This window comes from Bacillus sp. FSL P4-0334, from assembly GCF_038004825.1.
Taxonomy (GTDB): Bacteria; Bacillota; Bacilli; order Bacillales; family Bacillaceae; genus Bacillus; species Bacillus velezensis.
The window spans coordinates 1-110,619 of sequence record NZ_JBBORX010000002.1 but is presented as its reverse complement, the minus strand read 5'-3'; the positions used below and the strand labels follow the sequence as shown (position 1 = coordinate 110,619).

The following is a 110,619-nucleotide window of genomic DNA, read 5'->3' as shown; positions in this document are numbered from 1 at the left end:
AATTTAATATTGTTTTGGCGGTTGTGGCGAAGTGGTTAACGCACCAGATTGTGGCTCTGGCACTCGTGGGTTCGATTCCCATCAATCGCCCCAAACAACATGCGGGTGTAGTTTAGTGGTAAAACCTCAGCCTTCCAAGCTGATGTCGTGGGTTCGATTCCCATCACCCGCTCCATTTTTATATTGTCATGGGCCTGTAGCTCAGCTGGTTAGAGCGCACGCCTGATAAGCGTGAGGTCGGTGGTTCGAGTCCACTCAGGCCCACCATGATGATTTTTCCACAGTAGCTCAGTGGTAGAGCTATCGGCTGTTAACCGATCGGTCGCAGGTTCGAATCCTGCCTGTGGAGCCATACGGAGAAGTACTCAAGTGGCTGAAGAGGCGCCCCTGCTAAGGGTGTAGGTCGTGTAAGCGGCGCGAGGGTTCAAATCCCTCCTTCTCCGCCATAAGGCCCGTTGGTCAAGCGGTTAAGACACCGCCCTTTCACGGCGGTAACACGGGTTCGAATCCCGTACGGGTCATTAAAAAACCTTGCATAATATGCAAGGTTTTTTATTATGCGTTCATAGTGTAAATGGTAAAAGACAGGTATGTGGCAAAAGCGCTCCATAATAAATAAGGGACCAGAAGCCAGGCTGAAGCTTTACTGTATTTACCGGCAATGAGCAACAGAATGAGTGTTGTCACCGCCACAAGCAGGCAATCGATAGATGCAGCAAGCAAATTTTTCTGTGTGAATTGAAAATAGCTGAATCCTTGATTCACGATATAATTGATGAGAAGCATCACCCAAAAAGCTTTGGATTCTTTACATGAAAACTTTGCGTATATCAAGGCTGCTGAGAGCGAAATAAGCGCAAACAAAACCGCCCATATGATGCCGATCACTGATCCGCTTGGCGTCCAGTCAGGTTTTTGCAGTGCGTCATACCATTCACGGTCGATGGGAAAGAGAACCCCCGCTAAAGAAAACAAGACATATGTAATGATAAATACAATAATCGCACCGATATACTTCTTTTTCATTTGTTCCCTCCGTCATTCAATGTCAATACGTTAGTTCCCTTTTTTGGAAATATTAAACCTTTTAAAAGGTTCATGCATCATTAAGTGTATGAGTTTTCAGTGTAAAAATGCAGCAAACCATTTATTTGTATTCAAAAACCCCGGCAGGCCGGGGTTTTAATCAGCATGAAGATCGCCAAAGGTCGTCATAATTCCTTCTTCGTCCAGTTCCTGTTCATATTTTTCGTGTGCTTTGCTTGGATACACGGAAATGTTTTTTCCGGTAATATCTGTCGCGATAAAGTTTTCATAATCCTCAGCATAGCCGATGTTTTCTTCTGAGTTCATTGTCATATCCCCATAGCTGAGCGGAGGATCCTCTAAATCCTGAGGCGTTTCTGAGTTTCCGTATTCCTCAACATCCTGATAAGCATCTTCACTATCGTAAGTCGCCCGGATTGATTCATCATCATCAAATTCAAACTGTCCGAACGGTGTTTCCTCCTCAATCGGCCTGTCTTTGGAAACGGCATCCTGCGAGGAATATTCCGCCAATGTCGTAGCCGTCGGCAGAGCTTCGAGTCTGTCATAAGGAATGTCCTTGCCGCTGACTTCACATGTGCCGTATGTGCCGTTTTCAATTTGTTTCAGAGAGTAATCAATGTCGCGAAGGTGCTCCCGTTCATGGTCGAGCAGAGCCAGGTCTTTTTCCCGCTCGTATAATTCGGTCGCCTGATCGCCGGGATGATTGTCATAGGAAGACAATTCGCCGGATGACTGATACGGGAATTCATCAGCTAACTGAAATTGATCATTTTCTTTAAAGCGGCTCAAAATATCATGTCTGGCTTCTTCCAATTCTTTTTTTAAGTGTGTGATCTGTTCGTTTGTAAGCATATCAATCCCTCGTTTCTATGTGATGCTTACTGTTAGTATGAACGCTTTTGCGCAGAAAAATGGTGGATAAAAATAGTCATTTTCCCATGAGGAAGTAAAAGGATACAGTGATTGCCGAGAGTGGGGAAAGAAAATTCAAGTTTGTTTCTTTATTCATTTGCGCAAAAAGGTTTATAATAAGAAATGCAGGCATTTTGTCGTGCTCACATCTGTGTGTTTGACACAAAGTCATCACAGGTGTATTGTATTAAAAGCATTTAACGGATTATGGAGGAATGTCTCATGGTGACAACGGTGCAGCATACGTTCCGAGAGGAAGCAGATCATGCATTACATAAAGCCAAACAAGTCAACCATGCTGTCTTATTGAGCTATTCAAGACGTATTGCGTCTTTAGACCCTTTATCATTTTTCAAAGACGGAGCAAAAAAATATAAAGGCAAACGATTTTTTTGGTCAGAACCCGGTAGTGAATTAACAATAGTCGGTCTTGGCACAGAAGCGCTGTTCCAATCGAATGAAAAAAATGGAAAGCGTTATCACGACGTTTTTGAACAATGGGAGCGCTTTAAAAAGACGGCTTTTCATATTCATGAAGAAGAAGAGGCGGCGCATACCGCGGTCGGTCCTGTCTTATTCGGCGGTTTTTCATTTAATCCCGCTGAAGAGAGAGGAGACGAATGGAACGGGTTCGAAGAAGGACTGTTCTTTATCCCCTCACTCATGCTGACAAAGACGGCAGATGGTGATTATTTAACCGTCAATCAATGGGCGGCAGACGGTAATCAGGCAGAAGATACGCTTAAACGTCTGAAATCTTTTTCGGAAGCTTTTTCAGTTTCTTCAATCGAGTATGAAGAATATCCTGTTTTAACAAAAGCGGAAGAACTTGATGTGGAAAACTGGCTTGAAGCCATTAAAACAGCAACAAATGATATGAAAGCAAATCAATATGATAAAGTCGTGCTGGCAAGGGAAGTCGTTTTGTCATATGATGGGCCTATTCCGACAGAGAGCGTTGTCCGCAAGCTTTTGACGGACCAAACGACAAGCTATGTTTTTGCGATTGAGCAGGGAGATAAATGCTTTGTCGGCGCTTCACCGGAACGGCTGATCAAAAAATCCGGCAAAGACGTTATGTCCACCTGTCTGGCAGGTTCAATTAAGCGCGGAGAAAATCAACAAGAAGATGACCATCTCGGCAAAGAGCTGCTGCATGACGAAAAAAATCTCGCGGAACATGATTTTGTGGTTCAGATGATACACGATTCTTTCTTGTCGAGCTGCAGCGATGTGAAAAAGCCTGCAGGTCCGCAATTATATAAAACAAAAAGTGTTCAGCATCTATATACGCCGATCACAGGCCATCTTAAAACGTCCGCTTCGCTGTTTGATTTAATTGAAAAGCTGCATCCCACACCGGCATTGGGCGGAGCTCCCCAGCAGAAAGCTGTTGAAGTTATTGCTGATATTGAACCGATGACACGCGGATGGTACGCGGCTCCGATCGGCTGGATGGACGGCAGGGAAAACGGGGAATTTGTCGTGGCTATCCGATCAGGGCTGATTGAAGGCAAAAGTGCGCGGCTTTTCGCAGGCTGCGGCATTGTTGAAGATTCAGATCCGCAATCAGAATATGAAGAAACACAAATTAAACTAAAGCCGATGATCTCTGCTTTAGGAGGTGAAAGGCTTTGACAAACCCGATTACACATTATATCGGAAGCTTTATTGATGAATTCGCTTTATCGGGTGTCACCGACGCAGTTGTTTGCCCGGGGTCGAGGTCAACTCCCTTGGCGGTTTTGGCGGCGGCCCACCCGGATATTCAAGTCCATATACAGATTGATGAACGATCCGCAGGTTTTTTCGCACTCGGTCTTGCAAAAGCCCGCCAGCGTCCGGTCATGCTGATTTGTACGTCAGGAACGGCGGCGGCTAACTTCTATCCGGCCGTGATTGAAGCTCATTATTCAAGAGTGCCTCTGATTGTCCTGACTGCTGACCGGCCTCATGAATTGAGGGAAGTGGGGGCGCCTCAGGCGATTAACCAGCATTTTCTGTTCGGTAACTTTGTTAAGTTTTTCACAGACTCGGCTCTGCCTGAGGAAAATCCTCAAATGCTGAGCTATATCAGAACATTGGCCGGCAGAGCCGTAAGTGAAGCCGGGAAGCGCCCGATGGGGCCAGTCCATATCAATGTGCCGCTCAGAGAGCCTTTGATGCCGGATTTATCAGCCGCACCTTTTGAAAGAATGAGAAAGGGGCGGCACGTCTCAGTCACAACAGGGATTCAGTCAGCTGCTCAAGATTCTCTCTGTCATATTACAGAGCGTCTTGCGGGGACCGAAAGAGGTATGATCGTCTGCGGCGAAATTCACGGTGAAGCAGAAAAGCAGCAAATCATCGCGCTTGCCGAGATGCTTCAGTTCCCGATTTTGGCTGATCCGCTTTCAAACCTCCGAAACGGGGAGCATGATAAGACGCTGATTATTGATGCTTATGACTCGTTTTTAAAAGATGAAGAAATAAAAGAGGCGCTGCGCCCGGACGCTGTGATCCGCTTCGGCCCGATGCCGGTTTCCAAACCGCTCTTTTTATGGCTCAGAGATGATCCTGCCATTGAGCAGTTTATCGTCGATGAAGACGGAGGATGGAGAGATCCCACCCAGGCCGGCGCGCATATGATTCATTGCCATCCGTCTGTGTTTTTGGAAGCGGTCCGTTCAGCTGAAACCGGAAAGCGGCCGTCCGGATGGTTTGAGAAATGGCAGTTTGTCAATGACCGGTTCCGGAGTCATTTACAGGACGCAAGCATGGATGATTTATCATTTGAAGGAAATGTATATCGTCAGCTTCAGCACCTTGTCCCTGAAGGCAGTTCGATTTTTGTCGGAAACAGCATGCCGATTCGCGACGTGGATACGTTCTTTGAAAAACAAGATCGCTCCTTCCGTGTCTATGCCAACCGCGGCGCTAACGGAATTGACGGAGTTGTCTCCTCGGCTATGGGACTGTGTGAGGGTACAAAAGCTCCTGTCACGCTTGTCATTGGAGATTTATCGTTTTACCATGATTTAAACGGGCTGTTAGCGGCTAAAAAACTTGGAATTCCGCTTACGGTTATTTTAATAAACAATGATGGCGGCGGGATTTTCTCGTTTTTGCCGCAGGCATCTGATAAGACTCATTTTGAAGAACTGTTCGGTACGCCGACGGGTCTTGATTTCCGGCATGCCGCCGCACTGTACGGCGGGACGTATACTTGCCCTGAGACATGGGAGGCATTTAAGGATGCGTATCAGCCGCAGGCGGACAAGCCCGGACTTCATATAATCGAGCTGAAAACAGATCGGAAGTCAAGAGTTCAATTCCATCGCGATCTGCTGCAGGCCGCAGTGCGGGAAGTGAAAAAAGAATGGAAACTGTAACAGTTAAAACGGCCGATGGCGTATGCTATCGTGCTGCTGATAGCGGACACGAATCATCTGAAGCTATTGTTTGTCTGCATGGATTTACGGGCAGCAAAGAATCATGGATGTTTTTACGCGGCATGTTTCCCGGCGAACGAATGGTGATGATTGACTGCCTGGGTCACGGGGAGACAGACGCGCCTGTGCAAGCGGCAAGGTACAGTGCGAGCCGGCAGGTTGCGGACCTTGCCGCCGTTTTTGATCAATTAAAACTTCACAAAGTGAAACTTATTGGTTATTCTATGGGGGGAAGACTTGCGTATTCCTTTGCACAGGCATTTCCGCATCGGGTGTCAGCGCTTGTTTTGGAAAGTACAACCCCGGGCCTCAGCACGCTTCAGGAACGCAAAAAGCGGATTCAGTCAGACCGGAAGCTTGCTGATTTTATATTGCGGGAAGGTATAACATCGTTTGTCGATTATTGGGAGGGCATTCCGTTGTTTGCCACGCAGCTTTCTCTGCCGGACAGCGTAAAGGCGTCCATCCGTGCCGGCAGGCTGAAAAATAATCCGTCCGGACTTGCAGGCAGCCTGCTCGGAATGGGGACGGGCTCACAGCCTTCCTGGTGGGAGGCATTACACCGCATCAAAGCGCCCGTCCTGCTCATATGCGGTGAATGGGATGAAAAGTTTTGCGCTATTAATCAAAAGGTGCATAACCTGCTCCCATCAAGTAAAATAGAGGTTGTCAAACAGGCGGGGCACACGGTACATGTGGAACAGCCGCGAATTTTTGGTAAGATAGTAAGTGAGTTTTTATACGGCTTGTAAAGCATAAAGAAAATAGCTTTTCGGCCGGACTCAGGCAAAAATGAAGGAGGTCATATCAATGGCTGCAGAATGGAAAAGTGAACGTCAGTACGATGAAATCCTGTACGAGACGTATAACGGTATTGCAAAAATAACAATTAACCGCCCGGAGGTACATAACGCATTTACTCCTAAGACGGTATCAGAAATGATTGACGCGTTTGCTCGTGCGCGTGATGACTCCAATATTGGTGTCATCGTTCTTGCGGGAGCGGGAGATAAAGCATTCTGTTCAGGCGGAGACCAAAAAGTCCGCGGTCACGGCGGATATGTCGGAGACGATCAGATCCCGCGTCTGAATGTGCTTGATCTTCAGCGTTTGATCCGCGTGATTCCTAAACCGGTCGTAGCGATGGTATCAGGCTATGCCATCGGGGGAGGCCATGTGCTTCATATCGTCTGTGATTTAACGATTGCGGCCGATAACGCGATTTTCGGCCAAACCGGACCGAAAGTGGGAAGCTTTGATGCCGGTTACGGCTCAGGTTACCTGGCGCGTATCGTCGGACATAAGAAAGCCCGTGAAATCTGGTACCTGTGCCGTCAATACAACGCGCAGGAAGCGCTCGACATGGGGCTTGTCAATACGGTTGTCCCATTAGAGAAACTTGAAGAGGAAACAATTAAATGGTGTGAAGAAATGCTTGAGAAAAGCCCTACAGCCCTTCGTTTCCTTAAAGCGGCATTTAATGCAGATACAGACGGCCTCGCCGGAATTCAGCAATTTGCAGGAGATGCAACGCTTCTTTATTACACGACTGACGAAGCGAAAGAAGGCCGCGATTCCTTTAAAGAGAAACGCAGTCCCGATTTCGGTCAATTCCCTCGTTTTCCGTGATCAGATGACACTACGAAACAGCTTGAGCCGCTCTGGTCCAAGCTGTTTTCTTTTCAAAAACAGTACTTTTACCTCGGAGATGATAACATGCTGACAGAACAGCCGAATTGGCTCATTCAAAGGGCTCAGCTGACACCAGAGAGAATCGCTCTCATATTTGAAAACAAACAGATGACATTCAGAGAATTATATCATGCTTCTAAACAAATGGCCGCGCGGCTGTCCAAATACTGCTCGCTTAAAAAAGGAGACCGCGCTGCGATTTTGCTTTCTAACAGACCGGAAATGGTTTATGCCGTTCACGCCTGCTTCTTATTAGGGGCGGAAGCTGTGCTGTTGAATACGAAGCTCTCAAAACAGGAACGGTTGTTTCAGCTCGAAGATTCACAGGCAAAGCTTTTATTGACGGAGGACGGTTTTTGCCGCGAAGAATATGAATCTGCGGTCGCCGCTGCAGATGTGGACGAGCTGCAGGCTGAAGAGGCGGGAGACATTGAACCTGAAGCTTATGTAACGCTTGATGATACGGCGACTCTTATGTATACGTCAGGAACAACGGGAAGGCCGAAGGGGGTGCAGCAGACTTTCGGTAATCATTATTCCAGCGCTGTCTCGTCTGCGCTGAATCTGGGGGTCACGGAGCGGGACCGCTGGCTTATTGCGCTGCCGCTGTTTCATATCAGCGGTCTGTCTGCGCTGTTTAAGTCGGTCATTTACGGCATGCCTGTCGTGCTTCATCAAAAATTTTCTGTCACTGATGTGCTGGACAGCATCAGCTCCCATCAGGTCACGATCATTTCAGCGGTGCAGACCATGCTTTCGGGCCTGCTTGCGGAAACTGAACAATGTCCTGAATCACTGCGCTGCATTCTGCTTGGCGGGGGTCCGGCACCGCTGCCGCTCCTTGAAGAATGCCGCAGGAAACAATTTCCGGTATTCCAATCTTACGGCTTGACTGAAACCTGCTCACAGATTGTCACGCTTTCTCCGGAATTCAGTATGGACAAGCTCGGCTCGGCCGGTAAACCGCTGTTTTCATGCGAAATTAGAATTGAAAAAGACGGAAACCCTTGTGCGCCGTTTGAACACGGTGAAATTGAGGTGAAAGGCCCGAATGTAATGAAAGGGTATTACCATCGTGACGACGCAAACCAGGCCGCTTTTCATAATGGATGGTTTAAAACGGGCGATCTTGGCTATTTGGATGATGAAGGGTTTTTATACGTGCTGGACAGGCGGTCGGACCTCATTATTTCAGGCGGAGAAAACATCTACCCGGCAGAAGTGGAAGCGGCGCTGCTTGCCCATCCGGCTGTAGCAGAGGCCGGTGTTTCGGGAGCCGAAGATCCGAAGTGGGGGAAAGTGCCGCATGCTTTTCTCGTGCTGACTTCTTCTGTCAGTTCTGAGGAGCTGACCGCCTTTTGCCGTGAGCGGCTTGCAAAATATAAAATACCGGCTGCTTTTTTCGAGGTTGACGGGCTCCCGCGGAACGCGTCCAATAAACTGATGAGGCATCGGCTGAATGAGCTTCGTAAAGGAGAATTATCATGATTAAGATTGAAAAAATCACCCTTTATCATGTAAGTATGAGGCTGAAAAAACCGTTTAAAACAAGTATTGAAACGCTGCAGGATCGTAAATTTTTGATCGTGGAAGCGATCGATGAAACCGGGAGAACCGGCTGGGGGGAGGTATCGGCGTTTTCTTCTCCGTGGTATACAGAAGAAACGATTCAGACATGCGCGCATATGCTGAGAGATTTTTTCATCCCAAATGTCGTAGGCCGCGAGTTTTTCCATCCGTCAGAAGTGCCTGACAGTCTCGCGCGTTTCAAAGGAAACCGCATGGCAAAAGCGGGGCTGGAATCAGCCGTGTGGGATCTATATGCCAAGAAAAAGGGGATATCTCTCGCAGAAGCCTTAGGGGGCAAAAGAGATAAAGTGCCCGCCGGCGTGGCGGTGGGTCTGGCTTCGGCTGATGAGATGCTTCGGGAAATTGAGCAATACGTAAAAGAAGGTTATCAACGTATAAAAATAAAAATTCAGCCCGGCCATGACGTTGATCTGGTCAGAGCCATCCGCAGCCGTTTTCCGAACGTACCGCTGATGGCGGATGCCAACTCGGCATATGAACTGAAAGACATCAGCAGGCTGAAAGAGTTGGATGAATTCCAGCTCATGATGATAGAACAGCCGCTTCAAGCAGATGATATTGTCGATCACCGCCACCTGCAGAAACACTTGAGAACCGCGGTATGCCTTGATGAAAGCATATGCTCATATGATGACGCAAGGCGGGCGATTGAGCTTGGGAGCTGTAAAATCATTAACATAAAACCAGCGCGTGTAGGAGGCCTGACAGAGGCTTTAAAAATACATGACTTATGCAGAGAGCATCACATGCCGGTTTGGTGCGGCGGAATGTTTGAAACCGGCATTTCGAGAGCGCAGACAGTCGCGCTTGCTTCGCTGCCGCAATTTACGATACCGGGTGATATTTCCTCATCAGACCGATACTGGGAGGAGGATATTGTCACTCCCGACATCCGTATCGAAGAGGGATTCATCTCTGTTCCGGACGGTCCCGGACTGGGTGTCGAAGTCAATCAGGAAATAATGAGAAAATACGTCACCCAAATGGACGTTTTTACGACAAACAACTGATAAAAAGACATTTCAGCGAGTTGAGCTGCCTGTATGCTGCTGTTATATTGAAATTGTTCATCATCACCCCTTCCCCCGTTTGAACCGGCTGTATCAGCCGGTTTTTTTAATAGGCGAATGCGATGATTTTTTTATTCTTCAAACAGCGCGCAGGTGTTGCTCTCTGGATGGGGCCAAGATGTACATCTTGATAAAAAATTATGTGCTTGTCATGAATGAGATATTGTACTGTCTGCCGCCTATATTTGCCGACGAACCGCCTTTCTGCCATGCTTCTCATCCGCGCGGTTTTCTCCGGCTCAGGGGCTGATTTCAAAAAGGCTTGCGGCGCGGAAATGAAAAAGAGCTGTATAAAACAGCTCTTTTCTTTTATAAATCATGCGGTTTAAAGGTTTTGCAATCCGTTTCTTCACTTTTTTCAGCGGTTTCGCCTGTATGGCTGACCACATAAATCGCGTCGGCCGTGCATTTGTTTCCTCTGCCCCAATATGAACAGTTATTGACTTCACACAGAATTTTTTGGTCCATGCTGGCTCCCCTCCAAGATAAAAGGTACGCCATTAGTATGAGCCGCCCTGATTTTTGTTATTCCTCCTGGCGGATATAACGTCTGTCTTTCATAAAGAGCTTCCAGAAGAAATAAAACCCGGGAAACAAAATAATGAAAGCGACGATATACGTCATAAACAGCGCCCTGAAGGTGGCCGGCTCCGTAAATCCTGACATGACCGTAATATCCGGATAAATCATATAAGGAAGATGCGCCCGTCCGTATGCATAGCTTGCCAGAAAGTATTGAAGCGCAATGGCGATCATGGCGATTCTCGGTTTGCCGAGGTTGCGGCCGAAGCGCTTATTCGGCAAAAACAGAGCCGCGCCGGCAATGATAAATGTAATGACAGACAGAATGAGCCATGTCTTGTCTTTCATCATCCCCGTATACAGCCAGCCGGCTTCAGAGCGTAATGTCAGCATAATGAAGAAGGCGAAAAGAAGCGACAGCGGCCCTGTTAGTAAAGAGCTCCGTCTGTAGATGCGGTACGCATGCTCCTCTTCCGCAACATTTGAAAAATCGGCCAGAAGCAGTGAAGATAAAAATAAAGTGCTTAAAATGGCAAAGCCGATAAACGCATACGCATTAAGGCTTGTAAAGACATTTGCCAAATTCAGGTGATACACGCCGCCCGTCTTCTCAATAAATCCTCCGTGTGTGACCGGAAGGACCAAAATCAGCACAGCGGGAATAATGAAGCCCGAAATTCCGGAGATATATCTCATGATTTTTCTTTCCTTCGCCGTATTGGAGAAAACGAGAAAGCCGCTGCGGATGGCTAAAAGCAGCAAAATAATACTCCCCGGGATCAATAAAACGGTTCCCAGCACGAAGGTTGCCCCTGGAAAGAAGCTGAATAGGGCGACAACGATTGCGACGATAAAGACGTTGGTCACTTCCCATGTCGGGGACAAATAACGGTTGGCGATGTTTGTCGCCTTTGTTTGTTCTCTATTTAAATAAATCATCGACCAAAAGCCGGCTCCGAAGTCCATCGTTGCCATGACCGCGTAGATAAACACGAAGCCCCATACGATTGATATCGCAATGAGAGCATCCATGGTAATGTCCATTTTAATTCAGCCCTTTCTATTGTTAGGATTCCGCCGCTTTTACATCCTCCTCAACGGGATGTTTGCGGAAATAATAAAGCAGCACATAAATGACTGCAGCTGCCAAAATGGCGTAAACCACTGTAAACAGGATGAACAGCAAACCGATTGAACCGGTTGTCGTGACGACATCAGACGTTTTCAAGAGATGGTAAATCACCCATGGCTGCCGCCCCGTACAAGCGAATATCCACCCGAATTCAATTCCGATCAGACTGAGCGGCCCTGCAGTTAAAAATAAAATCAAAAGCCAAGTCGGAAAGCTGTCTTTCTTTAAAATTTTTCTCCACACGATGCCGATGATTGAGTACAAAATGAGCAGCATCCCGATGCCGACCATTCCGTTAAACAGTGTATGGATGAATAAAGGCGGCCACTCGTCTTTCGGAAACGCGTTCAATCCTTTGACGACGGTATCAAAGCTGTTTGCAGCCAAAAAGCTTAAAGCCCACGGCACTTCTATCGCCCATTTTACTTTTTCTTCTTTTGCATCAGTAAAACCCCCGATCGCAAGCGGAGCGTGTGATCTAGTTTCAAACAGCCCTTCTGCGCCCGCAAGCTTCTCAGGCTGGTATTCGTAAAGAAGCTGGGCTGACTCGTGACCGTTTAAAGAGGCAATAATGGAGAATATCCCGCCGATCGTTAAGGCGAGCAGCAGCGCTTTTCGGTGAAAGCGGTATACCTGCTCCTGTTTTCTCGTTCTCAGCATTTTATAAGCCGCAACTGACGCAACGATAAATGCCCCGGTCATGAAAGCCGTCAGAACGACATGGCCCGCGGTGGTGAAAAAGCTTGGATTAAAAAACGCTGCCCACGGTTCGACGTCAGTGATTTTGCCGTTTAAAATTTTAAAGCCGGCCGGCGTTCCTTCAAATGCGTGAACATTTGTGATTAAGACGGCGGATGCCGCGGCGCCGATCAAAACGAAAATTACGGCAATGATGCGCATCGCAGGAGTCAGCCGGTCAGCGGCGTAGACATAAATGGACATAAACAGCGCTTCGATAAAGAATGCATAAATTTCAATCTGAAACGGGAGTGACATCACCCTGCCGATGACTTCCATGAATCCGGGCCACAAAAGGGCAAGCTGTGTACCCGCGATCGTTCCGGTCGGTATCGCCACGCCGAGCAGAACAGCCTGCGCCTTCGTCCACCGTTTTGCCATAATGGCATAATGCGGATCTTTTGTTTTTTGGTAAATCAATTCAGCCATTAAAATCATCAGAGGCAAGCCGACACCAAGCGTCGCAAAAATAATATGAAAGCCCATAGTTGTCCCGAACAGGCTTCTGGCTAATACTAAATCATCCACGATCATAAACCGCCTTTCTAAATTACCGTTTTATGTAATGTGGTTATATTATTTGCTGAAGCGATTAGATTATTCTTCCGATTCCATATATGTGCAGGGTTTAGAAATCAAGGGATCAGGGCATATATGATTGACAAGCGGTTATTTAAGGTTTAAAATAAAACGTAATTATTACGATTTGAGAAAGGGAGATCAGCATGAAAAAAGATATTCATCCGGATAACCATCAAGTGATTTTTCAAGATGTGAACAGCGGCTATCGCTTTTTAAGCCATTCTACGAAAAAATCAGAGGAAACGGCAGAGTGGGAAGACGGAAAGACATACCCGCTGATTAAAGTAGAGGTCAGCTCAGATACGCATCCGTTTTATACAGGCCGCCAAAAATTCAACGAAAAAGGCGGGAGAGTCGAACAGTTCAACAAAAAATACAATATGGGGAAATAAGACAAGCCCAATGAGGTTTGTCTTATTTATTGAGCACTTTGTCATCCGTGCGGGGAGTGACGAAATGACCCGTCTTATGTTATATTGTGAATAAAAAAGCAGAAAGGAAACACCAAGATGAGTCTTCTAAACGATATCATGCAATTTAATGAGCAGTTCACTAAAAACAAAGATTATGAAAAATACCAAACATCTAAATTCCCGGATAAAAAGATGGCGATTTTGTCCTGTATGGACACACGTCTTGTAGAATTGCTTCCGCATGCGATGAACATGCGAAACGGCGATGTGAAAATTATTAAAAGTGCCGGCGCGCTTGTCGCCCACCCGTTCGGAAGTATCATGCGCAGCCTTTTAGTGGCCGTATACGAATTAAACGCCGATGAAGTCTGCGTTATCGGCCACCATGATTGCGGCATGAGCAAAATCAACAGCGAGGATATGCTCGATAAAATTATCGACCGCGGTATTCCGAAAGAGCGGATTGACATGCTGAAGCACTCAGGAGTTGATCTTGATCAATGGCTGAAAAGCTTTGATTCAGTAGAAGCGAGTGTTACAGACAGCGTAAACGTCATTAAACACCATCCGCTATTCCCTGACAATGTGCCGGTGCACGGTCTGGTGATTGATCCTGAAACCGGTAAACTTGATCTGGTGATCGACGGCTACCAGCATATGGACTAATGTTTTTCTTTTTTGTCCGGTACGGGATCAACACCGCCCGGATGAAAAGGGTGGCACTTTAAAATCCGCTTCAGTGTCAGCCATCCGCCTTTTAATGCGCCGTGAGTCTTGACGGCTTCGATTCCGTACTGCGAACACGTCGGGTAAAAGCGGCATGACGGCGGCGTCAGCGGAGAGATGAACTTCTGGTATCCGCGGATTAAAGCAATCATTATGGTTTTCATCAAAATACCACCTTTCTGATGCTAGTATAGAAAAAAAATTTCAGATTGAAAAGCTTCCGCCACAATTCTTATCGGAAAACTGTGTTATAATGGATGCATATTCTGAAAAAAAGGGAGTGCCATTATGCCTTCAGTAGAAAGTTTTGAGCTTGACCATAATGCGGTTGTGGCTCCGTATGTAAGACATTGCGGAGTGCATAAAGTCGGAACAGACGGCGTCGTGAATAAGTTTGACATTCGCTTCTGCCAGCCGAACAAACAGGCGATGAAGCCGGATACGATTCATACGCTTGAGCACTTGCTTGCGTTTACGATTCGCACACATTCTGAGAAATACGATCACTTCGACATCATAGATATCTCACCGATGGGCTGCCAGACAGGCTATTATCTTGTTGTCAGCGGCGAGCCGACAGCGGAAGAAATTGTAGACCTGCTTGACGCTACGCTGAAAGAAGCCATCGATATTACGGAGATTCCGGCGGCCAACGAAAAACAGTGCGGCCAGGCGAAACTTCATGATTTAGAAGGCGCGAAACGCCTGATGCGTTTCTGGCTGTCACAAGATAAAGAAGATTTGCTGAAAGTGTTCGGATAAACAACAGGCCTTTTTGCTGACATGCAAAAAGGCTTTTTTACATATTTCTAAAAAATGTCACACCTTATGTGTAAGCGTTTGCTAAAATAGAAGCAAACATGAAGGAGTGATGGGATGAAACGGGCTGTATTGGCAGGTATGTGCGGTATGATATTTCTATTATCTTCCTGTGGGGGCAATTCGGACAAAACCTCCGCGGATGAAGAGCCTAAAGCGCTTGAGGTCAAGCTTACAGGACCGGAAACGGCAGCACCGCATGAAAAAGCGGAATACAAGGCGGAGGTTTTTTACGGCGGCAAGCGTGTCACGGATGCGGATGAAGTCATGTTTGAAGTATGGAAAGAAGGAAAAAAAGGCAGCAGCAAAACAAGCAAGGCCAAGGAGGAAAAAGGGGCGTATCACCTGCGGACTGAATTTGATGAAGAGGGTGTGTATACCGTTCAATCCCACGTAACGGCAAAACAGCAGCATAATATGCCGACTGTAAAAGTGCGTGTCGGGGGTGCTGAAGCTGCCGATGATTCCTCCGGCCATGAGGAACAGACGCATCATCATTAAGGATTTTTTTTATCCGTCAAGCCTTTTGATGCGTCCTCCGGCGGGTCAATCGTATGTTTTACATTATAAGCTCTTACAGTCGACCAGATGGATAAAAGCAGCACGGCGAGCACGATAAGAAAGCCGAAGCTCAGAAGAAGCAGCATGAAATCCCTCCTTTTTAACAAATCATAACATATTTTCCATCCGTAAAATCAAGGGCTAAAAATTTATGTTTTAACACACGATATATAGGGTATATCAATAGTAAACCAAAGGAGGAAGATAGGCATGTCAGAAAAACTATTGGACGCAGTCAATAAGCAAGTTGCAAACTGGACGGTCATGTATGTGAAATTACATAACTATCATTGGTACGTCAAAGGGAAGGACTTTTTCACATTGCATGAAAAGTTCGAGGAGCTGTATAACGAAACGGCTACATATATTGATGATCTGGCAGAACGTCTGCTGGCATTAAACGGCAAGCCGATCGGCACAATGACGGAATCATTGAAGACAGCGTCTGTAAAAGAAGCGGAAGGCAATGAGAGCGCAGAACAAATGGTACAGAACATTTATGATGATTTCACTGTCATTGCGGAAGAGCTGAAAAGCGGCATGGATCTCGCAGATGAGGTAGGAGACGAAACGACCGGTGATATGCTGCTTGCCATTCACCAGAATATCGAAAAACATAACTGGATGCTGAAAGCGTATTTGGGATAATCAACAAGGGAAGACCGGGGCTATAAAGCACTCGGTCTTTTATTTGGCTGCCGAAGAGAGGTGTTGTCCATTTTTCTGAAAAATCCAGTCCGTTCCATTCACTTTTCATAGAATAATGTAAGGCCGTTTCTGTGAAAGGATGTTGGATCAAGTGGGCAAAGACTTTGGCATCTTTTCGTTTTTTGCAGTGATCGTGTCGGCAGCGGGGTTTTTCTTCGGAGGTTTTCAGTATTCGTTTCTGATTTTGCTATCGGTCATGGCGATTGAGTTTATCAGTACAAGCTTAAAAGAATCTCTTTTGCAGCAGCTGAGCGCAAGAAAGCTTTTTGCGCGGCTGGTCAAAAAAATCGTGACCCTGGCATTAGTCTCAGTTTGCCATTTTTTTGACCAGCTGCTTCATACCGAAGGCGCCATCCGTAATTTGGCTATCATGTTTTATATCTTATACGAATCGGTTCAGATCGTGATTACGGCAAGCTCGCTGGGCATACCGGTTCCGCAGGTGCTTGTCGACCTATTGGATACTTTGAAAAATAAATTCAAGCGCAAACCGTAACATTTGCTTCAAAGGAGGCTATACTAGCGGGTATGATGGTTTTCCTCTGAATTTTTGATAAAGGGCTTCCGAACAAACGCAACTGTGGTATGATGTATGGAAGATATGAAGGAACGGATTAGAGGGATAAACATGTACGAGTTTAAAGACTATTATCAGAACACTGTTCAGCTCTCCTTTGAACACCAGCCTTTTTCAGACAGCCCGAAGCACGTGTGGGTCATATGCCGATATGGAGATAAGTGGCTTTTGACTGAGCACGAAGACCGGGGGTTTGAATTTCCGGGCGGAAAAGTGGAGCCGATGGAATGTGCGGAGGAAGCGGCCCTGCGCGAGGTGAAAGAAGAAACCGGTGCCGCGGTAAGACATCTGAAGTACGTCGGACAGTATAAAGTTCTCGGCAGGGAAAAGGTAATCGTGAAGAATATTTATTTTGCCGATATTGAAAAGCTTGAAAAACAGGCTGACTATTTTGAAACAAAGGGGCCGGTGCTGTTCAGCGAACTGCCGGAGAATCTCCCGCGAAATAAAAAATTCAGTTTCATTATGAAAGATTCGGTGCTTCCGATCAGTCTGAAAAAGCTGAAAGAGGACGGCGTATTTCAATCATAAAAAACGGAGACCCGGCGTTTACGCACGGGTCTTTTTTAAATTTTTCCTTTCGTCCATTTTCTTTCTAACAGTTCGACTCCCTGATACATCAATGTCGCAAAAATCGCGATGATCAGAAGGCTTAAGAATACAAGAGTGAAATTGAAGACCTGGAATCCGTAAATGATCATGTAGCCCAGACCTTTTTCGGAAACGAGAAACTCGCCGACGATCACACCGACCCAGGATAAACCGACGTTCACTTTAAGCGCGGAAATAATCGCGGGGGCGCACGCCGGCAGAATGACTTCTTTAAACATGATGCTTCTTTTCGCTCCGAAGGTTTTCATCACCTTAATATAGTTTTCATCCACTTCCTGAAAAGCCGTAAAGACGACGATTGTCGTGATAATGACACTGATGACTGCTCCCATGGCGACAATGCTTGTGAAATTCGGTCCGAGTGCCACGATGAGAATCGGTCCGAGTGCGACCTTCGGCATCGCGTTTAAAATGACGAGGTACGGGTCTAAAACCCGGGCGAGCCTGTTTGACCACCATAACAGAGCGGCGAGGCATGTGCCGAGAAGCGTGCCGAACAAAAAGCCGAGAACGGTTTCTCCTAAGGTTACGCCGATGTGCGCCGCAAGGGATCCGTCCGCAATCTTTTCAACTAAAAGCCTGCAAACGGCGGAGGGTGAGCTGAAGATTAACGGATCGATCCAGCCCGCCCTGCTCGATATTTCCCATCCGGCAAAAAATACGATAAAAATGGCGGCCTGATACGCACGGATCCGGAGCTTTTCTTTTTGGTGTCTTTTCTTAAACTGCTGATGAAGCTGTTCAATCGTGCCGCTGCTGTTTTTCAAGGGAATTCAGCTCCTTCCATATGGTTTGAAACAGCGGCTGAAAGGCCGGATCCTGACGCGCGTCAAACGGATCTAAAGCCGCGAGCTCCTTAGGCACGGTGAATATTTGGTGGATGGTGCCCGGCTGATTCGAAAATAAATAGATTGTATCGCTCATGGCGATGGCTTCACCGATATCGTGGGTGACGAGCACGGCGGTTTTTTGAAAATCCTTTAATGTTCTGAAGACAAGGTTTTCCAAGGAAAGCTTCGTTTGAAAGTCCAGCGCGGAAAACGGTTCATCAAGGAGCAGCAGTCCCGGATCCGGCGCAAGAGTTCTGGCAAGTGCCGCCCGCTGCCGCATCCCGCCCGACAGCTCTTTCGGGTATTTCTTTTCAACGCCGATTAATCCGAGCTTAGGCAGAAGGCTGAGAACTTCAGCTCTTTTTTCTTCTGTTAATGTTTTTGAAATGTGTAAACCGAGCAGCACGTTTTCCTCAATTGATTTCCAAGGAAATAAATAATCCTGCTGAAGCATATAACCGATTTGGTGTTCTTTATGGTTCGGCACGCTTCCTTCAATCAGCACCCGGCCTTGCGCAGGGGTGATAAGGCCGGCCAGAATGGACAGGAGTGTTGTTTTTCCGCATCCGCTCGGTCCGAGAAAGGAGATGAAATCCCCTTTTTCAATCTGAAAATGTATATCTTTCACGGCGGTTGTCTTTTCTTTCAGCGAGAAATAAGTATGTGTTACATGATCCACATGTAAAAAAGACATTCATGTTCCTCCTATTGTTCTGAGGTGACTTTTTTGGCGATTTTTGTGTTGACGAGTTTGCTGTACGGAATGTGTTTCGGTAGCTCTCCGGCTTCATCCATAATGGATTGAAGCTGTTCCCATTCATCCTTTTGCAGAACTGGGTCTGCAGAGAATGACTTTTGTTTTTTATAGCGCTCTATTGATGTTTCGATAATAGCCGGATCGGTATCGGCAAATTCCTTCTGAATCGTTTTTGCGATGTCTTTGGCCGGATGGCTTTCCACCCATTGCTGGGCGCGATAGATGGCGCGGGTGAATTTTTCCGCCGTCTTTTCATTGGTTTTCAAATAACTTTCTTTTGCCATAAAGGTTGTGTACGGCATTTGGCCGGAAGCTTCTCCGAAGGATGCGACGATATGGCCGATGCCTTCTTTTTCAAATTGGGATGCCGTCGGTTCAAACAGCTGCACATAATCACCCGTTCCGGATGCAAATGCGTTGGAAATATTGGCGAAATCAATGTTTTGAACGAGGTTAATGTCTTTTTTCGGCTCTATGTGATTCTTTTTCAGGACGTACTCACCGGCCATTTGGGGCATGCCGCCTTTTCGCTGGCCGAGAAATGTTTTTCCTTTTAAATCGCTCCATTTGAATGATTTCTCATCCTTCCGTGACACGAGAAATGTGCCGTCCGTCTGTGTCAGCTGTGCGAAGTTGATGACCGGATCTTTTGCTCCCTGCGCCTCCACGTAAATGGATGTTTCAGAACCGATCAGCGCGATGTCTGACCCGTTTGACAAAAGCGATGTCATTGTTTTGTCTCCGCCCCATGTTGTTTGAAGTGACACTTGGAGCCCTTCTTTTTTAAAGAAACCTTTTGCTTCAGCGACATACAAAGGCGTATAGAAGATGGAGTGTGTGACTTCCGCCACCTTTACCTTTGTCAGACTTTCTTCCTGTCTGCAGGCCGGAAGAATGAGCAGGAAAAAGGCGCATATGACAAAAACGCAGCCCGTTTTGAGCCATTTGTTCACGGTGTAACCTCCTTGTTTTAAGCGTTAAATAACCTTTTCTGCTTTACATATCGTATGATGGGTATAAAAAATGTGTGAGTGCCCATATTCACGTTGGGAAAGAATAAAAAAACTGATGATATAAGGAGGCCATTGTTTTGCTGGTAGAAAAGAAAAGGTTCCCGTCTCCGAGTCCGCATGTCCGCCTCTTTGAGGTATGCTATGAGTCAGAAGGGCTGAAGGTAAAGGGGCTTCTTGCCGAGCCTGCGGCGCCGGGAACATATGACGGTTTTTTATATTTGCGCGGCGGCATAAAAAATGTCGGCATGGTACGCCCCGGAAGAATCGTTCAATTCGCTTCCCAAGGCTTTGTCGTGTTTGCGCCCTATTACAGAGGCAACCAGGGCGGCGAGGGAAATGAAGATTTTGCGGGAGAGGACAGAGAGGACGCGTTTTCCGCTTTCCGCCTGCTTCGGGAGCATCCGAACGTCAGGGAAGGGCGGGTGCATATTTTCGGTTTTTCCCGGGGCGGTATCATGGGGCTTTTGACCGCGATTGAAATGGGGCATCAAGCGGCTTCGCTCGTATCATGGGGCGGTGTGAGCGATATGGTGCTTACTTATGAAGAGCGGAAGGATATGCGGCGGATGATGAAGCGGGTGATCGGAGGCACGCCGAAAAAGGTGCCGGATGAATACAGATGGCGTTCACCGTTTGAAAACGCAGACCGCATTCAGGCCCCTGTGCTGCTCATCCATGGAGAGAATGATGAGAATGTTTCGATCGAACACGCCCGAATGATCGAGGACAAGCTGAAAGAGGCGGGGAAACCGGTGGAAACTTGGTATTACAGCGGTTTTACGCATTATTTTCCGCCGCAGGAAAACAGACGCATTGTCCGGCGGCTGGCGGAATGGATGAAGACACGGTAAGATGCCTGATTTATGATATGATAATAAAGAATAAGAGAATGAAAGGGGATTTTCATTTTGGGAATGCCTGTTGAATTTAATACCATGATTGTGACAAAAGGCAATGAAAAACGGATAGAGGAAAATATCTTTTTATTGGAGAAAGAGGGCTACCGCGTCTATCCTCTTGATATTCCGATGGACGTGCGCAAAACGAAAACCGGCGAGAAATCCGGCACCGGCGAGGTCCAAAAGCTCGAATGGGCGAACGGCCGGACAAGCATTACATACAGACTCACGTCGCTCCATTCGACAAACTGAAAAAACAAAAGCCAAGGGCATAAACGCCCTTGGCTTTTTTGATTACACGAGAGGTCCGCCGGCTTTGGCAATCGAGTCTGCATGGGAAAACTTTTTAAAGTTTTCTTTAAACTCATTGGCTAAAAACAGCGCTTTTTCGTTGTATGCTTGTTTATCGCTCCATGTGTTTTCAGGCTGAAGAACTTCATCCGGAACGCCCGGAACATGAACGGGACTGCGCAGGCCGAAAATGCTGTCTGCCGTCATGTCAGTCTGGTTCAGTCTGCCTTCAATAGCGGCCTTGACCATCGCTCTTGTATACGAAAGTTTCATCCGTTCTCCGACTCCGTACCCTCCGCCGGTCCAGCCTGTGTTGACCAGGAAGACTTGAACGCCGTGTTCGTCGATTTTATGCCCGAGCATTTCGGCATATACATGCGCCGGAAGCGGAAGGAACGGTGAACCGAAGCACGTGGAGAAAGTCGTTTGCGGAGATGTCACGCCGCGCTCGGTTCCCGCGAGTTTACTGGTGTACCCGCTTAAGAAGTGATACATCGCCTGTTCCTTCGTCAGTTTGCTGATCGGAGGGAGCACACCGAATGCGTCCGCCGTTAAAAAGACGATCGCCTGCGGATGGCCGGCAATGCTCGGCTGCACGATATTGCCGATAATCTCAATCGGATATGCGGCTCTTGTGTTTTCCGTGTAGAAGGAATTGTCGTAATCCGCTTCACCCGTTTTTTCATCAAGCACGACATTCTCAAGAACAGACCCGAAGCGGATCGCACGAAAAATCTGCGGTTCTTTTTCCTCGCTCAGATTGATACATTTAGCGTAACATCCGCCTTCAATGTTGAAAACGCCGGAATCTGACCAGCCGTGCTCGTCATCGCCGATCAGTTTGCGGTCCGCATCGGCTGAAAGCGTCGTTTTCCCTGTGCCGGAAAGGCCGAAAAACAGGGCGACATCGCCTTTTTCACCGACATTGGCTGAGCAGTGCATCGGCAGTATATCCTGCTGCGGAAGCAGGAAGTTCATAATGGAGAATATTGATTTTTTCATTTCTCCGGCGTATTCGGTGCCGCCGATTAAAATGACGCGCTTTTCGAAAGAGACAATGATAAATGTTTCCGAATGCGTGCCGTCCGTCTCCGGATCTGCTTTAAAATGCGGAGCTGAGAGAATGGTGAAAGGCTGCGCTTGCGTGTCTCTTTCATCCGTCTCCGGTCTGATAAACAGCTGGCGCGCGAATAAATTGTGCCACGCAAATTCATTTACGACCGTAATCGGGAGTCTGTATTTTTCATCCGCTCCCGCGAATCCTTCAAAAACAAACAGTTCATCCCGCTGTTTTAAGTAGCTGACGACTTTGGCGTACAGCTTTTCAAACGCCTCTTCAGAAATGGGCTGATTCACCGCACCCCAATCAATTTGATTTTCTGTGCTTTGTTCACGGACGATAAATTTATCTTTAGGTGACCGGCCTGTATATGCGCCGGTGGTGGCGCGTACGGCGCCCGTTGATGTCAGCGTTCCTTCATTTCGGCTGATCACTTTTTCGGTAAGTTTTGGAGCCGATAAATTATGATGCACATTCGGACTTGCAAGTAATGCTTGAAGATCTGCGGTTAAATCAACTAATTTCATAAAAACCTTCCTTTGCCGGTTTATTTGTATTTCGCTGAATGTGGAATTAGTATAACATATATCTGAAAATAGTCTATACTATTTGCGGTTTTTTGTTTGTGTTTTTCCATTGCTTCCCGAAATAAAGGCGCGTAATCGCTTTAATTCATATTGACACTTTCCGCCCTTTTACGATAAGATATTTCATTGAGCGGATACTCTTATCCCGAGCTGGCGGAGGGACAGGCCCGATGAAGCCCAGCAACCGGTTTCTCTGTAAAAAAGCAGGTGAAAACACTGTGGGAAACCAAGGTGCTAACCTGATGCAAGGTTTAATATTTTCCTTGAGCGATAAGAGTGAAAGGCACACAGACCAAACCCTTTCCTCGAGTGGAAAAGGTTTTTTTATTTCATAAAATATGCCAATTAACATTCTCTGATATAGTATGACATTGTATTAAGAGGGAGCGAGTTCCGTATCATATGAAAAGGTCTTGCAAAAGATCTTTTTTCAGGAGGAAAAGTGAATGAGTAAAAACCGTCGACTATTTACATCTGAATCTGTTACTGAGGGTCATCCGGACAAAATCTGTGACCAAATTTCTGACAGTATCTTAGATGAGATTTTAAAAAATGACCCGAACGCGCGCGTGGCCTGCGAAACATCTGTAACGACAGGACTTGTGCTGGTAAGCGGAGAGATTACTACATCAACATACGTTGACATTCCGAAAACAGTCCGTGAAACGATTAAAGAAATCGGCTACACACGCGCCAAATATGGATTTGATGCGGAGACTTGCGCTGTTTTAACATCAATTGATGAACAGTCTGCGGATATCGCCATGGGTGTCGATCAGGCTCTTGAAGCGCGTGAAGGCACAATGAGCGATGCTGAAATCGAAGCAATCGGAGCGGGAGACCAAGGCCTGATGTTCGGTTATGCGTGTAACGAAACGAAAGAGCTTATGCCGCTTCCGATCTCTTTGGCGCATAAATTAGCCCGCCGTTTGAGCGAAGTCCGCAAAGAAGACATTCTTCCGTACCTTCGCCCTGACGGCAAAACGCAAGTTACCGTTGAATATGATGAAAACAACAAGCCGGTCCGCATCGACGCGATCGTCATTTCAACTCAGCACCACCCGGAAATTACGCTGGAGCAGATTCAGCGCAATCTGAAAGAGCATGTCATTAATCCTGTCGTGCCTGAGGAACTGATCGATGAAGAAACAAAATACTTCATCAACCCTACGGGACGTTTCGTAATCGGCGGACCTCAAGGTGATGCGGGTCTGACCGGCCGTAAAATCATCGTTGACACATACGGCGGATATGCACGCCACGGCGGCGGCGCATTCTCCGGTAAGGATGCGACGAAGGTAGACCGTTCTGCGGCATACGCTGCGAGATACGTAGCGAAAAACATCGTGGCAGCAGGTCTTGCTGATTCTTGTGAAGTGCAGCTTGCATACGCAATCGGCGTGGCACAGCCTGTTTCTATTTCCATCAATACATTTGATACAGGAAAAGCTTCTGAAGAAAAACTGATCGAAGTCGTACGGAATAACTTCGACCTGAGACCTGCCGGCATTATTAAAATGCTTGATCTGCGCCGCCCGATCTATAAGCAGACAGCTGCTTACGGCCACTTCGGACGTCATGATGTGGATCTTCCTTGGGAGCGTACTGACAAGGCGGATGCGCTTCGCAAAGAAGCACTAGGAGAATAATTTTATAGCCGCTTACTTAAGCGGCTTTCCCTTTTTGTAGATGCTGCCATGCTTATTTTTTACATAGCGTGAAACCAATGGCGTAACAAAGCGTCTATAAAAAGGGGGTCCAATTAGAAAATTACACTTATGGAGGCTATACTATGTGTGGATTTGTCGGTGTTTTTAATAAGCATCCATTAACTCAAACCGCAGATCAAGAAGAGCTAATCAAACAAATGAACCAAATGATCGTTCACCGCGGTCCTGACAGCGATGGGTATTATCATGACGAGCACGTCGGATTCGGCTTCAGACGGCTCAGTATTATTGACGTAGAAAACGGCGGACAGCCTTTATCATATGAAGACGAAAAATATTGGATCATTTTTAACGGCGAAATCTATAACTACATTGAATTGAGAGAAGAGCTTGAAGCGAAAGGCTACACTTTCAATACAGATTCCGATACCGAAGTGCTCCTTGCGACATACCGTCATTATAAAGAAGAAGCTGCTTCAAAGCTTCGCGGAATGTTTGCGTTTTTAATCTGGAACAAAGCTGACCGCGTCATGTACGGCGCGAGAGACCCGTTCGGAATTAAACCGCTGTATTACACAACCATCGGGGACAAAGTATATTTTGCATCTGAAAGAAAAAGTTTAATGGCCGCTCAAAACGGCATTGATCTTGATACAGCTTCTTTACAGCAATATATGTCTTTCCAATTCGTTCCTGAACCGAGCACGCTTGACGCTGAAGTGAAAAAAGTTGAGCCGGGCAGCCAGTTTACGATCCGCCCGGAAGGCGACATCGCGTTTAAAACATATTTCAAAGCGAACTTTAAGCCTGTTCAGTCTGATGAAGATAAATTGGTGAAAGAAGTCAGAGACGCAATCTTTGACTCTGTCAAAGTTCACATGAGAAGTGACGTTCCTGTCGGTTCGTTTCTATCCGGCGGTATCGACTCTTCTTTTATCGTCTCAGTTGCGAAAGAATTTCACCCGAGCCTTAAAACATTTTCCGTCGGTTTTGAGCAGCAGGGCTTCAGTGAGGTTGACGTAGCGAAGGAAACGGCTGCCGCGCTCGGGATTGAAAACATCAGCAAAGTCATTTCTCCTGAGGAGTATATGAACGAGCTTCCGAAAATCGTCTGGCACTTTGATGACCCGCTTGCAGATCCGGCGGCGATTCCTTTGTACTTTGTCGCGAAAGAAGCGAAAAAACATGTAACGGTCGCGTTATCCGGGGAAGGCGCGGACGAGCTGTTCGGCGGGTACAATATTTACCGCGAACCGCTTTCGCTTAGACCGTTTGAACGCATTCCGTCCGGTCTGAAAAAAATGCTTCTTCATGTGGCGTCCGTCATGCCTGAAGGAATGAGAGGGAAAAGCCTCTTAGTCCGCGGCTGCACACCGCTTGAGGAGCGCTATATCGGTAATGCGAAGATTTTTGAAGAGCCCGTGAAAAAACAGCTGCTCAAACATTACAATCCAGAGCTTTCATACCGTGATGTCACGAAGCCGTACTTTACGGAAAGCCGTTCATACAGCGACATTAATAAAATGCAGTATGTTGACATCCATACGTGGATGCGCGGCGACATCCTGTTAAAGGCTGACAAAATGACGATGGCCAACTCATTGGAACTGCGCGTGCCGTTCCTTGATAAAGTCGTGTTTGACGTGGCTTCTAAAATTCCGGATGAACTGAAAACGAAAAACGGCACGACGAAATACCTTCTGCGCAAAGCTGCTGAAGGGGTAGTGCCTGATCATGTGCTTAACCGCAAAAAACTCGGCTTCCCTGTGCCGATCCGCCACTGGCTGAAAAATGAGATGAACGAATGGGTTCGCAACATCATTCGTGAAAGTGAAACAGATGCTTATATTGAAAAGGATTATGTCCTTCAGCTTCTGGAAGATCATTGTGCCGACAGAGCGGACAACAGCCGCAAAATCTGGACCGTGCTGATCTTTATGATCTGGCACAGCATCAATGTTGAAAAAAGACTGGTGCCGGAAGAGCTGAATCATCAGCCGAAAGAAGTCATTTTCGTTTAATCCAAAAGGCTTTCGATGTTATCGAAAGCCTTTTTTCTATTGTTTTTTGTAAACCGTCTATTCCGCTCTGTTTTCGACAAAGTATTACGCAATATTCAGAAAAAGGTTATAATAGGACTAATCGGGTAGATTCCGGAAAGTGTTTTCTGGCTATTTCGTCTCGGTTTGTGTTTCTTTGTCAAAATCAGGGGGAGGGAGAGTTATGCAAAACAAAGAAAAAACGCTTCACCGCGGCTTGGAAGAGCGGCATATCTCGCTTATGTCGTTGGGCGCCGCGATAGGAGTCGGGCTGTTTCTCGGGTCGGCTTCTGCCATAAAGCTTGCCGGGCCGGGGATTTTAGCCGCTTACGCCTGCAGCGGGCTGATTATGTTTTTTATTATGCGGGCATTAGGGGAAATGGCGATTCAAAAGCCTGTAGCCGGCTCATTCAGCCGATATGCCAGAGATTATCTCGGTCCGCTTGCCGGGTTTTTAACAGGCTGGAATTATTGGTTTTTATGGGTTGTTACCTGCATGGCGGAAATCACCGCGGTCGGCATTTATATGGGCTACTGGTTCCCTGACGTGCCGTCATGGATATGGGCGCTTTGTGCACTCGTCATTATGACGGCTGTCAACTTTCTGGCGGTCAAAGCGTACGGTGAGCTTGAATTCTGGTTTGCGCTCATTAAGGTCTTGGCGATTCTGTCAATGATCGCGATCGGTCTGGTGATGATCGTATTCGGTCTCGGAAACGGAGGCGTTGCGCTCGGAATCAGCAATTTATGGAGCCACGGCGGCTTTTTCCCGAATGGGATTAAAGGGGTGCTGCTGTCGCTTCAAATGGTCATGTTTGCCTATCTCGGGATTGAGCTGATCGGTGTCACAGCCGGTGAGGTCAAAAATCCGGAAAAATCACTGGCGCGGGCCATAGATACTGTTTTTTGGCGCATTCTCATTTTTTACGTCGGAGCTTTGTTTGTCATTATGTCAATTTATCCGTGGCAGGAAATCGGTTCAGGCGGAAGCCCGTTTGTTTTGACATTTGAAAAAATCGGAATACCCGCTGCAGCCGGAATCATTAATTTTGTCGTATTGACGGCGGCCCTTTCTTCCTGCAACAGCGGGATCTTCAGCACGGGGCGCATGCTGTTCAATCTGGCGGAACAAAATGAAGCGCCTAAAGTATACGGTACGGTCACAAAAGGCGGTGTGCCGGGAAAAGCGGTATTGGTTTCAGCGGGCGCGTTATGCATCGGCGTTTTGCTGAACTACGTGGTGCCGGCGAAAGTGTTTACGTGGGTGACGAGCATTGCGACGTTCGGTGCGATTTGGACATGGTCGATTATTTTGCTTTCCCAAATGAAATACCGGAAAAGCTTACAGCCAGAACAACGGAAAAAACTGAAATATAAAATGCCTTTATACCCCTTTTCCTCATATATCTCATTGGCATTTCTCGCTTTTGTCGTTGTGCTGATGGCTTTTAATGCAGAGACCCGGGTGGCCGTCATCATCGGGCCTGTCTGGTTCGGCATATTATTAGCCGCCTATTACGGGAAAGGTTTCCATAAAAGAAAAGACATAGGTCTGGAAAACGGACAGACATTCGCCGAAAAAGCGTAAAAAAAGAGCCCGGGACATGGGCTCTTTTTTTCATAGGATCGGGCCGGCGGGGAAGAATAAAACAAATTCCTGAACATTTTGCTTCTGTTTCCTGACAATCGGGAGAATGCAAATGGTTTTTACTTAAATAATATTTTGAAAAATGGTACAGTAATAAAACAAAGCTGATCTTTTTTATTTCTCTTGCAGTGTTTTATAGTATCGGCCTTTTTCAACATATTCCGTTCTGATTCTTTCCATGTCCCGTATGTCTTCTTCTGTCAGCCGGCGGATAACCTTTGCGGGCCGGCCGAACGCAAGACAGCCGGGAGGAATGGTTTTGCCCGGAGGAACGAGACTTCCGGCGCCGATAAACGCGCCTTCTCCGATTTCCGCCCCGTCAAGAATGACGGAGCCCATACCGATTAAAGCATTCTTTTTGATGATTGCGCTGTGCAGTGTAACCTGATGGCCGATCGTGACGTCATCTTCAATAAGAAGCGGGCGGTTCGGACTTTGATGCAGACAGCTCAAGTCTTGTATGCTGACTCTTTTTCCGATCCTTGTCGGCGCAACATCCCCCCGGATGACGGCTGAGAACCAAATGCTTGATTGTTCTCCGATCACGACGTCGCCCGTAATGACGGCGTTATCCGCAATGAACGCTTCAGGATGTATGTCAGGCGTAAATTGTTTATAAGGGTAGATTATCATGTCTCATCCTTCTTTCTCTAAATTTATGTAAGAGGTGAACTGCATGTGGACTTGGAAAGCAGACAGGCCCGTCGGTACCATTGTCATTATCCACGGGGCAAGCGAATACCACGGACGTTATAAATGGCTCGTTGAAATGTGGAGATCTTCCGGATATAACGTGGTGATGGGCGATTTGCCCGGTCAGGGAACGTCGACCCGCGCCAGAGGGCATATTCGCTCTTTCCAAGAATACATTGATGAAGTAGATATATGGATTGATAAAGCGAGAACGCTTGAAGCGCCCGTTTTCCTTTTGGGCCACAGCATGGGCGGACTGATTGCGATAGAATGGTTTAAGCAGCAGAGAAATCCCCGCATTACGGCACTCATTTTATCATCACCTTGTCTGGGTCTGCAAATAAAAGTCAATAAAGTCCTTGATTTTGCGTCTAAAGGACTGAACGTCCTCGCTCCGTCCCTCAGAGTGGATTCCGGCTTATCACCTGATATGGCAACGAGGAATGCGGATATGATTGAAGCGGATCAAAACGATTCTTTATATGTCACGAAGGTATCCGTAAGATGGTACAGAGAGCTTTTAAAAACCATTGATGCCGCTATGGTGCCGACTGATGCGTTTTTAAAGGTGCCGCTTTTGCTTATGCAGGGCGGAGATGACAAAATCGTCGATAAAATGAAGGTCCGCAAATGGTTTTCCGGTGTGGCTTCCCATAATAAATCGTACCGGGAATGGGAAGGGCTTTATCATGAAATTTTTAATGAACCGGAAAGAGAAACTGTGTTTAAGGCGGCAAAAGCCTTTACAGATCAGTATATTTGAATTCGCTGGGGGTGCATATGTTGACAGTACCGGAACATCCTTTTAACCTTATGACAAAAGTGTATCGGGAAATTTTTCCGCTCGTTCATCAGGAATTGAACATGTGGCGGGAAAAATCAGATTCCATTAAAAATACCGAACTGCGGCAGCAGGCGGCCGCAAGTATCCGCGATAAGTCGTTTCATTGTGAAGGCGGCGGCATTTTAGCCCTGCTTTCGGGAGAACAGAAACAGAAATGCGTACAATTTATCATCGCGTATCAGACAATCAGTGATTATCTGGACAATCTGTGCGACCGCAGCACCTCGCTTGATCCCGAGGACTTCCGCATGCTTCATCTCTCCATGCGTGACGCGCTGACGGTCGGTGCCGAGGTGCGGCCGTACTATCAGTACAGAGACGAGCGGGATGACGGCGGTTATCTTCATGAGCTGGTCAGAACATGCCAGCGGGTGCTCGGGTCAATAGAACATTACGGTATCATTAAACCTTATTTGCTTGAGCTGTGTGATTATTATTGCGATCTTCAGGTTCATAAGCATGTCGTTGAGCATGAACGCGTTCCGAGGCTTAAAGGCTGGTTTGAGCAGTACCGGTCACAGCTTCCGGAAATGGAGTGGTTTGAGTTCTCGGCTTGCGCCGGATCGACGTTAGGCATTTTCTGTCTCGTTGCTTACTCATTCCAGCCTGATTTTAACGAACATACCGCTGAGAAAATCCGCAGCAGTTATTTTCCGTACATACAAGGGCTGCATATACTGCTTGATTATTTAATTGACCAGGAAGAGGATCTGCTTGAAGGCGATCTGAATTTCTGTACGTATTATCAGTCTCATGAAGAAATGATGCAGAGACTGCAGCATTTTATTGAAAAAGCGGATGAACATTTGCAAGGCATTCCGCATGAAAATTTTCACCGGCTGATCAACAGAGGGCTGCTCGGCGTCTATTTATCCGATGACAAAGTCGCCGGCCAAAAAGAAATGGGCCGCCTCGCGCGAAAGCTGATCAGGGCTAGCGGAAAAACGTCATTTTTCTTTTATATCAACGGAAGAGCCTACCGCAAATTTCAGAAGATGGCTTGGACGAAAAGTTCGTAATGGGTGAACTGCGCCTCTCGTGTAAATCATGACGGCGCAGTTTTTTATTTATGACGTGAAGTATGAAATGAAACATTGTTTGCGCCTGCAGAATATGATACTTTAATTTTATGAAAAAATTAAAGTATTTAGCGGCCATAGCATTACTTTCCATTTCCGGAGGCTGCTCCGTCATCCATGCTTCCGCCGGCTATCATCCTGTCTTGATAGCGCACAGGGGCTCTTCTGCGATTGAGCCGGAACATACAGCTTTGTCTTATGCGCGTGCCATTAAAGACAAAGCAGATTATTGAGATAGACTTACGGGAGACAAAGGACGGCCATCTGATTGCAATTCACGATAAAACGGTAGATCGGACAACAGATGGTAAAGGGATGACAGATGATCTGTCTTTGGCTCAGATTAAGAAACTGAATGCGGGAAAAGGAGAAAAGATTTTAACATTAGAAGAAATCATACAGAAATTCGGACAAACTGCCAATTACTATATTGAGACAAGAGAAAGCAACGGCAGCCTGGTGATGGAAAAGAAACTGATTGACATATTACAAAAACATAAGCTGATTTCCAGCCATAAAGCAGTCATTGAGTCTTTTAGCGGGAAGAGCTTAAAGAAAGTTCGATCTATGGATAAAAAAGTTCCTCTTGTTCGATTATTAAAAGATAACGAGGCTGAGGAGATAAATGATAAGCAGCTGCAAACCATCAGAACGTATGCTGATACAGTCGGGCTCAACGCCAAATTGGCAAATGAAGCAGTCGTGAAGCGCATTCATCACAATAAGATGAAAGTGCACGTGTTTTTTGATAAGGAAGACGAGCATACGCTGACGCCTATTATGCTGAAACAAAAAGCAGATGGTGTCTTTACGAACAATCCCGCTTATACACGCGGCGTGCTGCAAAACAGTAAATAAAAAGAGACATGCGCATTTTACGCTGTCTCTTTTTTTAACGGTTTCTTTTTTGCCGCAAGGTGCATTGCGAATTTGCCGATCAGCCCGATGACAAAAAATGCAGCAAACCACCAGTAATAGGTTTTTGCGAACTCAAATCCTAAATGTCTTGATAAAATGATGACGAACATCACATAGGGAACACTTGAAAATATGATGCGAAGAATATTCAAACTGCCGCTCCTCCCAGATGTTACACTTAAAAGATGTGCTTTTTTCCATTGTTTCATAGTAATTGACTTTTCAGGAAAAGTAAACACAAAAAGAATCGGCCCGCTTATGACAGGCCGATTCTTTATTTGCCGGCAGATTTCTTTTCAATCGCTATAATAAACGGCGGGTCGTTTCGCTGGTTGAGAAAGCCGTAGCTCAGCACGCGCGCTTTTTCCTGATCAAGATTGCTGCAGTACTCCAGTAATGCACTTTTTTCCGTCTTGCCTTCAGGATGCCCGTGGTACACAACGAGAACGATCAGCCCGTTCTCCTTCAGCAGTTCAAGGAGCTGTTCGATCGCGGAAATGGTTGAGTGGCCGTTTGTCGTAATGCTTTTATCGCCGCCGGGCAGATAACCGAGATTAAACACGGCGCAAGCCACACGACCGTGCGCATCCTCAGGCAGCGATGCCTTTATTTGATCATGGCTCTTATGGTGAAGCGTGACGCGCGGGCCGAAGTCGGCACCGAGCCGCTCCTTCGTTTTAGCGAGTGCGTCCGCTTGAATATCAAAGGCATGAACATGTCCTGTCTCACCGACAAGGCCGGCCAGGAAATATGTATCATGTCCGTTGCCCATCGTCGCGTCAACCGTGATATCACCTTCCTGTGCGGCGGACTTCAGCAATTCTTTACTGAAAGGGAGGATGTGCATCAAGGTCATAGGGCGGTCTCCTCCCCGATCTTTCTGAAGAGCTTTCCTTGATAGCTTCCCCGTGTTTCCAGCTCTTTTTGAATGGCGCCCAGTACTTCCCACTTATTGACGCTCCACATCGGCCCGACCATTAATTCGATCGGCCCGTCTCCCGTAATGCGGTGAACGATCATTTCCGGGGGAATGATTTCGAGCTGATCACATACAAGACTTACATATTCTTCTTGAGAAAGGAACTCCAGCTTTCCTTTTTCATATTGCTTCACCATCGGTGTGCCTTTTAATAAGTGAAGCAGGTGAATTTTAATGCCTTGGACATCCAAATCAGCGACGGCTTTGGCCGTCTCCATCATCATGTCCCTGTTTTCAAGCGGAAGCCCGTTAATGATATGGGAACAAACGCGGATGCCGTGTTTTCTCAGTTTATTGACGCCCTCAACATAGCAGTCAAAATCATGGGCGCGGTTGATCAGAAGGGCGGTCCGCTCATGCACGGTCTGCAGCCCGAGTTCAACCCACAAATACGTCCGCTCATTCAGTTCGGCCAAATATTCCACGACATCGTCCGGCAGGCAGTCCGGACGGGTCGCGATCGACATGCCGACAACGCCGTCAAGCTTGAGGACGGATTCGAATTTTTCTCGCAGCTCCTCTACCGGGGCATGCGTATTCGTGAACGCTTGGAAATATGCGATATATTTGCCGTCTTTCCACTTTTCGTGCATACGGTTTTTGATATCGTGAAATTGCGTGAGTAAGTCATCGGCCCGATTGCCGGCAAAATCGCCGGAGCCCGCCGCGCTGCAGAATGTGCAGCCTCCGTGTGCAACCGTGCCGTCCCGATTCGGGCAGTCAAAACCGCCGTCAAGCGCGACTTTAAACACTTTATGCCCGAAATGCTCCCGCAGATGATAATTTAATGTATGGTACCGTTTTTCCGTATTTGAATAAGGAAAAGGGTTATTCTCGTTCAATGTTCAAAAAGCCTCCCTCACATCAGATGCATCCTAAAATTGTAGCATGAATGATGGGGCGGAACAATGAAACAATTATGGAACGGTCAAGACGTAATATCTACCTGGTTTTTCTGTTGTTGTTTTAAACGTTTTGGAGAAATATCACTGAACAATGCAAAAATAATTCCTAAAATAAGAATTACACTGCCTACTTTGAATGTATTATTAAAACTGTCACTTATTTTTTCATTATATAAATTTGAAATTTTTTTCTGGATAGCCATAACTTCCTTCTTTTGAATATTGAAGCTTTTTTGTACTTTTTCTTTATACGGATCCGGGGTTATAGAGAGAATTTCTTCCTCTTTTTTGTTTAATTCAGCAATACTTTTGCTTCGATCGAAACCTTTACTGTCTGAATGCTTTAAGTGAGTTATTATCTCGTTCTTTGCATTTTTATCAAAAACCTGATTGCTTTCCACAATTTTAATGGCTTCTTTTTTCGCAGTAGCTGTGTGATCATTTATATTCATTGTAAGCACAGATGTAAGTATGGCAATGCCTAGCGCTTGTCCAACTGTCCGCATCATATTAAGAATACCTGAGGCAATTCCTACTTTCTCAGGAGGAATAAGCCGTATCCCTGAACTCATTGCTGGTCCTATTACAAGCCCTAAAGCTAAGCCGGTCAAACATAACAGAATAATTACTGACGTTATAGAACTGTCGTATCGTATGTATCCATATAAATATGTTGTGATTGTTAAACCGAGCATACCTAGACCCGAAAGCCAAATGCCCCCGAGTTTATCAGATAGCTTTCCAGAAAGTACAGAGGTAAACATAGATGATAGAGCTAATGTAGAAACAATTAACCCCGCTTCTAATTCAGTTTTTCCCATTAAATTCGTGAGGAGTAAAGTAATAATAAGGGTACCGCTTGTTAATCCAAGGCCCTGCATAAAGAGGGTGAAAGAACTGAAACTAAACGTACGTATCTGCAGCATGGATAAGGGAATCATCGGGTTTTTAATTTTAGATTCAATAAAGAAAAACAAACAGAATAATAATACAGAGATTACAAAAAGAGAGATAATTAATGGTGATGACCAGCCTAAGTCAGATACTTTTGCAAAACCAAAGGTTAAACAGAAGAGAGCTCCGGATAAAATAAGAATCCCCATGTAATCAATTTTTTTACTCACTGTTTCATCATAACTCTCAGTAATAAAAAATGCTGCTAAAAAAAGAGAAATCAGACCTAAAGGAATATTTATGAAGAAGATAGCTTGCCAATTAAAATTTTCAGTTAATAATCCTCCAAGTACAGGTCCTAATGTAGCTGCTAATCCTGAGAAAGCACCCCAGATTCCAATGATCATTCCTTTTTTATTTTGAGGTACGATAGCTAAAGCTATAGGCATTGTAACAGGTACAATGAAAGCATCAGATAATCCCTGAATCACTCTAATTGTGACAAGCATTTCAATTGAAGTGCTCAAACATGCAATAACTGATGTCAAAATAAAAAGTGCTAATCCAAACATAAAAGCTTTTTTTCTTCCAAAATGGTCTGCCAGCTTTGATGCACCTACTAATAAAACCGCAAAAGCTAAAGTATAACCTGTAGCCACCCATGCTACTTGAGAAAGGTTACTCGAAAAATAATCCAGCATCTTAGGTAAGGCGATATTTACTATAGTGGTGTCCATTACTGAAATGAATGTACCTAATAATAATGCAGATAGCATAATTAATTTTTGAAAATTCAATACTACAACCCCCATTAGATATTAATCTAAATTTAAATTCGATATATATCTAAAAACATGATAAATGTAATCTTAAGAGGTGTCAATATTATTCATAAATTGTTTTTTCATCCACTTTTCTCGAAATCATATTTTTATAATTCAACAATTTTGTAACTTGAAATAACTCAATAAGAGCTAAAATTGACCTGTAAACTAGCTGAGATGATGAAGGATTTCTGAAGAGTGTGACATGAGGAGAACACTTAGCAAAAGGTGAGGCAAGTCTAATAAATCTAGGACTGCTCATGATAATGCTCAGTCAGGTATGTGCTTAAAGGAAAATTCTTTAAAATTAGAAATGATTATTCTTTGAAAGTTCCCTTTTAATTGATAATATTAAAAATGTAAAATGTCTGGCATGAAGATAGTACAACGTTTTCCTTGTGGAAAAAGACTTTAGGGGATGTGAAAAAGTGCGGTTAATAATTAATAACAGTGTTTCAGAATTCTTTGACAAGATATCCTCTATTCTATTCTTGAAACACGAGGAATTTTTCAAAGATTATACAACCAAATTGGGGTTAAATTTAGATAATGAATATTTTGTATTACTAGATGATCTTAAAAGAATAAAAGAGTTAGATAGTGAGTTTTTAAATTTTTATTTTGGCAGCTTTTGCGACTACAAAGATGTTAGGAATGCAAATATTTTTTGTTTAGCCACAACCTTTTTTAAAATACCACAAATTTATACGAAAGATTTTTTTGAAATTATTGATTATTTGTCTGCAGTTACAGAAGAAGAGATAAGAAAAAATATTTTAGAGTCTCTAATTTATTTACAAGGAGATCTTAAAACCGAAACATCTACCCAACAGTATTTAAATGACAGGGAAAGTTTATTTGAGCTACTTAATAATCTTAATATAAAGCCCGAATACAAGTGGATTATATTTAAGGTAATGAAATCTCCTAAAAATTATGTAGATCAATTTTGCAGCAAATTAATGTCGGTGAATGGTTATCTTAACGAGGCGATTTATAATTTAATTAAATTTAGAGATGAGTGGATGAATCAAGTAAAAAACATAAATATGGATTTTCCAAAAAAGATAATCAGTTCGTTAAAAGGTAAGGAATACTTATCTTGTGATTATATTAATATATATCCAACGCTTTTACCTTACACTGCAACTATTACGAAAAGTGAAGATAACATTTATGTTGGACTTGGTTATAAAGTTGATAAAATTTTTGAAAATACATTAGAGAAAGCTGAGATTAATCACATCATTGATTTTTTGAAGCTTTTATCGGATAAAAGTAAGTTCAAGATATTAATCTTACTTAGTCATAAAAAAATGTATGCTAATGAGATTGCTGAACAGCTAAATTTAACCAACGCAACGATTTCACACCATATGAGAATTTTGACGTTGCAAGGTTTAGTTGAGAGTACGAGAAATCAAAATAAAACATACTATTATCTTAATTCTTCAAAATTCGATTCTCTTTTGAACGGTTTGTTGAAAAAATTTAAAGCTGTTCCAGGCTTAGACGGGGATGAGTAAAAAAGGTTTTGGTTTTATAGTTGGTGTTAGTTTCGGGATGATAATTAAAGCTAATAAAAACAGATCGTCTAATGAATTGGATACCCTAAAAAATATGATGAATCCTGGGTGTTTTACACAAAAAAGATAATTTGATGGTGAACAATTTAAAGCGAACCGAAAATCTTGTGAGTGATGTGGGAAAATTTTAATGTTTTTAATAAAAGAAGAATTAAGTTATCGTTCTAAAATGAAGGATTTTTATAAAGAGTTAATTCTGTCTTGATTAAGTTTTACATTTAATCGTATTTTATACCATCTCTGTCTTGTGTATGAATTACCTGATATTTCTTGTGAGAATTTATTTGGAATAAGAAATACTATTGATATGACATTATCAATAGGAGGACTGTTTAATGGCAACAAGACAATCAGTAGATGAACATCTCCAAAGAAGCGAACAGGCGTATGAATTTGCGAATGAGCAATTTATGACCGCTTCAAAACAAGAGCATTATAATGATAATGAGTACAGTGAAGCGCAAATGATGCTTGAAAACGCGGTGAATGAATTAAACAAGCTGTCATTATCTGCGAATGATCAGCAAAGAGAGCAGCTTTATCGAATGAGATTGCAGCTGCAGACCTTGCAAAACAATATGATTTTGCAGCGTAATTTTGATTACTGACCGCGCCGTTTCAAATGGTTCAGCAAACCTGCCGGAATCCCGGCGGGTTTTTTTGTATTTCTTTTGAAAAAAGAATTGACAATAGGGCGGAGTGTGTTTATTGTATTACGTGTACTACTTGATGTAATACACATAAAACACTCAAAAAATGAAATCGACATATAAATGTTAAGCATAGGGAAGGGGAACTTTCATGAAAAACAAAAGATCCGTAAAACAAGATGTGCCTCTTATTATCGCCGCCTCGGTTTTGGCAAGCAGTCTGTTTGTCGTTCTTGTCGTCATCGGTTTTCAATGGCAGAACATTTAAAGAAAGAGAGCAGCTCGTAAAAGAAAGAAGGGAAGTAAATGATTCAAATCGATCCGAGAAGCTCAACTCCGATTTATGAGCAGATTATACAGCAACTGAAAGAGCTTTGTTTAAAAGGGATCATGAAGCCGGGGGATAAACTTCCTTCTGTCAGGGAATTGGCAACGATCATTATCGCCAATCCGAACACAGTCAGCAAAGCGTACAAGGAGCTCGAACGCGATGGTGTCATTGAAACGCTGAGGGGAAGAGGAACGTATATATCGGAGAATGCAAAAACGACATTGGTTGAAGGGAAGATGACGATGATAAAAGAGCAATTGAAACAGCTCATCATCGATGCCCATTACGCGGGAGTTGAGCTGGAGAAGCTGCAGGAATGGATAAAGGAAATCAGCGCTGATGTGAAAGGAGGCAAGGATCATGATTGAATTGCGGAATCTCTCAAAAACGATAGACGGTAAAGAAGTGCTCAAGGATATTTCGCTCACCATCGGAAAAGGGGAAATTTTCGGGCTGCTCGGGCGAAACGGATCAGGGAAAACAACACTGCTCCGGCTCATTCAGCAGATTCTGCTGCCGGATCAAGGGACGGTTTTATTTAATCAGGTGGAAATAAAGCGGCATCCGAAAGTAAAACAGAACATCATTTATATGCCTGTTGAAAATCCTTTTTATGACAAGTATACATATAAACAGCTTGTTGCGATTGTAAGCAGAATCTATCCGAATTTTGATGTGACTTACGCCAATGAGCTGATGAACAGGTACGGCATTCCGGAAACGAAGAAATACCGTGAATTATCGACAGGCCTGAAAAAACAGCTTGCGCTCGTCCTTGCCTTTGCTTCACGCCCGGCTCTTATCCTTTTGGATGAACCGACGGACGGAATTGACGCCGTAACGCGTCATGACGTGCTGCAGCTTATGGTGGATGAAGTGGCTGAACGGGAAACGAGTATTCTGATTACCTCACACCGTTTAGAAGATATTGAGCGAATGTGCAACCGGATCGGATTTTTGGAAGGAAATCAGCTGACGAATGTGATGGACTTGGATGATATGAAGGAAGAGTACATGAAAATCCAAATGGCATTTGAAGAGGACGTCGCCTTGAAGATCAGAGAACAAAACATACCGATTCTCGACCATGCCGGTGTGTTTTATACGGTGCTGATTCAAAAGAACGATGAGAAGAAAAAGAACTTTCTGCAAGAGCTGCGGCCGAAAGTATGGAATGAACTTCCTGTGAACTTAGAAGAGGTCTTCATCGCGAAGTTTGGAGGGAACCGGAGATGGTAGACAGGGGATTGCTGTACAGGGAATGGGTGCAGAATCGAACTGTTCTTGTGATGGTCGGCATTTTTTTAGCGGCGGTCAATCCATTTGAAGTGTTAAATACCTATCTGGTTTATCAAGGCTGTCTGGACACCCCGGAAGCATATTGTAACTTTTATGTGAATTCTTTGGATAGCGGAATGCTGAACTTGAACTGGGCGCCCGCTGTCATTTTGGCGGTTTGCTTATTCGGACTGGAGCGTACGAAAGGTACGATTGATACGCTTTTCAGTCTGCCTTATTCCCGCGCTCAGGTGTTTCACACTAAATTTTGGCTCGGGGCGGCGGTCATTGCCGGATTCCAAATCATCGGCTACGGGCTGGCTGAACTGCTCATTCTTCTGTTAAAGCCTGAGCGCGTATATTTCTTCCACCATTACAGCGTCGGAGAGATTATTGTGAGTGTTTTGGCTTTTACATTGGTCGCGAGCGCAGGCTGCTTAACGGGGAATACGTTCGCCCAGCTGTTAACGGCGTTTGCTGTGTCGATAGCGCCTTACCTGATTATTACGCTGCCCCTGTCCAATGTAGAAGTCATCTTCGGAGTCAGCATGTATGAGCTGATGCCGTCAGTCGAGGCTTATCTCAAAGTAAACAATCTTTTTCAATACTTGAATCCGATCATGTACATTGATACAGATTGGGTATCTGCCAGCAAGTATATATTACTCATCCCGGCAGTGATGAGCATTCTATTTTATGCCATTGGGTACTTTTGCTATGTCAGGCAGCCGGTGGAACGGAACGGCCGTTTTTTTCTCTGGAGACAGCTTGACCGGCCCATTCAGATTGTGGTGATCATAATCGCCGTTCTCGGTTTTGGCCTGGCGGGGTACTCGACGGGACATACGATGACAGGGTATGTGGCCGGGATGATTGTCGGGGGAGCGGTCGGATTTTTAGTCAGTTATTTTGTGATTTATAAAAAAACGAAGCATGTGTAAGAGAGGAGGACCGGAATGATACCGCGGGGATTGTTGTACACAGAATGGAAGAAAAATCAGTGGTTGTTTTTATGCAGCGGCATTCTTTTAATGGCGGCAAACCCTTTTATGGTTTATAACAACTACTCAACATATCAAGAATGTTTGAATAACCCAGCTCTTCAAGATTGTGAATTCGTTGTCAATTATACGAATGGGTCGCCTCTTTCCTTCAGCTGGAGTGTAAGTGTCATCATTGCTGTCTTCTTATTAGGCTTGGAACGGACAAAGGGAACGATGGATGCCTTGTTAAGCATGCCTTACAGCAGAGGCCAAATCTTTCAGACGAAATTCTGGCTCGGCGCAGCAGTCATTGTTGTTCCTCAGGCGATAGGCTATGGAGCGGCGTCATTGCTGATATCTTTGCTGAAACCGAGCCATACGTACGATTTTGATCATTTTTCAATCGGAATGATTGTCATCAGTTTTATGGCTTACGCCTTGTTAATGGCATCCGGCGCATTAACGGGACAGATATTCGCCCAGCTGTTAACGGCGTTTACCGTCACGGTTCTGCCCTTTTTACTCATCGGTCTGCCGGCCGCGAATTTGGAGGTCGTTTTCGATATTAGTGTGGGAAGTCAATTTTCTTTTATCAGCAGTTATATCGAATCCCGTCTTTTTATATTTGTAACCCCTATTGGATATGTGTTTAACGACTGGATCAGAGAAAGGGATTTGGTTTTAATCATTCCGATTGTGATGAGCCTTGTCTTTTATCTGATTGGTTACGTCAGCTTTCTGAAACATCCGAATGAACGGAACGGCAGATTCTTTCTTTGGAGAAAATTGGACCGTCCGGTGCAGATCTTGGTGATTGCCTTTGCTGTTATGGGTTTCGGCGTTTTCGGATATGGGGTCACAGACACGATGTTCGGCTATTTAGCCGGCATTATCTTCGGCGCGGTTATCGGGTTTTTCATCAGTTATTTTACGGTTTACAGGAAGTCAAAGCATCTGTAGATCTGTTTGAAAATGAGCAGTTTGGAGGAAGGCAAGGTGCCGATTAGCGGTTTGCTTTATAAAGAATGGAAGCAGCGGCAGACGCTGCTGCTTCTTACAGCGGGGTTCTTAGCTATTTTAGGCCCTTTGGCAATTATAAATGAGTATTTTCACTATAAGGGTTGTTTGAGTGCGCTTCATCAATATTCAGGTTCAGTTTGTACGTTCAGCATTGATTACAGCAATCGGAATTTGATTGGGCTTCATTTCATTCCTCCGGTTATGATGGGGCTTTTTCTGATAAGAGGAGGCCGGGCTGAAAGGATGTTTACACTGAGTCTTCCGTATTCGAGAAGCCGGATATTTCATACGAAGTTTTTCTTGGGAGCAGCCGTGTTAGCCGGCTCGCAGTTTGTTTCTTACGGAGTATCTGACATATTGTTTCTAGCGCTTAATCCTGACGCTGTCCATCATTTTCAATCGTTCAGCGCAGGGATGCTGGTCATCAGCTTGATGATTTATGCATTAGTGACAGCTGCCGGCACGATAACGGGCAATTTAGCGGCGCAGCTGATCACAGCGTTCACGGTTTCCGTCTTTCCGATCGTGGTTATGACGATTTACCTGTTAAACGCTGAGTTCCTTTTTGGCAGGCAGGCTGTGCCGGATATTGATTTCCCTTGGAGCGGATTTCTGATCTATTTCATGCCTGCCGCTTACATCCATACATCATGGATGTATTACATGAAACACGCATTGTTAATTTCCGCATTAATGGGATGTTGTTTCTATCTATTCGGTTATGTGAATTTCCTGAAAATGCCGAGTGAACGAAGCGGACATTTTATCCTAAGCAAACACATTGAACGCATCATTCAATTGCTCGTCATGTCGCTCAGTATGCTGGGAAGTGCGGGGGTATGCGGATATGCTTATAACGGTTCGTATACCGGTTACATATTCGGCATGCTTATCGGCGCGGTTATCGGGTTTTTCATCAGTTATTACTTCATCTATAAAAAAACGAAACAGATATAAGGGGGAGTGGTGTACGTGATAGAAGTACAGCATATTGATCATTCATTTAAAATCGGCAGGAAAGGCAGAGAGAGTGAGGTTCCGGTATTGAAGGATGTCTCTTTGACCGTTGAAAAAGGGGAAATTGCCTGTATCGTCGGTCGGAGCGGTTCCGGAAAATCAACGCTTCTGAATTTAATATCCGGATACATAGCGCCGACGAAGGGCCGTATCGTCATTAACGGCACTGATGTGACGAGCTTCAGTGAAAAAGAGTGGGCGCAGTTCCGCCTCGGGCATTTCGGCTTTATTTTTCAAAGTTTTCAGCTCATTCCGAGTCTGACAACCTATGAAAATGTTGAAATGCCGCTTGCCTTAAAAGGCGTCAAACCGTCTGAACGCAAGCAGAAAGTCGCGGACATGCTGAAACGGGTCGGACTTGAGAATCATGCGAATCATTATCCGAATGAGCTGTCAGGCGGCCAGCAGCAGCGTGTCAGTATCGCAAGAGCCCTGATTTTAAATCCGTCAATTATTTTAGCTGATGAGCCGACGGGAAGCCTTGATTCAGAAACGGAACTTGAGGTGCTTGCATTAATTCAGCAGCTGAACCGGGAGCGTGGGATTACATTTGTCATCATTACGCATGACGATGAAGTCGCTTCGATCGCGCATTCAAAATTCCAGCTGCATGACGGTGTATTAAAAGGGGGCGTTACTGTTGAGATTTAAGGATCAGATTCACTTTATCAGAAGAAATATGAAGAAAAACCGGCTGCGTGTTTTCATGACGGTGCTGGCGACGACAATGGCGTGCGCGTTTTTAGTGGTGCTGGCTTCCGTCGGATTCGGCATCCAAAAAACGATTACAGACATTACGATGAGCCAGCAGATTGTTACGGAAATCAACGTGCTCGGCCAAGAGAACGGAAAAGCCGTGAAGAAATCAGACTTGGAAAAGTATAAAAATGTCAAGTCTGTCGTTGAAAGAACACAAGTGTATGAACCGAACAAAGCGTCATTGGGAAACCGAACAAATGAAGATTCAGCCATTGTGCTGACAAACATGAACGATGAAGTCAAAGCCAATATGGAGCTTGATCAGGGAAGAGTCGCCCGCACAGAGAATGAAATCGTGGTCGGCTATGATTTTGCGAAGAACCTATTGACGAAAAAAGAGGCTGACGCTTACGACAAAGAGTTAAATGATCACCAAGGCGACATGTCGGAGGTGAAAAAACCAAAAGGCTATACGAAAGACCTGCTTAATAAAACGATACAGCTGAGCATCTCCAAAACAAACAAAGACGGAGACGTTGAGAAAACGAAAACGTACGACTTTAAAGTAGTCGGAATTACAAAAAAACCGTCCCAAGATTGGATGGAGGATACAAATATTTTTGTGAGTGATCAATTCAAGAAAGACTTCTCAACATTCTTGGATCTGAAGAATGGAAATGCGGAAAAAAGCATTAATGTGTATGCGGACAAATTCGATCATGTCGATCAGCTTACCCATGACCTCACGGATGACGGCTTTTATGTCAGATCTGTCACTACCGAGCTGAAGGGCGTCAACACCTTTTTCCTTGTCTTTAAAATCGGCCTGATCTTTGTCGGCTTTATCGCCGTCGTGATTTCTGCCATCGGTATTTTCAATACGATGACGATGGCGGTGACGGAACGAACGCAGGAAATCGGGATTATGAAAGCGATCGGCGCAAGCCCGTCCATCATCCGCAGAATGTTCCTGATGGAAAGCGCCTATATCGGGATATTAGGTTCTGTCATCGGGATTATCATTTCTTACGGAGTGAGTTTTGCCGTCAATCTGGCTGTGCCGGTTATTTTGAAAGCGGTAGGGGGAAACACCGGAGCCGAAGATCTTCATTATACCTTCTCCTATATCCCGCTCAGCCTCGTTGTGATCGCAGTTGTCATTTGTGCGGGGGTCGCAGTGATTTCCGGTATGAATCCGGCCCGCAAAGCGACAAAAACCAACGTTCTGACTGCATTAAGAAGAGAACTGTAAAGGAAAAACCGGCTGGACATCAGCCGGTTTTTCCTCTATCTATCAGAAAAGGGCGGATACCATGTTTCACATTTTGTTAATAGAAGATGATAACACTTTATTTCATGAGATGAAAGAGAGATTAACGGGCTGGTCATTTGCGGTGCACGGAATAAAAGATTTCAGCCGGGTCATCCGGGAGTTTACCGAAATCAAGCCTGATTTGGTGATCATTGATGTACAGCTGCCGAAATTTGACGGCTTTCATTGGTGCAGAATGATACGCTCCCAATCAAACGTGCCGATTCTCTTTTTGTCCTCGCGCGATCATCCCGCGGATATGGTCATGTCGATGCAGCTCGGGGCAGATGATTTTATTCAGAAGCCTTTTCACTTTGATGTGTTAATCGCGAAAATACAGGCGGTGTTCCGCCGTGTGCATCAATACGGCACAGAACCTGCGTTGATGAAAAGATGGTGCGGGGCGGTCATTGACACAGAAACCAACACGGTCAGCCGTAAAAACGGTTCGGTCGAGCTGACCAAAAACGAAATGCTGATCTTAAAACTGCTGGCTGAGCAGAAAAATAAAATCGTCAGCCGGGAAGAACTCATCAGAAGCCTATGGAATGATGAGCGTTTCGTCAGTGATAATACGCTGACGGTGAATGTCAACCGGCTGCGGAAAAAACTCGATCAATTAGGCATCGGGAAAATGATTGAAACCAAGGTGGGGCAGGGATACATCGCAAAGGAAGAAGACGGTCTTTATGATTAAATCATTTCTGCTCGAAAGAAAGAGCTGGATCGCGATGTTTCTTTTGCAGCAGGCTGTGCTCCTTTTTGCGGCATATATTGATCCGTCTATTCCGTTTTTTTCGGTGCTGTATTTCGTTTACCTATCGCTTCTTGTGTTTCTTGTATTTCTCTTGTTCCGCTATCGTAAAGAGACCGCCTATTATAAAAGCTTAAGAGAGTGGGACGCCAATTTAGACATGTCTTACCTTAAAGCGCCTGACAGTCCGTTTGAGTCTATCGTTGAAGAAAGCATTGAAGGGCAGACAGAGCAGTTAAGAAAAAGCTCCCTCCATCTTCAGGCGGCGTCAGAGCATGAAAAGGACGATCTGATGTCATGGATTCACGAGGTCAAAACACCGCTGACAGCGATGCATCTCATGATCGAGCGCCTTGATGAACAGCCGCTGAAAGCCCCTTTGCTGTATGAATGGCTGCGGATTCACCATCTCCTGGACCAGCAGCTTCATCAGAAACGATTGTCCTTTATTGAAAATGATTTATCATTCCAGCGAATTCAGCTCAGACCGCTCGTTTTCAAAGAAATTAAAAATCTGCAATCTTGGTGTATACAAAAAGGGATCGGGTTTGACATTCAGCTTGATTCACCAGACGTTCACAGTGACGGAAAATGGCTTTCCTTCATCATCAGGCAGCTGTTAAGCAATGCCGTCAAATACAGTGAGGCGGATGACATTACCGTAAAAAGCTATGAACAAAACGGCCGGGTGCATGTGGATATCGAAGACCGCGGCATCGGCATCGAGCCCAAAGATCTTCCGCGCATTTTTGAAAAGGGATTTACCTCGACGCGAATGAGGCGTGATCACGCGTCAACGGGGATGGGCCTGTATTTGGCTCAAAAAGCCGCGGCTCCGCTTCTCATCCAGATCAGCGTGCGCTCTGAGCCGGAAAGCGGCACGGTTTTTACCTTGGTGTTTCCGAAACAGAACGATGCCGTCAGCATGTTCAGCGTGTGACAAAAGTGTCACATGCTTTTCTCTTTTGTTCGCTTAATCAAACGAAAAAAACGGCTTCTGTTTTTAAAATAAAGATAACCAATGTAAAAGGAGAATCAGAACGTGATGATTTTAGAAGCAGGCAATATCCAAAAAAGCTACGGAAACAAGCTGAATAAACAAGAGGTGCTGAAAGGAATTGATCTTCAGATTCACAAAGGGGAATTCGTCAGCATTATGGGCCCGTCGGGATCAGGGAAAACAACCCTTTTGAATGTGCTTTCCTCCATTGATAAAGTGAGCGCGGGCACCATTAAACTGAATGAGACGGAGATTACATCCATGAAAGAAAAGCAGCTTGCCGAATTCAGAAAACGGCATCTCGGCTTTATTTTTCAGGATTATAATTTATTGGACACCCTGACCGTGAAGGAAAACATACTCCTGCCGTTATCCATTACGAACATGTCTAAGAAAGAGGCGGACCTGCGATTTGCCGAGACGGCAGAGGAGCTTGGAATCTATGATTTGCGACATAAGTATCCGAGTGAAATTTCCGGCGGGCAAAAACAGCGGACGTCTGCCGCAAGAGCTGTTATTCACGAGCCGGGCATTATTTTTGCTGATGAGCCGACCGGAGCGCTCGATTCAAAGGCTGCCATGGATTTACTGAATAAACTCAGCCGTCTGAATCAAAAACGCCGCGCCACCATTGTGATGGTGACGCATGATCCGGTTGCCGCCAGCTATTCCGGACGTGTGGTTTTTATTAAAGACGGCCGTGTGTATACACAGCTGAATAAAGGCGGCCAGGACAGACCGGACTTTTTTCAGGATATTATGAAAACGCAAAGTGTATTGGGCGGGATTCAGGCATGAGTATTCATCATTTGATCTTCCAGAACCTGAAAAAGAATATGAAAAACTATTACCTTTACGTTTTTGCGCTGGTGTTCAGCGCCGCCCTTTATTTCGCGTTTGTCACGATGCAATACGATCCGGCGCTTGATGAAATGAAAAGCTCCATAAAAGGAGCGGCGGCAATCAGGGCCGCCTCTGTACTGCTTGTGGCGATCGTGTCGGTATTTCTTTTATACGCCAACACCATTTTTATTAAACGGCGCGGCCGGGAAATCGGCTTATTCCGATTAATCGGCATGACGAAAATGCACATTTTCCGCATACTCAGCACAGAAAATTTCATTTTGTATTTCGGATCGATTTGGATCGGTATTTTTGCCGGCTTTTCTCTCTCGAAATTATGTATGATGATGCTGTTTCATACAGTCGGTGTGAAAGCCTCTGTCTCACTGTTTTTTTCAAGCAAGGCGCTCGTTCAGACGTTAATTGTGTTCGGGGCGATTTACGTGCTGATTATGATGATGAATTACTTATTTATTAAACGGCAAAGCATTTTGTCTTTATTTAAAACCGCGTCATCGTCAGAAAGCGGCATAAGACGGCTTTCTTGGGTGCAGATGTCGATCGGTGTTGTCGGTATTGCGGCCATTATCGCCGGCTATGCCGTGTCCGCGGATTTATTCGGAGGCAGTTTTACGAGCATGAATGAACTGTTTTCGGCCATGGTGTTTATTCTCGGCTCGGTCATTATCGGAACCTATCTGTTTTATAAAGGTTCGGTCAGCTTTCTGGCAAATCTCATCCGGAAATCAAAAGGCGGGTATCTGAATGTCAGTGAAGTGCTGTCTTTGTCATCCATCATGTTCCGGATGAAGTCAAACGCCGTCCTGCTGACGATTATTACGACTCTTTCGGCGCTGGCAATCGGTTTGCTGTCTTTAAGCTATATCTCGTACTATTCCGCGGAAAAATCGGCTGAGCAAAATACAGCCGCGGACTTTGCGTTTGATAACCAAAAGGAGACTGACTCATTTACCGCTTTATTGAAGAAAAACGGAATTGAACACAAAGTGAAAACAATCAAGACCATTCAAGCCGGTGTCAATATGAAGAACATCATAAACGGCGACATGAATAGCTTTCAACAAGACCCGTCCAGCTTGGCGCTGCCGATTATAAGCGAGAAAGACGCAGAAGGGACGGAGCTTTCTGACGGAGAAGCCGTGTTTACCGGATATAATGATATGATGAAAAGATTTCTCGACCTGAAAACGTCAGGATCCATTGATATAAACGGCAAAACGGATAAAATACCGCTGGCGTATAAGGGCTTGAAGAACGACTTCCTTCTGTCATATACATTTACAAGCGGAGGGCTGCCGACCGTTATCGTCACGCAGCAGGTATTTGACCGGATCGAGAAAGATATCGACCCGTCCATTCAGGGAAAATCAAATCGGTTTTTCGGCATTACACTCAAACGTGAAGAGGACATCCAAAAAGCTGATGGTCTGTTTCAGGCGCAGCACTATTCTGACGGCGCGCTTTCACAATTTGAAACGGCTGACACCCAAAAGAAAAATATGGGGCTGATCATGTTTATTGTCGGCTTTTTGGGGTTAACCTTTCTGATCACCTCAGGCTGTATCCTTTATTTTAAACAAATGGGCGAGTGTGAGGATGAGAAGGCTGATTACACGATATTGCGGAAGCTCGGCTTCACAACGGGGGATCTGCTGAAAGGCATCCGCCGGAAGCAGGCGTATCATTTCGGGATTCCGCTCGTTCTCGGGCTGTTCCACAGCTATTTTGCCGTTCAGTCAGGATGGTTTTTATTCGGAACGGAAGTGTGGACGCCGATGATCATCGTCATGGCGCTGTATACGCTGCTGTACTCCATCTTCGGCATGCTGTCGGTGCTATACTATAAAAAGGTCATTCAATCCGCATTGTAAAACAAGTTGAGGAGCCTCCGCATAAGCGGAGGCTTTTTTTGTATGAATAGAAGAAAGCGATTTTTAAAAGAATAGACATACGTCATTTTTTCGCGCGGGGGAGCCTTATGCAGAAGTATTTTCAATTGAAATCTGAAACAGGAGCCTTTCATCTTTTTTCCAAGGAACACATTTTCACGCTTTTGGTCATCGGATTGCTTGGGGTGTGCGTGATCATATTCCGGAAACAGCTCAATCACGGCCGGCCGAATCGCGTTTTCCGCTATGTACTGTTCATTTTCCTTGCCGTGTCGCAGATCAGCTATCATATATGGCTGCTTTGTCATCATGCCTGGTCGCTGAAAACAGCTCTGCCGCTGCAGCTGAGCGACCTTTCCGTCTATTTGGCAATGCTGATGGTCATGACAAAAAGCAAAAAACTGTTCGCCTTCCTCTATTTTGCCGGTTTGGGCAGCGCCGTACAGGCGATGGCAACACCTGATTTAGGGGCGTATTCTTTCCCTCATTTTCGGTACATCGTGTTTTTCGTCTCCCACGGCTGTGTTTTTCTTACCTGCCTATTCATGGCCGCTTCAGAAAGGTACAGACCGTCGGCGCGCGGACTGTGGGTGTCTGTGCTGATCGTAAATCTGTACGGGGCGTGTGTCTTTTTTATTGATCGTGTGCTGAATGCAAATTACTTATATTTAATGAAAAAACCGAAGACCGCTTCGCTTCTGAATGTTTTCGGACCTTGGCCGTGGTATCTTCTATCAATGGAAGCGGCGGTGATATTGAGCTTTTTCATTCTGTATATTCCGTTTTGGCTGCTGAGGAAAAGAGCATGAGGCCGGCCTGTTTTTGTGAATCCAATCATTTGTAATTTTTTCAACATTCCGGCATTATTTTTTTCAGATTCTGATGTTGAAAAAAGACGTCCGCGGCGATAGAATGAATGTGCTATGATAACGTGTTCGATACGGAGCCGCGGCTTGCGGTTTCCGTTTTTTCATGGGGTTTTTTATAGAGAGAGGGGGATCGGTATGCCGCGCGCTTTGAAGATATTAATCATCGGAATGTTTATCAATGTGACGGGCGCATCTTTTTTGTGGCCGCTGAATACGATCTATATTCATAATCATTTAGGGAAATCGCTGACTGTTGCGGGGGTTGTTCTGATGCTGAATTCCGGGGCCAGTGTGGCGGGGAATTTATGCGGCGGATTTTTGTTTGATAAAATCGGCGGATTCAAATCCATTATGCTGGGCATTATGATCACATTGGCAAGTCTTCTCGGACTCGTTCTGTTTCATCAATGGCCCGTTTATATTTGGCTGCTCATCATTGTCGGCTTCGGTTCCGGTATCGTGTTTCCGGCCAGTTACGCCATGGCGGGAGCGGTATGGAAAGAAGGCGGGCGGAGAGCTTTTAATGCGATTTATGTAGCTCAGAACGCAGGTGTCGCCGTGGGCTCGGCACTCGGCGGGATGGTTGCGGCGTACTCGTTTACGTACGTGTTTTTAGCCAATGCTATGCTGTATGTGCTGTTTTTCCTTATCGTATTTTTCGGGTTTCGAAATATCAAAACCCAAAATGCGAGCCAGGTTTCTGTTCTGGACTACGAGCCTGTCAGCAGCAGAACGAAATTTACGGCGCTTCTCATATTGAGCGGCGGGTATGTTCTCGGGTGGATCGCCTATTCGCAGTGGTCCACAACCGTTGCGTCACATACTCAAAGCATCGGTATGCCGCTTTCATTATACAGTGTGCTCTGGACCGTAAACGGAATATTAATTGTCGCCGGACAGCCTCTCATGGGAGCTGTTCTGAAAAAATGGTCCGGTGCGTTAAAAACGCAGATGGTCATCGGCTTTTGTATTTTTATCGTCTCGTTCGGCGTGCTTCTCAGCGCCAAGCAATTTCCGATGTACCTCACCGCAATGGTGATTTTAACCGTCGGAGAAATGCTTGTCTGGCCTGCCGTGCCTACCATTGCCAATCAGCTTGCGCCTAAGGGGAAAGAAGGATTTTACCAAGGATTCGTCAACAGTGCGGCGACGGGCGGCAGAATGATCGGGCCGCTCCTTGGCGGCGTGCTGGTTGATCAGTACGGAATGAGCGTGCTGCTGTTGATCCTGATGGTGCTTCTTGTTGTCAGCATCGCAGCGACGGTGCTGTACGACAAACGCCTGAAAACCGTTAATAAACAAAACGTCCAAGTGCGATGACGACATAAAAAAATCCCGCTGTTTCGGCGGGATTTTTTTGTTTATACGACCGGAAGCACGTTGACGGCGTCCTTAACGTTTAAATACGTCTTTAATGAAGAAAAGCTGGCATCAAGCTGATTCATTCTCATGGCGAGGGTAGGCTTGATACCGGTGATAATCAATTCTGTGCCGATTAATTTAAGCAGGTGGTGCAATTTGAAAATCCGGTCTGCGGTCTGTTCGTTTACCTCGGCCAGACCTGATAAGTCTATAATTAAGTAATCATCTTTAGATGCGGTTAATATGTCCGTCAAAGTTGTCACAATTGAATCAAATCGTTCTTCCGTTAAGTTTCCCACTAACGGCAAGGCGGAGATGCCGTTTCGGATCGGAACAATCGGTGTAGACAGCGTCGTGATTTCTGTGAGGGAATCCTCAAGGAGCTTTTCGTATTCTTTCTGCTCTGTAATGTCTTTTTGAAAACCGACAAAATAGAGCTTGTCTTCAACATAAAGAGGATCAATGTTGAGTTCATTCCAAAATGGGGTGCCGTCTTTTTTAACGTTTTTCAGCCGCACCGTGATCTTTTCTTTCTGGGTTAAGCTCTTTCTGATTTTCGCGACTTGTTGACGGTCGGTTTCTTTGCTTTGCAGAAATCTGCAGTTCTTACCTAATATCTCTTCGGAAGAGTAGCCTGTCATATCCATAAATCCCTGATTTGTATATATGATGGGATTGTCCTCAAGAGAGGGGTCTGTAATCACCACGCCGATGCGTGCGTGATCAAGCGCCTTTTTGATAAGCTCCAGCTGCTCCAGTTTTCCGGATACATTTGAGTCAGCCATGTAAAACCCCCTTTTGGCCGTAAAGCTGCGCGCTTTTTCAGCCGTGTTTCTCCCCTTTTTAAATGAATCTACAGTAACCGTAGCATAACATATGTTCTGATTCAAGCAGCCGAAGTTTGCAATTTGTCATTCGGGCTTGTCCTCATATACACTGAATATATAAAGGGAAGGCACATCATCGCTAAGTAAGTGACTAGGTCATTGTCACTGGGTGAAAAATGAATCTAATGCATCAAGCTTACCGATCATGTGTTCACATATAATGGAAGAAACAAGCTTTTTACTTTCCTGCTCAATCGCCGGTATGTAGATATCGAAAATCATCGTATTCGTAAGGGGGCTGGATGGCCTGAAGTCGCTTTACTAAATAAGGGCTTTAGGAAGGTGATGAAGATGCTGCATCAGGTAATAATTGCTTGTGTAATTGGAGGAATCATGGGGGTTCTCGGTCATGTGAAAAAGAGAGGCAGGCTGGAGAAACCCAGAATGACAAAGCGGTTTATCTATCTCGGTTTTTTGGAAGATGGTTTTATCGGAATGGCTGCTTCCATCTTACTTGTCTTATCCGCTGACCCCGATTCAGGAATTCAACTCGTCATCTTATCCATAATCGCAGGCTACGGCGGAGAAGCTGTTCTCAGGAGCTTTGATTTTGTCAGAGAACAAAACAGTGATTCGGCCGAAGCAAAACCACACCAGCAAAAAAATCCTCCATCAAAATAATATCCCCGCTCATGACCCGTTCCGGGTACATTCCCATTGTATACAAACCTGCTTGCACTTATGAACAGAATTCTATAAAATACAGGTAAGATTACGGTAGCGATAAGAACAGTGAAGAGGAGCAGTAAGAAGCAGATTTTGCAATCAGAGAGTTGACGGCCGGTGCAAGTCAATCAAGTCTGTTTCCGAACTCGCCTCAGAGTTGCAGCGGCAAAACCGCTGACGCATAACTGCGTTAAAAGTATCAAGTGAGTGCGGCTCAAAACCGCGCTAACGAGGGTGGTACCGCGGGAAATAAAAATCTCTCGTCCCTTTTTGGGATGAGGGAGTTTTTTTAGTTTTAGAATAATCTGAATATAATCTTTCTCATCCCGTCAATACTTGGACTACATACGCCGTATTCAATCAGAAGGAGGTTTTTACGTTGAGTTTTCAGCATGAAAAAATAGAAAAGAAATGGCAGAATTACTGGTTGGATCATAAAACGTTCGCCGTCAGTGAAGAGAATGACAAGCCGAAGTTTTACGCGCTTGACATGTTCCCGTATCCTTCAGGAGCCGGCCTTCATGTCGGACATCCGGAAGGCTATACGGCAACCGATATCCTTTCGCGCATGAGACGCATGCAAGGATACAATGTGCTTCATCCGATGGGATGGGACGCGTTCGGGCTTCCTGCCGAGCAATACGCGCTTGACACGGGGAATGATCCGGCCGAGTTCACAAAACAAAATATAGATAATTTCCGCCGCCAGATTCAATCGCTCGGATTTTCATATGATTGGGATCGTGAAATCAATACGACTGATCCGGACTATTACAAGTGGACGCAGTGGATCTTCACCAAGCTGTACGAAAAAGGGCTCGCTTACGTAGACGAAGTGCCGGTCAACTGGTGCCCGGCGCTCGGAACGGTGCTTGCGAACGAAGAAGTCATTGACGGCAAAAGCGAGCGGGGCGGCCATCCGGTTGAACGCCGCCCGATGAGACAATGGATGCTGAAAATCACCGCTTATGCGGACAGGCTTCTTGAAGATTTAGAAGACCTTGACTGGCCGGAAAGCATTAAAGACATGCAGCGCAACTGGATCGGACGCTCAGAAGGCGCAAACGTGCATTTCGCGATCGACGGCACTGATGACACGTTTACCGTGTTTACGACAAGACCGGACACGCTGTTCGGCGCGGCTTATGCCGTACTGGCTCCTGAGCATGAGCTTGTGGAGGCCATCACGACGCCTGAACAAAAAGAAGCGGTAGACGCTTATGTTAAAGAAGTTCAGGCGAAAAGTGACCTGGAACGGACGGATCTTGCGAAAACAAAAACGGGCGTCTTCACGGGCGCATATGCCGTAAACCCTGCAAACGGAGAAAAGCTGCCGATCTGGATAGCGGATTATGTCCTCGCCTCTTACGGAACAGGCGCTGTAATGGCCGTGCCGGCGCATGATGAACGTGATTTTGAATTCGCAAAAGTGTTCAGCCTGCCTGTCAAAGAAGTCGTAAAAGGCGGAAACACGGAAGAAGAAGCGTACACGGGGGACGGAGAGCATGTCAATTCCGGCTTTCTGAACGGACTGAATAAAGCGGAAGCGATTGAAAAAATGATCGCCTGGCTTGAAGAAACGAAAAACGGTGAGAAAAAAGTGACATATCGTCTGCGTGATTGGCTGTTCAGCCGCCAGCGCTATTGGGGCGAGCCGATTCCGGTTATTCATTGGGAAGACGGCACGTCAACAGCCGTTCCGGCGGAAGAGCTGCCGCTGATTCTGCCGAAAACCGATGAAATCAAACCGAGCGGAACAGGTGAATCACCGCTTGCCAACATTAAAGAGTGGGTGGAAGTCACTGATCCTGAAACGGGCAAAAAAGGCAGAAGAGAAACGAACACGATGCCGCAATGGGCGGGAAGCTGCTGGTATTTCCTCCGCTTTATCGACCCGAAAAATCCGGATCAGCTCGCTTCACCTGAGAAACTGGATAAATGGCTGCCCGTTGATATTTACATCGGAGGAGCGGAGCATGCCGTGCTTCACCTTCTGTACGCGCGTTTCTGGCATAAATTCCTCTATGATATCGGTGTCGTGCCGACGAAAGAACCGTTCCAAAAGCTGTATAACCAAGGAATGATTCTCGGGGAAAATAATGAAAAAATGAGTAAATCCCGCGGAAACGTCGTCAATCCGGATGAAATTGTGGCGTCTCACGGAGCAGATACGCTCCGCCTGTACGAAATGTTTATGGGGCCGCTTGATGCATCTATCGCCTGGTCTGAATCAGGCCTTGACGGAGCGCGCCGCTTCCTTGACCGCGTATGGCGTTTGTTTATCGAGGAAAACGGCGAGCTGACGGGCAAAGTGACAGAAGGCGCAGGCGAAACTCTTGAGCGCGTCTATCATGAAACGGTCATGAAAGTGACAGAAAACTTCGAAGCCCTTCGTTTTAACACGGGCATTTCTCAGCTGATGGTCTTCATTAATGAAGCTTACAAAGCGAATGAACTGCCGAGAGAATATATCGAAGGTTTTGTGAAGCTGCTTTCTCCTATTGCGCCGCATTTGGCTGAAGAACTGTGGGAAAAACTCGGCCACGAAGGTTCGATTGCATACGAGGCTTGGCCTGCTTATGACGAATCAAAACTGGTGGACGATGAAGTGGAAATCGTCGTCCAGCTGAACGGAAAAGTAAAAGCGAAATTAATGGTTCCGGCTGATGCTGATAAAGCAGCATTAGAACAGCTCGCACAAGCTGACGAAAAAGTAAAAGAGCAGCTTGAAGGAAAAACGATCCGAAAGATCATTGCCGTACCGGGCAAGCTTGTCAATATCGTGGCAAACTGACCGGGCGAAGCCCCTCTCCTACAGAGAGGGGCTTTTTTATCAGCCTCTATCATAGAAATTGCACCGCGGGCTTTGGTATACTTAACACCATAAAGATGAATGGGAGTGTCACACATTGAAAATAAATGAAATCAGCACAGCCGCACTGGAAGAAAAGTTAAAAGCGGGAGAAGAGCTGTATCTGATTGATGTCAGAGAAGACGAAGAAGTTGCCGAAGGAATGATTCCGGAGGCCGTTCACATCCGCATGGGGGACATCCCTGAGAAGATGGATGCGTTAGACAAGGACAAGGAATATGTATTTATCTGCCGTTCCGGAAAAAGAAGCATGAACGTTTGTATGTATTTACATGAGCAGGGCTTCCGTACGGTTAATGTTGAAGGCGGCATGCTGGAGTGGGAAGGCGAAACAAAGCCGAAGAAATAACGCTTTGAAGTGAAAGAAGAAAAGGGACGTGCGTCTTTTTCTTCTTTTTTTATAAAAAAACGGGAGGCGAATCAGGTGAAACCGATGATCCGCGCGATGAAAACAAACGATATCAAACAGGTCCGGCAAGTCGCAGAACGAAGCTGGCATCATACGTATGAAGGGATTATTCCCAGACACATTCAGGATCAGTTTCTCGAATCCGCCTATCAGGATGAGATGATGGAACGCCGGCTCTTGCATTCTCTGTTCTTTGTGGCAGAAGAAGAGGGGCGAGTGCTCGGTTTTGCAAATGCCACCCCGGTTCAAAAAGACGGAAATGCGGAGCTGACCGCCATCTATATTGACCCGGATTGCCAGGGAAGCGGGATAGGCACGGCACTCCTTAAAGAAAGCATCAGGCAGTCCGGCGGGGTAAAAAAGCTTTATGTCCATGCAGAAAAAGAGAACCGCATTGCCTTATCCTTTTATCAAGCGAAAGGGTTTCAATGGGTATGTGAATTTGAAGAAGATTTTAAAGGACACACTTTACAGACGGTCAAACTGGTACTGAACATATAAAAGCGTCCGGCCCGCCCAGGACCGGAACGCGAATGATCAGTGATAAGCCGGAAGCCGGTCTTTGTGCGCTTCAAATAAGTCATCGCACAAAGATATGATGTCATTCATGGAAAGCTCAGCGCTTGTATGCGGGTCAAGCATGGCCGCCTGATATACGGCTTCCTTTTTTAATGTAACGGCCGCTTCGATGGTTAAAAGCTGTGTGTTAATGTTTGTTCTGTTGAGCGCCGCGAGCTGCTCGGGAAGTTCGCCCGAATAGCATGGCATAATGTGGTTTTTGACGGCTGTGCAAGGCACTTCAACGACCGCTTTCGCCGGCAGATTCGGTATCAGCCCGGTATTCAGCACATTGCCGCCGAATGTGAACGGTTTGCCCGTCTCCATCGCTTCAATAATTCTCGAACCGTATTCTTTTGAGCGTTCATGCGTCAGGTTTTGGTTGTTGATGATGCCGTCTCTCATCGTTTCCCAATTGTTGATTTGTTCCGCGCATCTCCTCGGATATTCATCAAGCGGAATTTGGAGTTCATCTATCAGCTCCGGATACCGGCTTTTTATAAAATACGGGTGATATTCGGCATTATGCTCAGATGATTCCGTTACGTAGCAGCCGAATTTATCCATCAGCTCAAACCGCACCATGTCCTTATGTTTCGTCTTTTGTTTTTCGCGTGCCCGTCTTTTAATTTCAGGATATAAATCAATTCCGTCTTTTTTAATCTCCAAAAGCCAAGCCATATGGTTAATGCCGGCAATGCGTTCTTCCGTCCCTTCGTGATCCATGCCGAGTGAGTCAAACAGATCTTTGGTACATACCTGGACGCTGTGGCACAGGCCGACCGTTTTGACATTCGTATGTCTGAGCATCGCTCCGGTCAGAGAGGCCATCGGATTTGTATAGTTTAACAGCCACGCATCCGGGCAGACCTCTTCCATGTCTTTTGCGATGTCAAATAAAACGGGGATGGTGCGAAGGGAACGGAAAATGCCGCCTATTCCGACGGTATCGGCAATCGTCTGGCGGAGACCGTACCGCTTCGGGATGTCAAAGTCAATGACCGTCGCGGGTTTATAACCGCCGACCTGAATGGCGTTTATCACGTAGCCGGCGTGTTTCAGCGCCTGTTTTCGGTCATCGTAGGAGATGATGGATATACTCGTATTGTAGCGGTCTCTCATGTTTTCCAGCATGAGCTGGGATTCTTTCAGCCGTACAGCGTCAATATCATAAAGTGCGAATTCAAACCCGTTTAATGCTTCAGTCAGTAAGCAGTCCCCCAGTACATTTTTTGCGAAAATCGTGCTCCCCGCTCCGATAAACGTAATTTTCTTCAACGGAAATTCCTCCCATTTCTTCTCAGCCTTTGACCGCCCCGGAGGACAGCCCTGAGATAAAATATTTTTGAAGCGCCAAAAACAATACGACCATCGGCAGCATCGCCATGATCGCGGCTGCGGCGACTAAGTGAAGATTGTTCGCGTTTTCGCCGAAAAATCCCGCCATGGCCACGGTCAATGTCTGCACCTTTTGATCTTGTAAAAAGAAAATCGCAAATTGGTAATCGTTCCAGATAAACACACAGGAAATAATGCAGACCGTTGCGGTAATCGGTTTCAACAAAGGAAACACGATTGTATAAAAAGTCCTGATCAATCCCGCGCCGTCCATCCTGGCGGCTTCCTCAAGCTCTTTCGGAATGGAAGAGCGGATAAACCCTGAATATAAGAAAACGGTCAGCGGCATATATGCAGCCGTATTAATGAGAATGGCTGCGGCATGCGTATTGATCAGCCCCGCATCAGCGACCATCTTGTATAAAGGAACCATGGAAGTCAAAGGCGGGATGATCATGATTGAAATCAAAAGGCCGAAGACGATTTTGTTCAGCTTTGTATTTCTTCTTGCGAGCGGGTATGCGGCAAGCGAACCCATGAAAATTAATAAAGCGGCGGAAACGGCTGTAATGATGATCGTGTTCAGAAAGGATTGCCCGAGAGAGGCACGTTCCCATGATTCACGAAAATTCTGAAATGAAAAGGCGGATGGCAGCGACCATTTTGAACTGTAGTCACCTTTTGCTTTTAATGACGTGGTCAGCAAAATATAAAAGGGGACAATATGAACGCACGAGATAACGGCTGCCAACAGCGTAAAAATCCGCATTCGGGCTGTTTTCATGACATTTCCGTCTCCTTTCGCTTGAAATACACGAGAGCCGAAAAGCTGATGACAAGAATAATGCCGGACATAAACACGCCTTGGGCGGCGGCATATCCCGCATCCTGCCGTTTAAAATATAAATCATACATAAACGTTGACATCGATTGAGAGGAATTGCCCGGCCCGCCTGCGGTCAGCGCGAAAATGACATCAAACAGCTTCAGCCCGCCGATGATATTGATGACCATGTTGATGGTGACAGCCGGCATCAATAAAGGCAGGGTGATGGTGAAAAACGGCTGAAGACCTCCCGCGCCATCCATTTTTGCGGCTTCGTAATAATCTTTCGGAATGCTTTGCAGCCCCGCCAAATATACAATCATCGCAATGCCTGCGTATTGATACGTGTTAATCATGACGATAATCCACGGGTTTGCCGCAGGGCTTGCCAAGGCGTTGACAGGACCGATTCCCAGTGTGCCAAGCACATCATTCAGCGCACCCCCGTCATATGAGAAAATAAAATACCAAATGTATCCCATAATCAGCGGACTGATAATGACGGGCAGGTAGACGATCGTTCTTGTGAGCGCCTTCATTTTTAAGCTCTGATTCAAGAGCAGCGCATATAAAAGTCCGAGCATATTCTGAAAAAAAGTGCTTCCGATGCCGTAAAGCAAAGTGTTTTTCACAACAAGCCACGTGTCCGGATCTGTAAAAAGCCTTTTATATTGAGTAACCCCCACCCATTGATACGTCTGTGAGAAGCCGTTCCAGTTTGTAAATGTGATAAAAGCGCCTTTGACAAACGGAAAAATCATGAAAATAAAAACCGTGGCAAGAGCGGGAACGTACATCCACCACAGTGACGCGGGTTTTACCGGCTTTTGATGTTGAATTCCTTGGGTTTCTTTTGCAAGATCACTCATTCTTTTTCAGCTCCCCGTGAATCAGATTGAAGCCGGAGCCGCTTATATTCCCTGCCGAGTTTCGCTGAAATTTCAGCGGGGGTTAAGATATCGGCCATCAGCTCCTGCCCGGCTGTTCCCATCACATCCCACATTCCGTTCGGCAAATAAAGGCGGTCAAAATAAGGCTGCACCTTAATATGCTGATAGCGCTTATAGTCATTTGCGTAGAAAATGTCTGTTTGCACATTCACTAATCCGGCCGGAAGCGAGGTCGCTTCGGCAATTGATTTTGCATGCTCGGGTCGGGCCATAAATGCGATAAACTGTTTCGCTTCTTCAAGCCGCGGGGAATCCTTGAATGCCGCCAGCGTGTAACGTTCGCCTCCGATCCAAACCGGCGCGTCTCCCTTGTGGACGGCCGGGGTCGGTATGATGCCGACTTTTACCTTCGGATTGATTTGAGCGACGTCTTGGCCGAGGGTGCCGCCCTGCAGCGTAAAGGCGATTTTGTTTTGCGCCATCAGTTCAATGAGCTGGGACCGTTTTGCCGTCACGGCATCTATATTGAGCAGGTTTTCCTTTTGCATCTCTTTCAGTTTGTCAGATAAATAGGTGAAGTGTGTCCAGCGGAAGGTTCCGTTTAACAGTTGTTTTTTGTAACGGTGTGCGGGATCTGTGATGAGAAGCGGTGCGGCGAATTGATCGTAATATTGGGCAAATGAGCTTTTCTCATAGCCGGCAAACCAGAAGGGGATGGCTGTTCCGCCGCTTTTTTCTTTAATCTGTCTCAATGCCTTCATAAAATCATCCATTGTTTCCGGCGGTTTGATTCCGTATTTTTCCAACAATGTGCGATTGTAGGCCAGTCCGTCCTTTGCCTGATTCAGAGGGAAGGCGTATATTCTGCCTTTGGCATCTTTGAGCATACTGTTTAAATTCGGATCGAGCCGCTTCGTCCAAGACATGCCGCTGAGGTCGGCGGTATATTCTCCGTAGCGGATTTTGGCCCAGCCGTGTGTGTCAAAAAGATCGGGCATGTCGCCGGCTGCCATTCTGACCCTCATCATATTTTCGTAGTCATTGCCTGGGAAATGAACGTTTACTTGAATGTCCGGATGTTCTTTTTGGAATGAATCAGCCAACTTTCTGAATACGGCGCGTTCGCTGTCTGAGGATATGGTGGAATAGACTGTCAATGTTTTCTGCTTTTCTCCGGCGCCGCTCTGTTCTGCCGAGCAGCCGGGAAGTATCATGCAAGTAAAAGAAAGAAACAAAGCCAGTAAGCGTTTCATCTTTTCCTCCTTTAAATATGATATAAACGCTGCGGGACACGTCACCTCCTTTCTTGTGAGCCGCAGCTTTGTCTGACAATCAATGAAGTGGGGAGCGTCACGGCCAGCGGGACGGTTCTGCCGTTTAAACGGTCGAGAAGCAATTTGACACCCGTCCGGCCCATCTCTTCCGTGTATACTTTTACCGTTGATAACGGCGTGCTGGCGTATTCTGCCTCATCAATTCCGTTGAAGCTGACAACCGCCGTATCGCGCGGGACTTGAAGACCGGCTTCCTGCAGGGCTTTTAAAGCGCCGACAGCCATCGAATCACTTGCGATAAAAAAGGCATCGGGGAGACTTCCGCCTTTGATGGCTTCATTCATCAGCCGGAACCCTTCGTGCATGCTGTATTCGCCGATCAGTACATGCTCCGGCTCGGCGCCGGCCATTTGTAAGAAAGCGGTCAGACGCTTATCCTCAATCGTTTTATTGCTGTTTACACCGTCTATGACGGTATGCTCCCGCTCTCGGCCGCCGATATAACCGAGCCGCTGGTAACCGAGCGACAGAAGATGTTCTATCGCCTTTTGCGCTGCGGCATAAAAATCCACGCTGACGGAATCGTAGCGGGCGGGATCGGGGGTGCCGTTAACAAATACCGCGTGCCTGAAAGCGGCGCTGATATTCGTAAGCGCCTCGTCTTGCAGGCTGCCGATGACGATGACGCCGTCCAGTTCGTGAAACATATGCTCTTGAAAAGAACCGAGATGGATAGAAGATGTGATAAAAACTTTTTGCCGAAAGCATTCTTCCTCAATGCCTTTTCGGATCGCCGAAAAATAAGGATCCTGCCGTTCTTCTTCCGGTGACAGGCAGCTGACAACGCCGATCAGGGGCGCTGAATCGCTGCGGCTGCGGTTCTTCCGTTTTTTTGCCGACGGCTGATAGCCCAGCTCATCGGCGATCCTCAGAACTTTTTCTCTAGTTTCATCAGTCACGGCCAAAGAGTCATCCTTATTCAAAATTCTCGATACTGTCGCGCTGGATACAGATGCCTGTAAGGCAATATCTTTGAGACGGACCATTTCGCATCTCCTTTTTACTAAATATTTACTAAACAGAAATGACCTGGTTATTGTTAAAATGATATTATCATACGAGAGTAAGCGTTTTCAACAACTATTTTCGGTTACTTTTAGTAAAAATCAGTAAAAAAGAAAATCTGTTTTTCTCTATCATATTTCAATTGAACCGGAATAAATTGATAGAGAAAGGAGAGGGTGATGTGCTGAAGATAGCTGTTTTTGATGAGGAGCATGAAAAGGATCTGCAGACTGAAGTCAATACATTTTTAAAGGGGATTTCTGATGAACAGCTCGTTGATATTAAATATACGGTAGCGGCGGCCTGTGATCCTGAAGGTGAGCAGCTTTATTGTTTTTCCGCTCTCATTTTATACCGAAAATAAAGAAGCCCGGACGAAATGCCGGGCTTCGTTGTTCATTATGCTTTTTTGACGCGGGGACTTCTTGGTTTTTGGTATTTCTCCGCTTGCTTGATTCCTTTTCTCTCGCTCGCTAATGACTTGTACAGAGACACGATCATCAGAAGGATCACGACTGAAAACGGAACCGCGGCGAGAATGGCCGTGTTTTGCAGTGCGGCCAGACCGCCGGAATATAATAATACCGCTGCCACGGCGGACTGGATGATGCCCCAGATGATTTTCACCCGGTTTGACGGGTCTAAAGAGCCGTAAGACGTTTGCATTCCAAGCACAAATGTCGCTGAATCCGCTGATGTAATAAAGAATACAGCGATCAGAACAAGCGTTAATACGGATGTCACCATTGTCAGCGGATAGTGGCTGAGTGCGCCGAACAGCATCGTATCCGTTGACATTCCCGCGACATTGAATACGCCTTTCTGCTGAAGATCCATCGCGGATACACCGAAGATCGCAAACCATAAGAAAGCCAATATACAAGGTGTCACCAATACCCCGATTAAAAATTCCCGGATCGTCCGGCCCCTTGATACACGGGCGATAAAAATGCCGACAAACGGCGACCAGGATATCCACCAGGCCCAATAGAAAATGGTCCAGCTGTTAATCCATTCGCGCTTTTGAGGATCATTCGGAGACAAGCGAAAGCTCATCTGCACGATATTTTGTATGTATTGGCCGATAGAATCGGTAAATGAGTTCATAATCAGCACCGTCGGGCCTGCAATGAGCATAAAGATCATTAAAATAGCCGCGAGCGCCATGTTGGTATTGCTTAAGTATTTAATCCCTTTGCCGATTCCGCTCCACGCAGAAATCAAAAATAACACGGTCACGACAGCGATCAGGATCAGCTGAATGGAAAATGTTTTCGGAATGCCGAATAAATAATGCAGACCGCCGTTGATCTGAGTCGCTCCGAGCCCTAAGCTTGTCGCCACACCGACAACGGTCGCAAACACGGCGATACAGTCAATCGCTTTGCCGATCGGCCCGTTTACTTTATCGCCCAAAAGCGGTGTCAGTGTGCTGCTGATCAAACCGGGCGCGTCTTTTCTGAATTGAAAATATGCGATACATAAAGCGACAACCGCATAGATGGCCCAAGCGTGCAGCCCCCAGTGGAAAAATGTGTACCGGAGCGCATCACGAAATGCTTGGGGCGTTTCTGTTTCACCTGAGGGAGAGCTGATGGCGTAATGGCTGATCGGTTCCGCAGCCCCGTAAAATACCAAACCGATTCCCATGCCCGCGCTGAAAAGCATGGCAAACCATGATAATAAGCCGAATTCCGGTTTTTCCCCGGGTTTTCCGAGTTTTATTGTGCCGATCGGACTCACAATGAGAAAGAGACAGAAACCGACAAATATAGAAACGACCAGCAGATAATACCAGCCGAAAGAATCCGTAATAAATTTTTGTGCCGTATCAGTGACTTGCTGCAGGCTGTCAGGAGAAATGGCCCCCCATAAAACCGCAGCGGCTGTGATGACAATCACAATCCAAAAAACACTGGAGATGTTCTTCTTCAAACGTTCTCACCCTCTGACTATTTTTTTCAATACGCCATTTTGTTTTAGTATGGTCGTACGATTGCAGATCATTCCTTTCTTCCTATTCCCTCAATCAGGTGAAACAAAACGCAGAAAACTCTATCATGTTTTTGGTCAATTATCAACGGGGACGCTCAGGTAAATGCGCTTTAAACCATTTAGAGCGAGCGTGAGAAACGTCCTGCATTCAAACCGGCGAGACGCCCTGTGACAAAGGCTGAAGTGATATTGTAGCCCCCGGTATAACCGTGAATGTCGAGTATTTCTCCGCAAAAATATAAGCCTTCCATTTTTTTAGACGCCATTTGTTTCGGCTCAATCTCTTTTACGGAAACACCTCCGCCTGTGACAAACGCTTTGTCCAAAGAAAGCGTTCCGTCAGCGGCAACCGTAAATTGTTTGCAGTCTTTGACAAAAGCCCTGAATTGATCCTTCGGCAGTTCCGTAAAGCTTGTCTGCGGATCAAGACCGTTCCGTTCCAGAAGAAAAAGCAGGTACCGTTCCTGCATCCACGGCTTCAGCGCATTTTTGAGCGCTTTTTTCGGTGCGTCTTTCAGTTCCTTGTGCATCTTTTGAAATAACTCTTCCTCGTTGATGCCGGGAAACAGATCGATGCGGAGTTTGACCTCTGGCTGCTTTTTCAGTTCTTTGACGACAAACTGGCTGCAGCGGAGAATGGCGGGGCCTGACAAGCCGAAATGGGTAAACAGCATGTCCATCACGTGTGTGACGATTGGTTTGCCTTTTTTATTCAGGACGCTGACGGCCGCGTTTCTAAGAGACAGCCCCTGAAGTGTTTTTTGTTTAATAAACGGTTCTGACGACGTAACCGGCACTTCCGTCGGAAAGAGTTCGGTCACGGTATGACCGGCCGCTTCCGCCCATGCATAGCCGTCTCCGGTGCTGCCGGTATGCGGGACTGATTTTCCGCCGACCGCGATAATGACGGCGTCTGCGTTAATGTGTTCGTCATTGTTTGTCGTAATGCCCGCTGTCCTGCCGTTCTCGTACCGCACTTCTTTGATTTTTTCATTTGTGCGGATGGTGACGTTCAGTTGTTTTAATCGGTTCAAAAGCGCATCGACAACGCTTTGCGCTTTGTCCGTCACCGGGAACATGCGCCCGTGGTCTTCTTCTTTCAGCTGAATGCCGAGTTTTTCAAAAAAGGCGATGATATCTTCATTATTAAATTCGGAAAACGCGCTGTATAAAAAGCGGCCGTTGCCGGGGATGTGTTTGATGATTTCTTCAACGGGGAGGCGGTTGGTCACGTTGCAGCGCCCGCCGCCGGAAATCGCCAGCTTCCGTCCCAGCTTGTTTCCTTTATCGATTAATAATACGTCCGCGCCTTCTTCGCCTGCCGCAATCGCAGCCATTAAACCGGACGGACCGCCGCCGATCACAATCACGTCATAATGTTTCATCTTTCATCAACAACTTTCTTTTTCACGTATAATAGGCGGAAATGTCCGCTTTCTGCTATTATAGCGAAAGAAAGGGAATCCTTAAACGTATTTTGTTTTTTAAAGAGTTTTCCCAAAAAGTTTCCCGCTGTAATTATTACCGTCTAATTGCCCAGTTGTGTTAAAATAGAAAAGTTGAATCTTCGTAGAAAATGGTGATGAGGAAACATGTCAAGCAAATTGTTAAGGGGCACGTTCGTGCTGACGCTCGGCACCTATATATCGCGGATTTTAGGGATGATTTATCTGATCCCGTTCGGAGCGATGGTCGGAGCGACGGGCGGAGCTTTGTTTCAATACGGATATAATCAATATACACTGTTTTTAAACATTGCCACGATGGGATTTCCCGCCGCGGTTTCAAAATTTGTCTCGAAATATAACTCCAAAGGAGACTATGAGACGAGCAGGCGGATGCTGAGAGCGGGAATGTCGGTTATGCTCGTAACCGGGATGATCGCTTTTTCAATTCTTTATATTTCGGCGCCGTTTTTTGCGGAAACATCTCTCGGCGGCACGAGTAACAACGGACTTACGATTGACCACGTCGTTTATGTCATCCGGATGGTCAGTCTGGCACTTTTGGTCGTGCCGATTATGAGTCTTGTGCGCGGTTTTTTCCAAGGTCATCAGATGATGGGGCCGACAGCCGTTTCACAGGTTGTGGAGCAGCTTGCCCGGATCATCTTTTTATTGGGCGCAACGTATTTGATTTTAAGAGTGATCAACGGCGGCCTTGTCATCGCAGTCGGATACGCGACTTTCGCGGCGCTGATCGGATCATTCGGAGGGCTTGTCGTCCTTTATATTTACTGGAATAAGCGGAAGGGCGATCTTCTGGCGATGAAGCCGAATCTCGTCCCGTCTGCGAACTTAAGTTATAAAAAAATGTTCATTGAGCTTTTCAGTTATGCCGCTCCTTACGTATTTGTCGGACTGGCGATTCCTTTGTATTCTTATATCGATACGAATACGTTTAATAAAGCGATGATTGCGGCGGGCCATAAGGATATCAGCCAGGACATGCTTGCGATTGTCACCCTTTATGTGCCGAAGCTTGTTATGATCCCGGTTTCTCTGGCGACCGCTTTCGGTCTGACGCTGATTCCGACGATTACTGAATCGTTTACGAGCAGGAATTATAAGCTTTTGAACCAGCAGATTAACCAGACGATGCAAATTATTCTGTTTTTGGTTATTCCCGCCGTTGTCGGGATGTCCGTGTTATCGGGCCCGGCCTATACGTTTTTCTACGGCTCTGAAAGTCTTCGCCCGGATATCGGACAGGATATATTGTTCTGGTACGCGCCTGTCGCGATTCTGTTTTCTCTGTTTACCGTAAACGCCGCGATCCTGCAAGGGATTAATAAGCAGAAATTTGCTGTCGTGAGCCTTTTCATCGGCGTCATTATAAAAGTGGTGCTGAACGTGCCGCTGATCAAGCTGTTTCAGGGAGACGGGGCCATCTTGGCAACGGCGCTCGGTTATATCGCTTCTCTTCTGTACGGTTTTATCATGATTAAGCGCCATGCGGGCTATTCGTATACGGTACTTATAAAACGGGTCATTTTAATCGCAGTCCTGTCCGTCGTGATGGGAGTCGCGGTCAAGCTGACTCAATGGCTGCTCAGTTTCTTTGTAACATACCAAAGCGGCCAGGTGCATGCGGCGATTGTCGTCTTTGTCTGCGCCGCTGTCGGCGGTGCGGTGTACATGTTTGCCGCGTACCGAATCGGATTTTTACAGAAAATGTTTGGAAATCGTCTGCCCCGTGTTTTGAGGAGAGGCAGGCATTCCGCCCATTGAGAAATAATGAATAGTCCGCTTATCGCGGGCTTTTCTTTTTAAAGGAGAGGATCAGGATGAGACTTGATAAGCTGCTTGCCAACAGCGGATTCGGCTCAAGAAAAGATGTGAAAAAAATCGTCAAGGCTGGGGCTGTCATGATTGACGGAGAGCCGGCGAAAGATGTGAAAACCCATGTCGATCCGGAAAAACAGGACATCACGGTATACGGAGAGCCGGCAGACTATCGTGAATTTATTTATGTCATGATGAATAAGCCGCAAGGAGTGCTGTCCGCTACCGAAGACAGCCGCCAGCAGACGGTGGTTGATCTGCTGACACCTGAAGAACAGCGATTTGAACCGTTTCCGGCAGGACGTCTTGATAAGGATACGGAAGGCTTTTTGCTTCTGACTAATGACGGGCAGCTCGCTCATCGCCTGCTTTCTCCGAAAAAGCATGTGCCTAAAACATATGAGGTCCGGTTAACCTCGCCTCTGTCACCGGAAGACATCGTTCATCTGGAAAGAGGCGTCGTCATTGAAGGAGGCTATAAAACGAAGCCGGCAGCCGTTGAAATCATTACAGAAAGCCCGGATGAAACGGTGATTCATTTGACCATTACAGAAGGCAAATATCATCAGGTGAAGCTGATGGCAAAGGCTGTCGGAAATGAAGTGGCTTATTTGAAGCGGCTTTCGATGGGGGCTGTTTCTCTTGACCCGGATCTTAAACCGGGAGAATTCCGCGAGCTGACTGAAGAGGAGCTCGAAACGCTGAGAGGCGCTGAAGTGTAATCGATATCAGAAAAGCCCAAAACAGATTTGTTTTGGGCTTTTTATATAGAGGAACAAAAAACAAGGCAAAGACGCTGCTTTGCCTTGCAGCATGTCAGGCCGAAAAGGGCCTTATGTAATTGTTCGCTTAAGATGTAATTTTCACTTTTTTTCGTGTTGTCTCCCACTTGCCTCGGCTAGGACTATGAACAAGATCATTGTATGCTAACACATTTAAGTCTCGCTGAATGGTTCTAGGTGTAATGCCGAATTCATCAACCAGTTCCTGTGTTGTCACAAGGCCTTTTTCCTGGATGAACATGTAAACTGATTTAATCCGAGTCAGCATACGATTTGTTGAAGGTTTCAAAAAACCACTCCCTATCATAAGATCGGATGGACTTGATATACCACAACTTTCGACTCTAAAACTTCGTACGAATAAGCAACAAAGGATGACATTCTGTTTTTTCTCTTTTAACTGCCTCCATTATACACGATATGGACAACATGAATCTAGGAATAAGCGCAGATAATTTTTTCCAAATGGGTGCCGCCTTGGTGCATTACTATGCCCGGTCCGCTTTTATTATTATGGAAACTGAAACTTTTTTTATACATGTCCGTATGAAAACGGGGGAGTGAGAAGTTTGGGAGAATTATTGAATGCAAACATTGTCTGCGCCGGTTATGCTGACAGGCCGAAGGTGATTTCTGATGTATCTCTGTCAGTCAACGCTGGTGAAATTACCGGTTTAATCGGAGCGAACGGCGCGGGGAAAAGCACAGTGATAAAGGCGGTTCTCGGGCTGTCCCGGGATATAGAGGGCGGAATTGAGTGGAATGATTCATCTTATGCTTACATACCGGAGCGTCCGAGTTTTTATGATGAACTGACGCTTTGGGAGCATCTCGAGCTGACCGGGTCATTGCGGGGTATAGAAGGAGAAGAATGCCGTGAGCGGGCAGGGCGGCTGCTTGAAGAGTTTTCGCTGACGTCTGTAAAACATGATTTGCCTTCCGGTTTTTCAAAAGGGATGCAGCAAAAATTGATGCTCATACAGGCATTTTTGGCGAAGCCGGATATTTACATCATTGATGAGCCTTTTATCGGACTTGATCCGATCTCAACGAAGCTGTTTACCGACATGCTGATTGCTGAGAAAGAAAGGGGCGCGGGGATTTTGATGTGCACTCATGTTCTGGATACGGCGGAAAAAATCTGCGACCGGTTTTATTTGCTGGATCAGGGCGCTCTGCTTCTTCAAGGCACGTTAGAGGAGCTTCAGGAAAAAACGGGGAGCCGTTCACTGCTGGATTGCTTTTATTCAGCGGTTCGGAGCAGTCAGCGATGACCGGGCGGGCTTTGTTTTTTCAAAGGCTGTTTCATTATTGGCGGTATCAATGGAAGGTGTTTCAGACGGTCATTGATTGGACGGTCGCGCTGTATATCGTTCTTCCCGCTGCCGCATTTGCCGTTTATCAATATGCTGAATGGCTGAACGGCAGGGGGCTTCTTAATGGAGCGGCAGGAGTATTAGGATGGGGCTGGCTGTATGTATTCAGTGCCCTGCTATTGTGCACGGGTTTTATTCATACCTTTTTGCTGGAAGCGGATCACGTATTTTTGGTGCATGCAAAACATCTGATGCAAAAGCTGAAACGGTACGCGCTTTTGTATTCGATGTTCCTTTCCCTTATCAAATGGGGTGCGCTTGCCGTATTGTTATTTCCCTTATGGCGCCAATACGGTGACTGTACCTTACCGGCATATTCGGGTATGTTTTGCTGTCTGTTCGGCTTCCATACTGCAATATTAGCGGTGCACCGACACAGAAAAAACAGCAGGCGGACATTCGGGAATCAGGCGGCAGGCTGGCTGAAAGTGATGGTTCTGATGGCGGGTGCGTTTTTTATGATCGTCTTTGCAGCCGAATGGTATTGGCTTTGGCCGGCGGGATGTATATTGTTCATCTGTTCCGCTTTTTTGACTTGGAAAGGGACGGAGACATTATCGGCCTTTGAGGAAGAAGTGCTTGAGGAGAACAGGCGCAAGCTTTCATTCGCGGCCTCTGTTTTGATGCTCAGCCATGATGTGCAGCTCCCGAATGGTAAACATAAAGGGCAGAGCAAGCCGTTTTTATATCCCGGCTCAAAGCACATCTTTACAAAACGGTCGGCGTATACGGCGTGGAAAGAATTGTTCTTTAAAGTGCTGATCCGAAACGGCGGGTATCTCCGGCAGCTTTACCTTTTAACCGCGGCTTTTACGGCTCTTATTCTCGTTCTTCCGCTCTTAGTGAAGCCGGCAGTCCTCATTTTGTTTGCGATCGTCAGCCGCTATGCCGCGTCGCTTTTATTTGACCGGATCACGGACAAACCGGTTTTAAGCGGTATCAAGAGAGACAGTGATGACTATTTCAGGGCGCGAAACAGCGCATTAACCGTCATTCAAGTCATCTGTTCCGTCTGGTGTCTCATTGCCGCGATTCTTTCCGTTCTTTATATGTGAAAAATCCCTTTCCGAAAAAGGAAAGGGATTTTTCTTAATGACCGTTCAAAATAAAAAGCTGAATAAAAAACAGCACGGCGAAGATGATGACTAAAGGATGGATTTCGCGCCATTTTTTCTTAGCTGCTTTAACAAGCGGATATGAAATGAAGCCGAGTGCGATTCCGGTTGAAATACTGGACGTTAAAGGCATCGCCAAAATGACGAGAAAGGCCGGGAACGCTTCATCAAGCTCATTCCAGCGGATATTCGACACAGCACCCATCATCAGGCTGCCGACAATAATCAGAGCCGGTGACGTAATCGCGGACACTTCCGATAAGACGCTGACAAGCGGGCTGAAAAACATGGAAACGGCAAACATAACGGCAATCGTCAGCGCCGTCAGACCCGTTCTTCCGCCGGCCGCCACACCTGCTGAAGATTCAACGAACGCGGTCGTCGGACTGGTGCCGAAGATGCTTCCCACCGTCGTAGCGGTTGAATCAGCCAACAGCGCTCTTCTGGCATTCGGCAGCTGATTGTTTTTGATCAGTCCCGCTTGTTCGGCGACACCGATCATGGTGCCGGTCGTGTCAAAAATCGTAACGAGAAGAAAAGAAAACACAACAGCGTACAGACCGTGATGCACGACATCCCCGAGGGCTCCGAACGGATTTGTGATTAAAAGCCCCTCCGGCAGGTGCGGGAAGGACATGAATCCTTTCGCGAAATGAATCTGACCGGTCAAAAAGGCAATGATAGCGGTCAGCGCCATTCCGATGAACAGAGCCCCGTTAACATTCAGCACCATCAGTACAATACTGATGATAAGCCCGATAAGCGTTAAAATGACGGCGGGCGAATGAAGATCGCCGAGTGCGACCAGATTAGATTTATCAGCCGTGATGATTCCGGATTGGCGTAAGCCGATAAAAGCGATAAATAAGCCGATGCCGGTCGTAATTCCGTATTTTAAATTGTCCGGAATCGCTTCTATAAGTTGTTTTCTTAAAGGCGTTAACGATAAAATAATAAAGATGACTCCCGCGATAAAAACGGCGCTGAAAGCCGTCTGATACGTAATGCCGCTGCCTGTGCCGACAACGTGAAAGGCGAGATACGCGTTTAAGCCCATGCCGGGGGCAATGGCGATCGGAAAATTCGCAGCGAGAGCCATCCATAAAGTTCCGACAATGGAAGCGATAATCGTCGCGGTGAACACCTGGTCAAACGGAATTCCCGCATTGGAAAGGATCACCGGGTTGACGACAATGATATACACCATTGTGAAAAAGGTGGTCAATCCCGCGGTAATTTCTCTTTTTATTGTCGTTTGATGCTTGTCGAGATGAAACATAAGTACCTCCAATGACGAACATTTTTTCAAAACATCATCTATATTATTCGTTTTATCGACATTTTGCAAGTCTTTATCAAGAAAGGGGATTTGTGATGAACTGGGAAGTTGAAGTCATCAGAAACAAAGAAGATCTGATCCGTGACACGCAGAAGTTTTTGCAGATCAACAGCGTAATGGACGAATCAACAGCCGGTCCCGGCCGGCCGTTTGGAGAAGGCGTCAATGCCAGCCTGACGTCACTGCTGGAATTCGGTGAAAAAGAAGGCTTCACCGTAAAGAATCTTGACGGCTATGCGGGCCATCTTGAATGGGGAACGGGTGACGAAATCGTCGGCGTTTTGTGCCACGTCGATGTCGTTCCGCCCGGAGACGGCTGGACGAGCGATCCGTTTTCAGCCGATATCAGGGACGGCCGGATATATGCCAGAGGCGCCATTGATGATAAAGGGCCGACAATGGCGGCGTTTTATGCGCTGAAAATCGTCAAAGACATGCAGCTCCCTTTATCCAAACGCGTGAGAATCATCATCGGAACGGATGAAGAAAGTGATTGGAGATGCGTGGATCACTACTTCAAACACGAAAAAATGCCTGACATCGGCTTTGCTCCTGACGCAGATTTTCCGATCATTAACGCGGAAAAAGGAATTATAGATGCGTCACTGCGCATTGCAAAAAGCGCTTCTGACAAAGACGCAAAAAACGGGCTTCTGTCATTCCGTTCAGGACTGCGCTTGAACATGGTGCCGGATGCGGCTGAAGCGGTTATTGAAGGGGACGGTCTTGATGCCGTGCACGCATATTTCAGCAAATGGCTTGAGCAGTCAAAAACACAAGGTGAAGCAGTTTCGGAAAATGGAAAACTGACGCTTCGGGTATACGGAAAATCATGCCACGCGATGGAACCGGATAATGGTGTCAATGCCGGCTTAAAGCTTGCTGAATGCCTTAACGGAACGGAGCTGGATGGAGCCGGAAAGCACTTTGTCAAAACCGTCAGTGACTATTTTTTAAATGATACACGAGGCAAAAAGCTGAAAATTGATTGCAGGGATGACATCAGCGGAGAGCTTACATTGAATGTCGGCACCTTTACATACAGAAAGGGTGAGGAAGGAGAACTCGGCATCAACATCCGTTATCCCGTCACTTCAGACAGCAATGTCATCCGTGATGCTTTTACGTCTGCTGAAGAATTCCGGCTTGAAGAATTTAAAGACAGCAAACCGCACCACGTTTCTGCCGATCATCCGCTCGTAAAGACGCTTCAAAAGGTTTACGAAGGACAGACGGGAAAGAAAGCGGATCTGATTTCAATCGGCGGAGGAACGTATGCGAGATCCCTTTCGGCGGGCGTCGCGTTCGGGCCGCTGTTCCCCGGCCGGCCTGACAGCGCGCATCAAAAGGATGAGTACATTGAAATCGATGACCTTCTCCGGTCAACCGCTTTATACGCCGAAGCCATTTATGAGCTTGCCAAGTGATAATAAAAAGGGACGCCGAAAGCGGCATCCCTTTTTATCATTCAAATGACCATAAATCCGTTGATAAATAACGTTCTCCCGTATCGGCCGTCATACAGATGACGATCTGTTCGGAAGGGAGGCGTTTTGCGGTTTCAATGGCGGCGAAGCAGGCGGCGCCTGAAGACGGGCCGACGAGTATACCTTCTTCCCGGGCCAGACGGCGTGTTGTCGTATACGCATCTTCATCAGATATTTTCATGATTTCATCGTAAACGTCCTGATTCAGTATGCCGGGAATAAATCCGGGGCTTGTCCCGACAAGCTTATGAGCGCCGGGTTTTCCGCCAGACAGGACGGGAGATCCCGCAGGCTCGGCGACATGAACAATCATATCCGGGAAAAGCTCCTTCAGCGTTTCTCCGGTTCCGGTAATGGTTCCGCCCGTTCCCGCCGTTGCCACAAAAGCACCGAGCGGTCTGTTGAGCTGCTGAACGGCCTGATAGATTTCAATGGCGGTCGTTTTTCGGTGGGCATCTGGATTTGCGCCGTTATCGAATTGCATCGGGATAAAACTTCCCGGAATCTGTTCGGCGAGTTCTTTCGCTTTTTTGATGCTGCCGGGCATTCTTTCCGCCCCCGGTGTTAACACAACCTCCGCGCCGTACGCTTTCAGGAGGTTGATGCGTTCTTTCGTCATCGTGTCAGGCATGACGAGGATTGCCTTGTAGCCGCGCGCCGCCGCGTTCATCGCCAGGCCGATGCCTGTGTTGCCGCTTGTCGGTTCGATGATGACAGAGCCGGGTTTTAAATGCCCGCTGTTTTCCGCTTCAATGATCATATTGTAAGCCGCTCTGTCTTTGACACTGCCGCTCGGGTTAAACGATTCTAATTTTAAATAGACCTGTGCTGCATGTTCTGGCTGAAGACGATTGAGCTTTACGATCGGTGTGCCGCCGATCAGCTCCGCCGTGCTGTTTACGATTTTCAAGGCCGGCTCATTCCTTTCTGTATAAAACGTTCGGTACATAATATCCTATCATAATGAGCGGACAGGGTTCTCCTCTCCGCTTATCCGTTTTATAATAACACCATAACCAAAGAGGGGGAGATCCTCGTATGAAAGCTTCATTGCCGCATTATTTTATCGGCATTCCGATTCCGGCTGACATTGCTGAACCGATTTGGGAAGCAGCCAAAAAGGAGCCGGCGTTATCATTCAAAAAATGGGTGCACCCGCATGACTATCATATTACACTCATTTTTCTCGGAGCCGCGGATGAAGAACGGCTTGCGAAATTATCGTCGCTGCTCGCAGATGCTGCGTCGGCAGCGCAGCCGTTTACCGTACAGTTTCAGCATCTGGATATTTTCGGCGACCGCAGACAGCCGAGAGTGCTTCACCTTGAGCCCGAACGGAATGAACTGCTCTTTGATTTGCGGGAAAAAACAAAACAGGCTGTTTTGAAAGCCGGTTTTCAAGTGGAAAAACGCCCGTATCACCCTCATATGACGATGGCACGGAAGTGGGCGGGAGACCGGCCGTTTTCTGACGATGTGCCGTTTGAAAGCGGCAGGGTGCAAAGTGCCGTCAGCCGGTTTTCCCTGTTTCAGACCCATCTTGACCGGTCGCCTAAATACGAAGAAATCGCACAGTTTCAATTGACATAAACAAATATTCGGAGTGGAGAAATCACATGGCACAGATCATCAAAATTCACGACTGCATATCCAGATATGAACTTGATCCATATCATTATATGAACCAGTTTATCCGGCTGAAGAAAGAACGCTGGGAGGCGCTTCTTGAAGCGTTTGACCGGAAGACGGAAGAAAAAGAAACGAAAACGGCTGCCGGCGGGGAAACCGATCAAGCGCCGGCCAGGAAAAAATTTTCCTTAAAAAAGAGAAAAGAAGAAAATACGGCCGATATAAATGAAAAGAGGCACCAATGGTTTGATGAGCCGGAGGGAGAAGAGGCGCTGTTCGGGAATCTTCCGTCTCAAAAGTCTGAGCTCGCGCCTTTTTTCAAAGATCAGCTGTATGACTTTCAATTAAAATGGGCGAGCTCCACGCTTTCTCAAAAGTCTGAGCTTTCGCAGGCGGTCAAAAGGGACGGGATGTTAAAAATGCTGGCTCAAAAGCTGCCCGATTCCTATTTTGTGATGTATCATCCGGTTCTTCAAATTCAGCAGGCGTCCGTCGAACTGAGCATGATCATCATCTCGCCGCTGGAGATTTTCTGCGCTGCTTTTATGGAAGCGGAAGAGGACAGCGTATATATCGGATCAAAACACCGTTTTTGGGAAGAAAGAGGCTCCGGCAGCACGCGCCAAGTATTGAATCCGTCTCTCAGCCTGCACCGGACGGGCTCGGTCGTTTCGCAAATCGTAAAAGAAAAGCAGGCCGACATTCCCGTGCGGAAGCTTTTGCTCAGCAGAACGTCTTATATTGATTATCCGGAGCCGCCGTACGGGCTGGAAATAGCTGATAAACGGACTGCCGCAGAGTGGCTGGAAAAGCAGCAGAAAAATACGGCGCCGATCAAGCACCACCAGCTGAAGGCGGCGAAGGCTCTTTTGTCTTACGGCTTGAGCGATTCAAGCCGGAGACAGGAATGGCTTGATTAAAACGGACGTTTGCCGGCTGTCTCTTCATCTATGAAGCAGGTGAAAACAAACGATGAGTCAATGGTTTTTTATTATTAATCCGGTCTCAGGAGGCGGGCGGGGCCGGCGTGTCTGGAAATCAGTTCAAAAAGAGCTGAACAGGCGCGGGGTCAGCCACCGCTCTTTTTTGACCGGGCATCCCGGACATGCGGAGGTGCTGGCGAGGCAGATTTCAATGATGCAGGATCATAAGCTTAAGCGGCTGTTCGTCATCGGCGGTGACGGGACGATGCATGAAGTCATTAACGGACTGAAAGGAACGGATCAGATTGAGCTGACCTTTGTGCCCGCCGGTTCGTACAATGACTTTTCCAAAGGGCTCGGTATTAAGAAGTCGGCGCTTCTCCAAGAAATCAAAAGTCTGCACCGCCCGCTCACGCGGAAATTTTTTGCGGGAAACATCAACTTTTTTCATGACAAAGCGCAATCACTTTATTTTATTAACCACCTGTCTGTCGGCTTCGATGCCTCAGTTTTGAAGGCAACGGCGAATTTTCCGTTTTCGCGCGTTCTTCGGTTTTTGCGTCTCGGCTTTGTGATTTACCCGCTCGCGCATTTACATACGGCCTCGGGGTTTCAGCCGTTCAGATTTGTTTGCACGGCAGACGGCCAGAGGCGTGAATTCCGCAATGTCTGGTTTGTCATTGCGGCTAATCACCCTTATTACGGAGGCGGCATGAAAGCGGCGCCTTCAGCAAATCCCCGTCAAAACCGTTTTGATATTGTCATCGCAGAAAACCTGTCCTTTTTCTCGCTGTATCGTTTTTTATGGGCGATGAGCTTCGGCCGGCATATCAAAATGGACGGAGTGACGATGATAAAGGGGAAGGAATTCGTTTTTGAAACAGATGGGAAAATTCCGTTTCACGCTGACGGCGAGCTGATCGGAACGACGCCGTTTCGGCTTATGCCGGGCGGTGCGCCGTTGAAAATAAAAACATAATAAACAAATGAAACCCGTCAAATGTTTCACGGCAAAGAGCGGTTCGCGGCATAAATCTTCAGAATTCACAGGTGTTCTTGCTAGTTTTGCTTGACGAAGTTTGTGCTGTAGCGCTAAAATTTATAGGACGGCTATTGATTAGCATATGAGACTCTCAATAGCTGTCTTTTTTATTCTCATGAAATTGTTTATGACAGGCCGCTCCGCCAATAGAGAAAGGCTGGAGGCCTATTCTAAAATATTTTAAGAAATGATGGGTTGAACATTGATATGAACTGGTTGGGACAATTACTAGGTAGCGATTGGGAGATCTTCCCCGCCGGAGGAGCTACAGGAGATGCATATTATGCGAAACATAACGGCCAACAGCTTTTTTTAAAACGTAATAGCTCGCCCTTTTTAGCCGTGTTATCCGCCGAAGGCATTGTTCCGAAGCTGGTTTGGACGAAACGGATGGAAAACGGTGACGTCATTACGGCTCAGCATTGGATGGCGGGCAGGGAGCTGAAGGCAAAGGATATGAGCGGACGCCCGGTGGCTGAGCTGCTCCGCAAAATCCACACATCAAAAGCTTTGCTCGACATGCTGAAAAGATTGGGAAAAGAACCGCTTGATCCGGGCGCCCTTTTGTCGCAGCTGAAGCAGGCCGTCTTTGCCGTGCGGCAATTTTCGCCGCTTATTCAGGAAGGCCTTGCTTATTTGGAAGCTCATGTGGATCAGGTGCAATTCGGTGAAAAAGTCGTTTGCCATTGTGATGTGAATCATAATAACTGGCTTCTGTCTGAAGACAACCAGCTGTATTTAATAGATTGGGACGGCGCCATGATAGCTGATCCGGCTATGGATCTCGGCCCTTTATTGTATCATTACGTCGAAGAGCCAGCGTGGGACAGCTGGCTTGGGATGTACGGCATGAAGCTCACGGAAGGGCTTCGGCTGCGGATGGCATGGTACATGTTATCGGAGACCATCACCTTCATCGCCTGGCACAAATCAAAAGGAAACGACAAAGCGTATCATGATGCCATGGAAGAGCTTCATGCCCTGATGAAGCGGATTGTCAAGTAGTCAGGAGTACGAATCCATCTGCTCCACCCATTGGGACAAATGGTTTTGGTGCTCCTGAATATGCGTGTCGATGGAATCGGCCGTGATGCCGGACTGGCTGTAGCGGTAGACATCCTCGAGCACGTTTTTTATATTTGAATCAAGCCCGGTGTTGGCCATCAGTGATTTGATGACGCGCTCCAGCTGTTCATACTCGGCAACCGTGCCGCAGCAATCCAATTGATGGTCGGCCAGTATGTCCTTTAATAACCGGACCTGATGTTCGCTTGTTAAGCCCATGATTCATATACACATCCTTTCTGTGTCATACATTGTGCAAAGCGGTGCGGTTTTATGCATCACATGAGTGTTCCGGACCGGGGAGCCTCTTTTTTTATGCAGCCGGCGCCTTTAAAAGGCGCTTGCGGCTCTTTATGTTTCATGGTATGTTGTTACTCGAAATTATAGATAGAGGTGTCAATCATATGAGAATGCGCCATAAACCTTGGGCGAATGATTTTCTGGCAGAAAACGCTGACATCGCCATCAGTGATCCGGCCCAGTATAAAGGGCGGTGGAACACGGTCTTTGGCAATGACAACCCGATCCATATTGAAGTCGGTACGGGAAAAGGGCAGTTCATTTCAGGAATGGCCAAGCAGAATCCGGATATCAACTATATCGGGATTGAGCTGTTTAAAAGCGTCATCGTCACTGCCGTCCAAAAAGTTAAGGACAGCGGGGCTCACAATGTCCGTTTGTTAAATATAGACGCGGAAACACTGAATGACGTATTTGAACGGGGAGAAATCAAGCGCGTATATCTAAACTTTTCTGACCCGTGGCCGAAAAACCGCCACGAAAAGCGCCGTTTAACATTTAAAACGTTCTTGAAAAAATACGAAGAAGTGATGGGCGAAACAGGTGAGATTCATTTTAAAACCGATAACCGCGGTTTATTCGAATACTCTCTGAAAAGCTTTTCCGAATACGGCCTGCTTCTGACGGAAGTCAGCCTTGATCTGCACAACAGCGATCCGAAGGGCAATATTATGACAGAATACGAAGAAAAATTCTCCGCGCTCGGCCAGCCGATTTACCGGGCCGAAGTTGAATGGAGAACAAAAGACAGACTCTGATGCGGGAGTCTGTTTTTTTATGCCGCCATTTGCTACCATTACATCAGGAGGGATCAAGATGGAGACATTGAATATTGGGAATATTTCATTAACATGGCTGGACGGCGGTGTAACACATATGGACGGTGGAGCGATGTTCGGCGTTGTTCCGAAGCCTTTATGGTCGAGAAAATACCCCGTAAATGACAAAAACCAGATTGAATTAAGAACAGACCCGATTCTGATCAGAAAAAACGGCCTGAATATATTGGTTGACGCGGGTATCGGCCGAGGGAAGTTCTCTGATAAACAAAAAAGGAATTACGGCGTAACACAGGAATCCAATCTGAAACAATCTCTTCGTGACCTCGGGCTTTCCTGTGAGGACATTCATATTGCCGCGATGACCCATCTTCATTTTGACCATGCATGCGGCCTGACGGAGTACAGCGGAGAGGAGCTTGTCTCTGTTTTCCCGAATGCCCGCATTATCACTTCTGCAACAGAGTGGCGCGAAATGAGAAATCCTAATATCAGATCGAAAAATACATATTGGAGAGAAAATTGGGAGGCGGTACAAGATCAGGTCGAAACCTTTGAAAACGAGTATCAGCTGACAGAAGGCATTACGATGCACCACACCGGCGGCCACAGCGACGGCCACAGCGTCATCGTCTTAGAAGACGAAGGGGAGACGGCTGTGCATTTTGCCGACCTGATGCCGACGAATGCGCATAAAAATCCGTTATGGGTGCTGGCCTATGATGATTATCCGATGACCTCTATTCCAGAAAAGCAGAAATGGCAGACGTTCGCGGCAGAAAAAGACGCCTGGCTCATTTTCTATCACGACGCGATTTACAGAGCGGTAAAATGGGGAGAAGATGGCGAAGTGGCCGCGTCTGTCAAACGGGAGAAAAAATAAGCGGATCGATGATTTGCCTGTATGAATTTCGGGAATAAAAGCAAACCTAAGACAAATTGCTTTGAAAGGAAGAGACAGGTGAATCAATTTCAAGTGACGAAAGATGGAGAAATCAAAACAACACTGCGCGGATTAGAAGTGCTTTCTACGCCTTTTTTAAATAAAGGGGTGGCCTTTACACAGGAGGAAAGAAAGGAACTCGGGCTCGAGGGATTTCTGCCGCCGAAAGTATTGACAATCGAAGAGCAGGCGAGGCGGGCCTACGAACAATTCAGTTCGCAGCCTGATGAGCTGAGCAAAAATGTGTACTTGACCGCTCTCCATGATCGGAATGAAACGTTATTTTACAGGCTGTTAAATGATCATTTAGGCGAAATGCTGCCGATCGTATATACGCCGACCGTCGGCACTGCGATCCAGCGTTACAGCCATGAGTACAGAAAACCCCGCGGTCTGTATTTGTCAATAGATGACCCTGAAGGAATGCGCGCCGCATTTCAGCAGTTCGGAAAAAATGAAAACATTGACTTAATCGTTGCCACAGATGCGGAGGGCATTCTGGGAATCGGTGACTGGGGCGTCGGCGGCATCGCCATTTCTGTCGGAAAACTCGCGGTTTATACGGCGGCGGCCGGAATTGATCCGTCACGAGTGCTTGCGGTCGTTTTGGACGCCGGAACAAATCAGGAAAGCCTCTTAAATGACCCGCTGTATGTCGGAAACCAGCATTCAAGAGTGCGCGGCGAGAAATATGACCGCTTTATTGATGAGTATGTCTCGCTTGCCCGGGAAACATTCCCGAATGCGCTGCTTCATTGGGAGGATTTCGGTACGGCTAACGCCCGCGGCATATTAAAACGGTATAAAGATAAAGTCTGTACGTTTAACGATGACATTCAAGGAACGGGCGCGGTATCGCTTGCAGCTGTTTTAGCGTGTGCAAAAGCATCAAAAGTGCCTTTAAAAGAGCATAAAGTCGTCGTCTTCGGCGCGGGAACGGCCGGTATCGGAATTGCTGAGCAGCTGCGCGAAGCCATGGTGCATGACGGATTAAGCGAAGAAGAATCCTACAGCCATTTTTGGTGTATCGACAGAAACGGATTGTTAACGGATGTTATGAAGGACTTGCGTGATTTTCAGGTTCCGTACGCGCGCCCTGCTGATGAAGTGAAAGAGTACGGCCGCAGCGGTGAAGGCGGATCAATTGATCTGGCGGAGACTGTGCGTCAGGCCAAGCCGACGATTCTGATCGGCACATCCACCGTATCAGGCGCATTTACGGAAGAAATCGTCAAAGAAATGGCCTCGCATGTCAAACGGCCCGCTATTTTGCCGATGTCAAACCCGACGACATTATCAGAAGCAAAACCTGAAGATTTGATTAAATGGACGGAAGGCCGCGCGCTTGTCACTACGGGTAGTCCGTTTCCGCCTGTTGCGTATAACGGCGTTACCTACCATATCGGACAGGCGAACAACGCGCTCGTATTCCCGGGACTCGGACTCGGCACGATTGTGACAAAAGCAAGGCTCATTACGGACAATATGTTCGTTGCCTGCGCGAATGCCATCGCCGGTATGGTGGACGTCGGCAAGCCGGGGGCGCCGATGCTTCCGAAAGTGGAGGATCTCAGGACGGTATCGGCAACTGTGGCGGTAGCTGTAGCTAAAGCTGCCATTCAGGACGGTGTAGCGGAAAAGGAACCCGAGGATCTGATCCAAGCGGTGCAGGACGCGATGTGGCACCCCGTATATAAACGAATTCGGCCGATGTAACCGAATAAAGCCCAAAACGCTGATGGTTTTGGGCTTTATTTTTTGCTTGTCCGAATTATGAGGCGACAGAATCAATGACATCGACAATCTGGCCTGTTTTTGCATTGACCATAACTTCATATTGCTCCAGTTCGCCGAATGCCGAACGTGTCACGCCGGTTTTGTATACCTGGATGGTTTCTCCGTTTACCTGGTAGGGCTCGGGCTCTGTGTAAATCCATGATCCGTCTATCGGCCCGCGCTGTTTAAAAGCCGCTTTCACGATACGGAGCGCTTTTTCTGAAGAGATATAAGGTTTCATCGCATACTTTTTCACTGCGATGGCAGCGCATAATCCGACTCCTGCACCTAAGAGAAAATGACGTAATTTCAATATGAAGCACCTCCAATTATGTCGTAGTTTTTATTATACAGAAGATGCCAGACGGTGTTAAGTAAAGCGGCGGTTTTCCAGCCCATTCAATCTGAGCGCTTGGAAAACGGTTGTTTTTCTAATAAAATAAAAGCATTACATAGAAATGAGGGGAAAATATGAATGAGGAAACGAAAACGCTTTTCCGGACGCTGACGCAGCTTCCCGGCGCACCGGGAAATGAACATCAGGTCCGCTCCTTTATGAAACGGGAGCTTGCGAAATATGCGGATGACATCGTGCAGGACAGACTCGGAAGTGTTTTCGGAGTAAGGCGCGGCGCTGAAGATGCGCCGACCGTTATGGTAGCCGGCCATATGGACGAAGTCGGGTTTATGGTAACGCAGATTACGGATAACGGCATGCTGAGATTTCAGACGCTCGGCGGCTGGTGGAGTCAGGTGCTGCTTGCCCAGCGCGTCGAGGTGCAGACGGATAACGGACCGATTATCGGCGTCATCTCAAGCATCCCGCCCCACATTTTAACGGATGCCCAGCGCGCAAAGCCGATGGAGATCAAAAATATGATGATTGATATCGGTGCCGATGATAGAGAGGACGCGGTCAAAATGGGGATCAGACCGGGACAGCAGGTCGTGCCTGTCTGCCCGTTCACCCCGATGGCCAACGAGAAGAAAATATTGTCCAAAGCGTGGGATAACCGCTACGGCTGCGGGTTAAGCATTGAACTATTAAAAGAGCTGCACGGAAAAGACCTGCCGAACAATCTGTACGCCGGGGCCACCGTTCAGGAGGAAGTCGGTTTGAGAGGGGCGCAGACAGCGGCCAACATGATTCAGCCTGATCTCTTTTTCGCGCTTGATGCCAGCCCGGCAAATGATATGAGCGGCGATAAGGAGCTGTTCGGCCGTCTCGGCGAGGGGGTGCTGCTCCGCATTCTCGACAGAACGACGGTCATGCACCGCGGGATGAGAGAGTTCGTCCTTGATATGGCGGAAACGCACAATATCCCTTATCAATATTTCGCTTCAGGCGGGGGAACGGATGCCGGACGGGTCCACATATCAAACAGCGGGGTTCCGTCTGCCGTCATCGGCATTTGTTCAAGATACATTCATACAAATGCCGCTATCATCCATGTCGATGATTATGCCGCGGCGAAAGAAATGCTCATTAAGCTGGTCATGGCGAGTGACAAACAGACGGTCGAAACGATCAGAGAAAATGTGTAAAAAAATAAGCAGGACCGCATAAAGGCGGCCTGCTTATTCTGTTTCAAATAAATAAGAGAGTGCTTTCATCGCTTGATTGACGGTTTCGACCGTGATATTCGCTTTTCCGGAAAGCTCTTTCAGCGGATGATGAAGTTCTTTCGGACGGATGAGAATGAGCGGCTTTCCTTTTGCGATGGCATAAGAAGCATCCATCGCGGTATTCCACTGCTTATATTTCTCGCCAAACAGGGCGATCACAAAATCGGCTTTTTCCATCAGCACCTCTGTACGGAAATTGTTGATATCAGAAGCTCTGGCGTCTTTTAAAACAGAATCGGGCTGCACGCCCATAATCTCTTCTCCGATATTGTCTGAGCGTTCATGGTTTTCCATCGGGCCGACAAACGTAATCGGCAGGTCCAGCGCTGTTGCTTTTTGCTTGATCTCGTCCCGCCAATTACTGTGGATTTCACCCGCTAAATACACGACAAACTGCATCTTTTGCCCCTCCTTATGTACATATTCAGATTTTCGTACGGTTACAAGCAAAATGGTAAACGAAACTTGCTTGATAATGCAAATGAAATATGATAATGATTGCATATAGTTGGTCTTGCTGTAAACAGTCTGGTATGATCCAATTGGACAAACATCAGCATATAAAAAACTCATAATCCAGATGGAGGAATGACAATGAAAAAGATTGAAAGCACGGAAGAATTGCAAAAAGCGGTACAAGACGATTGGGCGGTATTTATGTTTTCAGCGGATTGGTGCCCGGACTGCCGCTTTGTGGAGCCGTTTCTCCCTGAGCTGGAAGCGGACTTTCCTGAATTCACTTATTACTACGTAGACCGCGATCAATTTATTGATACATGCGCGGAATGGGAAATTTACGGCATTCCGAGCTTTGTTGTGTTTAACGGAGGAAAAGAAGTGAACCGCTTCGTCAGCAAAGACCGTAAAACAAAAGAAGAAATTGAGCAATTTTTAACCGATTCCCTTGCTAAAGCATAAAGGAGGCCACGGGCTTTGAAAATGACGTCAAGGAAGCTGGCGGATTTATTAAAACAGCGCCTGCAGCACGAGAACCGATCCTTCTTTTTTGACAGAGAAAAAGACACCCTCCGTGTTGAGGATCAAACGACCAAAAAAGGCATCACATTGGAGCTCCCGCCTATCATTGCGAAGTGGGAGACGAAAAAAGAAGAAGCGATCGACGAAATCGTCTACTATGTGTCAGAAGCAATGGAGGCGATGGAAGGCAGCGGACAGGAGATGTCCGGAAAGGAAGCCGGAATCTATCCGGTCATCCGCTCCACATCATTTCCCGATCAAACGAGCGACGGCATTCCGCTCGTGTATGATGACCATACGGCCGAAACAAGAATCTACTACGCGCTTGACCTCGGTAAGACGTACCGCTTAATTGACAGCCGTATGCTCGAGAAAGAAAACTGGACAAAAGAACGGATCAGGGAGACGGCGTCATTCAATCTCCGCTCTCTTCCTTCAGTTGTGAAACAGGATACGGTTGCAGACAATTATTTTTATTTTTTCAGGGCGAATGACGGCTATGACGCCAGCCGGATTCTCAATGATTCGATTCTTCATGAATACAAGCAGGCCGCTGAAGGCGAATTGGCGATTTCCGTCCCGCACCAGGATGTATTAATACTTGCTGACATTCGAAATGAATCGGGTTATGATATTTTAGGGCAAATGTCCATGAGCTTCTTTGCAAGCGGCACGGTGCCGATTACGGCCCTTTCATTTCTGTATAATGAAGGCAGACTGGAACCTGTGTTTATCATGGCGAAAAGCCGGCCGAAAAAGGATTAGAAAGGATTTTTCTTATGAACGCTTTTTACAATAAAGAAGGTGTGGGAGATACGCTTCTGATCTCTCTTAAAGATGCGGCACGCGAAGAAATCGCCTATGAAAAAGAAGGCGATGTCATCAGAATCTTTAACAAAGAAACAAAAGAAACGACGGGCTTTAACATTTTTAACGTGTCTTCTTACTTACAGATTGAGGACAACGGCCCCGTCGCTTTGTCTGAGACATTCGTTCAGGATGTGAATGAAATACTGAACAGAAACGGTGTTTCAGAAACGCTGACAGTTGACCTTTCTCCGAAATTTGTTGTCGGTCACGTTGAATCGAAAGAAAAACATCCGAATGCGGATAAACTGAATATCTGCCAAGTGAATGTGGGAGAGGAAACCCTCCAAATCGTTTGCGGCGCGCCGAACGTGGACAAAGGGCAAAAAGTCGTCGTTGCTAAAGTCGGCGCGGTGATGCCGAGCGGGCTTGTGATTAAAGACGCTGAATTAAGAGGCGTTCCGTCAAGCGGCATGATCTGCTCCGCGAAAGAACTCGCTTTGCCGGATGCGCCGGCGGAAAAAGGGATTCTTGTTCTTGAAGACAGCCGCGAGGCCGGCGAAGCATTTCAATTCTAACTCCCATAAATAAGCGCACAGAATCGAATGATGTGAGAGAAAGCCGTTAAGCATGCCTGCTTAACGGCTTTCTTCAGTTGGGAGCTTAATCTTTTCTGAGCCGCCCGGCAATGGTATACTAAATATCGTCCCAGACTACTAAAAAGGGAGTTAGAGAGTGATTAAACATGAGTTGGCTGAATAAATTTTTTGACTTATTTTTAGGTGAAAAAGAAGAAGAGCATGAACGTGAACCAAACACGCATGCCCAAATCCCGAAACAGCAGATACCGGATCAGCCAGAAGGCAAATTCACGCGCATGGAAGATCCTAAAATATATTACGAATATCCGAAAGGGAATTTCCGCTTCCCTGTCGTTCCGGACGGCTATAAGCGAACGGAGCAAAACCAAAGACAGCGGGAAAGGCACGAACGCCGCCAGCCGTCCCGGGATTATGCCGCCGGGAAGGAGCAAACCGAGCGGAAACAGCATACACATAAAGAGCCTGATACGGTGAAAAAGCCCTTTAAACCGTCATCCATTCCTTCACCGGTTTACGGCTTTCAATCTCAGCACAGCATAAAAAAAGCGCCTATATCCGAAAAGCGGCGTGAAGAGAACGTAACATTGCTGTCAGAGGAGCAATTTGTTCCGCCAAAAGCCGGTCAGGAAACGGAAAAAGAGCCCGTCTTCACAACATCCGGCATAACAAAACAGACGAATGACCGGCCAGAACCGTTTGCGAAACAAGAAACGGAAGAAATCCCGGCCGTTAAAAAAGAGGAGCTTCACACCGAGGCTGAGAATGCAAAAGAGCAAGTGTTTGCAGCAGCAGAACCGCAGCAGACTGAAGAGCGGGAGCACACGGAAAGCGCGGAGTCTGCCGGCTTTACAGAAGAACAAGAGCATGAACAAACCCGCCCGCAGCCTATTAAAGAGCCTGAGTATGAAGCATCCCGAACGGCTGAAAACACAGAGGAACAAGCGGCGCCGCAGGAGGAACATCAGGAGCCTGAGCCGGAAAAAGCACCGCCTTTTGAAACCGCAGAAGAACCGGTGTATACATACACAGAACCCGGATACGATGAGGAAGTTCAGCCGCAGTCTGAAGACAAGCCCGAATCAGCTGAAACCGACGCGGAACAGGAAACAGACTCGCAGCCTGAGTACAATGAAGTCACGCGGCATTCAGACCCCCCCGAGCCTGAACCTGCAAGCATCAAGACGGCCGATGCCCCGTCCCGGCCTGCCGAAGAAAAAACGGAGCATCACGGACAGCCTCAGCCTGTGAAAAAAGCGGAGCAGCCGAAAGAGCGCAATGTTCCGTTTAACGTCATGATGCTTAAAAGTGATAAACACAAGCAGACGAAGACGCCAGAGGGCGGAGCGAGCTATGCCTTTCCGAATCTGTCGCTTCTGGACGTACCGCCGGCGCAAAGACATGACGACCAATCGTGGATTGAAGAACAGCGCGAGCTTTTAAACGTTACACTGAAAAACTTTAATGTGCGCGCCCAAGTCGTTCATGTCACACAAGGCCCGTCCGTCACACGTTTTGAAGTGCATCCTGAGCCCGGAGTGAAAGTAAACAAAATTACAAACTTAGCAGATGATATTAAATTGAGCCTGTCTGCCAAGGATATTCGGATTGAGGCGCCGATCCCCGGTAAAAACACGATCGGCATTGAAGTTCCGAACCGCGTAAGCAAAGTCGTCGATTTAAGGCAGATGATCAGAAGCGCCGCTTTCAGGACGAATCCGTCTCCGCTTACAGCCGCGCTCGGTGTCGATATTTCCGGAAACCCGGTCGTCATTGATTTGAAAAAGATGCCGCACGGGTTGATAGCGGGTGCGACAGGATCGGGAAAAAGCGTCTGCATCAATACCATTTTGGTCAGTCTGCTTTATAAGGCGGATCCGAGTGATGTCAAAATGCTTCTGATTGATCCGAAAATGGTCGAGCTTGCGCCTTATAACCAAATTCCGCATTTGGTCAGCCCCGTCATCACGGACGCCAAAGCCGCGACCGCCGCGTTAAAATGGGTTGTGGAAGAGATGGAACGGCGATATGAACTGTTTGCCCATTCGGGTGTGAGAGATATCGGCCGCTTTAATGAATTAACCGCCGATCATAAGACAGGCGAAAAGCTTCCGTACCTCGTAGTGGTCATTGATGAGCTTGCCGATTTAATGATGGTCGCGCCGAACGATGTGGAAGAAAGCATTGCCAGAATCGCGCAGAAAGCGAGAGCCTGCGGCATTCATCTGCTTGTCGCGACACAGCGTCCGTCTGTCGATGTCATTACCGGAATGATCAAGGCAAACATACCGACGAGGATTGCATTCTCCGTCTCAAGCCAGGTAGATTCCAGAACAATCATCGACATGGCGGGAGCGGAAAAGCTGCTCGGAAAAGGCGACATGCTGTACTGGGAAAACGGTACCGGAAAACCGGTGCGCCTGCAGGGCAACTTTGTATCCGACAGAGAAATTGACCGCGTCGTCTCTCATGTCAGAAAGCAGCTGCCGCCTTCTTATTTGTTTGAACAGGAAGAACTGATCAGGCAGGGAACCGCCCTCAAGGAAGAAGACGAACTGTTTCCTGAGGCGTGCCAATTCGTCGTGGAGCAAAACAGCGCCAGCACCTCAAGCCTTCAAAGAAGGTTCAGAATCGGTTATAACCGCGCCGCGAGGCTGATTGACATGATGGAAGCCGAAGGCATGATCTCAGAAGCGAAGGGCAGCAAACCCCGTGAAGTGCTGATTACGGCCGCTGACATTGCTCAAGAATAAGAATATCGTTCATTTTTCTCAAAAACATGGTATGATAGTGGATGGACCATCAAAACTGCATCACTGTCACGCGCTGAAATATCATGCGGCAGGTTTAATCAAAAAGAAAGTTACAGATACTGACGATAACGTAAAAATAAATGGAAGCGCCGCTGTGCGGGCTTTTTGCCCGCGGCGGTCGCAAAATGAAATGAGCGTCATATACTGGGGAACAGATAGACGTTTGTTGGAGGTACGATTATGACTGTTTATCATTTTGTTGGAATAAAAGGGACAGGTATGAGCCCGCTTGCTCAAATCCTGCATGATACAGGGTATCAGGTGCAGGGATCGGATATCGAGAAGCAGATTTTCACTCAGGCTGCCCTTGAAAAAAGAAATATCCCGATCTATCCGTTCAGCGCCGATAACATCAAACCCGGCTTAACGGTAATCGCCGGAAACGCATTCCCTGATTCTCATCCGGAAATCGCAAAGGCGCTCGCTGAAGGGATTCCTGTCATCAGATATCATAAATTTTTAGCTGAATATATGAAAAAATACACAAGTGTCGCGGTAACGGGCGCACACGGCAAGACGTCCACAACGGGCCTCTTGGCACACGTGATGCAGCAGGCGAAGCCGACTTCGTTTCTTATCGGGGACGGAACGGGCAGAGGAAATGAAAGCAGCGAATACTTTGTATTTGAAGCCTGCGAGTACCGCCGTCATTTCTTGAGCTATCAGCCTGATTATGCGATTATGACGAATATTGATTTTGACCACCCTGATTATTTCGCCAACATTGACGATGTGTTTGATGCTTTCCAAAACATGGCGCTTCAAGTCAACAAAGGCATCATTGCCTGCGGTGATGACGAGTACCTGCCGAAAATTCACGCCAATGTGCCTGTCGTGTATTACGGCACGGGAGAAGAAAATGATTTTCAAGCGAGAAACATCGTAAAAAATACGGAAGGCACGACATTTGACGTCTTTGTCCGCAATACGTTTTACGATACGTTCTACATCCCGGCATACGGGCATCACAATGTCCTCAATTCCTTAGCGGTCATTGCAATCTGCCACTATGAAGAGATAGACGTGAACATGATTAAGCGCGGACTTGAATCATTCGGCGGCGTCAAACGCAGATTCAATGAAAAAGTGATCGGCAGCCAGGTATTGATCGACGACTACGCCCACCATCCGACTGAAATCAAAGTCACGATTGAGGCGGCGCGCCAAAAATATCCCGAACGTGAAATTATCGCGGTATTTCAGCCGCATACGTTTACACGGACGCAATCATTCCTGGATGAATTCGCAGAAAGTTTAAGCGCGGCCGATCGCGTGTATCTGTGCGACATTTTCGGCTCTGCCCGCGAGAACGTCGGCAAGCTCACGATCACGGATCTTCAGGAAAAAATCGATAACGCAGAACTCATTGAAGAAAATGACACATCAGTGTTAAAAGCGCATGAAGGCGCAGTGCTGATCTTCATGGGCGCCGGAGACATTCAAAAATATATGAGAGCCTATGAAAACGTCATAGCGTAACGAAAAAGCAGTGGGGCTCTCACTGCTTTTTTGCGCGTGCTGCAAAGGGATTTACCGAGAAACGGAGAAATAGTATACATACAGATCTTTCATATATGTTTATCATTTTAAGAATTGGGTATATACCACTATATCCTGCATTAAGGAGGTATTAGATGATCATCATTCTTTACTTAAGCGTCGCACTCATTGCCGTTGCATTTCTCATCCTCGTCATCTATCTGTCCAAAACATTAAAGTCCGTGCAGATGACTTTAACAAACGTTGCCTCGACTTTAGACGGCCTTGAAGGGCAGATGAAAGGCATTACCGCAGAGACAACCGAGCTGTTACATAAGACAAACCGTCTCGCGGAAGACATTCAGGAAAAATCAGAGAAATTAAATACGGTTGTCCATGCTGTCCAGGAAGTGGGAACTTCCGTCCAGCAGTTTAATACATCCATAAAGCAGGCAGCAGGTTCCGTTACGGCCTCTGTAAGAGAGAATCAGGATAAGATCAGTCAGGTTGTCACCTGGAGCCAGGCCGCTATGGAAATATGGGACAAGTGGAAGCAAAAGAAAAAAACATCGCTTTAATCATAAGAAAAATCCACTAAGGAGGAATCATAATGAGCAAAGATGGAATCAATAGTAAGGATTTTTTAATCGGAACGCTGATCGGGGGAATTATCGGCGCGACAACGGCGTTGTTTCTGGCGCCTAAATCAGGTAAGGAGCTGCGCGACGATCTCGGCAGTCAGGCTTCTGCGTTAAAGGATAAGACGGACAGAATGACGGCCGACGCGAAAGAAAAAGGCTCTCAATATGTCAGCATCGCCAAAGACAAAACATCTAATATCACCCAGCTGGTAGCTGATCAGTCAGGCCAGATTATGAATAAAGTGAAGGATTTAAAAGACCGTTCTAAGAGCACACTAACCGAGAAAGCCGAAGAGACGAGAAGCGAAATGCAGGACACGGCCCAAAGCATCAAGGCCGAAGCGGAAGACGCCGGGGAAAAAGCCGGTCAGGCAAATCGCTGATCTTCAATAAGGAGAGATAACCGACATGACAAAACAGCTGATATCGTCTGAAGAAGAGTTCAAAAATGCCGCTGAGAAAGAAAACACGCTCGTGTTTTTGAAACACAGCACAACCTGCCCGATCAGCCAAGCCGCCTTTCAGGAGTTTGACGCCTTTGCATCGGCGCATTCGGAAGTGCCTTCTTATTACCTGCAGGTGCAGGACAGCCGGCCGCTTTCAAACTATATCGCCGAGACATACGGCGTGAAACATGAAAGCCCGCAAGTATTCGTCATTGCAAACGGCGAAGTGAAATGGCACGCGTCTCATTCACAAATCACAAAAAACGCAATAGAGCAGCACCTTTCATAATTGCTGGCCGCCGGTTGATACCGGCGGTTTTTTTTTTGAAAAAAACTATTGATCATTTCAGCCGGATCATGTAGGATATCAATATATACCGCTTCAACGCATAAAAGCTTAAAAGCGTTTTTGTGATAAAGCCGAATGTGAAAAAATTTATTATTTCATATTCCTATTTTCGCATAACTGTAGTAAGATGCATGTTAACCATTAAAATAAAACATAGCATAGAAGGGATGAAAAAGATGAGCAACAAGGAATTAGAGAGCCTAAGACAGCAGGCAGACGCACTAAACTTAGAAATCCTTAAATTAATCAATGAACGCGGAGCCGTTGTAAAAGAAATCGGTAAAGCAAAGGAAGCACAGGGTGTCAACCGATTTGACCCTGTCAGAGAGCGTACAATGCTTAACCGCATAATTGAAAGCAATGACGGCCCATTTGAAAACTCAACGATCCAGCATATTTTCAAAGAAATTTTCAAAGCCGGACTTGAACTTCAAGAAGAGGATCACAGCAAAGCGTTGCTCGTCTCCCGGAAGAAAAAAGCAGAAGATACGATCGTTGATATTAAAGGTGAAAAAATCGGTGACGGCGATCAGAGATTCATCGTCGGACCTTGTGCCGTCGAAAGCTATGAGCAGGTTGCCGAAGTCGCGGCCGCAGCGAAAAAACAAGGCATTAAAATCCTGCGCGGGGGCGCGTTTAAACCCCGCACAAGTCCGTATGATTTCCAAGGTCTCGGCGTAGAAGGCCTGCAAATTCTTAAACGTGTCGCTGATGAATATGACCTCGCGGTGATCAGTGAAATCGTAACGCCCGCCCACATTGAGCAAGCGATTGATTACATTGACGTCATTCAGATCGGCGCGCGGAACATGCAAAACTTTGAATTGCTGAAAGCCGCCGGTTCCGTTAAAAAGCCGGTATTGTTAAAACGCGGTCTTGCTGCAACAATTTCAGAGTTCATCAATGCAGCTGAATACATCATGTCACAAGGAAACGACCAAATCATTCTTTGTGAGCGCGGTATCAGAACGTACGAAACGGCAACGAGAAACACACTCGACATTTCTGCCGTGCCGATTTTGAAACAGGAAACTCACTTGCCGGTGTTTGTTGACGTCACACATTCAACAGGCCGCCGCGATCTCCTGCTTCCGACAGCAAAAGCGGCGCTTGCGATCGGCGCTGACGGCGTGATGGCCGAAGTTCACCCTGATCCTTCCGTTGCCCTTTCAGACTCTGCGCAGCAGATGGATATACCTGAATTCGAGAAATGGCTGAACGAATTAAAGCCAATGCTGAAAGTAAAAGCATAATACAACGTTCCGCTCTTTAAAGGCCGCCACGCGCGGCTTTTTTTTCGTATCTTCATTTTATTTAATTATAAAATGAAAGTGAACGTTTTCATCACTGGGAAAAACGTGTATAATTTCATGAGAGATATTTAAATTTGATGAATAATGAAAAATAATGTACACTACTGACTTACGCTTACAATCATAAACGACAGAATGCGAAATCGTACGACATTTCTTTACATAAAGTGTTTATGCTATAGATAAGGATAAGTGTATCCAGTAAAAGGAGTGGTTTCAGTGAGCAACATTACGATATACGATGTGGCCAGAGAAGCAAATGTCAGTATGGCGACTGTTTCCCGCGTCGTGAACGGCAACCCGAATGTAAAACCGACGACCAGAAAAAAAGTATTGGAAGCCATTGATCGGCTCGGCTATCGCCCGAATGCGGTGGCAAGAGGGCTTGCAAGCAAAAAAACGACTACGGTCGGCGTCATCATCCCTGATATCTCAAGCATTTTCTACTCTGAACTTGCGCGTGGAATTGAAGATATCGCGACGATGTACAAATATAATATTATTTTAAGCAACTCGGACCAAAATCTTGAGAAAGAACTGCATCTGTTAAATACGATGCTTGGCAAACAAGTGGACGGTATCGTATTTATGGGCGGCAACATTACGGACGAGCATGTCGAAGAATTTAAGCGCTCTCCTGTGCCGATCGTCTTGGCGGCATCAGTGGAAGAACAGGGCGAGACGCCTTCTGTCGCCATTGATTATGAACAGGCGATTTATGATGCCGTTAAGCTTTTCATTGATAAAGGGCATCGCGATATTGCACTCGTCTCCGGACCGATGCAAGAGCCGATCAACCGTTCGAAAAAACTGCAAGGGTACAAACGGGCGCTTGAAGAAGCGGCGATTCCGTTTAACGAGCAATTCGTAGCGGAAGGCGATTACACCTATGATTCCGGTATGGAGGCGCTTCAAAGCTTGATGGGCCTTGACCGGAAACCGACGGCGATTCTTTCTGCGACGGATGAAATGGCCCTCGGCATTATCCATGCGGCCCAAGATCAAGGTCTTTCGATTCCTGATGATCTTGATATTATCGGTTTTGACAATACGAGATTGAGCCTGATGGTCCGCCCTCAGCTTTCAACAGTCGTGCAGCCTACGTACGATATCGGCGCCGTGGCGATGAGACTTTTGACAAAACTGATGAACAAAGAGCCGGTTGAAGAGCAGATCGTCGAATTGCCTCACCGCATCGAATTAAGACAATCAACCAAGTCATAAAAAAACGGAAAAGCAAGCTTCACTCTGAGGGGTGGAATCTTGCTTTTTTACTTGAGTAAGGAGAAGATATGAAACGTTTTGATTATCTGACGCCCGTTGGCTTTATGTTAGGCTGTATTATTGTCGCAATCGGTATTCTGTCAGGGACGGGACTGGCGGGAATCAGTTCATTTTTAGATCTGACTTCTTTTTTAATCGTCACAGGCGGCCTTGCTGCGGCGATCTTTATCAGCTTTCCGCCGAGGGATTTAAAGAAAACCCCTTCTGTACTGAAACAGGTATTCTCCCGTCAGGATGACAATGTGAAAGAGCTTGTCAGAGTATTTGTCAGCCTTTCGGAGCAGGCGCGCAGGCAGGGGCTTCTGTCTCTGGATGACCAGGCGCGTGAGATCAAGGATCCGTTTTTAAAAAAAGGGCTTTTGCTTGCGATTGACGGCTGGGACGAGGAAACGATCCGGCTGGTGATGGATTCTGAGATCGCCGCGATGGAAGAAAGACACAGAAAAGGAAGACGCGTTTTTGAAAAAGCCGGTGATTTCGCACCCGCCTGGGGAATGATCGGGACGCTCGTCGGACTCGTTCTCATGCTCAAAAACTTAAATGACCCGCATACCCTCGGACCGAACATGGCCGTTGCGCTATTGACGACGCTGTACGGAGCGCTGCTTGCCAACTTGGTATTTATCCCAATCGCGGCAAAGCTTGAAGAAAAAACGGAAAGTGAAATTTTCATCAAACAGGTCATGATCGAAGGGGTTGTCGGCATCCAATCGGGCAAAAATCCCCGCAACCTCGAAAGTCAGCTCGTCGTCTTCAGCTCAAGAGAAGACTGGCGTAAAGGACAGCCTGCGAACAAGAAAAAGGGCGCTGTCCATGAAGCTTAGAAAAGAGCGTTTTGAAAGAAGAAACAAACCGGAACATTCCGGCGGTTCACCGAGATGGATGGTGACGTTCGCTGACTTGATCACGCTCATTCTCGTGTTCTTTATATTGCTTTTTTCGATGTCGCAAATAGACGCGGAAAAATTTCAATCTGCCGTTTCATCGATTCATACAAAAGGCAGCGGGGGTGAACCGGCGTCATCAGACAAAGCAAACGAAAATAAAGAACAGGATTTGCTGTTACAAAACGTGAAGACATACATAAAAGCGCATCATTTGAGTTCGAAATTGACGGCGAAGCGCGATGAGCGCGGAGTGGTTCTGGTGCTGCAGGAGGCCGTTCTGTTTCAGACGGGAAAAGCGGATGTGCTGAAAAACGCCGAGCCGGTTCTGCATCAGATCGCGGTGCTTTTAAAAACAATTCCGAATGACATACAGGTAGAAGGCCATACGGACAGCCGCCGGATTTCCACCTATCAATTTCCGTCAAATTGGGAGCTGTCGTCTGCAAGAGCGGCGAGTGTGATCCGGTATTTTACCGCGAATGAAGACTTTTCCGCCAAACGGTTTATCTCTGCCGGGTATGCGGATACGAAACCTGTGAAGGACAACAAAAGTCCCGGACATATGAAAGAAAACCGCCGTGTAGAAATTGTGATCAAAAAAACGACCTCCTCATAAGGTCGTTTTTTATTTAGTTTTATACCGCTGCTCAGACCGGATGGCAAAAAGTGCTTTTTCCACGGTTTGGGCATTTTTTTCTGAAATTTCTTCTTTGCGGGGAATCGGAGGATATAATTGTTCAGGATCACTCCAAAAAGCGGGCAACGTGCAGGGGGAGTGCTTCTGCCATTTATCAATCCATTTCTGCGGTATGCGCTCCCCGGGATCAATCCCTTTCATCTCAAGCCAAATGCGGCTCCACGCTCTCGGGACGACTCTCCAAATATCGTATCCGCCGCCGCCGACCGCGATCCATCTGCCGCTGCAATATTGATGGGCTAATGAATGAGCAAGCCGCGGGATCTCCTGATAAATGGAGATTGTATTGGACAGGTGTGTCAATGGGTCGTAATAATGGGCGTCCGCACCGTTTTGGGTAAGAATCACATCCGGCTTGAAAAAAGCCGCGATTTCTGAGGCGGCCGTATTGTAAGCGTGAAGAAAGGAATCGTCCTCTGTGAAAGCGTCCAGCGGAATGTTAAAAGAATAGCCGTAGCCTTGCCCGCTTCCTTTTTCCAGTACTTGTCCCGTCCCGGGAAATAAATAACGCCCGGTCTCGTGAAAAGAAACAGTGCAGACATCAGACCTGTCGTAAAACGTAAATTGAACGCCGTCGCCGTGATGAGCGTCTGTATCAATGTATAACACTTTTGCCCCGTAGTTCTTCTGGATGTATTGGATGGCCACGGCGCTGTCATTATAGATACAAAAGCCTGAGGCCCTGCCGCGGAAGCCGTGGTGAAGGCCGCCTCCTAAATTGCAGGCGTGGCTAGCTTGTCCCGTCATGACATAATCAGCCGCCGTTAAGGTGCCGCCCACCAGAAGTGACGCGGCTTCATGCATGCCGGCAAAAACGGGGGTGTCTTCCGTTCCGAGACCGTAGCTTTCTCCTTCTGCGGCAGGGAGCCGGCCCGCACCCGCTAGTTCCACCGCCTGTATATAATCCTCCGTATGAACGAGAGCCAGCTCTTCTTTAGCGGCCGTGCGCGGTGTGACGATATCTCCTTCGTCAAACGCATCCGCCGCCTGAAGCAGATCGTATGTTAAAAGCACACGACGCTGATTGAACGGATGTTCCTGATGAAATTGATACGTCTGATAAGAAGGCGAGTAAACAAAAACGCTGTCTCTCATGGCTGATCCCTCAAATGTTTCGGCCATAAGACATTGTATCCGGCTTCTTGAACGGCACGGATAAAAGGGAGCGGATTCATCGTCTTCACCCGGAAGACGAGAATGTTCGACCCGGCGGAATCATGGGGATAGACGAGCACACTCAGGATTTGCAGCTGAAGATCACGGCACATGCAGCTGAGATCAGCAAGGCTTTTTGTCATATCCGTCACCAGGATTTCCACCTGTGATCCCGGCTGGGCCGCGCCTGTCAGGCTGACGAAAGTCCGGAGCACGTCGGTTTTCGTTAAAATGCCCGTCAGCTTATGGTTTACCGTAATCGGCAGACAGCCGATGCCGTGCTCATAAAAGGAAGCGGATATTTCTTCTACAAAGTCAAGCGGATGAGCGCAGATGACATTCCGCTTCATAATGGTCTCCACTTTGTTTGTCAGAAATGCGCCGCGTTCCTTTTGTTCAAAGCTGCCGGGGCCGGCCTGTTTAATGTCTCTGTCTGTGACAATACCGATGACGTGCAGCTCGTCGTCGATGACAGGGAGATGGCGGATATGATATATCTTCATTTTACGGACGGCTGTTTCAATGGAGTCGTGTTTTGAGACGGTGATGACGTCCCGTTTCATGATTTGTTCTGCAATCATCTTTTTATCCCCTTTGTATGTCAGTCAATACATAAATCGCTGATAAAAACGAAGCCTGTCGAACTGTTCAATTGACTCCTGACTGACGTGCCTGCCGATGCGGGCCATCAGACAATTGGCCGGATGAGAGCTGATTTCCGGTTCATCCGTTGCGAACCAGACAAGACCCCCGGCATTCATCATCTTTTCCATGATCTTTCTGTATTCCCACACATCTTTTTTCATTCCTTTTAAATCCCAATGCCAGTAATATTCCGTCGTCATGATGATGTACCGTTCCATCTGTTCATCCATCATGCTGACTGTCAGCAAAGTTTTTCCGACAGAACAGCCCCTGTAGCCGGGAGCGACCTCGATCGCCCCGAGTTCAAGGAGGTCTTCCATATTTCCGTCAGACCACCGTTCAAGCGGATCAGGATATAAATACGTCACATAGCCGATAATCGTCTGTCCGTCCCTGGCAATAATGATCCGACCTTCAGGAAGCCCGGCGATCTCGATTAACGCTTTGTGCTGTTCATGAGGAAGGCGAAAGGCTGTCAGGCCTTCATGAAACTCATACTGTGCTAGGTCCTCTGGAGGAACGGGCCCTTCTACTAAAAGAGGGCCGGCTGCTGTCTGAATTGATGAAGAATGGTACGTTTTATGATGTTTCACTGATTCACCGCCTGTCGGTTCTTAATAAAAACACATCTCTTTTAAGCATAACAAAATATAAAGCGTTTTCAATAGTGTTGTAATTTATATTTTAAAAATTGAGAAAACTGTGAACATCTACTATAATTAGTCTATAGATAAGCAAAGGGGGATGTTGCATGAATTTGAAAGCGTTGCCGGCGGAAAAGGGGAATTATCATCTGCGAAATTATGAGGAAACGTACCGCAGCTTCGATTGGAAAGAGGTCGAAGCGGCATTTTCCTGGCATCAGACGGGGAAGCTGAATGCGGCGTACGAAGCGATTGACCGTCATGCCGAATCATTTCGAAAAAACAAAGTAGCGCTATATTACAAGGACGCAAACCGGGATGAAAAATACACATTTAAAGAAATGATGGAGGAATCGAACCGGGCGGGAAATGTACTGAGACGGTATGGAAACGTGGAAAAAGGGGACCGCGTTTTTATTTTCATGCCGCGTTCGCCGGAGCTTTACTTTATCATGCTCGGCGCAATTAAAATCGGTGCGATCGCCGGTCCTTTATTTGAAGCGTTTATGGAAGGCGCCGTCAAAGACCGCCTCTTGAACAGCCAGGCAAAGGTTGTCGTGACGACACCTGAACTGGCCGAACGGATTCCGGCGGACAGCCTGCCCGACCTCGAGCATATTTTCATTGTCGGCGGCAGCAAAGAAACGGGAGATAAAATCATTCATTATGATAAAGCGGCTGAGGGAGAAAGCACGAGACTTGATATTGAATGGATGGACAGAAGAGACGGCTACCTGCTTCACTACACATCAGGATCTACCGGAACGCCTAAAGGTGTGCTCCACGTTCATGAAGCCATGATTCAGCAATACCAGACCGGCAAGTGGGTGCTTGATCTTAAAGAAGACGATATTTACTGGTGCACTGCGGACCCGGGCTGGGTGACCGGGACGGTGTACGGGATATTTGCGCCGTGGCTGAACGGAGCGGCGAATGTGATCGTCGGCGGCAGATTCAGTCCGGAAAACTGGTACGGCACGATTGAGAAGCTCGGTGTCAGCGTCTGGTACAGCGCTCCGACGGCTTTCAGAATGCTTATGGGCGCCGGAGATGAAATGGCATCCAGATTTGACCTTACTTCACTTCGTCACGTCCTGAGTGTCGGAGAACCTTTGAACCCCGAGGTCATCAAGTGGGGACATAAAGTATTCGGCAAGCGCATCCACGACACGTGGTGGATGACAGAAACGGGCGGACAGCTCATTTGCAATTATCCTTGCATGGAGATCAAGCCGGGTTCAATGGGGAAACCGATTCCGGGAGTGGAAGCGGCGATCGTTGACAATCAGGGAAATGAGCTTCCGCCGTACCGAATGGGAAATCTCGCCATTAAAAAGGGCTGGCCGTCGATGATGGATTCCATTTGGAACAACAAAGAGAAATATGATTCTTATTTCATGCCGGGCGGCTGGTATGTTTCCGGAGATTCTGCTTATATGGATGAAGATGGTTATTTCTGGTTCCAAGGCAGAGTCGATGATGTCATCATGACATCCGGCGAGCGCGTCGGCCCGTTTGAAGTCGAAAGCAAACTTGTTGAACATCCGGCGATTGCCGAAGCCGGCGTCATCGGAAAGCCGGACCCTGTCCGGGGAGAAATTATTAAAGCGTTTATCGCGCTCAGAGAAGGGCATGAGCCATCCGATCAGCTGAAGGAGGACATTCGCCTCTTTGTAAAACAGGGGCTTGCCGCGCATGCCGCACCGCGGGAAATTGAATTCAAAGATAAACTTCCGAAAACACGGAGCGGAAAAATCATGAGACGTGTGCTAAAGGCGTGGGAGCTGAACCTGCCGGCAGGCGACCTGTCCACAATGGAAGATTAAAGACGGCGTTGACATCGTATCTTATTTATGTTAAAAATGAGTAAGCTTCATACGAAAAGGTTTTGATTGAGACAAGTAGGGTATCTGATTGTTCAAGAGAGCTGATGGCCGGTGAAAATCAGCACATAAGATATGCCGAATACACTCATGAACCGCTTTTGCGAACAAAGCCATTCCAAGGCTTTCAGTAGTGAAAGAACGGACACGGTCCGTTATCAAAAAGAGTGATAAAAGCTTTTTTATGCTTTTATTAGTAGGGTGGTACCGCGATTATATCGTCCCTTCGTTTTAAACGAAGGGGCGTTTTTTATTTTCATAAACAAAGGAGCAGACAAAATGACTAATTTATTAGAGGATTTATCATTCCGCGGCTTAATCCAGCAAATGACGGATGAAGAAGGACTGAATAAACAGCTGAACGAAGAAAAAATCCGTTTATACTCAGGGTTTGACCCGACGGCTGACAGCCTGCACATCGGACACCTTCTGCCGATATTGACACTGCGCCGTTTCCAGCTTGCAGGCCACCATCCGATTGCGCTTGTAGGCGGCGCGACGGGACTGATCGGCGATCCGAGCGGCAAAAAAGCGGAACGTACGTTAAATACTCAGGATATCGTTGTCGAATGGTCGCAAAAAATTAAAAATCAGCTTTCCCGATTTTTAGATTTCGAGGCCGGAGAAAACCCCGCTGTCATAGCGAACAACTTTGATTGGATCGGAAAGCTGAGCATCATTGAATTTCTCCGTGACGTCGGAAAGAACTTCGGAATTAACTACATGCTTGCGAAAGATACTGTAAGCTCAAGAATTGAAACCGGAATTTCTTACACGGAATTCAGCTACATGATCCTGCAATCCTACGATTTTCTGAATCTGTACAGAGAAAAGAACTGCAAACTCCAAATCGGAGGCAGTGACCAGTGGGGCAACATCACGGCCGGTCTTGAACTGATCAGAAAATCAGAAGAAGAAGGGGCGAAAGCTTTCGGTCTTACCATTCCGCTCGTCACAAAAGCTGACGGCACGAAATTCGGCAAAACGGAAGGCGGCGCCATTTGGCTTGATAAAGAAAAAACATCGCCGTACGAATTCTACCAGTTCTGGATCAATACAGATGACCGCGACGTCGTCAAATACTTAAAATACTTTACTTTCTTATCAAAAGAGGAAATTGAAGCTTATGCTGAAAAAACGGAGACTGCTCCTGAGAAAAGAGAAGCGCAGAAACGTCTCGCTGAAGAGGTGACTGTTCTTGTACACGGCCGCGAAGCGCTTGAGCAGGCCGTTCATATCTCCCAGGCGCTGTTCAGCGGCAATATTAAAGAGCTTTCCGCTCAAGACGTCAAGGTAGGATTTAAAGATGTACCTTCGTTTGAAAAAGACCGCTCTGAAGAACTGTCTTTAGTAGACGTGCTTGTGGAATCTAAATTGTCGCCTTCAAAACGGCAGGCACGCGAAGACATTCAAAACGGAGCTGTTTACATTAACGGCGAGCGCCAGACGGACATCGGGCATCTTCTGACTGCGGAAGACCGCATTGAAGATCAATTTACCGTACTGCGCCGCGGAAAGAAAAAATACTTCCTGATCACGTACTGAAAATAAAAAGCAGTCCGGCCGCTCAATGCGGCAGGCTGCTTTTTTATGTTTTGTGAATACTGCACGGGGAAATGAGTACAGTACATGGTATAAGCAAAACAGGGAAGGGGTGCTGCGCCGTGAATTTCATGTTTACCATCGCAAAAGAAAGATTGCAGCGGGATCATTGGGAACAGCAGCAAAGCATAAACGCCGAAGCCAAAGCCGAGGAATCAGAGACGGAAGAAGAAAATCCGACATCATAAAGTAAAGCCTCCATTCTGCGGAATGGAGGCTTTTGATTGTCACCATATCAGCCTGACGGCGGCCATCAGCACGACTCCTGTGATGACCGTGATGGATAAGCTTTTTGTCCGCATCGCGCAAAGCAATGTCGGGATGAGAACGATCATTGCTTTCCAATCAAAGGTCAAAGCGCTGTTTGTTTTCACAATCATGCTTTCCGTTACCAGAGCCGTCAAAATACAAAGCGGAATAAAGGAGAGCCATTTTAAAGCCAACTCAGGCATCTGAATGTTCCGGACAAATATAAACGGAACAATGCGCGGCACAAGTGTAACAATCATGCAGCCGAGTATAATCCAGATCATTTGTGTGCTGATGCTCATTTGTCCGTCACCACCCCGATCGTTGCCACAATCACGGTTGAGACGATGACCGCGATGTGTGACGGGACGAAATACGATAACAAGACCATAAAAATGATCATATAGAGAATTAAGGAGAGGCTGTGCTTCAGCTTTTCCGAAGCGGACGATTGCAATTGCAGCACAAGCAGCGCCGCAAACATAGCGGGCAAAGCAAAGTCCAGGCCGAGCGCGTAAGGATCAGATATCCATTGTCCGAGAAGCCCGCCCATCACGCAGGAAATAACCCAGCACATGTAAGCGGTTATATTGAGGCCGTTCATCCATTTATCGTATAACCTGCCGTTCTGAGCCGCTTTGTTCACCGCTACCCCGAAAGATTCGTCAGTAAGCAAAGCCCCGAAACCGATATTTTTCGCCAAAGAGTATTTCGTGAAATACGGCGCGATGGTCAGGCTCAGCAGAAGGTGCCGCAGATTGACGATAAACGTCGTTAAAATAATGGCGGAAATCGGACTCCCGGAAACAAGGAGCGAGCAAATAATAAATTGGGCGGCGCCGGCATAGACACACAAAGATAACAAACAAATTTCAAGAATGCTTAGATGAGAGGCAACGCCAACGATGCCGAAAGCAAAACCGATGCTCATATAGCCCAGCAGCGTAGGCACACAATCCCGCACCCCCTGTAAAAACGTATCGTTCATTTCCCGGGAAACGGCGGTTTTTTGCACTTCTGTGTTAATCATTTTTTATACTCCTTTCATAGAGATTATAATGATAACGACTAATGAAAAAATCAAAGAAAATACGGTTCACATTTATATGAACCGATTTCCGGTGACGACATGAAATAACGAATGGTTTTGTTTCATCAGGCCTTCAACTTTCTCAGCCCCGACTTCTTTCACAAGCTCCGCGAACATCAGATCGTGCCTCATATATTCCATGGCCACGAGAACGAGGGCGGGATCTTCTGATTTAATGGCCCAGGCATTCGTCTGCGGAGAAAAATTGGCGATTAAGACTTCTTTATTATCGCGGGCAGCTATCGTTAATCTTCCGCCCATCCGTTTCTCCGCCACTTCAGGAGACATATTATGATTTGTCGTATTTCCGAGCTTCACTTCCGGAGGGCCGAACACAATCGAAAAGACGGGCAATTGTTCGGCGGCGCGTTTGTTAGCGGCTTCTTGAATAAAGGGAATCTGCTGTTCCCAGACAGACAGCCACAACTCTTCCTCGGCTTTTTCAATCATATCCTTCATCTCATTGATGACATGATCATTCGTGCTGATGCGGCGGATGACATTCATCTCCTGCTCGCTTTCCAGCGCCAATAACTTTTCCTCAAGGTAGCCGAATGAACTCTCGAAATCGTGCCGGAGCCGGTCGATTAATTCCTTTCCGGCAAGCGGAGCATATGTAACCGGATCAGACGGCACAATATGGACAGCGCCTTTATCAACTAATTTCCCCAATACTTCATAGATCATTGAGCGGGGGACGCCTGACCTTTTGCTGATTTCATATCCGGTAACAGGCGAGTGTTTCAACAAGCCGATATATGCTTTACATTCATATTGAGAAAATCCAAATTTCTGTAATTCTTTCAGAACATCCTCCATAAACATCCTCCGTAGTGGTTATTCATGAAACTACTATAATGTAAGCGGTTATATCTTGTCAATGGGACTTGAGTGCTGAAAGAAAGAAGCGCCTGTTTTGTCGCTTTCCAACTTAGTTTATGGTGAGTTACATGTATGGCTTTTGTGAAAAACGTTGCCGTAGACCCACACGAATGCCGTTTGATACGATAAATTCAAGAAGTTAAAAAGAGGAGGATCACGGTGGAAAACACCTCTAAAATCGCTTTTTTATCGGTTATAAGCAATTCCCTGGTCGTCATGCTCAAAATAGTGGTGGGGATCATAACCGGATCTGTCGCGATACTTTCTGAAGCCATTCATTCTTTTTTAGATTTGATCGCCGCCTTCATCGCCTTTATCTCCGTTAGGATTTCAAAAAAGCCGGCTGATACAGGGCATCCGTACGGTCATGGAAAAGTCGAGAATCTGTCGGGGACTATCGAGACGATTCTGATTTTTGCGGCAGGGATTTGGATGATATATGAATGCGTTCAAAAACTGGTCAACCCCGCGCCGGTTCATCTGCCTGTATTGGGAATTGTTGTGATGCTTGCGGGGGCTCTCATTAATTTGATCGTTTCGAAGTTCGTAAAAAGAGAAGCCGAAAAGGTTAATTCCGTGGCAATGAAATCAAATGCCCTGCATTTACTGACTGACGTGTACACATCATTAGGCGTAGCGGCAAGCCTTTTGGTCGTTACCTTAACGGAGTGGTACATACTTGATCCCATTATAGGTATGGTGCTGGCGGTGTATATCATATATGAAGCGTTTAAGTTAATGAAAGAAGCATTCCCGCCGCTGATTGATACCCGTTTGTCGGAAGAGGAAGAAAAAACAATTTTAAAGATTATTGAAACATTTCAACAGGAATTTATTGAAATTCACGATTTTCGTACAAGACGCTCCGGCCCGCAGGAGTATATTGATTTTCACCTGGTCGTAGCCTCTCACGTGACGATTAAAGACGTGCATGACCTGTGTGACCGCATTGAAAGAGATATTACGAATGAATTCAAACAAGCACAGGTAATGATTCACCCCGAGCCGGAGAGCGAGAGGAAGAAATAAATCGATCTTATGTTTGCGTTTGTTCCCGGCAAAATGCCTGCAAAAGGCCCGTTACCACGGGTCTTTTTGTTGTATAAATGACTATTTCTCGCTCATATGAGAGATAAGCTTATACACGTGAGGGGTTCATTTCATACGTTATGTTGTAAAGAAAAAGGGAGGTGAACAGAATTGAACGCTATTTCTGTTAAAGAAATTGAACATGGAGTTGCCGTTGCGGAAAGAGAAGGTTTAGGGGAGTATTTATACCAAGAACCGGTTTCTAAAAAATGTTCGCGCCGTTCTCGCAGCAAAAAACGGACACACCGCCGGACACACCGCCGGACAGATCGCCGGACACACCGTCGGACACACCGTCGGACACACCGTCGGACAGATCGCCGGACACACCGTCGGACACACCGTCGGACAGATCGCCGGACGCATCGCCGGACACACCGTCGGACAGATCGCCGGACACACCGTCGGACACATCGCACGAGACGGTCCCATCAAAAACGTACCCGCAAACGCTGTTTTAAATGCTGACAGCAGACTCTATTACAAGTAACGGAGATCTGCTATAATGGCAAGAGAACTGCATAAAAAATCCAGTATCATCATCTGCGGACACTGAACTGACAACATGGCGCTGTTTGTTCGTGTCCGTTTTTATGTCAAAAAAGATGCCGGAGGATAAAAAGGAAGGGATGACGCCGAATGAAGCTGAATGAGGATTTTTATAACTCTGAAGGAAAGACAGTCTCTTTGCCAAACATAAGCAGCAAGCTTTTGCATATCACGGACAGCGGGCATATCAGCGTTGACTTCATCAGCATAAGCAGGCTGCGGAAGGCTTCAAAAATCGCGATCTTAGGTGACAGCGTCGCCCGGGGGCTGCGTGCGGAATACGGCTTTGGTGACATTCTGAAAGACCGGACAAACGCTGAAATAACCAATCTGTCTGTCAGCGGCGTTAATATGAGCAACAACGGAAGCGATAACATTTATCAGCAGGCGCTTAAAACAAAGGGACATGATGTCATCATTGTCCAGGGAACAGATGATGATTGGTGCAACCACATTCCCATCGGCACAGATGAAAAGGATATCACCACATTTTACGGAGGCTTCTGCCAAGTGATCCAGCAGCTGCGGAGCGGAAATAAAGGCGCGAGCATCATTGTGGTGACCCCAACGAGACAAGCCAAAATGTCAAAAGGAAAAATCGTCCGCCGTGATACTGATAAAAATAAACTGGACCTGAAGCTGGCTGACTATGTGAAAGCCCAAAAAGAAGCCTGCACACTCCTCTCTGTACCATATGCCGATCTGTTTGATACTGATCTCATCGACCCGTATAATCCCGCTTTCCGCAGCATGTGCATGTCAGAAGGTCTTCATCCGAACGAGAAAGGGCATCAAATCATATTTCAGGAAATCTGCCGGAATTATTATTACTATTATGGGTAACACAGCGCTAACAGATTATTTTCGGCTTTGCTTTTCTAAAAGCTCAATTATTCTTTGAGATGCGTGTTTTTGCGCTCTCAAAAGCGAGACGATATTACCGGTAAAACCGATTAAAATGATAAGCAGCAAAATGATCATCCACATAGCGAACCTCCCGTCGGGTTTTAAAACATTCTCTTTTTATTTTACTTATGATGGATGGGCCGGAGAATAGTCTAACGGATGGTGTTTTTTGAGAGCCGGTGAAAAGTCCATAAAAAAAGCACAGACTAAACGGGTCTGTGCTTTTTTTCTCTTATTTCAGCAGGTTCAATGATTCACGATTAAAGGCTTCCAAATCGTCAGGTGTTCTGCTTGTTACGATGTTATGGCTCACGACGACTTCTTCATCTTTATAATGTGCGCCGGCATTGATTAAGTCTTTGCGGATGCTGCGGAATCCCGTGATATCTTTTCCTTTAAGAAGGTCGGTATCAATCAGCAGCTGCGGGCCGTGGCAGATCGCGAAAACGGGTTTCTGATTTTCCACGAATGCTTTAGTGAATTCACCCGGGCGGTCATCTCCGCGCAGAAGATCCGGTGAAAAGCCTCCGGGAATCAATAACGCATCGAATTCCTTGGCGTCTGCGTCTGAGATCGCTTGATCGATCTTTACTTTCTCACCGTGCTTGCCCGTCACTTCTTTCCCAGCTTCCAAATCTATTGTCACCACACTGTGGCCCGCTTCTTTAAATGCTTCCGCCGGGCTTGTATATTCAATATCCTCAAATTGATCTGTCATCAGAACTGCGATTTTTTTGCTCATACATCATGCCTCCTGTGAATTTGTATATGACAAGAATATCAGGCAGATTCCCGCCTCACAACGTATTTGCTTATGAAAAAAGACCCCTCTGAAAAAGAGGAGCCAAAAGGTACGGAGGTCTGCTTAAACTTACGTGTTTAACCTGAGATAAGGCAAGAAATCGAACCAATTACTTTTTGCGTCTTTTTTTCTGCTTTTTACACCCGCATTTCCCCGGATCGCCCGGATCAATGACTTCGTGAATTGTTTCTTCCTTATAAACGTGGCGGGGAACATAACGGATATGCTCTCTGTTAATGTGTTTGATGGGATGGACGTAAACCACTTCTTTGTCAGTATACTTGTCAGTCACAATATACTTAGGGTCACAGTAATACACTTTCGATTTTTTACCCATTCATCTCACCTCCCGTACTTTATTAAATGCTGACAAGGAGGATTTTGCATCGGACAAGTACACCATGGCAAGTCCACAATTTTTCAGCTGCAATTTCGTTTTTCTGATTTTTCCTGAATCCGCCTCAAATTGGAACGGCTAACCCTTTTTGAGCGGGGAAATCTATAAAAAAGAATTCAAAAACGATTCTTTTCTCAGGTCAATCGAGATGTATACATCTTTAGGGGGATTTTTAGAATGCTCGATGAAAAAACGATTGAAATCATTAAAAGCACAGTGCCGGTCTTAGAAGAGCATGGTGAAGAAATCACAGGCCGATTTTATGACCTGCTGTTTCAGCATCACCCTGAGCTGCTGAATATCTTTAATCAGACGAATCAAAAGAAAAAAACACAGCGTACGGCCTTGTCGAATGCTGTGATTGCAGCCGCAGCCAATATTGACCGGCTGGAAAACATCGTTCCCGTCGTCAAACAAATCAGCCATAAACACCGGAGTATCGGTGTTAAACCCGAGCATTACCCAATCGTTGGAAAGTACTTGTTAATCGCGATAAAGGATGTGCTAAAAGACGGGGCTGCTCCTGAGGTCATTCAGGCATGGGAAAAAGCATACGGCGTCATTGCAGACGCTTTTATCGGAATTGAGAAGGACATGTATGAACAAGCGGAAACGCAAAAAGGCGGCTGGAAAGACTATAAGGCGTTTAAAATTGATAAAAAGGTAAAAGAAAGCAAGGAGATAACGTCGTTTTATTTAAAACCGGAAGACGGACAAGTTCTCCCCGAGTTCAAAGCGGGACAGTATATCAGTGTAAAAGTATACATTCCGGACACGGGTTATACGCATATCCGCCAGTACAGTTTGTCGGATGTATCCGGTAAGGATTATTACAGGATTTCCGTGAAAAAAGACGGAATTGTTTCTTCATATCTGCATGACCAATTACACGAAAAGGATTCAATTGAGATCAGCGCTCCGGCCGGGGATTTCGTATTAGACCCTGATTCCAAAAAGAATCTGGTTCTCATCAGTGCCGGTGTCGGAATTACCCCGATGATCAGCATGTTAAAGACGGTTGCCAAAACCCAGCCGCAGCGAAACGTTCTCTTTATCCATGCGGCAAGGAGCGGAGAGTATCATGCGTTGCGGCATGAAGCTGAAGAAGCCGCGGAACACTCATCCGTTGACACCCTCTTTATTTACAGCGAGCCGTCCGAACAAGACCGTTCAGAAAACATTCGTTTTCGGGAAGGCCGGATTGACAAACAGCTGTTAGAAGAAGTGATGACAGATAAAGATGCTGATTTTTACCTGTGCGGATCACCGTCATTCATTAAAGAAATGAAAAAGCTGATTTCTGAATTCAATACACCGCCGGAATCCATTCACTATGAATTATTTGAACCGCAGCTGAGTATGGTGTGATTGAAGAAGGAAGGACGATGATTTTAATGTATGAAGCATCCGGACTGGGTGCTTTTTTTATTCTCTTGCAAGGAAGGGTTGCTGAGGAATCACTCTGTAGAGGAAAACCACTTTTTGTCTCAACTCGCTTAATTATCGAATGAAATAAGTGCCGCATGTTAAAAACATATGGCCCGCGAGTTTATTGCTCACTTATCCTGCTGCTCGGATTTTTGGTGTGTGAGAAAAAAACGGTACGGTTGCATAATCCGGAAGAGACGCTGACCTTTTACTTGTAAAAGAAGTTTAAAGACAGGATGAACGCTTATTTGCTAGTGTACGAGCGGCAAAAGCAAAAAGAGGAATCGGTATTTTAAAATTAAAAATAACAACTGATAGAAATGAAAGTTTCAGGATACAATGGGATTTATATATTCGGGTTTTGTGATAGCAGTATAGGGAGGGGAATAATAGAGTGAGTAACTTTTTTGAGGAATCGGTACAGGGAGGGGTTGTATCTATGCTTACTGATATTAAACAAAAGGTTTGGGGATGCTCTTTTATCTGAGAATCGATTTGAGATGAAGCGGGGATGCCGAGGGGATCAGAGGGCGAACGTCAGGCAGAATTACGCCAAGTGGACCGCCGAGAAAAATGGCTCTGGAAATGTGAATCTATTGTTGATTTTCTTGAGTGAGCTACTGAAGAAATAGTTGACGAGAAACACCGGACTGTCTTTGTAGTAGACGGGGTGAAATATCGTGAAATCGCTCTGCATTCTGGCGTTTCCCGCGAAACGGTCAGACGCATCAAAGAGAAGATTTTTTGCCAAATATGTAATTTTTATTGTTGAAACAGATAAAATCCGCAGTGTAGACTGGAAGGCAAAATATTTCTGCGTCCCCATCGATTCAAATAGGGATTACAATAATGTGAAGAGTTATTTATAAACAGAAATTGATAAATAATATAAGATCAGCTGACAAACTTAATGAGGATCAAACTAGTGCTCACTTATTTATAAATTAAACATATTATAATGATATATTAATCATTAAGGGAGATGAGCAGCTGATGGGTTATGATCAGCATAGAAGATGCCCTAAATGTAAACAAAAACTACCGAAACCAAACTGCTGTAAGTGCTGTCCCATCTGTTATACAAAAGTTATTGTAGGACAACGAGGATTACGAGGGGTGCGAGGGATTCCAGGGGTTACAGGACCAGCCGGACCAGTCGGAGCCACGGGACCAGCCGGACCAGCCGGAGCGACCGGGGCCACAGGAGCTATCGGTCCAGCCGGATCCACCGGAGCAACCGGGGTAACTGGAGCGGCGGGAGTCACAGGAGCGACCGGGGTAACTGGAGCGGCGGGAGCCACCGGAGCGACCGGGGTAACTGGAGCGGCGGGAGTCACTGGAGTGACCGGGGCCACCGGAGATATCGGTCCAACCGGACCAGCCGGAGCCACAGGAGTGACCGGGGCCACCGGAGCTATCGGTCCAACCGGAGTCACAGGAGCGACCGGAGCCACCGGAGCTATCGGTCCAACCGGAGTCACAGGAGCGACCGGAGCTATCGGTCCAACCGGAGTCACAGGAGCCACGGGAGCAGCCGGAGCCACGGGAGCGACCGGGGTAACTGGAGCGGCGGGAGCCACAGGAGTGACCGGGGCCACAGGAGCTATCGGTCCAACCGGAGTCACAGGAGCCACGGGAGCAGCCGGAGCCACGGGAGCAGCCGGAGCCACGGGAGCGACCGGGGTAACTGGAGCGGCGGGAGTCACAGGAGCGACCGGAGCTATCGGTCCAACCGGAGCCACGGGAGCGACCGGGGTAACTGGAGCGACGGGAGTCACTGGAGTGACCGGAGCCACAGGAGATATCGGTCCAACCGGACCAGCCGGAGCCACCGGAGCCACCGGAGCCACGGGAGCAGCCGGAGCTACCGGAGCGACCGGGGTAACTGGAGCGACGGGAGTCACTGGAGTGACCGGAGCCACAGGAGATATCGGTCCAACCGGACCAGCCGGAGCCACCGGAGCAGCCGGAGCTACCGGAGCTACCGGAGCCACTGGAGCGACCGGGGTAACTGGAGCGACGGGAGTCACTGGAGTGACCGGAGCCACAGGAGATATCGGTCCAACCGGACCAGCCGGAG

The 110,619-nt window shown here is 46.7% G+C and carries 113 protein-coding genes, 6 tRNA genes, 2 pseudogenes, 1 riboswitch and 2 other annotated features; of the genes and pseudogenes, 80 read left to right on the top strand and 41 right to left on the bottom strand.

What is annotated here, in order from left to right; all coding sequences use genetic code 11:
* Positions 1-17: 17 nt before the first annotated feature.
* The 6 genes from NSQ37_RS21105 to NSQ37_RS21080 all read left to right on the top strand — a co-directional run bounded on the left by NSQ37_RS21105 (position 18) and on the right by NSQ37_RS21080 (position 521).
* Positions 18-93 (top strand) — tRNA-His (locus NSQ37_RS21105).
* Positions 94-101: 8 nt separating this feature from the next.
* Positions 102-175: transfer RNA gene (locus tag NSQ37_RS21100), tRNA-Gly, on the top strand.
* Positions 176-190: 15 nt separating this feature from the next.
* Positions 191-267, top strand: a tRNA-Ile gene (locus NSQ37_RS21095).
* A gap of 10 nt (positions 268-277) precedes the next feature.
* Positions 278-352, top strand: a tRNA-Asn gene (locus tag NSQ37_RS21090).
* A gap of 3 nt (positions 353-355) precedes the next feature.
* Positions 356-446, top strand: a tRNA-Ser gene (locus NSQ37_RS21085).
* A gap of 3 nt (positions 447-449) precedes the next feature.
* Positions 450-521 (top strand) — tRNA-Glu (locus NSQ37_RS21080).
* Between the two features lie 34 nt (positions 522-555).
* Here the strand turns inward: NSQ37_RS21080 and NSQ37_RS21075 are convergent.
* Together NSQ37_RS21075 and NSQ37_RS21070 are read right to left on the bottom strand one after the other, a co-directional pair.
* The gene (locus tag NSQ37_RS21075) at positions 556-1,026 is read right to left on the bottom strand and encodes a TspO/MBR family protein (RefSeq protein WP_020956249.1); all 471 of its coding nucleotides are present in this window, start codon (positions 1,024-1,026) and stop codon (positions 556-558) included.
* Between the two features lie 156 nt (positions 1,027-1,182).
* Positions 1,183-1,902, bottom strand: coding sequence for a TraR/DksA C4-type zinc finger protein (locus tag NSQ37_RS21070; RefSeq protein WP_007408850.1), 720 nt, complete (start codon positions 1,900-1,902; stop codon positions 1,183-1,185).
* A 282-nt stretch (positions 1,903-2,184) separates the two neighbouring features.
* Between NSQ37_RS21070 and NSQ37_RS21065 the strand changes: the two genes are divergently transcribed.
* From NSQ37_RS21065 to menC, 6 genes are all read left to right on the top strand, one after another.
* Positions 2,185-3,600 (top strand): isochorismate synthase, encoded by a 1,416-nt coding sequence (locus NSQ37_RS21065; RefSeq protein WP_327943948.1) that lies wholly within the window; start codon positions 2,185-2,187, stop codon positions 3,598-3,600.
* Positions 3,597-5,333 carry a 2-succinyl-5-enolpyruvyl-6-hydroxy-3-cyclohexene-1-carboxylic-acid synthase gene (menD, locus tag NSQ37_RS21060; protein WP_327943947.1) on the top strand — a complete coding sequence of 579 codons (1,737 nt, stop codon included), beginning with the start codon at positions 3,597-3,599 and terminating at the stop codon, positions 5,331-5,333. Before NSQ37_RS21065 ends, menD begins: the two co-directional genes overlap by 4 nt.
* On the top strand, positions 5,321-6,145 hold the full coding sequence (gene menH / locus NSQ37_RS21055; protein WP_012118267.1) for a 2-succinyl-6-hydroxy-2,4-cyclohexadiene-1-carboxylate synthase: 825 nt from the start codon (positions 5,321-5,323) through the stop codon (positions 6,143-6,145). The genes menD and menH overlap by 13 nt, the downstream gene beginning before the upstream one ends.
* A gap of 58 nt (positions 6,146-6,203) precedes the next feature.
* Positions 6,204-7,022, top strand: a complete 819-nt coding sequence (menB, locus tag NSQ37_RS21050) for a 1,4-dihydroxy-2-naphthoyl-CoA synthase (protein WP_007408846.1) — start codon at positions 6,204-6,206, stop codon at positions 7,020-7,022.
* Positions 7,023-7,109: 87 nt separating this feature from the next.
* Positions 7,110-8,573 (top strand): o-succinylbenzoate--CoA ligase, encoded by a 1,464-nt coding sequence (locus NSQ37_RS21045; protein ID WP_098081682.1) that lies wholly within the window; start codon positions 7,110-7,112, stop codon positions 8,571-8,573.
* The gene (menC, locus tag NSQ37_RS21040) at positions 8,570-9,685 is read left to right on the top strand and encodes an o-succinylbenzoate synthase (RefSeq protein ID WP_003152223.1); all 1,116 of its coding nucleotides are present in this window, start codon (positions 8,570-8,572) and stop codon (positions 9,683-9,685) included. The genes NSQ37_RS21045 and menC overlap by 4 nt, the downstream gene beginning before the upstream one ends.
* Before the next feature lie 369 nt (positions 9,686-10,054).
* Here the strand turns inward: menC and NSQ37_RS21035 are convergent, their stop codons facing one another.
* Genes NSQ37_RS21035 through NSQ37_RS21025 form a run of 3 tightly spaced genes read right to left on the bottom strand, consistent with a single transcriptional unit; the run spans position 10,055 to position 12,665 of the window.
* Complete coding sequence (locus tag NSQ37_RS21035) at positions 10,055-10,213, bottom strand: DUF1540 domain-containing protein (RefSeq protein WP_007408842.1); 159 nt, start codon at positions 10,211-10,213, stop codon at positions 10,055-10,057.
* Positions 10,214-10,270: 57 nt separating this feature from the next.
* Positions 10,271-11,311: a cytochrome d ubiquinol oxidase subunit II gene (locus tag NSQ37_RS21030; RefSeq protein WP_327943946.1), complete on the bottom strand. Its 1,041-nt coding sequence runs from the start codon at positions 11,309-11,311 to the stop codon at positions 10,271-10,273.
* Between the two features lie 22 nt (positions 11,312-11,333).
* Positions 11,334-12,665 (bottom strand): cytochrome ubiquinol oxidase subunit I, encoded by a 1,332-nt coding sequence (locus NSQ37_RS21025; protein ID WP_003152226.1) that lies wholly within the window; start codon positions 12,663-12,665, stop codon positions 11,334-11,336.
* Positions 12,666-12,862: 197 nt separating this feature from the next.
* On the opposite strand from NSQ37_RS21025, the gene NSQ37_RS21020 reads away from it, so the two are divergent.
* Together NSQ37_RS21020 and NSQ37_RS21015 are read left to right on the top strand one after the other, a co-directional pair.
* Positions 12,863-13,111 (top strand): type B 50S ribosomal protein L31, encoded by a 249-nt coding sequence (locus tag NSQ37_RS21020; RefSeq protein WP_007613295.1) that lies wholly within the window; start codon positions 12,863-12,865, stop codon positions 13,109-13,111.
* Between the two features lie 117 nt (positions 13,112-13,228).
* Positions 13,229-13,798 carry a beta-class carbonic anhydrase gene (locus NSQ37_RS21015; protein WP_003152233.1) on the top strand — a complete coding sequence of 190 codons (570 nt, stop codon included), beginning with the start codon at positions 13,229-13,231 and terminating at the stop codon, positions 13,796-13,798.
* On the opposite strand, the gene yidD is transcribed toward NSQ37_RS21015, so the two are convergent.
* Positions 13,795-14,022: a membrane protein insertion efficiency factor YidD gene (yidD, locus tag NSQ37_RS21010; protein WP_007613292.1), complete on the bottom strand. Its 228-nt coding sequence runs from the start codon at positions 14,020-14,022 to the stop codon at positions 13,795-13,797. The genes NSQ37_RS21015 and yidD overlap by 4 nt on opposite strands.
* Before the next feature lie 124 nt (positions 14,023-14,146).
* On the opposite strand from yidD, the gene NSQ37_RS21005 reads away from it, so the two are divergent.
* Positions 14,147-14,620: an S-ribosylhomocysteine lyase gene (locus NSQ37_RS21005; RefSeq protein ID WP_003152237.1), complete on the top strand. Its 474-nt coding sequence runs from the start codon at positions 14,147-14,149 to the stop codon at positions 14,618-14,620.
* A 114-nt stretch (positions 14,621-14,734) separates the two neighbouring features.
* A complete protein-coding gene (locus tag NSQ37_RS21000) occupies positions 14,735-15,178 on the top strand; it encodes a FixH family protein (protein WP_341124804.1) in 444 nt (147 codons plus the stop codon).
* On the opposite strand, the gene ytzI is transcribed toward NSQ37_RS21000, so the two are convergent.
* A complete protein-coding gene (ytzI, locus tag NSQ37_RS20995; RefSeq protein ID WP_007408836.1) occupies positions 15,175-15,324 on the bottom strand; it encodes a YtzI protein in 150 nt (49 codons plus the stop codon). The two genes, NSQ37_RS21000 and ytzI, sit on opposite strands and share 4 nt — an antisense overlap.
* Before the next feature lie 124 nt (positions 15,325-15,448).
* Here ytzI and NSQ37_RS20990 point away from each other — a divergent pair, with 124 nt between their 5' ends.
* The 3 genes from NSQ37_RS20990 (at position 15,449) to ytkD (ending at position 17,054) form a co-directional block, all read left to right on the top strand.
* Positions 15,449-15,886 carry a Dps family protein gene (locus tag NSQ37_RS20990; protein WP_007408835.1) on the top strand — a complete coding sequence of 146 codons (438 nt, stop codon included), beginning with the start codon at positions 15,449-15,451 and terminating at the stop codon, positions 15,884-15,886.
* Positions 15,887-16,037: 151 nt separating this feature from the next.
* Positions 16,038-16,442 (top strand): phage holin family protein, encoded by a 405-nt coding sequence (locus NSQ37_RS20985; RefSeq protein WP_007408834.1) that lies wholly within the window; start codon positions 16,038-16,040, stop codon positions 16,440-16,442.
* A gap of 132 nt (positions 16,443-16,574) precedes the next feature.
* Positions 16,575-17,054: an RNA deprotection pyrophosphohydrolase gene (gene ytkD / locus NSQ37_RS20980; protein WP_003152244.1), complete on the top strand. Its 480-nt coding sequence runs from the start codon at positions 16,575-16,577 to the stop codon at positions 17,052-17,054.
* Between the two features lie 35 nt (positions 17,055-17,089).
* Here ytkD and NSQ37_RS20975 read toward each other — a convergent pair whose 3' ends face one another.
* The 3 genes from NSQ37_RS20975 to NSQ37_RS20965 are packed head-to-tail and all read right to left on the bottom strand — an operon-like array spanning position 17,090 to position 19,675.
* Positions 17,090-17,902, bottom strand: a complete 813-nt coding sequence (locus NSQ37_RS20975) for an ABC transporter permease (RefSeq protein WP_012118258.1) — start codon at positions 17,900-17,902, stop codon at positions 17,090-17,092.
* Positions 17,877-18,659: an ABC transporter ATP-binding protein gene (locus NSQ37_RS20970; protein ID WP_003152246.1), complete on the bottom strand. Its 783-nt coding sequence runs from the start codon at positions 18,657-18,659 to the stop codon at positions 17,877-17,879. The genes NSQ37_RS20975 and NSQ37_RS20970 overlap by 26 nt, the downstream gene beginning before the upstream one ends.
* 11 nt (positions 18,660-18,670) lie before the next feature.
* A complete protein-coding gene (locus tag NSQ37_RS20965; RefSeq protein ID WP_007408830.1) occupies positions 18,671-19,675 on the bottom strand; it encodes an ABC transporter substrate-binding protein in 1,005 nt (334 codons plus the stop codon).
* A gap of 137 nt (positions 19,676-19,812) precedes the next feature.
* Here NSQ37_RS20965 and NSQ37_RS20960 point away from each other — a divergent pair, with 137 nt between their 5' ends.
* Both NSQ37_RS20960 and NSQ37_RS20955 read left to right on the top strand, forming a co-directional pair.
* Positions 19,813-20,586: an alpha/beta hydrolase family protein gene (locus tag NSQ37_RS20960; protein ID WP_015240429.1), complete on the top strand. Its 774-nt coding sequence runs from the start codon at positions 19,813-19,815 to the stop codon at positions 20,584-20,586.
* 57 nt (positions 20,587-20,643) lie between these two features.
* Positions 20,644-20,886 (top strand): DUF2584 domain-containing protein, encoded by a 243-nt coding sequence (locus tag NSQ37_RS20955; RefSeq protein ID WP_003152249.1) that lies wholly within the window; start codon positions 20,644-20,646, stop codon positions 20,884-20,886.
* A 42-nt stretch (positions 20,887-20,928) separates the two neighbouring features.
* On the opposite strand, the gene pckA is transcribed toward NSQ37_RS20955, so the two are convergent.
* Entirely contained in the window at positions 20,929-22,512 is a 1,584-nt protein-coding gene (gene pckA / locus NSQ37_RS20950) for a phosphoenolpyruvate carboxykinase (ATP) (RefSeq protein ID WP_341124797.1), read from the bottom strand.
* Between the two features lie 197 nt (positions 22,513-22,709).
* A riboswitch (SAM riboswitch) is annotated at positions 22,710-22,849 on the top strand.
* Positions 22,850-23,018: 169 nt separating this feature from the next.
* Between pckA and metK the strand changes: the two genes are divergently transcribed.
* The 3 genes from metK (at position 23,019) to alaP (ending at position 27,869) form a co-directional block, all read left to right on the top strand.
* Positions 23,019-24,221, top strand: coding sequence for a methionine adenosyltransferase (gene metK / locus NSQ37_RS20945; RefSeq protein WP_003152253.1), 1,203 nt, complete (start codon positions 23,019-23,021; stop codon positions 24,219-24,221).
* Between the two features lie 143 nt (positions 24,222-24,364).
* Complete coding sequence (gene asnB / locus NSQ37_RS20940; RefSeq protein WP_160223231.1) at positions 24,365-26,263, top strand: asparagine synthase (glutamine-hydrolyzing); 1,899 nt, start codon at positions 24,365-24,367, stop codon at positions 26,261-26,263.
* Positions 26,264-26,465: 202 nt separating this feature from the next.
* Positions 26,466-27,869: an alanine permease AlaP gene (gene alaP, locus NSQ37_RS20935; protein WP_160223516.1), complete on the top strand. Its 1,404-nt coding sequence runs from the start codon at positions 26,466-26,468 to the stop codon at positions 27,867-27,869.
* Positions 27,870-28,043: 174 nt separating this feature from the next.
* Here the strand turns inward: alaP and NSQ37_RS20930 are convergent, their stop codons facing one another.
* Positions 28,044-28,559: a gamma carbonic anhydrase gene (locus NSQ37_RS20930; RefSeq protein WP_025285156.1), complete on the bottom strand. Its 516-nt coding sequence runs from the start codon at positions 28,557-28,559 to the stop codon at positions 28,044-28,046.
* Positions 28,560-28,605: 46 nt separating this feature from the next.
* Here NSQ37_RS20930 and NSQ37_RS20925 point away from each other — a divergent pair, with 46 nt between their 5' ends.
* From NSQ37_RS20925 to NSQ37_RS20915, 3 genes and pseudogenes are all read left to right on the top strand, one after another.
* On the top strand, positions 28,606-29,385 hold the full coding sequence (locus NSQ37_RS20925; RefSeq protein WP_003152261.1) for an alpha/beta hydrolase: 780 nt from the start codon (positions 28,606-28,608) through the stop codon (positions 29,383-29,385).
* A 20-nt stretch (positions 29,386-29,405) separates the two neighbouring features.
* The gene (locus NSQ37_RS20920; RefSeq protein ID WP_038464600.1) at positions 29,406-30,485 is read left to right on the top strand and encodes a tetraprenyl-beta-curcumene synthase family protein; all 1,080 of its coding nucleotides are present in this window, start codon (positions 29,406-29,408) and stop codon (positions 30,483-30,485) included.
* A 110-nt stretch (positions 30,486-30,595) separates the two neighbouring features.
* Positions 30,596-31,403: pseudogene (locus tag NSQ37_RS20915) on the top strand (glycerophosphodiester phosphodiesterase family protein).
* 17 nt (positions 31,404-31,420) lie between these two features.
* Here the strand turns inward: NSQ37_RS20915 and NSQ37_RS20910 are convergent.
* The 4 genes from NSQ37_RS20910 to NSQ37_RS20895 form a co-directional block, all read right to left on the bottom strand.
* Positions 31,421-31,615 (bottom strand): hypothetical protein, encoded by a 195-nt coding sequence (locus NSQ37_RS20910; RefSeq protein ID WP_003152265.1) that lies wholly within the window; start codon positions 31,613-31,615, stop codon positions 31,421-31,423.
* A 122-nt stretch (positions 31,616-31,737) separates the two neighbouring features.
* A complete protein-coding gene (locus tag NSQ37_RS20905; protein ID WP_007613246.1) occupies positions 31,738-32,319 on the bottom strand; it encodes a tRNA (mnm(5)s(2)U34)-methyltransferase in 582 nt (193 codons plus the stop codon).
* Positions 32,316-33,284, bottom strand: a complete 969-nt coding sequence (locus NSQ37_RS20900) for a TIGR01212 family radical SAM protein (protein WP_007408822.1) — start codon at positions 33,282-33,284, stop codon at positions 32,316-32,318. The genes NSQ37_RS20905 and NSQ37_RS20900 overlap by 4 nt, the downstream gene beginning before the upstream one ends.
* A gap of 86 nt (positions 33,285-33,370) precedes the next feature.
* Positions 33,371-35,038 carry an MFS transporter gene (locus NSQ37_RS20895; RefSeq protein ID WP_341124790.1) on the bottom strand — a complete coding sequence of 556 codons (1,668 nt, stop codon included), beginning with the start codon at positions 35,036-35,038 and terminating at the stop codon, positions 33,371-33,373.
* A gap of 455 nt (positions 35,039-35,493) precedes the next feature.
* Between NSQ37_RS20895 and NSQ37_RS20890 the strand changes: the two genes are divergently transcribed.
* The 15 genes from NSQ37_RS20890 (at position 35,494) to NSQ37_RS20815 (ending at position 50,637) form a co-directional block, all read left to right on the top strand.
* Positions 35,494-36,591 carry an ArsR/SmtB family transcription factor gene (locus NSQ37_RS20890; RefSeq protein ID WP_144464240.1) on the top strand — a complete coding sequence of 366 codons (1,098 nt, stop codon included), beginning with the start codon at positions 35,494-35,496 and terminating at the stop codon, positions 36,589-36,591.
* A 395-nt stretch (positions 36,592-36,986) separates the two neighbouring features.
* The gene (locus NSQ37_RS20885) at positions 36,987-37,259 is read left to right on the top strand and encodes a YtzC family protein (RefSeq protein WP_003152272.1); all 273 of its coding nucleotides are present in this window, start codon (positions 36,987-36,989) and stop codon (positions 37,257-37,259) included.
* Positions 37,260-37,607: 348 nt separating this feature from the next.
* A complete protein-coding gene (ytrA, locus tag NSQ37_RS20875; protein WP_003152275.1) occupies positions 37,608-38,000 on the top strand; it encodes a GntR family transcriptional regulator YtrA in 393 nt (130 codons plus the stop codon).
* Complete coding sequence (locus tag NSQ37_RS20870; protein WP_020956239.1) at positions 37,993-38,871, top strand: ABC transporter ATP-binding protein; 879 nt, start codon at positions 37,993-37,995, stop codon at positions 38,869-38,871. Before ytrA ends, NSQ37_RS20870 begins: the two co-directional genes overlap by 8 nt.
* Positions 38,865-39,851 (top strand): ABC transporter permease subunit, encoded by a 987-nt coding sequence (locus tag NSQ37_RS20865; protein ID WP_326365252.1) that lies wholly within the window; start codon positions 38,865-38,867, stop codon positions 39,849-39,851. Before NSQ37_RS20870 ends, NSQ37_RS20865 begins: the two co-directional genes overlap by 7 nt.
* Before the next feature lie 15 nt (positions 39,852-39,866).
* The gene (locus tag NSQ37_RS20860) at positions 39,867-40,853 is read left to right on the top strand and encodes an ABC transporter permease (protein ID WP_206584408.1); all 987 of its coding nucleotides are present in this window, start codon (positions 39,867-39,869) and stop codon (positions 40,851-40,853) included.
* Between the two features lie 36 nt (positions 40,854-40,889).
* Positions 40,890-41,870, top strand: coding sequence for an ABC transporter permease (locus NSQ37_RS20855; protein WP_160223228.1), 981 nt, complete (start codon positions 40,890-40,892; stop codon positions 41,868-41,870).
* Positions 41,871-41,885: 15 nt separating this feature from the next.
* Complete coding sequence (locus NSQ37_RS20850; RefSeq protein WP_032871660.1) at positions 41,886-42,581, top strand: ABC transporter ATP-binding protein; 696 nt, start codon at positions 41,886-41,888, stop codon at positions 42,579-42,581.
* The gene (locus tag NSQ37_RS20845; RefSeq protein ID WP_015240422.1) at positions 42,571-43,881 is read left to right on the top strand and encodes an ABC transporter permease; all 1,311 of its coding nucleotides are present in this window, start codon (positions 42,571-42,573) and stop codon (positions 43,879-43,881) included. Before NSQ37_RS20850 ends, NSQ37_RS20845 begins: the two co-directional genes overlap by 11 nt.
* Positions 43,882-43,942: 61 nt before the next feature.
* The gene (locus tag NSQ37_RS20840; protein WP_014305616.1) at positions 43,943-44,638 is read left to right on the top strand and encodes a response regulator transcription factor; all 696 of its coding nucleotides are present in this window, start codon (positions 43,943-43,945) and stop codon (positions 44,636-44,638) included.
* Complete coding sequence (locus tag NSQ37_RS20835) at positions 44,631-45,635, top strand: sensor histidine kinase (protein WP_032871661.1); 1,005 nt, start codon at positions 44,631-44,633, stop codon at positions 45,633-45,635. Before NSQ37_RS20840 ends, NSQ37_RS20835 begins: the two co-directional genes overlap by 8 nt.
* Before the next feature lie 102 nt (positions 45,636-45,737).
* A complete protein-coding gene (locus NSQ37_RS20830) occupies positions 45,738-46,493 on the top strand; it encodes an ABC transporter ATP-binding protein (RefSeq protein ID WP_025285144.1) in 756 nt (251 codons plus the stop codon).
* Positions 46,490-48,430: an FtsX-like permease family protein gene (locus NSQ37_RS20825; RefSeq protein WP_012118238.1), complete on the top strand. Its 1,941-nt coding sequence runs from the start codon at positions 46,490-46,492 to the stop codon at positions 48,428-48,430. The genes NSQ37_RS20830 and NSQ37_RS20825 overlap by 4 nt, the downstream gene beginning before the upstream one ends.
* 107 nt (positions 48,431-48,537) lie before the next feature.
* Complete coding sequence (locus tag NSQ37_RS20820) at positions 48,538-49,257, top strand: YwaF family protein (RefSeq protein WP_061581842.1); 720 nt, start codon at positions 48,538-48,540, stop codon at positions 49,255-49,257.
* Positions 49,258-49,452: 195 nt separating this feature from the next.
* Positions 49,453-50,637, top strand: a complete 1,185-nt coding sequence (locus NSQ37_RS20815; RefSeq protein WP_015240418.1) for an MDR family MFS transporter — start codon at positions 49,453-49,455, stop codon at positions 50,635-50,637.
* A gap of 41 nt (positions 50,638-50,678) precedes the next feature.
* Here the strand turns inward: NSQ37_RS20815 and NSQ37_RS20810 are convergent, their stop codons facing one another.
* A complete protein-coding gene (locus tag NSQ37_RS20810; protein WP_025285140.1) occupies positions 50,679-51,464 on the bottom strand; it encodes an STAS domain-containing protein in 786 nt (261 codons plus the stop codon).
* Between the two features lie 387 nt (positions 51,465-51,851).
* Here NSQ37_RS20810 and NSQ37_RS20805 point away from each other — a divergent pair, with 387 nt between their 5' ends.
* From NSQ37_RS20805 to NSQ37_RS20790, 4 genes are all read left to right on the top strand, one after another.
* A complete protein-coding gene (locus tag NSQ37_RS20805) occupies positions 51,852-52,187 on the top strand; it encodes a DUF4257 domain-containing protein (RefSeq protein WP_015418038.1) in 336 nt (111 codons plus the stop codon).
* 102 nt (positions 52,188-52,289) lie between these two features.
* Positions 52,290-52,503 (top strand) — a binding site (T-box leader).
* A gap of 108 nt (positions 52,504-52,611) precedes the next feature.
* Positions 52,612-55,026 (top strand): leucine--tRNA ligase, encoded by a 2,415-nt coding sequence (gene leuS / locus NSQ37_RS20800; protein ID WP_015240416.1) that lies wholly within the window; start codon positions 52,612-52,614, stop codon positions 55,024-55,026.
* Between the two features lie 115 nt (positions 55,027-55,141).
* Positions 55,142-55,453: a rhodanese-like domain-containing protein gene (locus tag NSQ37_RS20795; RefSeq protein ID WP_003152299.1), complete on the top strand. Its 312-nt coding sequence runs from the start codon at positions 55,142-55,144 to the stop codon at positions 55,451-55,453.
* An 84-nt stretch (positions 55,454-55,537) separates the two neighbouring features.
* Complete coding sequence (locus tag NSQ37_RS20790; protein ID WP_079978510.1) at positions 55,538-56,014, top strand: GNAT family N-acetyltransferase; 477 nt, start codon at positions 55,538-55,540, stop codon at positions 56,012-56,014.
* A 36-nt stretch (positions 56,015-56,050) separates the two neighbouring features.
* On the opposite strand, the gene melA is transcribed toward NSQ37_RS20790, so the two are convergent.
* From melA to NSQ37_RS20765, 5 genes are read right to left on the bottom strand one after another with little or no spacing between them, the layout of a single operon-like run.
* Positions 56,051-57,349: an alpha-galactosidase MelA gene (gene melA / locus NSQ37_RS20785; protein WP_007408804.1), complete on the bottom strand. Its 1,299-nt coding sequence runs from the start codon at positions 57,347-57,349 to the stop codon at positions 56,051-56,053.
* Positions 57,350-57,371: 22 nt separating this feature from the next.
* Positions 57,372-58,193 carry a carbohydrate ABC transporter permease gene (locus NSQ37_RS20780; protein ID WP_253612793.1) on the bottom strand — a complete coding sequence of 274 codons (822 nt, stop codon included), beginning with the start codon at positions 58,191-58,193 and terminating at the stop codon, positions 57,372-57,374.
* Positions 58,190-59,104 (bottom strand): carbohydrate ABC transporter permease, encoded by a 915-nt coding sequence (locus tag NSQ37_RS20775; RefSeq protein WP_326365119.1) that lies wholly within the window; start codon positions 59,102-59,104, stop codon positions 58,190-58,192. Before NSQ37_RS20775 ends, NSQ37_RS20780 begins: the two co-directional genes overlap by 4 nt.
* Entirely contained in the window at positions 59,101-60,378 is a 1,278-nt protein-coding gene (locus NSQ37_RS20770) for an ABC transporter substrate-binding protein (protein ID WP_253612795.1), read from the bottom strand. Before NSQ37_RS20770 ends, NSQ37_RS20775 begins: the two co-directional genes overlap by 4 nt.
* A gap of 41 nt (positions 60,379-60,419) precedes the next feature.
* Positions 60,420-61,445: a LacI family DNA-binding transcriptional regulator gene (locus NSQ37_RS20765; protein WP_038459551.1), complete on the bottom strand. Its 1,026-nt coding sequence runs from the start codon at positions 61,443-61,445 to the stop codon at positions 60,420-60,422.
* Positions 61,446-61,645: 200 nt separating this feature from the next.
* Between NSQ37_RS20765 and NSQ37_RS20760 the strand changes: the two genes are divergently transcribed.
* Positions 61,646-61,828 carry a sporulation protein Cse60 gene (locus tag NSQ37_RS20760; RefSeq protein WP_003152309.1) on the top strand — a complete coding sequence of 61 codons (183 nt, stop codon included), beginning with the start codon at positions 61,646-61,648 and terminating at the stop codon, positions 61,826-61,828.
* 35 nt (positions 61,829-61,863) lie between these two features.
* On the opposite strand, the gene opuD is transcribed toward NSQ37_RS20760, so the two are convergent.
* Together opuD and NSQ37_RS20750 are read right to left on the bottom strand one after the other, a co-directional pair.
* Positions 61,864-63,399, bottom strand: coding sequence for a glycine betaine transporter OpuD (gene opuD, locus NSQ37_RS20755; RefSeq protein ID WP_007613202.1), 1,536 nt, complete (start codon positions 63,397-63,399; stop codon positions 61,864-61,866).
* A gap of 179 nt (positions 63,400-63,578) precedes the next feature.
* Positions 63,579-64,844, bottom strand: a complete 1,266-nt coding sequence (locus NSQ37_RS20750; protein ID WP_007408798.1) for a BaiN/RdsA family NAD(P)/FAD-dependent oxidoreductase — start codon at positions 64,842-64,844, stop codon at positions 63,579-63,581.
* Positions 64,845-65,051: 207 nt separating this feature from the next.
* On the opposite strand from NSQ37_RS20750, the gene NSQ37_RS20745 reads away from it, so the two are divergent.
* Both NSQ37_RS20745 and NSQ37_RS20740 read left to right on the top strand, forming a co-directional pair.
* The gene (locus NSQ37_RS20745) at positions 65,052-66,689 is read left to right on the top strand and encodes a putative polysaccharide biosynthesis protein (RefSeq protein ID WP_003152313.1); all 1,638 of its coding nucleotides are present in this window, start codon (positions 65,052-65,054) and stop codon (positions 66,687-66,689) included.
* 56 nt (positions 66,690-66,745) lie between these two features.
* Positions 66,746-67,465, top strand: a complete 720-nt coding sequence (locus NSQ37_RS20740) for a pseudouridine synthase (RefSeq protein WP_007408795.1) — start codon at positions 66,746-66,748, stop codon at positions 67,463-67,465.
* Positions 67,466-67,592: 127 nt separating this feature from the next.
* Here the strand turns inward: NSQ37_RS20740 and NSQ37_RS20735 are convergent, their stop codons facing one another.
* Positions 67,593-67,814, bottom strand: coding sequence for a DeoR family transcriptional regulator (locus tag NSQ37_RS20735; protein ID WP_003152337.1), 222 nt, complete (start codon positions 67,812-67,814; stop codon positions 67,593-67,595).
* A gap of 280 nt (positions 67,815-68,094) precedes the next feature.
* Between NSQ37_RS20735 and NSQ37_RS20730 the strand changes: the two genes are divergently transcribed.
* Both NSQ37_RS20730 and NSQ37_RS20725 read left to right on the top strand, forming a co-directional pair.
* Positions 68,095-68,799 carry an ABC transporter ATP-binding protein gene (locus tag NSQ37_RS20730; RefSeq protein ID WP_012118225.1) on the top strand — a complete coding sequence of 235 codons (705 nt, stop codon included), beginning with the start codon at positions 68,095-68,097 and terminating at the stop codon, positions 68,797-68,799.
* Entirely contained in the window at positions 68,796-69,956 is a 1,161-nt protein-coding gene (locus tag NSQ37_RS20725) for an ABC transporter permease (protein ID WP_253612796.1), read from the top strand. The genes NSQ37_RS20730 and NSQ37_RS20725 overlap by 4 nt, the downstream gene beginning before the upstream one ends.
* Before the next feature lie 34 nt (positions 69,957-69,990).
* Here the strand turns inward: NSQ37_RS20725 and NSQ37_RS20720 are convergent, their stop codons facing one another.
* A complete protein-coding gene (locus NSQ37_RS20720) occupies positions 69,991-71,295 on the bottom strand; it encodes an NCS2 family permease (protein WP_014418668.1) in 1,305 nt (434 codons plus the stop codon).
* Between the two features lie 95 nt (positions 71,296-71,390).
* Here NSQ37_RS20720 and pepV point away from each other — a divergent pair, with 95 nt between their 5' ends.
* A complete protein-coding gene (pepV, locus tag NSQ37_RS20715; RefSeq protein WP_122504150.1) occupies positions 71,391-72,782 on the top strand; it encodes a dipeptidase PepV in 1,392 nt (463 codons plus the stop codon).
* A gap of 37 nt (positions 72,783-72,819) precedes the next feature.
* Here pepV and cysK read toward each other — a convergent pair whose 3' ends face one another.
* A complete protein-coding gene (cysK, locus tag NSQ37_RS20710) occupies positions 72,820-73,791 on the bottom strand; it encodes a cysteine synthase A (RefSeq protein WP_020954278.1) in 972 nt (323 codons plus the stop codon).
* A gap of 89 nt (positions 73,792-73,880) precedes the next feature.
* Between cysK and thpR the strand changes: the two genes are divergently transcribed.
* The 4 genes from thpR to NSQ37_RS20690 all read left to right on the top strand — a co-directional run bounded on the left by thpR (position 73,881) and on the right by NSQ37_RS20690 (position 77,441).
* Complete coding sequence (gene thpR, locus NSQ37_RS20705) at positions 73,881-74,432, top strand: RNA 2',3'-cyclic phosphodiesterase (RefSeq protein WP_003152349.1); 552 nt, start codon at positions 73,881-73,883, stop codon at positions 74,430-74,432.
* A gap of 26 nt (positions 74,433-74,458) precedes the next feature.
* Positions 74,459-75,391, top strand: a complete 933-nt coding sequence (locus NSQ37_RS20700) for a hypothetical protein (RefSeq protein ID WP_099567020.1) — start codon at positions 74,459-74,461, stop codon at positions 75,389-75,391.
* Between the two features lie 52 nt (positions 75,392-75,443).
* Positions 75,444-76,373 carry a YegS/Rv2252/BmrU family lipid kinase gene (locus tag NSQ37_RS20695; RefSeq protein WP_099567019.1) on the top strand — a complete coding sequence of 310 codons (930 nt, stop codon included), beginning with the start codon at positions 75,444-75,446 and terminating at the stop codon, positions 76,371-76,373.
* 270 nt (positions 76,374-76,643) lie between these two features.
* Positions 76,644-77,441, top strand: a complete 798-nt coding sequence (locus tag NSQ37_RS20690; protein WP_003152355.1) for a phosphotransferase family protein — start codon at positions 76,644-76,646, stop codon at positions 77,439-77,441.
* Here NSQ37_RS20690 and NSQ37_RS20685 read toward each other — a convergent pair whose 3' ends face one another.
* Entirely contained in the window at positions 77,442-77,720 is a 279-nt protein-coding gene (locus tag NSQ37_RS20685) for a YtzH-like family protein (protein ID WP_003152357.1), read from the bottom strand.
* 185 nt (positions 77,721-77,905) lie between these two features.
* Here NSQ37_RS20685 and trmB point away from each other — a divergent pair, with 185 nt between their 5' ends.
* From trmB to NSQ37_RS20670, 3 genes are all read left to right on the top strand, one after another.
* Positions 77,906-78,559 carry a tRNA (guanosine(46)-N7)-methyltransferase TrmB gene (trmB, locus tag NSQ37_RS20680; protein ID WP_003152359.1) on the top strand — a complete coding sequence of 218 codons (654 nt, stop codon included), beginning with the start codon at positions 77,906-77,908 and terminating at the stop codon, positions 78,557-78,559.
* A gap of 58 nt (positions 78,560-78,617) precedes the next feature.
* Complete coding sequence (locus NSQ37_RS20675) at positions 78,618-79,463, top strand: YtnP family quorum-quenching lactonase (RefSeq protein WP_025285125.1); 846 nt, start codon at positions 78,618-78,620, stop codon at positions 79,461-79,463.
* Positions 79,464-79,541: 78 nt separating this feature from the next.
* Entirely contained in the window at positions 79,542-81,239 is a 1,698-nt protein-coding gene (locus tag NSQ37_RS20670; protein WP_099567018.1) for an NAD-dependent malic enzyme, read from the top strand.
* Positions 81,240-81,294: 55 nt separating this feature from the next.
* Here the strand turns inward: NSQ37_RS20670 and NSQ37_RS20665 are convergent, their stop codons facing one another.
* Positions 81,295-81,612 carry a PepSY domain-containing protein gene (locus NSQ37_RS20665; RefSeq protein ID WP_003152366.1) on the bottom strand — a complete coding sequence of 106 codons (318 nt, stop codon included), beginning with the start codon at positions 81,610-81,612 and terminating at the stop codon, positions 81,295-81,297.
* A 158-nt stretch (positions 81,613-81,770) separates the two neighbouring features.
* Here NSQ37_RS20665 and NSQ37_RS20660 point away from each other — a divergent pair, with 158 nt between their 5' ends.
* Positions 81,771-82,844 carry a M42 family metallopeptidase gene (locus tag NSQ37_RS20660; RefSeq protein WP_003152370.1) on the top strand — a complete coding sequence of 358 codons (1,074 nt, stop codon included), beginning with the start codon at positions 81,771-81,773 and terminating at the stop codon, positions 82,842-82,844.
* A 33-nt stretch (positions 82,845-82,877) separates the two neighbouring features.
* On the opposite strand, the gene NSQ37_RS20655 is transcribed toward NSQ37_RS20660, so the two are convergent.
* The gene (locus NSQ37_RS20655) at positions 82,878-83,324 is read right to left on the bottom strand and encodes a YtoQ family protein (RefSeq protein ID WP_007408781.1); all 447 of its coding nucleotides are present in this window, start codon (positions 83,322-83,324) and stop codon (positions 82,878-82,880) included.
* Between the two features lie 195 nt (positions 83,325-83,519).
* Here NSQ37_RS20655 and NSQ37_RS20650 point away from each other — a divergent pair, with 195 nt between their 5' ends.
* The 12 genes from NSQ37_RS20650 (at position 83,520) to motS (ending at position 95,137) form a co-directional block, all read left to right on the top strand.
* A complete protein-coding gene (locus NSQ37_RS20650) occupies positions 83,520-83,843 on the top strand; it encodes a thioredoxin family protein (RefSeq protein WP_003152373.1) in 324 nt (107 codons plus the stop codon).
* A 15-nt stretch (positions 83,844-83,858) separates the two neighbouring features.
* Positions 83,859-84,668 (top strand): DUF1444 domain-containing protein, encoded by an 810-nt coding sequence (locus tag NSQ37_RS20645; protein ID WP_012118213.1) that lies wholly within the window; start codon positions 83,859-83,861, stop codon positions 84,666-84,668.
* 14 nt (positions 84,669-84,682) lie between these two features.
* Complete coding sequence (gene ytpR, locus NSQ37_RS20640) at positions 84,683-85,288, top strand: YtpR family tRNA-binding protein (protein WP_007408780.1); 606 nt, start codon at positions 84,683-84,685, stop codon at positions 85,286-85,288.
* A 167-nt stretch (positions 85,289-85,455) separates the two neighbouring features.
* The gene (locus NSQ37_RS20635; RefSeq protein ID WP_099567017.1) at positions 85,456-88,062 is read left to right on the top strand and encodes a DNA translocase FtsK; all 2,607 of its coding nucleotides are present in this window, start codon (positions 85,456-85,458) and stop codon (positions 88,060-88,062) included.
* Between the two features lie 240 nt (positions 88,063-88,302).
* On the top strand, positions 88,303-89,601 hold the full coding sequence (gene murC / locus NSQ37_RS20630; RefSeq protein WP_007408778.1) for a UDP-N-acetylmuramate--L-alanine ligase: 1,299 nt from the start codon (positions 88,303-88,305) through the stop codon (positions 89,599-89,601).
* A gap of 155 nt (positions 89,602-89,756) precedes the next feature.
* A complete protein-coding gene (locus NSQ37_RS20625; protein ID WP_007408777.1) occupies positions 89,757-90,179 on the top strand; it encodes a DUF948 domain-containing protein in 423 nt (140 codons plus the stop codon).
* A 32-nt stretch (positions 90,180-90,211) separates the two neighbouring features.
* Complete coding sequence (locus NSQ37_RS20620; RefSeq protein WP_003152380.1) at positions 90,212-90,625, top strand: YtxH domain-containing protein; 414 nt, start codon at positions 90,212-90,214, stop codon at positions 90,623-90,625.
* 25 nt (positions 90,626-90,650) lie between these two features.
* Positions 90,651-90,977 carry a bacillithiol system redox-active protein YtxJ gene (gene ytxJ, locus NSQ37_RS20615; RefSeq protein ID WP_007408776.1) on the top strand — a complete coding sequence of 109 codons (327 nt, stop codon included), beginning with the start codon at positions 90,651-90,653 and terminating at the stop codon, positions 90,975-90,977.
* Positions 90,978-91,213: 236 nt separating this feature from the next.
* Positions 91,214-92,290, top strand: coding sequence for a bifunctional 3-deoxy-7-phosphoheptulonate synthase/chorismate mutase (locus NSQ37_RS20610; RefSeq protein WP_003152383.1), 1,077 nt, complete (start codon positions 91,214-91,216; stop codon positions 92,288-92,290).
* 279 nt (positions 92,291-92,569) lie between these two features.
* Positions 92,570-93,574: a catabolite control protein A gene (ccpA, locus tag NSQ37_RS20605; protein WP_015240399.1), complete on the top strand. Its 1,005-nt coding sequence runs from the start codon at positions 92,570-92,572 to the stop codon at positions 93,572-93,574.
* Positions 93,575-93,642: 68 nt separating this feature from the next.
* Positions 93,643-94,458: a flagellar motor protein MotP gene (gene motP / locus NSQ37_RS20600; protein ID WP_007408775.1), complete on the top strand. Its 816-nt coding sequence runs from the start codon at positions 93,643-93,645 to the stop codon at positions 94,456-94,458.
* Positions 94,448-95,137, top strand: coding sequence for a flagellar motor protein MotS (gene motS / locus NSQ37_RS20595; RefSeq protein WP_007408774.1), 690 nt, complete (start codon positions 94,448-94,450; stop codon positions 95,135-95,137). The genes motP and motS overlap by 11 nt, the downstream gene beginning before the upstream one ends.
* A gap of 9 nt (positions 95,138-95,146) precedes the next feature.
* On the opposite strand, the gene NSQ37_RS20590 is transcribed toward motS, so the two are convergent.
* Genes NSQ37_RS20590 through NSQ37_RS20580 form a run of 3 tightly spaced genes read right to left on the bottom strand, consistent with a single transcriptional unit; the run spans position 95,147 to position 97,611 of the window.
* Positions 95,147-96,313 (bottom strand): acetoin utilization protein AcuC, encoded by a 1,167-nt coding sequence (locus NSQ37_RS20590; RefSeq protein WP_015240398.1) that lies wholly within the window; start codon positions 96,311-96,313, stop codon positions 95,147-95,149.
* Positions 96,310-96,954: an acetoin utilization AcuB family protein gene (locus tag NSQ37_RS20585; RefSeq protein ID WP_012118206.1), complete on the bottom strand. Its 645-nt coding sequence runs from the start codon at positions 96,952-96,954 to the stop codon at positions 96,310-96,312. The genes NSQ37_RS20590 and NSQ37_RS20585 overlap by 4 nt, the downstream gene beginning before the upstream one ends.
* Positions 96,955-96,978: 24 nt before the next feature.
* Positions 96,979-97,611, bottom strand: a complete 633-nt coding sequence (locus tag NSQ37_RS20580; protein ID WP_015240397.1) for a GNAT family N-acetyltransferase — start codon at positions 97,609-97,611, stop codon at positions 96,979-96,981.
* Between the two features lie 158 nt (positions 97,612-97,769).
* Between NSQ37_RS20580 and acsA the strand changes: the two genes are divergently transcribed.
* The 3 genes from acsA to sr7p all read left to right on the top strand — a co-directional run bounded on the left by acsA (position 97,770) and on the right by sr7p (position 101,335).
* Entirely contained in the window at positions 97,770-99,488 is a 1,719-nt protein-coding gene (gene acsA, locus NSQ37_RS20575; protein WP_015240396.1) for an acetate--CoA ligase, read from the top strand.
* 53 nt (positions 99,489-99,541) lie between these two features.
* Positions 99,542-99,774: a binding site (T-box leader), on the top strand.
* A 50-nt stretch (positions 99,775-99,824) separates the two neighbouring features.
* Positions 99,825-101,090 (top strand): tyrosine--tRNA ligase, encoded by a 1,266-nt coding sequence (tyrS, locus tag NSQ37_RS20570; RefSeq protein ID WP_007613147.1) that lies wholly within the window; start codon positions 99,825-99,827, stop codon positions 101,088-101,090.
* Positions 101,091-101,209: 119 nt separating this feature from the next.
* Positions 101,210-101,335 carry a small protein SR7P gene (gene sr7p / locus NSQ37_RS20565; RefSeq protein WP_007408768.1) on the top strand — a complete coding sequence of 42 codons (126 nt, stop codon included), beginning with the start codon at positions 101,210-101,212 and terminating at the stop codon, positions 101,333-101,335.
* Positions 101,336-101,374: 39 nt separating this feature from the next.
* Here sr7p and NSQ37_RS20560 read toward each other — a convergent pair whose 3' ends face one another.
* The 3 genes from NSQ37_RS20560 to NSQ37_RS20550 all read right to left on the bottom strand — a co-directional run bounded on the left by NSQ37_RS20560 (position 101,375) and on the right by NSQ37_RS20550 (position 103,305).
* Positions 101,375-101,698 (bottom strand): AzlD domain-containing protein, encoded by a 324-nt coding sequence (locus NSQ37_RS20560; protein ID WP_007408767.1) that lies wholly within the window; start codon positions 101,696-101,698, stop codon positions 101,375-101,377.
* Positions 101,695-102,426 (bottom strand): AzlC family ABC transporter permease, encoded by a 732-nt coding sequence (locus NSQ37_RS20555; protein ID WP_003152395.1) that lies wholly within the window; start codon positions 102,424-102,426, stop codon positions 101,695-101,697. Before NSQ37_RS20555 ends, NSQ37_RS20560 begins: the two co-directional genes overlap by 4 nt.
* Before the next feature lie 72 nt (positions 102,427-102,498).
* On the bottom strand, positions 102,499-103,305 hold the full coding sequence (locus tag NSQ37_RS20550; RefSeq protein ID WP_007408765.1) for a TrmB family transcriptional regulator: 807 nt from the start codon (positions 103,303-103,305) through the stop codon (positions 102,499-102,501).
* 222 nt (positions 103,306-103,527) lie between these two features.
* Here NSQ37_RS20550 and NSQ37_RS20545 point away from each other — a divergent pair, with 222 nt between their 5' ends.
* Both NSQ37_RS20545 and NSQ37_RS21300 read left to right on the top strand, forming a co-directional pair.
* The gene (locus NSQ37_RS20545; RefSeq protein WP_007408764.1) at positions 103,528-104,397 is read left to right on the top strand and encodes a cation diffusion facilitator family transporter; all 870 of its coding nucleotides are present in this window, start codon (positions 103,528-103,530) and stop codon (positions 104,395-104,397) included.
* Between the two features lie 171 nt (positions 104,398-104,568).
* Positions 104,569-104,619, top strand: a pseudogene (locus NSQ37_RS21300) (hypothetical protein); the annotation flags it as partial.
* A gap of 40 nt (positions 104,620-104,659) precedes the next feature.
* Here the strand turns inward: NSQ37_RS21300 and NSQ37_RS20540 are convergent.
* On the bottom strand, positions 104,660-104,857 hold the full coding sequence (locus NSQ37_RS20540; protein ID WP_341124753.1) for a hypothetical protein: 198 nt from the start codon (positions 104,855-104,857) through the stop codon (positions 104,660-104,662).
* 239 nt (positions 104,858-105,096) lie between these two features.
* Here NSQ37_RS20540 and NSQ37_RS20535 point away from each other — a divergent pair, with 239 nt between their 5' ends.
* Positions 105,097-105,849 (top strand): SGNH/GDSL hydrolase family protein, encoded by a 753-nt coding sequence (locus NSQ37_RS20535; protein WP_341124752.1) that lies wholly within the window; start codon positions 105,097-105,099, stop codon positions 105,847-105,849.
* A 15-nt stretch (positions 105,850-105,864) separates the two neighbouring features.
* Here the strand turns inward: NSQ37_RS20535 and NSQ37_RS20530 are convergent, their stop codons facing one another.
* The 4 genes from NSQ37_RS20530 to NSQ37_RS21295 all read right to left on the bottom strand — a co-directional run bounded on the left by NSQ37_RS20530 (position 105,865) and on the right by NSQ37_RS21295 (position 107,128).
* Positions 105,865-105,993, bottom strand: coding sequence for a hypothetical protein (locus NSQ37_RS20530; protein WP_007408761.1), 129 nt, complete (start codon positions 105,991-105,993; stop codon positions 105,865-105,867).
* A 151-nt stretch (positions 105,994-106,144) separates the two neighbouring features.
* Positions 106,145-106,654, bottom strand: coding sequence for a type 1 glutamine amidotransferase domain-containing protein (locus NSQ37_RS20525; protein WP_007408760.1), 510 nt, complete (start codon positions 106,652-106,654; stop codon positions 106,145-106,147).
* A gap of 169 nt (positions 106,655-106,823) precedes the next feature.
* Positions 106,824-107,051: a hypothetical protein gene (locus tag NSQ37_RS20520; protein ID WP_007408759.1), complete on the bottom strand. Its 228-nt coding sequence runs from the start codon at positions 107,049-107,051 to the stop codon at positions 106,824-106,826.
* Between the two features lie 5 nt (positions 107,052-107,056).
* The gene (locus NSQ37_RS21295) at positions 107,057-107,128 is read right to left on the bottom strand and encodes an SWIM zinc finger family protein (protein WP_141137932.1); all 72 of its coding nucleotides are present in this window, start codon (positions 107,126-107,128) and stop codon (positions 107,057-107,059) included.
* Positions 107,129-107,288: 160 nt separating this feature from the next.
* Between NSQ37_RS21295 and hmpA the strand changes: the two genes are divergently transcribed.
* Positions 107,289-108,479 (top strand): NO-inducible flavohemoprotein, encoded by a 1,191-nt coding sequence (gene hmpA / locus NSQ37_RS20515; protein ID WP_007408758.1) that lies wholly within the window; start codon positions 107,289-107,291, stop codon positions 108,477-108,479.
* 1,176 nt (positions 108,480-109,655) lie between these two features.
* Positions 109,656-110,619, top strand: a 964-nt coding sequence (locus NSQ37_RS20510; protein ID WP_341124750.1) for a hypothetical protein, incomplete at its 3' end; no start/stop codon positions are given.

Coding starts and splice junctions, on each gene's coding strand:
- NSQ37_RS21075 (WP_020956249.1), bottom strand. CDS start 1,026: ATGAAAAAGAAGTATATCGGTGCGATTATTGTATTTATCATTACATAT.
- NSQ37_RS21070 (WP_007408850.1), bottom strand. CDS start 1,902: ATGCTTACAAACGAACAGATCACACACTTAAAAAAAGAATTGGAAGAA.
- NSQ37_RS21065 (WP_327943948.1), top strand. CDS start 2,185: ATGGTGACAACGGTGCAGCATACGTTCCGAGAGGAAGCAGATCATGCA.
- menH (WP_012118267.1), top strand. CDS start 5,321: ATGGAAACTGTAACAGTTAAAACGGCCGATGGCGTATGCTATCGTGCT.
- menB (WP_007408846.1), top strand. CDS start 6,204: ATGGCTGCAGAATGGAAAAGTGAACGTCAGTACGATGAAATCCTGTAC.
- NSQ37_RS21045 (WP_098081682.1), top strand. CDS start 7,110: ATGCTGACAGAACAGCCGAATTGGCTCATTCAAAGGGCTCAGCTGACA.
- menC (WP_003152223.1), top strand. CDS start 8,570: ATGATTAAGATTGAAAAAATCACCCTTTATCATGTAAGTATGAGGCTG.
- NSQ37_RS21035 (WP_007408842.1), bottom strand. CDS start 10,213: ATGGACCAAAAAATTCTGTGTGAAGTCAATAACTGTTCATATTGGGGC.
- NSQ37_RS21030 (WP_327943946.1), bottom strand. CDS start 11,311: ATGGACATTACCATGGATGCTCTCATTGCGATATCAATCGTATGGGGC.
- NSQ37_RS21020 (WP_007613295.1), top strand. CDS start 12,863: ATGAAAAAAGATATTCATCCGGATAACCATCAAGTGATTTTTCAAGAT.
- NSQ37_RS21015 (WP_003152233.1), top strand. CDS start 13,229: ATGAGTCTTCTAAACGATATCATGCAATTTAATGAGCAGTTCACTAAA.
- yidD (WP_007613292.1), bottom strand. CDS start 14,022: ATGAAAACCATAATGATTGCTTTAATCCGCGGATACCAGAAGTTCATC.
- NSQ37_RS21005 (WP_003152237.1), top strand. CDS start 14,147: ATGCCTTCAGTAGAAAGTTTTGAGCTTGACCATAATGCGGTTGTGGCT.
- NSQ37_RS21000 (WP_341124804.1), top strand. CDS start 14,735: ATGAAACGGGCTGTATTGGCAGGTATGTGCGGTATGATATTTCTATTA.
- ytzI (WP_007408836.1), bottom strand. CDS start 15,324: ATGCTGCTTCTTCTGAGCTTCGGCTTTCTTATCGTGCTCGCCGTGCTG.
- NSQ37_RS20990 (WP_007408835.1), top strand. CDS start 15,449: ATGTCAGAAAAACTATTGGACGCAGTCAATAAGCAAGTTGCAAACTGG.
- ytkD (WP_003152244.1), top strand. CDS start 16,575: ATGTACGAGTTTAAAGACTATTATCAGAACACTGTTCAGCTCTCCTTT.
- NSQ37_RS20970 (WP_003152246.1), bottom strand. CDS start 18,659: ATGTCTTTTTTACATGTGGATCATGTAACACATACTTATTTCTCGCTG.
- pckA (WP_341124797.1), bottom strand. CDS start 22,512: ATGAAATTAGTTGATTTAACCGCAGATCTTCAAGCATTACTTGCAAGT.
- metK (WP_003152253.1), top strand. CDS start 23,019: ATGAGTAAAAACCGTCGACTATTTACATCTGAATCTGTTACTGAGGGT.
- asnB (WP_160223231.1), top strand. CDS start 24,365: ATGTGTGGATTTGTCGGTGTTTTTAATAAGCATCCATTAACTCAAACC.
- alaP (WP_160223516.1), top strand. CDS start 26,466: ATGCAAAACAAAGAAAAAACGCTTCACCGCGGCTTGGAAGAGCGGCAT.
- NSQ37_RS20925 (WP_003152261.1), top strand. CDS start 28,606: ATGTGGACTTGGAAAGCAGACAGGCCCGTCGGTACCATTGTCATTATC.
- NSQ37_RS20905 (WP_007613246.1), bottom strand. CDS start 32,319: ATGACCTTGATGCACATCCTCCCTTTCAGTAAAGAATTGCTGAAGTCC.
- NSQ37_RS20885 (WP_003152272.1), top strand. CDS start 36,987: ATGGCAACAAGACAATCAGTAGATGAACATCTCCAAAGAAGCGAACAG.
- ytrA (WP_003152275.1), top strand. CDS start 37,608: ATGATTCAAATCGATCCGAGAAGCTCAACTCCGATTTATGAGCAGATT.
- NSQ37_RS20870 (WP_020956239.1), top strand. CDS start 37,993: ATGATTGAATTGCGGAATCTCTCAAAAACGATAGACGGTAAAGAAGTG.
- NSQ37_RS20865 (WP_326365252.1), top strand. CDS start 38,865: ATGGTAGACAGGGGATTGCTGTACAGGGAATGGGTGCAGAATCGAACT.
- NSQ37_RS20860 (WP_206584408.1), top strand. CDS start 39,867: ATGATACCGCGGGGATTGTTGTACACAGAATGGAAGAAAAATCAGTGG.
- NSQ37_RS20840 (WP_014305616.1), top strand. CDS start 43,943: ATGTTTCACATTTTGTTAATAGAAGATGATAACACTTTATTTCATGAG.
- NSQ37_RS20835 (WP_032871661.1), top strand. CDS start 44,631: ATGATTAAATCATTTCTGCTCGAAAGAAAGAGCTGGATCGCGATGTTT.
- NSQ37_RS20825 (WP_012118238.1), top strand. CDS start 46,490: ATGAGTATTCATCATTTGATCTTCCAGAACCTGAAAAAGAATATGAAA.
- NSQ37_RS20820 (WP_061581842.1), top strand. CDS start 48,538: ATGCAGAAGTATTTTCAATTGAAATCTGAAACAGGAGCCTTTCATCTT.
- NSQ37_RS20815 (WP_015240418.1), top strand. CDS start 49,453: ATGCCGCGCGCTTTGAAGATATTAATCATCGGAATGTTTATCAATGTG.
- NSQ37_RS20810 (WP_025285140.1), bottom strand. CDS start 51,464: ATGGCTGACTCAAATGTATCCGGAAAACTGGAGCAGCTGGAGCTTATC.
- NSQ37_RS20805 (WP_015418038.1), top strand. CDS start 51,852: ATGAAGATGCTGCATCAGGTAATAATTGCTTGTGTAATTGGAGGAATC.
- NSQ37_RS20790 (WP_079978510.1), top strand. CDS start 55,538: ATGATCCGCGCGATGAAAACAAACGATATCAAACAGGTCCGGCAAGTC.
- NSQ37_RS20780 (WP_253612793.1), bottom strand. CDS start 58,193: ATGAAAACAGCCCGAATGCGGATTTTTACGCTGTTGGCAGCCGTTATC.
- NSQ37_RS20775 (WP_326365119.1), bottom strand. CDS start 59,104: ATGAGTGATCTTGCAAAAGAAACCCAAGGAATTCAACATCAAAAGCCG.
- NSQ37_RS20770 (WP_253612795.1), bottom strand. CDS start 60,378: ATGAAACGCTTACTGGCTTTGTTTCTTTCTTTTACTTGCATGATACTT.
- NSQ37_RS20765 (WP_038459551.1), bottom strand. CDS start 61,445: ATGGTCCGTCTCAAAGATATTGCCTTACAGGCATCTGTATCCAGCGCG.
- NSQ37_RS20750 (WP_007408798.1), bottom strand. CDS start 64,844: ATGAAACATTATGACGTGATTGTGATCGGCGGCGGTCCGTCCGGTTTA.
- NSQ37_RS20745 (WP_003152313.1), top strand. CDS start 65,052: ATGTCAAGCAAATTGTTAAGGGGCACGTTCGTGCTGACGCTCGGCACC.
- NSQ37_RS20740 (WP_007408795.1), top strand. CDS start 66,746: ATGAGACTTGATAAGCTGCTTGCCAACAGCGGATTCGGCTCAAGAAAA.
- NSQ37_RS20725 (WP_253612796.1), top strand. CDS start 68,796: ATGACCGGGCGGGCTTTGTTTTTTCAAAGGCTGTTTCATTATTGGCGG.
- NSQ37_RS20720 (WP_014418668.1), bottom strand. CDS start 71,295: ATGTTTCATCTCGACAAGCATCAAACGACAATAAAAAGAGAAATTACC.
- pepV (WP_122504150.1), top strand. CDS start 71,391: ATGAACTGGGAAGTTGAAGTCATCAGAAACAAAGAAGATCTGATCCGT.
- cysK (WP_020954278.1), bottom strand. CDS start 73,791: ATGTACCGAACGTTTTATACAGAAAGGAATGAGCCGGCCTTGAAAATC.
- thpR (WP_003152349.1), top strand. CDS start 73,881: ATGAAAGCTTCATTGCCGCATTATTTTATCGGCATTCCGATTCCGGCT.
- NSQ37_RS20700 (WP_099567020.1), top strand. CDS start 74,459: ATGGCACAGATCATCAAAATTCACGACTGCATATCCAGATATGAACTT.
- NSQ37_RS20695 (WP_099567019.1), top strand. CDS start 75,444: ATGAGTCAATGGTTTTTTATTATTAATCCGGTCTCAGGAGGCGGGCGG.
- NSQ37_RS20690 (WP_003152355.1), top strand. CDS start 76,644: ATGAACTGGTTGGGACAATTACTAGGTAGCGATTGGGAGATCTTCCCC.
- NSQ37_RS20685 (WP_003152357.1), bottom strand. CDS start 77,720: ATGGGCTTAACAAGCGAACATCAGGTCCGGTTATTAAAGGACATACTG.
- trmB (WP_003152359.1), top strand. CDS start 77,906: ATGAGAATGCGCCATAAACCTTGGGCGAATGATTTTCTGGCAGAAAAC.
- NSQ37_RS20675 (WP_025285125.1), top strand. CDS start 78,618: ATGGAGACATTGAATATTGGGAATATTTCATTAACATGGCTGGACGGC.
- NSQ37_RS20660 (WP_003152370.1), top strand. CDS start 81,771: ATGAATGAGGAAACGAAAACGCTTTTCCGGACGCTGACGCAGCTTCCC.
- NSQ37_RS20655 (WP_007408781.1), bottom strand. CDS start 83,324: ATGCAGTTTGTCGTGTATTTAGCGGGTGAAATCCACAGTAATTGGCGG.
- NSQ37_RS20650 (WP_003152373.1), top strand. CDS start 83,520: ATGAAAAAGATTGAAAGCACGGAAGAATTGCAAAAAGCGGTACAAGAC.
- ytpR (WP_007408780.1), top strand. CDS start 84,683: ATGAACGCTTTTTACAATAAAGAAGGTGTGGGAGATACGCTTCTGATC.
- NSQ37_RS20635 (WP_099567017.1), top strand. CDS start 85,456: ATGAGTTGGCTGAATAAATTTTTTGACTTATTTTTAGGTGAAAAAGAA.
- murC (WP_007408778.1), top strand. CDS start 88,303: ATGACTGTTTATCATTTTGTTGGAATAAAAGGGACAGGTATGAGCCCG.
- NSQ37_RS20625 (WP_007408777.1), top strand. CDS start 89,757: ATGATCATCATTCTTTACTTAAGCGTCGCACTCATTGCCGTTGCATTT.
- NSQ37_RS20620 (WP_003152380.1), top strand. CDS start 90,212: ATGAGCAAAGATGGAATCAATAGTAAGGATTTTTTAATCGGAACGCTG.
- ytxJ (WP_007408776.1), top strand. CDS start 90,651: ATGACAAAACAGCTGATATCGTCTGAAGAAGAGTTCAAAAATGCCGCT.
- NSQ37_RS20610 (WP_003152383.1), top strand. CDS start 91,214: ATGAGCAACAAGGAATTAGAGAGCCTAAGACAGCAGGCAGACGCACTA.
- motP (WP_007408775.1), top strand. CDS start 93,643: ATGAAACGTTTTGATTATCTGACGCCCGTTGGCTTTATGTTAGGCTGT.
- motS (WP_007408774.1), top strand. CDS start 94,448: ATGAAGCTTAGAAAAGAGCGTTTTGAAAGAAGAAACAAACCGGAACAT.
- NSQ37_RS20590 (WP_015240398.1), bottom strand. CDS start 96,313: ATGAGAGACAGCGTTTTTGTTTACTCGCCTTCTTATCAGACGTATCAA.
- NSQ37_RS20585 (WP_012118206.1), bottom strand. CDS start 96,954: ATGATTGCAGAACAAATCATGAAACGGGACGTCATCACCGTCTCAAAA.
- acsA (WP_015240396.1), top strand. CDS start 97,770: ATGAATTTGAAAGCGTTGCCGGCGGAAAAGGGGAATTATCATCTGCGA.
- tyrS (WP_007613147.1), top strand. CDS start 99,825: ATGACTAATTTATTAGAGGATTTATCATTCCGCGGCTTAATCCAGCAA.
- NSQ37_RS20560 (WP_007408767.1), bottom strand. CDS start 101,698: ATGAGCATCAGCACACAAATGATCTGGATTATACTCGGCTGCATGATT.
- NSQ37_RS20555 (WP_003152395.1), bottom strand. CDS start 102,426: ATGATTAACACAGAAGTGCAAAAAACCGCCGTTTCCCGGGAAATGAAC.
- NSQ37_RS20550 (WP_007408765.1), bottom strand. CDS start 103,305: ATGGAGGATGTTCTGAAAGAATTACAGAAATTTGGATTTTCTCAATAT.
- NSQ37_RS20535 (WP_341124752.1), top strand. CDS start 105,097: ATGAAGCTGAATGAGGATTTTTATAACTCTGAAGGAAAGACAGTCTCT.
- NSQ37_RS20530 (WP_007408761.1), bottom strand. CDS start 105,993: ATGTGGATGATCATTTTGCTGCTTATCATTTTAATCGGTTTTACCGGT.
- NSQ37_RS20525 (WP_007408760.1), bottom strand. CDS start 106,654: ATGAGCAAAAAAATCGCAGTTCTGATGACAGATCAATTTGAGGATATT.
- NSQ37_RS20520 (WP_007408759.1), bottom strand. CDS start 107,051: ATGGGTAAAAAATCGAAAGTGTATTACTGTGACCCTAAGTATATTGTG.
- hmpA (WP_007408758.1), top strand. CDS start 107,289: ATGCTCGATGAAAAAACGATTGAAATCATTAAAAGCACAGTGCCGGTC.